Annotated in this window: 108 protein-coding genes and 1 pseudogene (2 of these 109 cut by a window edge); 50 read left to right on the forward strand and 59 right to left on the reverse strand. The window is 65.1% G+C overall.

What is annotated here, in order from left to right:
- Positions 1-116, forward strand: the final stretch of a protein-coding gene (locus NATOC_RS18390; RefSeq protein ID WP_015322988.1) for a bacteriophage holin. The gene continues 196 nt to the left of window position 1, outside the view; only the last 116 of its 312 coding nucleotides appear in the window; its start codon lies beyond the left edge, outside the window; the stop codon is at positions 114-116.
- Positions 117-186: 70 nt separating this feature from the next.
- On the opposite strand, the gene NATOC_RS18395 is transcribed toward NATOC_RS18390, so the two are convergent.
- From NATOC_RS18395 to NATOC_RS18405, 3 genes are all read right to left on the reverse strand, one after another.
- Positions 187-789: a DJ-1/PfpI family protein gene (locus tag NATOC_RS18395; RefSeq protein ID WP_015322989.1), complete on the reverse strand. Its 603-nt coding sequence runs from the start codon at positions 787-789 to the stop codon at positions 187-189.
- A 45-nt stretch (positions 790-834) separates the two neighbouring features.
- The gene (locus NATOC_RS18400) at positions 835-1,866 is read right to left on the reverse strand and encodes a lysylphosphatidylglycerol synthase transmembrane domain-containing protein (RefSeq protein WP_015322990.1); all 1,032 of its coding nucleotides are present in this window, start codon (positions 1,864-1,866) and stop codon (positions 835-837) included.
- A 74-nt stretch (positions 1,867-1,940) separates the two neighbouring features.
- A complete protein-coding gene (locus tag NATOC_RS18405) occupies positions 1,941-2,597 on the reverse strand; it encodes an inositol monophosphatase family protein (protein WP_245549665.1) in 657 nt (218 codons plus the stop codon).
- A 348-nt stretch (positions 2,598-2,945) separates the two neighbouring features.
- On the opposite strand from NATOC_RS18405, the gene NATOC_RS18410 reads away from it, so the two are divergent.
- Complete coding sequence (locus NATOC_RS18410) at positions 2,946-4,238, forward strand: hypothetical protein (RefSeq protein WP_015322992.1); 1,293 nt, start codon at positions 2,946-2,948, stop codon at positions 4,236-4,238.
- Positions 4,239-4,334: 96 nt separating this feature from the next.
- Here NATOC_RS18410 and NATOC_RS18415 read toward each other — a convergent pair whose 3' ends face one another.
- The 4 genes from NATOC_RS18415 to rio1 form a co-directional block, all read right to left on the reverse strand.
- A complete protein-coding gene (locus tag NATOC_RS18415) occupies positions 4,335-4,892 on the reverse strand; it encodes a KH domain-containing protein (protein ID WP_015322993.1) in 558 nt (185 codons plus the stop codon).
- Positions 4,893-5,125: 233 nt separating this feature from the next.
- Positions 5,126-5,653 (reverse strand): hypothetical protein, encoded by a 528-nt coding sequence (locus NATOC_RS18420; RefSeq protein ID WP_015322994.1) that lies wholly within the window; start codon positions 5,651-5,653, stop codon positions 5,126-5,128.
- A gap of 52 nt (positions 5,654-5,705) precedes the next feature.
- Positions 5,706-6,209: a metallophosphoesterase gene (locus tag NATOC_RS18425; protein ID WP_015322995.1), complete on the reverse strand. Its 504-nt coding sequence runs from the start codon at positions 6,207-6,209 to the stop codon at positions 5,706-5,708.
- A gap of 61 nt (positions 6,210-6,270) precedes the next feature.
- On the reverse strand, positions 6,271-7,140 hold the full coding sequence (gene rio1, locus NATOC_RS18430) for a serine/threonine-protein kinase Rio1 (protein WP_015322996.1): 870 nt from the start codon (positions 7,138-7,140) through the stop codon (positions 6,271-6,273).
- A 175-nt stretch (positions 7,141-7,315) separates the two neighbouring features.
- Between rio1 and NATOC_RS18435 the strand changes: the two genes are divergently transcribed.
- Together NATOC_RS18435 and ligA are read left to right on the forward strand one after the other, a co-directional pair.
- Positions 7,316-7,681 carry a 2Fe-2S iron-sulfur cluster-binding protein gene (locus NATOC_RS18435; protein ID WP_015322997.1) on the forward strand — a complete coding sequence of 122 codons (366 nt, stop codon included), beginning with the start codon at positions 7,316-7,318 and terminating at the stop codon, positions 7,679-7,681.
- Positions 7,682-7,872: 191 nt separating this feature from the next.
- Positions 7,873-9,969 carry an NAD-dependent DNA ligase LigA gene (gene ligA, locus NATOC_RS18440; RefSeq protein ID WP_015322998.1) on the forward strand — a complete coding sequence of 699 codons (2,097 nt, stop codon included), beginning with the start codon at positions 7,873-7,875 and terminating at the stop codon, positions 9,967-9,969.
- Between the two features lie 2 nt (positions 9,970-9,971).
- On the opposite strand, the gene NATOC_RS18445 is transcribed toward ligA, so the two are convergent.
- The 4 genes from NATOC_RS18445 to NATOC_RS18460 form a co-directional block, all read right to left on the reverse strand.
- The gene (locus tag NATOC_RS18445) at positions 9,972-10,973 is read right to left on the reverse strand and encodes an ArsA family ATPase (RefSeq protein WP_015322999.1); all 1,002 of its coding nucleotides are present in this window, start codon (positions 10,971-10,973) and stop codon (positions 9,972-9,974) included.
- Positions 10,974-11,067: 94 nt separating this feature from the next.
- Positions 11,068-12,039 carry an ABC transporter permease gene (locus tag NATOC_RS18450; RefSeq protein ID WP_015323000.1) on the reverse strand — a complete coding sequence of 324 codons (972 nt, stop codon included), beginning with the start codon at positions 12,037-12,039 and terminating at the stop codon, positions 11,068-11,070.
- On the reverse strand, positions 12,036-12,956 hold the full coding sequence (locus tag NATOC_RS18455; protein WP_015323001.1) for an ABC transporter ATP-binding protein: 921 nt from the start codon (positions 12,954-12,956) through the stop codon (positions 12,036-12,038). The genes NATOC_RS18450 and NATOC_RS18455 overlap by 4 nt, the downstream gene beginning before the upstream one ends.
- Positions 12,957-13,033: 77 nt before the next feature.
- A complete protein-coding gene (locus NATOC_RS18460) occupies positions 13,034-13,291 on the reverse strand; it encodes a hypothetical protein (protein WP_015323002.1) in 258 nt (85 codons plus the stop codon).
- Positions 13,292-13,435: 144 nt separating this feature from the next.
- Between NATOC_RS18460 and NATOC_RS18465 the strand changes: the two genes are divergently transcribed.
- The 4 genes from NATOC_RS18465 (at position 13,436) to nrfD (ending at position 17,628) form a co-directional block, all read left to right on the forward strand.
- On the forward strand, positions 13,436-15,196 hold the full coding sequence (locus NATOC_RS18465) for an excinuclease ABC subunit C (protein ID WP_015323003.1): 1,761 nt from the start codon (positions 13,436-13,438) through the stop codon (positions 15,194-15,196).
- Between the two features lie 135 nt (positions 15,197-15,331).
- Complete coding sequence (locus NATOC_RS18470; RefSeq protein WP_015323004.1) at positions 15,332-15,628, forward strand: SUI1 family translation initiation factor; 297 nt, start codon at positions 15,332-15,334, stop codon at positions 15,626-15,628.
- A 67-nt stretch (positions 15,629-15,695) separates the two neighbouring features.
- The gene (locus tag NATOC_RS18475; protein ID WP_015323005.1) at positions 15,696-16,178 is read left to right on the forward strand and encodes a GNAT family N-acetyltransferase; all 483 of its coding nucleotides are present in this window, start codon (positions 15,696-15,698) and stop codon (positions 16,176-16,178) included.
- Between the two features lie 88 nt (positions 16,179-16,266).
- A complete protein-coding gene (gene nrfD / locus NATOC_RS18480) occupies positions 16,267-17,628 on the forward strand; it encodes an NrfD/PsrC family molybdoenzyme membrane anchor subunit (RefSeq protein ID WP_015323006.1) in 1,362 nt (453 codons plus the stop codon).
- Positions 17,629-17,652: 24 nt separating this feature from the next.
- Here nrfD and uvrB read toward each other — a convergent pair whose 3' ends face one another.
- Complete coding sequence (gene uvrB, locus NATOC_RS18485) at positions 17,653-19,710, reverse strand: excinuclease ABC subunit UvrB (RefSeq protein ID WP_015323007.1); 2,058 nt, start codon at positions 19,708-19,710, stop codon at positions 17,653-17,655.
- Between the two features lie 250 nt (positions 19,711-19,960).
- Positions 19,961-20,998 carry a DUF4397 domain-containing protein gene (locus tag NATOC_RS18490; protein WP_015323008.1) on the reverse strand — a complete coding sequence of 346 codons (1,038 nt, stop codon included), beginning with the start codon at positions 20,996-20,998 and terminating at the stop codon, positions 19,961-19,963.
- Between the two features lie 225 nt (positions 20,999-21,223).
- Between NATOC_RS18490 and NATOC_RS18495 the strand changes: the two genes are divergently transcribed.
- Positions 21,224-21,493, forward strand: a complete 270-nt coding sequence (locus tag NATOC_RS18495) for a DUF7553 family protein (RefSeq protein ID WP_015323009.1) — start codon at positions 21,224-21,226, stop codon at positions 21,491-21,493.
- A 101-nt stretch (positions 21,494-21,594) separates the two neighbouring features.
- Here the strand turns inward: NATOC_RS18495 and NATOC_RS18500 are convergent, their stop codons facing one another.
- The gene (locus tag NATOC_RS18500; RefSeq protein WP_015323010.1) at positions 21,595-22,689 is read right to left on the reverse strand and encodes a saccharopine dehydrogenase family protein; all 1,095 of its coding nucleotides are present in this window, start codon (positions 22,687-22,689) and stop codon (positions 21,595-21,597) included.
- A 68-nt stretch (positions 22,690-22,757) separates the two neighbouring features.
- Positions 22,758-23,888, reverse strand: a complete 1,131-nt coding sequence (locus NATOC_RS18505; protein ID WP_015323011.1) for an ORC1-type DNA replication protein — start codon at positions 23,886-23,888, stop codon at positions 22,758-22,760.
- A gap of 418 nt (positions 23,889-24,306) precedes the next feature.
- Between NATOC_RS18505 and NATOC_RS22540 the strand changes: the two genes are divergently transcribed.
- On the forward strand, positions 24,307-25,008 hold the full coding sequence (locus tag NATOC_RS22540) for a hypothetical protein (RefSeq protein WP_083866616.1): 702 nt from the start codon (positions 24,307-24,309) through the stop codon (positions 25,006-25,008).
- Positions 25,009-26,002: 994 nt separating this feature from the next.
- Here NATOC_RS22540 and glmS read toward each other — a convergent pair.
- Together glmS and NATOC_RS18520 are read right to left on the reverse strand one after the other, a co-directional pair.
- Complete coding sequence (glmS, locus tag NATOC_RS18515) at positions 26,003-27,808, reverse strand: glutamine--fructose-6-phosphate transaminase (isomerizing) (protein ID WP_015323013.1); 1,806 nt, start codon at positions 27,806-27,808, stop codon at positions 26,003-26,005.
- A 637-nt stretch (positions 27,809-28,445) separates the two neighbouring features.
- Entirely contained in the window at positions 28,446-29,180 is a 735-nt protein-coding gene (locus NATOC_RS18520; RefSeq protein ID WP_245549666.1) for a DUF7343 domain-containing protein, read from the reverse strand.
- Between the two features lie 255 nt (positions 29,181-29,435).
- Between NATOC_RS18520 and NATOC_RS18525 the strand changes: the two genes are divergently transcribed.
- From NATOC_RS18525 to NATOC_RS18545, 5 genes are read left to right on the forward strand one after another with little or no spacing between them, the layout of a single operon-like run.
- Complete coding sequence (locus tag NATOC_RS18525) at positions 29,436-30,809, forward strand: nucleotide sugar dehydrogenase (protein ID WP_015323015.1); 1,374 nt, start codon at positions 29,436-29,438, stop codon at positions 30,807-30,809.
- Positions 30,809-31,852, forward strand: coding sequence for a glycosyltransferase family 2 protein (locus NATOC_RS18530; RefSeq protein WP_015323016.1), 1,044 nt, complete (start codon positions 30,809-30,811; stop codon positions 31,850-31,852). Before NATOC_RS18525 ends, NATOC_RS18530 begins: the two co-directional genes overlap by 1 nt.
- The gene (locus tag NATOC_RS18535; RefSeq protein WP_015323017.1) at positions 31,853-32,920 is read left to right on the forward strand and encodes a DUF354 domain-containing protein; all 1,068 of its coding nucleotides are present in this window, start codon (positions 31,853-31,855) and stop codon (positions 32,918-32,920) included.
- A 6-nt stretch (positions 32,921-32,926) separates the two neighbouring features.
- Positions 32,927-33,916 carry a glycosyltransferase family 4 protein gene (locus tag NATOC_RS18540; protein ID WP_015323018.1) on the forward strand — a complete coding sequence of 330 codons (990 nt, stop codon included), beginning with the start codon at positions 32,927-32,929 and terminating at the stop codon, positions 33,914-33,916.
- Positions 33,906-35,894, forward strand: a complete 1,989-nt coding sequence (locus NATOC_RS18545) for a glycosyltransferase family protein (protein WP_015323019.1) — start codon at positions 33,906-33,908, stop codon at positions 35,892-35,894. The genes NATOC_RS18540 and NATOC_RS18545 overlap by 11 nt, the downstream gene beginning before the upstream one ends.
- Before the next feature lie 1,121 nt (positions 35,895-37,015).
- Here NATOC_RS18545 and NATOC_RS18550 read toward each other — a convergent pair.
- Positions 37,016-38,026, reverse strand: a complete 1,011-nt coding sequence (locus tag NATOC_RS18550) for a DUF1616 domain-containing protein (RefSeq protein ID WP_015323020.1) — start codon at positions 38,024-38,026, stop codon at positions 37,016-37,018.
- Between the two features lie 400 nt (positions 38,027-38,426).
- On the opposite strand from NATOC_RS18550, the gene NATOC_RS18555 reads away from it, so the two are divergent.
- On the forward strand, positions 38,427-39,014 hold the full coding sequence (locus NATOC_RS18555; protein ID WP_049888851.1) for a DUF7344 domain-containing protein: 588 nt from the start codon (positions 38,427-38,429) through the stop codon (positions 39,012-39,014).
- Between the two features lie 16 nt (positions 39,015-39,030).
- On the opposite strand, the gene NATOC_RS18560 is transcribed toward NATOC_RS18555, so the two are convergent.
- Complete coding sequence (locus tag NATOC_RS18560) at positions 39,031-39,564, reverse strand: hypothetical protein (protein ID WP_015323022.1); 534 nt, start codon at positions 39,562-39,564, stop codon at positions 39,031-39,033.
- A gap of 136 nt (positions 39,565-39,700) precedes the next feature.
- Positions 39,701-41,389: an asparagine synthetase B family protein gene (locus NATOC_RS18565; RefSeq protein ID WP_015323023.1), complete on the reverse strand. Its 1,689-nt coding sequence runs from the start codon at positions 41,387-41,389 to the stop codon at positions 39,701-39,703.
- A gap of 322 nt (positions 41,390-41,711) precedes the next feature.
- Here NATOC_RS18565 and NATOC_RS18570 point away from each other — a divergent pair, with 322 nt between their 5' ends.
- Positions 41,712-43,058 carry a polysaccharide deacetylase family protein gene (locus tag NATOC_RS18570; RefSeq protein WP_015323024.1) on the forward strand — a complete coding sequence of 449 codons (1,347 nt, stop codon included), beginning with the start codon at positions 41,712-41,714 and terminating at the stop codon, positions 43,056-43,058.
- Between the two features lie 277 nt (positions 43,059-43,335).
- Here the strand turns inward: NATOC_RS18570 and NATOC_RS18575 are convergent, their stop codons facing one another.
- Positions 43,336-44,310 carry a glycosyltransferase family 2 protein gene (locus tag NATOC_RS18575; protein WP_015323025.1) on the reverse strand — a complete coding sequence of 325 codons (975 nt, stop codon included), beginning with the start codon at positions 44,308-44,310 and terminating at the stop codon, positions 43,336-43,338.
- 65 nt (positions 44,311-44,375) lie between these two features.
- Entirely contained in the window at positions 44,376-46,175 is a 1,800-nt protein-coding gene (locus NATOC_RS18580) for an oligosaccharide flippase family protein (protein WP_015323026.1), read from the reverse strand.
- A gap of 97 nt (positions 46,176-46,272) precedes the next feature.
- Here NATOC_RS18580 and NATOC_RS18585 point away from each other — a divergent pair, with 97 nt between their 5' ends.
- Positions 46,273-47,352 carry a polysaccharide deacetylase family protein gene (locus NATOC_RS18585; RefSeq protein ID WP_015323027.1) on the forward strand — a complete coding sequence of 360 codons (1,080 nt, stop codon included), beginning with the start codon at positions 46,273-46,275 and terminating at the stop codon, positions 47,350-47,352.
- Between the two features lie 22 nt (positions 47,353-47,374).
- Here NATOC_RS18585 and NATOC_RS18590 read toward each other — a convergent pair whose 3' ends face one another.
- The 4 genes from NATOC_RS18590 to NATOC_RS18605 all read right to left on the reverse strand — a co-directional run bounded on the left by NATOC_RS18590 (position 47,375) and on the right by NATOC_RS18605 (position 53,291).
- Positions 47,375-48,934: a twin-arginine translocation signal domain-containing protein gene (locus tag NATOC_RS18590; RefSeq protein ID WP_015323028.1), complete on the reverse strand. Its 1,560-nt coding sequence runs from the start codon at positions 48,932-48,934 to the stop codon at positions 47,375-47,377.
- Between the two features lie 301 nt (positions 48,935-49,235).
- On the reverse strand, positions 49,236-50,915 hold the full coding sequence (locus tag NATOC_RS18595) for an alkaline phosphatase family protein (protein ID WP_015323029.1): 1,680 nt from the start codon (positions 50,913-50,915) through the stop codon (positions 49,236-49,238).
- A 163-nt stretch (positions 50,916-51,078) separates the two neighbouring features.
- Complete coding sequence (locus NATOC_RS18600) at positions 51,079-53,082, reverse strand: MutS-related protein (RefSeq protein ID WP_015323030.1); 2,004 nt, start codon at positions 53,080-53,082, stop codon at positions 51,079-51,081.
- Between the two features lie 17 nt (positions 53,083-53,099).
- Entirely contained in the window at positions 53,100-53,291 is a 192-nt protein-coding gene (locus NATOC_RS18605; RefSeq protein ID WP_049888854.1) for a hypothetical protein, read from the reverse strand.
- 96 nt (positions 53,292-53,387) lie between these two features.
- Here NATOC_RS18605 and NATOC_RS18610 point away from each other — a divergent pair, with 96 nt between their 5' ends.
- Entirely contained in the window at positions 53,388-53,612 is a 225-nt protein-coding gene (locus tag NATOC_RS18610; protein ID WP_015323031.1) for a hypothetical protein, read from the forward strand.
- Between the two features lie 69 nt (positions 53,613-53,681).
- Here the strand turns inward: NATOC_RS18610 and NATOC_RS22065 are convergent, their stop codons facing one another.
- Positions 53,682-53,843: a hypothetical protein gene (locus tag NATOC_RS22065; RefSeq protein WP_157224656.1), complete on the reverse strand. Its 162-nt coding sequence runs from the start codon at positions 53,841-53,843 to the stop codon at positions 53,682-53,684.
- A gap of 115 nt (positions 53,844-53,958) precedes the next feature.
- Here NATOC_RS22065 and NATOC_RS18615 point away from each other — a divergent pair, with 115 nt between their 5' ends.
- Positions 53,959-55,050, forward strand: a complete 1,092-nt coding sequence (locus NATOC_RS18615) for a glutamate-cysteine ligase family protein (protein WP_015323032.1) — start codon at positions 53,959-53,961, stop codon at positions 55,048-55,050.
- Here NATOC_RS18615 and NATOC_RS18620 read toward each other — a convergent pair whose 3' ends face one another.
- Positions 55,051-55,893, reverse strand: a complete 843-nt coding sequence (locus NATOC_RS18620) for a hypothetical protein (RefSeq protein ID WP_015323033.1) — start codon at positions 55,891-55,893, stop codon at positions 55,051-55,053.
- 113 nt (positions 55,894-56,006) lie between these two features.
- Positions 56,007-56,576 (reverse strand): DUF6789 family protein, encoded by a 570-nt coding sequence (locus tag NATOC_RS18625; RefSeq protein WP_015323034.1) that lies wholly within the window; start codon positions 56,574-56,576, stop codon positions 56,007-56,009.
- 152 nt (positions 56,577-56,728) lie between these two features.
- Between NATOC_RS18625 and NATOC_RS18630 the strand changes: the two genes are divergently transcribed.
- The 4 genes from NATOC_RS18630 to NATOC_RS18645 all read left to right on the forward strand — a co-directional run bounded on the left by NATOC_RS18630 (position 56,729) and on the right by NATOC_RS18645 (position 60,272).
- A complete protein-coding gene (locus tag NATOC_RS18630; protein WP_015323035.1) occupies positions 56,729-57,490 on the forward strand; it encodes a hypothetical protein in 762 nt (253 codons plus the stop codon).
- A 68-nt stretch (positions 57,491-57,558) separates the two neighbouring features.
- Positions 57,559-58,434, forward strand: a complete 876-nt coding sequence (gene larE, locus NATOC_RS18635; RefSeq protein ID WP_015323036.1) for an ATP-dependent sacrificial sulfur transferase LarE — start codon at positions 57,559-57,561, stop codon at positions 58,432-58,434.
- Between the two features lie 81 nt (positions 58,435-58,515).
- Positions 58,516-59,760 (forward strand): glycosyltransferase, encoded by a 1,245-nt coding sequence (locus NATOC_RS18640; RefSeq protein ID WP_015323037.1) that lies wholly within the window; start codon positions 58,516-58,518, stop codon positions 59,758-59,760.
- A gap of 152 nt (positions 59,761-59,912) precedes the next feature.
- The gene (locus tag NATOC_RS18645) at positions 59,913-60,272 is read left to right on the forward strand and encodes a hypothetical protein (RefSeq protein ID WP_015323038.1); all 360 of its coding nucleotides are present in this window, start codon (positions 59,913-59,915) and stop codon (positions 60,270-60,272) included.
- Between the two features lie 64 nt (positions 60,273-60,336).
- Here the strand turns inward: NATOC_RS18645 and NATOC_RS18650 are convergent, their stop codons facing one another.
- Positions 60,337-62,109, reverse strand: coding sequence for a nitrite/sulfite reductase (locus NATOC_RS18650; RefSeq protein ID WP_015323039.1), 1,773 nt, complete (start codon positions 62,107-62,109; stop codon positions 60,337-60,339).
- 334 nt (positions 62,110-62,443) lie between these two features.
- On the reverse strand, positions 62,444-63,424 hold the full coding sequence (locus tag NATOC_RS18655) for a twin-arginine translocase subunit TatC (protein ID WP_015323040.1): 981 nt from the start codon (positions 63,422-63,424) through the stop codon (positions 62,444-62,446).
- 143 nt (positions 63,425-63,567) lie between these two features.
- On the opposite strand from NATOC_RS18655, the gene NATOC_RS18660 reads away from it, so the two are divergent.
- Genes NATOC_RS18660 through NATOC_RS18670 form a run of 3 tightly spaced genes read left to right on the forward strand, consistent with a single transcriptional unit; the run spans position 63,568 to position 66,480 of the window.
- The gene (locus tag NATOC_RS18660; protein ID WP_015323041.1) at positions 63,568-65,940 is read left to right on the forward strand and encodes a twin-arginine translocase subunit TatC; all 2,373 of its coding nucleotides are present in this window, start codon (positions 63,568-63,570) and stop codon (positions 65,938-65,940) included.
- Positions 65,941-65,990: 50 nt separating this feature from the next.
- Entirely contained in the window at positions 65,991-66,179 is a 189-nt protein-coding gene (locus NATOC_RS18665; RefSeq protein ID WP_015323042.1) for a ribbon-helix-helix domain-containing protein, read from the forward strand.
- A 55-nt stretch (positions 66,180-66,234) separates the two neighbouring features.
- Positions 66,235-66,480: a hypothetical protein gene (locus tag NATOC_RS18670; RefSeq protein ID WP_015323043.1), complete on the forward strand. Its 246-nt coding sequence runs from the start codon at positions 66,235-66,237 to the stop codon at positions 66,478-66,480.
- A gap of 84 nt (positions 66,481-66,564) precedes the next feature.
- Here the strand turns inward: NATOC_RS18670 and NATOC_RS18675 are convergent, their stop codons facing one another.
- The 3 genes from NATOC_RS18675 to NATOC_RS22940 form a co-directional block, all read right to left on the reverse strand.
- The gene (locus tag NATOC_RS18675; RefSeq protein ID WP_015323044.1) at positions 66,565-67,350 is read right to left on the reverse strand and encodes an SAM-dependent methyltransferase; all 786 of its coding nucleotides are present in this window, start codon (positions 67,348-67,350) and stop codon (positions 66,565-66,567) included.
- A 119-nt stretch (positions 67,351-67,469) separates the two neighbouring features.
- On the reverse strand, positions 67,470-67,673 hold the full coding sequence (locus NATOC_RS22935) for a hypothetical protein (protein ID WP_049888855.1): 204 nt from the start codon (positions 67,671-67,673) through the stop codon (positions 67,470-67,472).
- 40 nt (positions 67,674-67,713) lie between these two features.
- Positions 67,714-68,061, reverse strand: a complete 348-nt coding sequence (locus NATOC_RS22940) for a hypothetical protein (protein ID WP_049888856.1) — start codon at positions 68,059-68,061, stop codon at positions 67,714-67,716.
- Positions 68,062-68,424: 363 nt separating this feature from the next.
- On the opposite strand from NATOC_RS22940, the gene NATOC_RS18690 reads away from it, so the two are divergent.
- Both NATOC_RS18690 and NATOC_RS18695 read left to right on the forward strand, forming a co-directional pair.
- Positions 68,425-69,168 carry a DNA polymerase sliding clamp gene (locus tag NATOC_RS18690; protein WP_015323045.1) on the forward strand — a complete coding sequence of 248 codons (744 nt, stop codon included), beginning with the start codon at positions 68,425-68,427 and terminating at the stop codon, positions 69,166-69,168.
- Between the two features lie 136 nt (positions 69,169-69,304).
- Positions 69,305-69,616: a HalOD1 output domain-containing protein gene (locus NATOC_RS18695; RefSeq protein ID WP_015323046.1), complete on the forward strand. Its 312-nt coding sequence runs from the start codon at positions 69,305-69,307 to the stop codon at positions 69,614-69,616.
- Between the two features lie 84 nt (positions 69,617-69,700).
- On the opposite strand, the gene NATOC_RS18700 is transcribed toward NATOC_RS18695, so the two are convergent.
- Positions 69,701-70,561 carry an alpha/beta fold hydrolase gene (locus tag NATOC_RS18700; protein ID WP_015323047.1) on the reverse strand — a complete coding sequence of 287 codons (861 nt, stop codon included), beginning with the start codon at positions 70,559-70,561 and terminating at the stop codon, positions 69,701-69,703.
- A 165-nt stretch (positions 70,562-70,726) separates the two neighbouring features.
- On the opposite strand from NATOC_RS18700, the gene priL reads away from it, so the two are divergent.
- Together priL and NATOC_RS18710 are read left to right on the forward strand one after the other, a co-directional pair.
- Positions 70,727-71,803 (forward strand): DNA primase regulatory subunit PriL, encoded by a 1,077-nt coding sequence (priL, locus tag NATOC_RS18705; RefSeq protein WP_015323048.1) that lies wholly within the window; start codon positions 70,727-70,729, stop codon positions 71,801-71,803.
- A 139-nt stretch (positions 71,804-71,942) separates the two neighbouring features.
- Entirely contained in the window at positions 71,943-72,122 is a 180-nt protein-coding gene (locus NATOC_RS18710) for a hypothetical protein (RefSeq protein WP_015323049.1), read from the forward strand.
- Between the two features lie 67 nt (positions 72,123-72,189).
- Here the strand turns inward: NATOC_RS18710 and NATOC_RS18715 are convergent, their stop codons facing one another.
- A complete protein-coding gene (locus tag NATOC_RS18715; RefSeq protein ID WP_015323050.1) occupies positions 72,190-72,447 on the reverse strand; it encodes a DUF7472 family protein in 258 nt (85 codons plus the stop codon).
- A 250-nt stretch (positions 72,448-72,697) separates the two neighbouring features.
- Here NATOC_RS18715 and NATOC_RS18720 point away from each other — a divergent pair, with 250 nt between their 5' ends.
- From NATOC_RS18720 to NATOC_RS18725, 3 genes and pseudogenes are all read left to right on the forward strand, one after another.
- Positions 72,698-73,345 carry an SWIM zinc finger family protein gene (locus tag NATOC_RS18720; protein ID WP_015323051.1) on the forward strand — a complete coding sequence of 216 codons (648 nt, stop codon included), beginning with the start codon at positions 72,698-72,700 and terminating at the stop codon, positions 73,343-73,345.
- Between the two features lie 68 nt (positions 73,346-73,413).
- Positions 73,414-73,686 (forward strand): annotated as a pseudogene (locus NATOC_RS22945) (acyl-CoA dehydrogenase family protein); the annotation flags it as partial.
- A 189-nt stretch (positions 73,687-73,875) separates the two neighbouring features.
- Positions 73,876-75,555, forward strand: a complete 1,680-nt coding sequence (locus tag NATOC_RS18725) for a histidine kinase N-terminal 7TM domain-containing protein (protein ID WP_015323052.1) — start codon at positions 73,876-73,878, stop codon at positions 75,553-75,555.
- A gap of 1 nt (position 75,556) precedes the next feature.
- Here the strand turns inward: NATOC_RS18725 and hjc are convergent, their stop codons facing one another.
- The 5 genes from hjc to NATOC_RS18750 form a co-directional block, all read right to left on the reverse strand.
- A complete protein-coding gene (gene hjc, locus NATOC_RS18730) occupies positions 75,557-76,069 on the reverse strand; it encodes a Holliday junction resolvase Hjc (RefSeq protein WP_015323053.1) in 513 nt (170 codons plus the stop codon).
- A gap of 48 nt (positions 76,070-76,117) precedes the next feature.
- Positions 76,118-76,933 carry a CPBP family intramembrane glutamic endopeptidase gene (locus NATOC_RS18735; protein WP_015323054.1) on the reverse strand — a complete coding sequence of 272 codons (816 nt, stop codon included), beginning with the start codon at positions 76,931-76,933 and terminating at the stop codon, positions 76,118-76,120.
- Between the two features lie 188 nt (positions 76,934-77,121).
- Entirely contained in the window at positions 77,122-78,405 is a 1,284-nt protein-coding gene (locus NATOC_RS18740; protein ID WP_015323055.1) for an adenosylhomocysteinase, read from the reverse strand.
- 63 nt (positions 78,406-78,468) lie between these two features.
- Positions 78,469-78,852, reverse strand: coding sequence for a hypothetical protein (locus tag NATOC_RS18745; protein WP_015323056.1), 384 nt, complete (start codon positions 78,850-78,852; stop codon positions 78,469-78,471).
- A gap of 112 nt (positions 78,853-78,964) precedes the next feature.
- Positions 78,965-80,257 (reverse strand): amidohydrolase, encoded by a 1,293-nt coding sequence (locus NATOC_RS18750; RefSeq protein WP_015323057.1) that lies wholly within the window; start codon positions 80,255-80,257, stop codon positions 78,965-78,967.
- A 544-nt stretch (positions 80,258-80,801) separates the two neighbouring features.
- Here NATOC_RS18750 and NATOC_RS18755 point away from each other — a divergent pair.
- Together NATOC_RS18755 and NATOC_RS18760 are read left to right on the forward strand one after the other, a co-directional pair.
- Positions 80,802-81,752: a polysaccharide deacetylase family protein gene (locus tag NATOC_RS18755; protein ID WP_015323058.1), complete on the forward strand. Its 951-nt coding sequence runs from the start codon at positions 80,802-80,804 to the stop codon at positions 81,750-81,752.
- Between the two features lie 9 nt (positions 81,753-81,761).
- On the forward strand, positions 81,762-82,856 hold the full coding sequence (locus tag NATOC_RS18760; protein ID WP_015323059.1) for a GNAT family N-acetyltransferase: 1,095 nt from the start codon (positions 81,762-81,764) through the stop codon (positions 82,854-82,856).
- A 12-nt stretch (positions 82,857-82,868) separates the two neighbouring features.
- On the opposite strand, the gene NATOC_RS18765 is transcribed toward NATOC_RS18760, so the two are convergent.
- From NATOC_RS18765 to NATOC_RS18775, 3 genes are all read right to left on the reverse strand, one after another.
- Positions 82,869-84,395 carry an oligosaccharide flippase family protein gene (locus NATOC_RS18765; protein ID WP_015323060.1) on the reverse strand — a complete coding sequence of 509 codons (1,527 nt, stop codon included), beginning with the start codon at positions 84,393-84,395 and terminating at the stop codon, positions 82,869-82,871.
- Positions 84,396-84,707: 312 nt separating this feature from the next.
- Positions 84,708-85,493, reverse strand: a complete 786-nt coding sequence (locus tag NATOC_RS18770) for an FkbM family methyltransferase (protein ID WP_015323061.1) — start codon at positions 85,491-85,493, stop codon at positions 84,708-84,710.
- Entirely contained in the window at positions 85,490-86,320 is an 831-nt protein-coding gene (locus NATOC_RS18775) for an HVO_0234 family beta-propeller protein (protein ID WP_015323062.1), read from the reverse strand. The genes NATOC_RS18770 and NATOC_RS18775 overlap by 4 nt, the downstream gene beginning before the upstream one ends.
- Before the next feature lie 90 nt (positions 86,321-86,410).
- On the opposite strand from NATOC_RS18775, the gene glmM reads away from it, so the two are divergent.
- Both glmM and NATOC_RS18785 read left to right on the forward strand, forming a co-directional pair.
- The gene (gene glmM / locus NATOC_RS18780) at positions 86,411-87,775 is read left to right on the forward strand and encodes a phosphoglucosamine mutase (RefSeq protein WP_015323063.1); all 1,365 of its coding nucleotides are present in this window, start codon (positions 86,411-86,413) and stop codon (positions 87,773-87,775) included.
- 65 nt (positions 87,776-87,840) lie between these two features.
- Entirely contained in the window at positions 87,841-88,911 is a 1,071-nt protein-coding gene (locus NATOC_RS18785) for a hypothetical protein (RefSeq protein WP_015323064.1), read from the forward strand.
- Positions 88,912-88,932: 21 nt separating this feature from the next.
- Here the strand turns inward: NATOC_RS18785 and NATOC_RS18790 are convergent, their stop codons facing one another.
- The 4 genes from NATOC_RS18790 to hisI are packed head-to-tail and all read right to left on the reverse strand — an operon-like array spanning position 88,933 to position 91,480.
- A complete protein-coding gene (locus tag NATOC_RS18790) occupies positions 88,933-89,442 on the reverse strand; it encodes an HPP family protein (RefSeq protein WP_015323065.1) in 510 nt (169 codons plus the stop codon).
- A 49-nt stretch (positions 89,443-89,491) separates the two neighbouring features.
- On the reverse strand, positions 89,492-89,905 hold the full coding sequence (locus NATOC_RS18795) for a universal stress protein (protein ID WP_015323066.1): 414 nt from the start codon (positions 89,903-89,905) through the stop codon (positions 89,492-89,494).
- Positions 89,906-89,955: 50 nt separating this feature from the next.
- Positions 89,956-91,113, reverse strand: coding sequence for a DUF7118 family protein (locus NATOC_RS18800; RefSeq protein ID WP_015323067.1), 1,158 nt, complete (start codon positions 91,111-91,113; stop codon positions 89,956-89,958).
- Between the two features lies 1 nt (position 91,114).
- Positions 91,115-91,480: a phosphoribosyl-AMP cyclohydrolase gene (gene hisI, locus NATOC_RS18805; protein WP_015323068.1), complete on the reverse strand. Its 366-nt coding sequence runs from the start codon at positions 91,478-91,480 to the stop codon at positions 91,115-91,117.
- A 142-nt stretch (positions 91,481-91,622) separates the two neighbouring features.
- Between hisI and NATOC_RS18810 the strand changes: the two genes are divergently transcribed.
- Complete coding sequence (locus NATOC_RS18810) at positions 91,623-91,943, forward strand: cupin domain-containing protein (RefSeq protein WP_015323069.1); 321 nt, start codon at positions 91,623-91,625, stop codon at positions 91,941-91,943.
- Positions 91,944-92,029: 86 nt separating this feature from the next.
- On the opposite strand, the gene serA is transcribed toward NATOC_RS18810, so the two are convergent.
- On the reverse strand, positions 92,030-93,616 hold the full coding sequence (gene serA, locus NATOC_RS18815) for a phosphoglycerate dehydrogenase (protein WP_015323070.1): 1,587 nt from the start codon (positions 93,614-93,616) through the stop codon (positions 92,030-92,032).
- Between the two features lie 84 nt (positions 93,617-93,700).
- Positions 93,701-94,603 carry a DMT family transporter gene (locus NATOC_RS18820; protein ID WP_015323071.1) on the reverse strand — a complete coding sequence of 301 codons (903 nt, stop codon included), beginning with the start codon at positions 94,601-94,603 and terminating at the stop codon, positions 93,701-93,703.
- A 163-nt stretch (positions 94,604-94,766) separates the two neighbouring features.
- Between NATOC_RS18820 and NATOC_RS18825 the strand changes: the two genes are divergently transcribed.
- Positions 94,767-95,978, forward strand: a complete 1,212-nt coding sequence (locus NATOC_RS18825) for a mechanosensitive ion channel family protein (protein WP_015323072.1) — start codon at positions 94,767-94,769, stop codon at positions 95,976-95,978.
- 9 nt (positions 95,979-95,987) lie between these two features.
- Here the strand turns inward: NATOC_RS18825 and NATOC_RS18830 are convergent, their stop codons facing one another.
- A complete protein-coding gene (locus NATOC_RS18830; RefSeq protein WP_015323073.1) occupies positions 95,988-96,725 on the reverse strand; it encodes a hypothetical protein in 738 nt (245 codons plus the stop codon).
- A gap of 108 nt (positions 96,726-96,833) precedes the next feature.
- Between NATOC_RS18830 and serB the strand changes: the two genes are divergently transcribed.
- Together serB and NATOC_RS18840 are read left to right on the forward strand one after the other, a co-directional pair.
- On the forward strand, positions 96,834-97,478 hold the full coding sequence (gene serB, locus NATOC_RS18835; protein WP_015323074.1) for a phosphoserine phosphatase SerB: 645 nt from the start codon (positions 96,834-96,836) through the stop codon (positions 97,476-97,478).
- 92 nt (positions 97,479-97,570) lie between these two features.
- Positions 97,571-97,951: a hypothetical protein gene (locus NATOC_RS18840; RefSeq protein ID WP_015323075.1), complete on the forward strand. Its 381-nt coding sequence runs from the start codon at positions 97,571-97,573 to the stop codon at positions 97,949-97,951.
- A 20-nt stretch (positions 97,952-97,971) separates the two neighbouring features.
- On the opposite strand, the gene metX is transcribed toward NATOC_RS18840, so the two are convergent.
- Positions 97,972-99,180 (reverse strand): homoserine O-acetyltransferase MetX, encoded by a 1,209-nt coding sequence (gene metX, locus NATOC_RS18845; RefSeq protein ID WP_015323076.1) that lies wholly within the window; start codon positions 99,178-99,180, stop codon positions 97,972-97,974.
- Between the two features lie 2 nt (positions 99,181-99,182).
- Positions 99,183-100,523, reverse strand: coding sequence for an O-acetylhomoserine aminocarboxypropyltransferase/cysteine synthase family protein (locus NATOC_RS18850; protein ID WP_015323077.1), 1,341 nt, complete (start codon positions 100,521-100,523; stop codon positions 99,183-99,185).
- Positions 100,524-100,635: 112 nt separating this feature from the next.
- Between NATOC_RS18850 and NATOC_RS18855 the strand changes: the two genes are divergently transcribed.
- From NATOC_RS18855 to NATOC_RS18880, 6 genes are all read left to right on the forward strand, one after another.
- Positions 100,636-101,868, forward strand: coding sequence for an MFS transporter (locus NATOC_RS18855; RefSeq protein ID WP_015323078.1), 1,233 nt, complete (start codon positions 100,636-100,638; stop codon positions 101,866-101,868).
- A 139-nt stretch (positions 101,869-102,007) separates the two neighbouring features.
- Complete coding sequence (locus NATOC_RS18860) at positions 102,008-102,679, forward strand: twin-arginine translocation signal domain-containing protein (RefSeq protein WP_015323079.1); 672 nt, start codon at positions 102,008-102,010, stop codon at positions 102,677-102,679.
- Positions 102,680-103,015: 336 nt separating this feature from the next.
- Positions 103,016-104,041 (forward strand): DMT family transporter, encoded by a 1,026-nt coding sequence (locus NATOC_RS18865; RefSeq protein WP_015323080.1) that lies wholly within the window; start codon positions 103,016-103,018, stop codon positions 104,039-104,041.
- A 54-nt stretch (positions 104,042-104,095) separates the two neighbouring features.
- A complete protein-coding gene (locus tag NATOC_RS18870) occupies positions 104,096-104,377 on the forward strand; it encodes a hypothetical protein (protein WP_015323081.1) in 282 nt (93 codons plus the stop codon).
- An 89-nt stretch (positions 104,378-104,466) separates the two neighbouring features.
- Positions 104,467-105,579 (forward strand): pyridoxal-phosphate-dependent aminotransferase family protein, encoded by a 1,113-nt coding sequence (locus tag NATOC_RS18875; protein ID WP_015323082.1) that lies wholly within the window; start codon positions 104,467-104,469, stop codon positions 105,577-105,579.
- A gap of 303 nt (positions 105,580-105,882) precedes the next feature.
- Positions 105,883-106,164, forward strand: a complete 282-nt coding sequence (locus NATOC_RS18880; protein ID WP_015323083.1) for a hypothetical protein — start codon at positions 105,883-105,885, stop codon at positions 106,162-106,164.
- A gap of 107 nt (positions 106,165-106,271) precedes the next feature.
- Here the strand turns inward: NATOC_RS18880 and eif1A are convergent, their stop codons facing one another.
- The gene (gene eif1A / locus NATOC_RS18885) at positions 106,272-106,562 is read right to left on the reverse strand and encodes a translation initiation factor eIF-1A (protein WP_015323084.1); all 291 of its coding nucleotides are present in this window, start codon (positions 106,560-106,562) and stop codon (positions 106,272-106,274) included.
- A 126-nt stretch (positions 106,563-106,688) separates the two neighbouring features.
- Here eif1A and NATOC_RS18890 point away from each other — a divergent pair, with 126 nt between their 5' ends.
- A complete protein-coding gene (locus tag NATOC_RS18890; protein WP_015323085.1) occupies positions 106,689-106,868 on the forward strand; it encodes a DUF7470 family protein in 180 nt (59 codons plus the stop codon).
- A 21-nt stretch (positions 106,869-106,889) separates the two neighbouring features.
- Here NATOC_RS18890 and NATOC_RS18895 read toward each other — a convergent pair whose 3' ends face one another.
- The 3 genes from NATOC_RS18895 to NATOC_RS18905 are packed head-to-tail and all read right to left on the reverse strand — an operon-like array spanning position 106,890 to position 110,808.
- A complete protein-coding gene (locus NATOC_RS18895) occupies positions 106,890-108,863 on the reverse strand; it encodes a DUF460 domain-containing protein (protein ID WP_015323086.1) in 1,974 nt (657 codons plus the stop codon).
- Positions 108,864-108,907: 44 nt separating this feature from the next.
- A complete protein-coding gene (locus NATOC_RS18900) occupies positions 108,908-110,161 on the reverse strand; it encodes a DCC1-like thiol-disulfide oxidoreductase family protein (RefSeq protein ID WP_015323087.1) in 1,254 nt (417 codons plus the stop codon).
- Positions 110,158-110,808, reverse strand: a complete 651-nt coding sequence (locus tag NATOC_RS18905; RefSeq protein ID WP_157224657.1) for a hypothetical protein — start codon at positions 110,806-110,808, stop codon at positions 110,158-110,160. The genes NATOC_RS18900 and NATOC_RS18905 overlap by 4 nt, the downstream gene beginning before the upstream one ends.
- A gap of 154 nt (positions 110,809-110,962) precedes the next feature.
- On the opposite strand from NATOC_RS18905, the gene NATOC_RS18910 reads away from it, so the two are divergent.
- Positions 110,963-111,937 carry an aldo/keto reductase gene (locus NATOC_RS18910; protein ID WP_015323089.1) on the forward strand — a complete coding sequence of 325 codons (975 nt, stop codon included), beginning with the start codon at positions 110,963-110,965 and terminating at the stop codon, positions 111,935-111,937.
- A gap of 35 nt (positions 111,938-111,972) precedes the next feature.
- Here NATOC_RS18910 and NATOC_RS18915 read toward each other — a convergent pair whose 3' ends face one another.
- The gene (locus tag NATOC_RS18915; RefSeq protein WP_015323090.1) at positions 111,973-112,701 is read right to left on the reverse strand and encodes a type 1 glutamine amidotransferase; all 729 of its coding nucleotides are present in this window, start codon (positions 112,699-112,701) and stop codon (positions 111,973-111,975) included.
- Between the two features lie 6 nt (positions 112,702-112,707).
- On the reverse strand, positions 112,708-113,241 hold the 3' portion of the coding sequence (locus NATOC_RS18920) for a glutamate-cysteine ligase family protein (protein WP_015323091.1). 660 nt of this gene lie beyond the right edge of the window; only the last 534 of its 1,194 coding nucleotides appear in the window; the start codon falls outside the window, past its right edge — the gene reads right to left on this strand; it ends in the stop codon at positions 112,708-112,710.

Raw genomic sequence — 113,241 nt, forward strand, 5'->3', positions numbered from 1 at the left:
ACCCTGGGTACAGTTCCGAACCGGGCGATCTCGTCTGGGGGACGGTTCTGGGATTCATCGATGCGTTCGTCCTCGGGTACCTGTTCGGGCGGATCTACAACCGGCTGGCGAAGTGAGCTGTCACTCCGATCGCCCGCTCCGTGCCGTCCACTCCGACAGGTTCGATAACCGAATTCTCAACTGCTGTTAGCCGAAGACCTCGCCCCGACGCTCGTGTTCCATCTCCGTCTCGACCGCCTCGGCGACCTCGGCGCCGAACTCCCGCTCGAGCAGCCACAGCGCCAGGTCGATCCCCGCAGTGACCCCGCCAGCGGTGAGGACGTCGCCGTCGTCGACGACCCGTTCCTCGACGACGTTCCCGGCCGAGTCGCCGAGATCCGCGAGCGCGTCGTGGTGGGTCGTCGCGGGGCGTCCCTCGAGCAGTCCCGCCTCGGCGAGGATCATCGCACCGGTACAGACCGACGCGACCGTCGCGCCCCCCGCGAACCGCTTGTCGACGGCCTCGGGAATCGCGCCGTCGTCGACGACGGTCCGTACCCCGCCGTCGGCGCTCGTCCAGCCCCCACCGGGGACGACCAGCAGGTCGGGCTCGCCGAGCGTGCCGTCGGGCTCGACACGGAGCTCGTGACTCGCCGTGACGAACTCGGCGTCAGCGTCCTCGAGTGTGACGAGCCGTGTCTCGAGGGCGGCGCCGGCCGCGCGGCCGTTCTTGAGGACTTCGTACGGCCCGATTGCGTCGAGTTCGTCGAAACCCTCGAACAGCAGGATCTCCGCGGTGACGTCGGTCATGAACGATACGTTCGTCGCGGCGCGGAAACGTATTTCGCCGGGCGGTTACCACCACAACGACAGCGCGATCGCCGCGAGGGCCCCGACGACGACGGCCAGCCAGTAGGCGACGACACGATAGAGGAGGGCGATCGCGAGCGCCGTTGCGGGATCGACCGGAGCCAGCAGCGCGAGCACGCCCGCGATCGTGACCTCGACGCCGCCGAGCCCACCGGGCGTCGGAGCCAGGAATCCGACCTTCGAGAACGCGACCACGAGCAGCGCCACTGCCAGCGGAACCCCCGCGCCCATCGCCAGCCCCGTCAGGTACAGCGGAAGCGCGAACAGGAACCACGCGAGGTGGCCGAGCACGAGCACGGCCAGCAGCGCGGCCCGGTCCGCGGCGATCGTCTCGAGTGTCCCATAAAATCCCTCGAGTCGCTTCCGGACGTGCTCCGGGTGGAGCGATCGGGCCAGCGAGGGACGGATCGAGCCGAGGACGCGGCGGATCGGTGAGACGCCCGCGAGCAGCACCCGCTCGACGGCCCCGCGGCGGTACCACAGGAGGGCCGCGCCAGCGACGCCGGCAGCGATCGTCCCCAGAAACGCCACCGCGTACGCCTGGAGGGAACCGGTGACCTGCCACCCGACGAGCAGGTACGCGAGGCCGAACCCCCCGAACGTGTAGTAGGGGAGGGTGTTGGCGAAGATCCCGCCGACGATCGCGGCGAGCCCCGCCTCGTACTCGACGTTCGAGCGACGCGAGAGGACGTAGGCGACGCCCGGCGGCGCGACGACCTGGCCGTACGGCGTAACGTACTTGGCGAACCGCGTCGCGAGGTACAGCCCCAGTACCGGTGGAAATCGGCCGTCGTACCGTGCAGATTCGAGCAGCCGATTCCACACCACGCCCCGCAACAACAGACACCCCCCCATTACCGCGAACCCGATCGCGTAGATCGAGAGATCGGCCTCCGAGGCCGCGGCCAGTACCTCCCCGTGGCCGAACGCGCCGACCAGCACGACGAGCAATGCGACGGCGACGGTAAGCGCAGCCGCAATACGAACGGGATCGACGTCGGCGTCGAAATCGGTCATAGTACTTGCTGTCGGCGGTTCGGGAACCGGTCATGGATTCGCCGCCAAACAGGAGACGAACTTCGAGCGGGAGATCAGTTTCGGTCTGTGAGCACGTTCCTCGGGATTTCGGTCAGCGTCTCGAGTATCGCTTCGTTGCCGGCGCCGAGAAACCAGCTCTCGCCGCGTTCGGTTCGGAGGCCGCTCTCGGCGGCGAACAGCTCCCCCAGCAGCTGTTCCTCCGTGTCGGATCGGTAACAGACGATCCCGTCCAGCCGTCCGCGGGCGAGCAGCCCCCAGTGGACTGTCGGTGCCCAGCTCTCGAGGCGGCGCTTGCACCGGTCCTTGATCGCCCGGTTGATCGTCTCCGAGACCGCCGCGCGCTCGGGATCGCACTTGACGTCGTGACCGATGACCGAAGCGACGGTCGCCCGTGAAGGTTCGGCGTCGGTACCGGCTGTGACGGGACGGCCATCGTCCCTGACCCCGCCGTCCCGTCTGCCGACGTACAGCTCCTCGAGCAGCGGCACCGAGACGACGCCGACGACCGGTGCTCCGTCCTCGAGTACCGTCACCGACGCGGCGAAGGCGGGCAGCCCCGACTCGAAGTTGTTCGTCCCGTCGAGGGGATCGACGAGCCACTCGTACTCGCCGTCGCCCTCGTGGTACCCCGACTCCTCCGCGCGAATCGGGTGGTCGGGGAATCGCTCCCGGACGATCTCGAGCATCCGGGCTTCCAATTCGGTGTCCACGCGAGGACGTGGGGCCGAACTCACCACGTCGTCTCCGTTGCCTGCGGCCGGGTGCTGTCGACTCCGAAGAAAAAGCCGAGGTGAAGAACCAGTACGACTATCCAGAAGGCGGCGACGAGCAGCGCGATGGGAACCGGTCATCGGCGGCTCGTTCAGCCTGCAGTAGTTACTTACCACCGGAGAGCAACCCACAGTGCAGATGCGACGACGGCGGACAGGGTTTTGGCGTCGACTGAACGGACCGGTGATCGCGCTCGACGAGCCGTTCGGACGGGCGACGTCCCGAAGCCAGTCTCGATCCAAGCACCGCGAGCGGCGAACCGCAGCCGCCAACGACACGGGGACGCGATGAACCGTCGCCACCTCCTGTTGGTCGGTCTGCTCGTCCTCGCCGCGAGCTACCTGGTCGCCGGCGGGGCGATCGATCCCACCTCGGAGCCGGCCGAGCCCGAGACGCTCGACCGCGACCGACTCGTCCAGCCCGCGGAGAACGGCAGCTACGTCTGGCCCTACACCAGCCGGGATCGCTCGACCGACGAGCAGACCCTCGCACTCAACCTGATCATCCACGGCGACGACGAGCGCGTCCAGCGGACGCTGGTCGCCCAGGACGAACTCGAGTGGGAGGAGCTCGACCCCGACGAGGAGGACGAACCGGAGGTCTACGACGACGCCGAGGACTCGATCCAGTGGGACGACGCCCACGGCTCGACCCGGTACACCTACGCCGACACCGGACCTCACGGCGGAGAGGGAGTCTGGGTCGACGAGAGCTACCAGCTCCACGCCGGCGACTACCTGGGCAGTCGCCACCACATCAGAGCCTACACCACCGAGTACGACGACTGGACGGCGATCCAGGTCCACCAGGAGCACTTCGACTTCTTCCGGCTGCGCCACACGGTCACCGACATCCAGGACTCACAGAACACCCTCGAGGCCGAGTACCTCGACGAGCCGTTCGTCGAGGAGGTGCGCCGGGAGTACCACGGCACCCACGGCGGGTGGAACGACGGCTGGCTCTCGGTGATCGAGCTGGCGATCGTCGGCCCCCTCGCGATCGGGGGCGTCCTCGGCGCGCTCGGACTGGTCGGACGGGACACGGCAAAGGGGATCGTCCGTGGCACTCGACGGCTGCTTCGGTGGGTGCGCCTGAACGTCCGCGGATTCGTCCTCGTGGGGGCGCTGGCGGGCATCGTCGTCGGCGTCCGAAGCGCCGGGCTGGCCGTCGAGGCGGCGGTCCCCTGGATCACGCCACAGGCGTTCGTCGTCGTCCTCTACCCGATACTGGCGGTCGGCCTGCCGACAACGGTGATCGTGCTCACCCAGTCCCTCGAGCGAGCGGGCCGGCTGTTGCGCCTGCAACGCGTCGTGAGCTGGCTCGGTCGTCCGCTGGAACCACAGTCGGCGTTCGCGTTCACCGTCGTCGGGCTCGGCCTGGGGTTCGTCCTCGATTTCGTCTCGGTCGGCGTGACGACGCTGCCCCTCGAGGTGTTGCTCCACCGAGTAGGGCTGCTCGTCACGCTCGGCCTGCTTGCGGCGGGGACGGCCCGCAACGACACCGAGGGCGTCGCGCTGTTCGTCGTTGGCCTTCTGGGCTGGGTAGTCGGGCTCGCGATGCCGCTGCTCGGGTACCTCTGACAGCGCCGTCGCCGTGGACGGTCGGTTCGAAACCGTTCGTCCGAAAATCAGACGAGAGTCGGGACGGGACGGCGTCCGCGAACAGCCGATCGGGCGTCAGGACTCGCCGCCAGGGTAGCGGTGGTACTGCATCCCCTGGTGTTTCATCTCGTTGTGGCGCTCCTCGAGGAACGAGTACACCGTTCCGTGGGGTGCGCCGTCGAGCAGCATCTCCGCGGCGGTGCGGACGGCGTCGACCTGCTGGGGCGTGCCGATCGCGCCGAGCGTCGAGCCGTAGATGACGACGTCGGCTCCGGAGAGCTCCTCCATGAGCTCGCGGGTACGACCGTCCTCGCCGATGAGACGACCCTTCTTGCGTTTCATGTCGTTTTTGTTTCGTGCGGCGGCGTCGATGTCGACGACGTCGAACTGCATCATATCGTCGTCCAGCAGCTGCAGCGCTTCCTCGGGCGGGAACCCACGACCGATAGCGCGGACGATCTCGGGGCCCTTGAGGCCGCTGACGGGATCGCCGACCGACTCGACAGCTACGGAGCCGTTCTCCGAGTCGATATCCAACCGGACCTCGGCTGCCGCCTCGATCTCGCGCATCGTCTCGCCGCCCTCGCCGATGAGGACGCCGATGCGGTCCTGCGGAATCTTCACGTGCTTCATGCACTCCGGTAGTCGCTCGGCGAGTTTAAGAGCTTGGTCCGTTACCGGTGTGACGACGGAACACCGGTTCACTGTCCCACGTGTACGGTGACCGATCCACGAAGCTGACGACCAGGTCTGGATCGGTCCGGCGGTTGCCGACCGAAGCCTCGCGGACGAGCGGTCCACTCACAGCGAGGTCGACGAGTGGATCGGAAAGAAGACCCCCGCAAACGGATGCTCGTGGACGCCGTCTACTGCCGTCTGGCGCGGGCCACCCGTTCGCCGAGGGCGGGAAAGGCGAGCATCGCGCCCGCCCCGATCGCGGCCGCCGCGACGGGAGCGATCCAGGTCGTTCCGAGGACGGTCCCGAGCAGCGCACCGCCGTAGCCCCCGAGGAGCAACACGGCGTTGTAGTACCCCAGTCGCAGGCCAATCAGCGCGGCCGAGAGGGTTACCCAGCCGAGCGTCTCCGTGCCCAGCGGGCGGATCCAGCCCCCCCGAACGAGGGCGCCGACGATCACCATCACGATCCACGCGACCAGCGCGGCGCCGGTGACGACGGCACCGCTGGCGGGATCGGTCATCGCGACGAGCAAGAGCGCCGGGAGCCCGAGGATCGATACCTCGCCGAAGATTGAGGTGACGTCGTGGAGAAAGCAGCCGAAGCGACTCTTTTCCACGGTCGCCAGCTTCCCGTAGCCGTACCAGGACCGACGCGTCCGGGTCTCTGCGGGACGGGTCCGTCTGCCGGGCGGTCGGTTACGGCGGTCACGGCCCATACGCGACCTAACGGAAGAGGACAGTAAATACCCCGGTGGCTCACAGGCGAGACTACTCGAGGACCGAACGGAACCGGACCGCCTCCGAGAGCGTGTCGATGATCGCGACCGTTCGGTGCTCGTCGGGGACCGTCGGGAACTGCGCGCCGGGATTGAGCAGGGTCGTCCGCCCGTCCTCGCGGTGCTCGCGCCGATGGTGGTGTCCGTAACAGACGTAGTCGTACTCCTCGGCCGCGGCGAGGGTCTCGACCTCCGCCTTGGACTCGCCGTGCAGTACCGCAACGGAGAGGCCGTCGAACGTGAGGTCGGCGAACCGACCGTGAAGAGTACTCCCTCCGCCCAGCGCGTCGAAAGCCGCCTCGAGCCCCGATATCTCGCCGTCGTTGTTCCCGAGGACGCCGTGCAACTCGACGTCCTCGAACGCCGACAGCAGCGGCGGCGCGACGAAATCGCCGCAGTGGACGACGACCTCGACGCCCTCCGCCTCGAAGATCTCGGCCGCGCGCTCGGCGGCCGCGACGTTGTCGTGGGTGTCCGAGACGATCCCGATGTTCATACTGGATCGGGCGACGGCGAGCTACTAAGGCGTTCGGGCCCGGGTTCGACCGAACCGTCGCTCAGTCCCGAGACGGGTCGGGCTCCGGACTCGTGACGAACTCGAGCAGTTCGTCGGGATCGGTCTCGAGACCCTGCCGAGAGAAGAAGTTCGCGACGTTCTTGCAGTCACGCTCCAGGAACTCGCGGCTGTTTGGGTGGTGGACGGTGACGGCCTGCCCGAGGTCGATGACGACCAGCTGGCCCTCGTGGAAGACGACGTTGTACTCGCTCAGATCGCCGTGGATGATCCCCGCCGAGTAGAGCCGTCGCATGTACTCGCGCATCACCTCGTAGGCCGTCTCGGGGTTCTCGATGTGGACCTCGCCGAGACGTTTCGCGCGGCCGTCCTCGTTGCCGATGTACTCCATCACGAGGACGTTGCGTTCGGTCGCGATCGGCTCCGGAACCCTGACGCCGGCCTTCTTCGCCCGCCGAAGGTTCGCCAGTTCCTTTTTGGTCCAGGCGAGGACGACGTCTTTCTTCTTCCCGCCTAACCCCTCGAAGCGCGGGTCGCCCTCGAGGTAGTCTCGCATCTGGCGGAAGTTCGAGGAGTTGATCCGGTAGACCTTCACCGCGACCTCGCGGTCGTCGCCCAGCGCGTGGTAGACGTTCGCTTCCTTGCCCGTCGAGAGCGGTCCCCCGAAGGCCTCGACGTAACCGTCCTGGACGAGCTTGTACAGGGCCGCGAACGTCGCGTCGTCGAACACCGACTGCTCGACTTTGAACTGGTCGGCGTCCTTGATCCGTTTCTGAAACTCGTTGAACTTCCGGTCCCGTTTGCGGGCGATCCGGTCGGCCTCGGTGTCGCTAACGTCGATCTCCTCCCACTCGTCGCCCGGCGTGTCGGCCTCCTCGAGGTCGACCAGCCCGTACTCCGATCCCCGTTCCATCTGATCGTCTCTACGAGGCCGGGGCGGGTAAAGACTGGGTATCGGTCGATCGACGGCGAAGTGGCGTTTCGACAGATATCGGTCCCGGAGACGGCTCTACGCTTTTCCGCTCGCGGTGCGAAGCACTGTCCATGACTCGACGCACCGAACGGTCGCGGCTGGCGGGGGAGCGGCGATGAGCAGCTACGACGTCACGCTCGAGTGGTCCGACGGTCGGAGCCGGACGGTAGCCGTCGAGCCGCGGGAGACGATCCTCGAGGCGGCCCTGCGCGAGGGTGTCCGACTGCCCTACGACTGCCGGAAGGGAACCTGTACGGCCTGTGCGGGACGAGTGGTCGACCTCGAGGACGACGCCGAAGCGAACGACGGGCCGCCAGACGCTGCGGCCGCGGTCGACTACCGGCGGCCGCCGCGGGCGCTCGAGGAATCCGACCGGGCCGACGGCTACGCGCTGCTGTGTATCGCTCAGCCGCGGGCCGACTGTCGCATCGAGGTCGGCCCGATGGTTCGCAGCCAGCTCGGCGACAGCCCCTGGGGGTAGTCCCGTCGACCGCAGGCAGCGTTATTAGTGCGACCTCGCGAGCGGACTGTCGGGTTGCCGTCGGCTCGCGAGTTCGGTCCGGGCAGGTCGACAACCCCTGGAAGTAGCGGCTCCGCACGCTGTTCGCCCGCCGTCGTGCGGGTCGCGGTCAGTAGTATTAACGGCGGCGAGGGGCTACGCTCGAGCAACGAATGTCCCTCGCCGACGAGAACGCCGACGAAGAGAACCCGTACCTCCGGGAACCGCCAACTGAGTTCGATCCGATCGAGAAGCTCCCCGAGAAACGGGCCCGCGAGCAGGTCGCGTTGCTCCGCGAGGCCGTCCGCGAGCACGATCGACGGTACTACGTCGAGAACGATCCGATCATCGCGGATCGGACCTACGACGCGCTGTTCGCCCGCCTGCGGGAGCTCGAGGACACCTTCGATCTCGCCAGCCCCGACAGCCCGACCAGAAGCGTCGGCGGCGAGCCGATCGAGGAGTTCGAGACGGTCGAACACGTCACGCCGATGCTCTCGATCGACCAAAGTGGCGAGCCGGAGGACGTCCGGGATTTCGACGACCGCGTCCGACGCGAGGTCGGCGAGGTGGAGTACGTCTGCGAACCCAAGTTCGACGGCGTCTCGATGGAGTTCGTCTACGAGGACGGCTCCCTCGAGCGGGCGGTCACCCGCGGCGACGGCCGCGAGGGTGACGACGTGACGGCGAACGCCCGAACCATCGGTTCGGTCCCCCAGCGACTGCACGGCGACTACCCCGAGTTTCTGGCGGTGCGGGGCGAGGTCTACATGCCCAAAGACGCCTTCCAGGCCCACAACCGCGAGCGGATCGAGCGCGGCGAGGAACCGTTCGCCAACCCGCGGAACGCGACCGCGGGGACGATCCGCCAGCTCGACCCCTCGGTGGTCGCCGACCGTCCCCTCGAGGTCTTCTACTTCGACGTCCTCGAGGCCAGCGATCTCGAAGACAGCCACCGCGAGGAGCTCGAGCGCTTCCCCGAGTGGGGACTGCGGGTGAACGAACACGTCGAGACCGTCGACGATATCGAGGACGCGATCGACTACCGCGACCGCATGCTCGAGGCCCGCGACGAGCTGGGCTACGAGATCGACGGCACCGTCATCAAGGTCGACGATCGCAAGGCCCGCGACGAGCTGGGCCGGACGGCCCGACACGACCGCTACGCGTTCGCCTACAAGTTCCCGCCCCGCGCGGAGGTGACTCCGATCGCCGACGTGGCGGTCCAGATCGGTCGCACCGGTCGCGTAACCCCCGTCGCTCTGCTCGAGCCCGTCGATGTCGGTGGCGTCACCGTCTCGCGGGCGAGTCTGCACAACCCCGAGGAGATCGCTGAAAAGAACGTCGCCGTCGGCGACACCGTTCGCGTGCAACGGGCGGGCGACGTGATCCCGTACGTCGAGGAGGTCGTCGAGAAGGGAGCGGAGAACGACCCCGAAAGCCACTACGAACTTCCCGATCACTGTCCCGTCTGTGACAGCGCCATCGAGCGCGACGGACCGATGGCCTTCTGTACGGGCGGACTGGCGTGTGACGCCCAGCTGCGTCGATCCATCGAGTACTACGCGAGCGACGACGGGCTCGACCTCGAGGGACTGGGCGAACGAAGCGTCCGCCAGCTCGTCGACGCCGGCCTGCTCGAGTCCGTCGCGGACCTCTACGAGCTCGAGCGCGAGGACCTGACCGCTCTCGAGGGGTGGGGCGAGAAAAGCGCCGCGAACCTGCTGGCCGAGATCGAGGCCAGCCACGAGCCGCCACTCGCCGATTTCCTCTCCGCGCTCGGCATCCCCCACGTCGGGCCGACGACCGCCCGCGAGCTGGCCCGCGAGTTCGGCACCTTCGAGGCCGTCCGCGAGGCCGCCGAGGACGAGCCCGAGTCCCTCGAGGACGTCGACGACGTCGGGGGAACCGTCGCCGAACAGATCCACGACTTCTTCGCCAGCGAGGCCAACGCCGCGGCCGTCGACGACGTCCTCGAGCACGTCTCTCCGAAGGAGTCGGCACTGGAGTCCGGCGGCGACGAGCTCGAGGGGCTAACGTTCGTCTTCACGGGCTCGCTCGAGGAGCTGACTCGCAGCGAGGCTCAGGAGACCGTCGAGGCCCACGGCGGGTCGGCGACGGGCAGCGTCTCCGGGAACACCGACTACCTCGTCGCCGGCGAGAGCCCGGGCCAGACGAAGCTCGACGACGCCGAAGCGGAGGACGTCCCCGTCCTCGACGAGGACGAATTTCGTGAGCTGCTCGCGGAGCAGGGGATCGAGCTCGGGTAGCGTTACGCCTCCGCGGGGAGCCGTTCGGCGATCGAGCGGACCGCCTCGAGTCCCTGCACCTCGCCCTCCCGCTCCGGGAGCGTCACGATCTCGAGGTCGGGAAACGCCTCGCGGACCTCGGCGACTCGCCGTTCGTGGCGCTCGCGCCGGGACCGACACCGCGAACAGTCGTCCTCGGGATCCTCGAAGACGCGGTTCACGACAAGGCGGTCGACCCGGACTCCCGACTCCCGGAGCTTCTCGACGAGGCGTTCGGACTCGGCGATGGCCATCCCCTCTGGCGTGAGGACGACCCGGAACTCCGTCCGTTCGGCGTCGAGCAGCAGCTCCCGTGCGCGCTCGAGACGGGCCTGGAACGCCTCGAGATCGGCGCCGTCGTCGCCTCCCCCGAACATCGACATCGGACCCAGCACCGCCGAGCGGGCCGCGGTCCCGATCCGTTTGGCCTGTCCGCGAAGCGAGCCCAGCGTCTCGAGGAACGGTCCCGCAACCGCGGGCGTGTCGAACAGTCGCAGCGTGTGGCCCGTCGGCGCGGTGTCGAAGACGACGACGTCCCACTCTCCGGAGTCGACGTACTCCACCAGGAGGTCGAGCGCGGCGATCTCGTCGCCGCCCGCGGGCGTTCCCGCGGCGAAGATCCGCTCGACCTCCTCGTCGTCGAGCCGAATGCCCGCGCTGCGAAGGTCGGCGGCGAGCGCCCGTGCGAGCGCCTCGTAGCGCTCCTGTCGCGTCTCGGGATTGATCTCAGCGGCCCAGAGGTCGGCGGCGTCCTCGAGCTCGGGTGCTCCCTTCGAGTCAGTCTCGAGGGTCGGTTCGGGTCCCCGCTCGAGCTTGCGAGGCTTGGGCCCGAGTTCGGTCTCGAGGGAGTCCGACAGCGAGTGTGCGGGATCCGTCGAGACAACGAGCGTCTTCCGCCCGGCGTCGGCCAGTCGCGTCCCTGTCGCAGCCGCGCAGGTCGTCTTGCCGACACCGCCCTTGCCGCCGTAGAAGATACAATCGGTCATTCGATCACGAGTACCGGAGACGGAACCCTAAGTACCCCGTCAGAATTTCGAGACGGTCTCGAAATCGAACAGTTCGGGGCGGGGTCGCACCCGCTCAGAGGTCGACGCGATCGAACCGGTAGAGCGCGACTGCGATGGGGACGACGACCCAGAACACGAGGATCAGGAGCGCGAACCAGTCCTGCAGGAAGAAGGGGAGCTCGCCGCCGAACAGCTCCGCGTCGAGCTCGGCCTGGAGCTCGATCGTATCGACGTCGGTGACGAGCGTGAGGACGCGTCCGTACGCCTCGCCGGGATCGAGATTGACGATGAAGTACGCCCACTCGGGCAGGCGCTCGATGGCGACTTCCTCCCCGTCGAACTCCGTCGTGGCGGTGACGGTATCAAAAAAGAGGACGTCGCGTTCGGCAAGCAGCATGAACATATCCGAGAGCGTGTTCCAGACGACGTAGAACAGCACGAAAACGCCGAACATCGCCGCGCCCGCGATCGTCGTCGAGCGGGTCAGCGAGGACAGCGAGACGGCAATGCTGGTGTAAGCGATCCCGTAGACGATCGAGACCGCGAGCAGCCCGACGTAGTCGACGACGTCGAACCCGCCAAGCAGGGCAGCGACGACGGCGGCCGCGAGAACGAACCCGAGGGTCAGCGACAGAGACAGCACGGCCGAGCGGCCGAGTAGCTTGCCCAGCAGGACGTCCTTCCGGGAGTGAGGCAGAGAGAGCAGGATCTTGATGCTGCCGCTCTCGCGCTCGCCGGCGATGGCCTTCCAGCCGAGCACGAGCGCGATCAGCGGGATAACTAGTCGCGTAATCTCGCTGACGAAGCCGACCAGGACGTCCGTTGTCGCGCCCTGGGCCGCGAGGTCCTCGCCGAAGTAGGAGACCGCACCCGTCGTCGCGACGAGCAGGGTAAAGAAGAAGACGCTCAGTCCCCAGAACAGCCACGAGCGGACCGAGTCCTGGAAGTCCTTCTTCGCGACCGTCCGGACGCTCTCGGGGTTGATCGAACTCGATGGAGCCGTCGTCCCACGGTCGGTCGTTCCGGCTTCCGTCTCGGTGTTCATCGGGCGTCAACCTCCGTGGTGTAGGACTGGAAGACGTCCTCGAGCGAGGCCTCCGAGGTCGAGAAGTCACGAACCTCGAGCCCCTGGTCCTCCAGAGCCGCGAGGACGTCGGTCTTCGAGCCCTCGACCCGGATCGCGAGCGTCGGCGGTGTCTCCTCCTCGACGAGGACCTCGGAGACGTCGGGTAGCGACCGGACCGAACCGATCGCGTCCTCGTCGAGGCGGTCGACGGTGACCCGAAGCACGGTCCCGTCGCTAACAGACTCCCGAAGCCCCGCGACGGAGTCGACGGCGACCATCTCGCCGTCCCGGAGGATGCCGACCCGATCACAGACGGCTTCGACCTGCTCCATGATGTGACTCGAGAAGAAAACCGTCGCCCCCCGTTCGCTCTCCTCGCGAACGATCTCGCGCATCTCGCGGGCGCCGTTTGGATCGAGCCCCGTCGACGGTTCGTCCAGGATCAGCAGGTCGGGTTCGCCGACCAGCGCCATCGCAAGCATGAGCCGCTGGGCCATCCCCTTCGAGTAGCCGCCGGCCTTCTTGTCGATCGCGTCGGCCAGATCGACCCGCTCGAGCAACCGTTCGGGGTCGTCGTCGACACCCTTTGAGTCGATCGCGAACTCGAGGTGTTGCCGGGCCGTGAGCCGATCGTACGTGCGATACCCCTCCGGGAGCACTCCTGTCCGTGAGCGGATCTCGCGGCTGTGGGTCTGTGCGTCGAGCCCGAGCACCTCGACTCGTCCCGCCGTCGGGCGAACGAAGTCCAGGAGGACGTTGATCGTCGTCGACTTGCCGGCCCCGTTCGGACCGAGGAAGCCGAACACCTCGCCGTCCTCGACCTGGAAGGAGAGGTCCTCGAGCGCGAGGGTCTCGCCGTAGGACTTGGTCAGCCCGTCGACCGTGATAGCGGGCATAGTTGGTGGCCGAGTGAAGACACCGTCGGCCGATAAGGATTGTCACTCCCGCAGCGTCGGACGCCGAACCGACCGAATCAGATCGGGTCGTCGGGATCGTAGTTCGTCGCGGTTCGATCGGCCTCAGTCGCGTACCGGTCGCGGGTCGCCTCGTCCGGAGCGTCCTCGAGCTGGTCCGGCGAGAGCTCCTTTGCGGCCGTGACGTCCGACGCGGCCGACGCCGCCAGCTCCCGGCGGTAGATCGACTCGCCGTCGGGCGTCGCGTACGTTAGCGTCACGAGACCCTTGTCGTCGTACTCGCGTTCGACCAGCCAGCAGCGGATCGTCTCGCTCATGGCCGCACCTGGGAGGGCCACCACCGAGAATGTACCGCGTCCACTCTGGCCGTCGGTTCGAGCCAACCACGAGTCGAGGCGACGGTCCCACCGCCCCGATCGCGAGGAGTCAGCCTGAAACCCTTCGCCACCGTAGGCCCGCCGATGAACGCCGAGGGGGTCCGCGAGCGCGCGACGTCGTTACCGCGAGAGCCGGGCGTCTACCAGTTTCGGGCCGACGGGACGACGCTGTACGTCGGGAAGGCGGTCGATCTCCGCAGTCGGGTCCGCTCCTACGCCGACCCGCGCAGCGCCCGCATCCGCCGGATGGTCGACCGCGCAGACGAAGTCGAGATCGCCGTCACCGACACCGAGACCCAGGCGCTGTTGCTCGAGGCGAACCTCATCAAACGCCACCAGCCCCGGTACAACGTCCGGCTGAAGGACGACAAATCGTATCCGATGGTCCAGCTGACCGACCACCCGGCGCCGCAGATCGAGATCACCCGCGATCCCGACGAGTCCGCAACCGTCTTCGGCCCGTACACGAACAAACGCCAGGTCGAGACCGTCGTGAAGGCCCTGCGGGAGACGTACGGTGTCCGGGGCTGTTCGGACCACAAGTACGCCGGCCGTGACCGACCGTGTCTCGACTACGAGATGGGGCTCTGTACGGCGCCGTGCACCCGCGAGATCGACCTCGAGAGCTACGCCGAGGACGTCACTGCCGTCGAACGGTTCCTCGAGGGCGAGACCGGGATCCTCGCCGATCCGCTACGCCGAGAGATGGAGGCCGCAGCCCAGGACCAACAGTTCGAGCGCGCGGCGAACCTGCGGGACCGCCTCGAGACCGTCGAGGCGTTCCACGGCGAGGGCGGCGAGGCCGTCCAGTCGACCGGCGACGAGCGGGCCGTCGACGTCCTGGGCGTGGCGATCGAGGGTGAGGACGCGACGGTCGCCCGCCTGCGGGCCGAGAACGGGAAGCTCGTCGATCGGGACCGACACACGCTCGAGGCGCCCGGCACCGATACAGGCGACGAGGACGTGCCGGAGTCCGGCGCCGTCCCCGCCGTGCTTGCAGCCTTCATCGTCCAGTACTACGCCGAACGGGAGCTACCCGACGCCCTCCTGTTGCCCGAGCGCCACGGCGACGAGGAGGTCGCGGCCTGGCTCGAGACCGAGGGCGTCGCCGTACGGATTCCTGGTGCGGGTCGCGAGGCGAAACTCGTTGACCTTGCGCTGAAAAACGCCCGCCGGAACGTGGGTGGGCGCGACGAGTGTGCCATGCTCGCCGACGCCCTCGGGATCGATTCGGCCGAACGGATCGAGGGGTTCGACGTCAGTCACGCCCAGGGGAAGTTCGCGGTGGGGAGCGACGTCGCTTTCGTCGACGGCAGCGCCGAGAAAGCCGACTATCGGCGGAAGAAGCTGGCCGACGAGAACGACGACTACGCGAACATGCAGGCGCTAGTGGAGTGGCGCGCCCGTCGGGCCGTCGAGGGCCGCGATGACCGTCCCGACCCGGATCTGTTGTTGATCGACGGCGGCGAGGGCCAGCTCGAGGCCGCCCGCGAGGCGCTCGCGGAGGTCGGCTGGGACGTTCCGGCCGTCGCACTCGCGAAGGCCGAGGAACGGGTGATCACGCCCGACCGCGAGTTCTCCTGGCCCGACGACGCGGCTCACCTCCACCTGCTTCAACGGGTTCGCGACGAAGCGCACCGCTTTGCGGTTCAGTACCACCAGACGATCCGCGACGACGTAAAGACGGTCCTCGACGACGTCCCCGGGATCGGCCCCGAGACCCGAAAACGGCTGCTCGGTCGCTTCGGCAGCGTCGAGAACGTCCGCGAGGCGAGCTCCGAGGACCTCCGGAGCGTCGCCGGCGTCGGCGAAAAGACCGCCCGGACCATCAACGAACGACTCTGACAACCTCCCACGACTGAAGTCGTGGGCCTTCTCCTTGAATCTCTGTAATGCCTTCGAGGACACCTCCCAACGCCGGACGGTCGGACGGTCGGGCGAGTCCACAGGGTTTTGCCTCTCGCCGTCCTCCGTGTATTCGTGTCAAACGACGACTCGCTCGACGACCTGCTCGACGAACTCGACAGCCACGGCGATCTCGAGACCGCCGAGCAACGGCTGTCGATCCGCATGGAAGAACGGCGGTACGGAAAGCCGGTGACGATCGTCGAGCGGTTCGAACTCCCGAAATCGGACGTGGAGTCGATCGCCTCCGATCTCAAGTCCTCGCTGGGAACCGGCGGCACCGTCGACGAGGACCGCATCGAACTCCAAGGCGACCACCGCAACCGCGTGCCGGAACTGCTCCGAGAGCACGGCTTCAACGTCCAAACGTAACCCTGGTTGGACCGGTCCAAATCGAGTTGCGAGTAATTCTTTGATGTTTGGTGTCGTAGCACACGGCATGGAGATCCGACCCGCCACGACCGATGACCGCGAATCGCTCCGACAGCTCGCCCGCGAGACCTGGCACGAGACCTACGACGAGCTCTCCGGCGACACGATCGACGAGACGATCGACGACTGGTACGGCGACGAGGAGCTCGAGCGCGCGCTCTCGGAACCGGGAACGGCCGTCCTCGTCGCCGAGGACGACGACGAGATCGTCGGCTTCACCCACGGCGTCGTCCAGGGCGAGGAAGGCGACGTTCTCCGGATGTACGTCCACCCGGACAACCAGCGCGAAGGGGTCGGCACGGCGCTGCACGAACGGCTTCGCAAGGATCTCGAGGACTTCAACATGAGCCGGATGCGAGCGATCGACTTTGCCACCAACGAGGGCGGGCGGGCGTTCTACGAGGAGCTCGGCTTCGAGCAAACTGGGGACGGCGAGGTCGAGATCGGCGGCGAGTCGCGACGGGAGGTGGTGTACACCCTCGAGCTGTAGCGGCGCCAGGACCCTTAAAAGAGTGCTTGCATGCTCACCGGACGGATGGAAGTAACCGGTCGGCATGAGGGTGTGAAGAGTTCGCACAATGAGCACGAAAGCGCCTACGGAAGCGGACATACTGCGCCCGATCAAGAACACGACGACGCGGTACTTCCTCCTGGCCGGCGTCGCTGGCCTGGCGCTGTTGCTCTTTCTGATCGGCTGGGCCTACCAGCTTGCCGAGGGGCTGGTCGTCACCGGCCTCTCGGACTGGGGAACCGGTGGGGGCGTCACCTGGGGCGTCTACATCGGTGCGTTCATTTGGTGGGTCGGGATCGCCCACGGCGGAATCATCCTCTCCGCAGCAGTGCGGCTGCTCGGCATGGATCGGTACATGCCCGTTGCCCGCCTGGCCGAGATGTTAACACTCGCTGGACTCTCTGCCGCGGGCTTTTACATTATCGTCCATATGGGTCGTCCCGATCGGATGGTTACGAGCGTCCTCGGTCACTACCACATTACCGTGCACAGTTCGCCGCTGGTGTGGGACGTGACGGTCATCACGGCCTACTTCGTGCTGACCGCGACCTATCTCGGGCTCACGCTGCGGTACGACGTGACCCGGCTGCGCGATCAGCTGCCGGACCGCTTCGAACCGATCTACAAGGGACTGACGATCGGCTACTCCGAGCGCGAGGACGAGATCGTCCAGCGGATGGTGTGGTGGCTCGCGCTCGCGATCATCATCATGGCGCCACTGTTGCTCCACGGCGGCGTCATTCCGTGGCTGTTCGCCGTCCTGCCGACGTACCCGGTCTGGTTCGGCGGGGTGCAGGGACCGCAGTTCCTGACCATCGCGCTGACCTCGGCGATCAGCGGCGTGATCCTGCTTTCCTTTGCCTTTCGCTGGGCGTACGACTGGGATCACATCATCACCGACGACGTCTTCAGGGGACTCCTGCTGTGGCTCGGGTTTTTCTGTCTGCTCTTTCTCTGGCTTCAACTCCAGCAGAACGTGGCCGGCGGTTTCGCCCCACCAATCGACCTGGGCGTCGCGGCCGACGCGCGACTCGCTCACCCGGTCTACCTCCTCTCGATGGGACTCGTCTTCGCCGTGCTGGCGTATATTTTCGCCCAGTCGATCCGTCCCTCGCTGTTCTCCAAGGGACGCGCGCTCGCCGCCGGTCTGTTGGTGCTGTTCGCGACGCTGATCGAGAAGGTGCTGTTCGTCGTCGAGGGCTTTTTCCACCCCAGCTTCGAGATCTACGGAGCGACTCCGGGCACGTACTTTCCGAGTCTGATCGAGTTCGCCTCGATCGCGGGGACGATCGGGATGGTCGTCCTCTTTTTCCTCCTCATCGCGAAGATCGTCCCGGTCGTCGAACTCCACGCCATCGAACACCTCCGGGGCGATCACGGCGAACACGACGCCCATCCCGAACGCGCCGATCACGCCGAACACGAGTGAGTCCGTCCCGTGCCAGGTGTGCGTTCAGAACTCCTCGGCCGGCGGCGCGATCCCGTCGTCGGTCTCGGTCTCGAGGGCGAACTCCTCGCGAACCTCCCTGATCCGATCGCGGATGTCCGCCGCGAGCTCGAACTCGAGGTTGCTCGCGGCCTCTTCCATCCGATCCTCGAGCTCCGCGATGTAGCGGGCGGCCTCCTCGTCGTCCTCGAGTTCGCGTCCCGAAATCTCGGTCGTCTCTGTCTTGCTTCCGGGCAGGTTGGTCTCGCCGACCTCCTTCTCGATAGTCGTCGGCTCGAGGTCGTGTTTCTCGTTGTACTCCTGCTGGATCTCGCGACGTCGCTGGGTCTCCTCGATCGCCGACTCCATCGCCGCGGAGGGGTCGTCGGCGTAGAGGACGACCTCGCCGTTGACGTTTCGCGCGGCCCGTCCCATCGTCTGGACGAGCGTCGTTTCCGAGCGCAGGAACCCCTCCTGATCGGCGTCCAGGATGCCCACGAGCGAGACCTCGGGGATGTCCAGTCCCTCCCGCAGGAGGTTGATCCCGACCAGCACGTCGATCTCCCCGAGCCGGAGCGAGCGGATGATCTCGTGGCGCTCCAGGGTGTCGGTCTCGTCGTGCATGTAGGCAACGTCAACCCCGGCCTCCTCTAGGTACTCCGTGAGATCCTCGGCCATGCGCTTGGTGAGTGTCGTCACCAGCGTCCGCTCGTCGCGTTCGATGCGCTCGTCGATGCGATCCATCAGGTCGTCGATCTGGCCGCTCGCCGGCGAGACCTCGATCTCGGGGTCGACGAGGTGAGTCGGCCGGACGATCTGTTCGACGATCTGTTCGCTCTGTTCGCGCTCGTAGTCACTCGGGGTCGCCGAGACGTACAGCGTCTGGTCGGTTTTCTCCTCGAACTCCTCGAAGGTCAGCGGGCGGTTGTCGTACGCCGTGGGGAGTCGAAAGCCGTTCTCGACCAGCGAGTCCTTCCGGGACTTGTCACCCTCGTACTGGCCCTTGATCTGGGGTAACGTCTGGTGGGACTCGTCGATAACGGTGAGGAAATCGTCGGGGAAGTAGTCGAGTAGCGTGTACGGTGCTTCCCCGGACTCCCGGTCCGAGAGATACACCGAGTAGTTCTCGATCCCCGAGCAGTACCCCGTCTCCTGCATCATCTCGAGGTCGAACGTCGTTCGCTCCTCGATACGCTGGGCGGCGAGCATGTCGCCCTGGCGTTCGAAGTACGAGATCCGGCTATCGAGGTCGTCGCGGATCTCGTCCATCGCGCGCTCGAGTTTCGTCTCCGGGATCGAGTAGTGCTCGGCCGGGTGGACCAGCACGGCCTGCTGTTCACCCTGGGTCTCGCCCTCGAGAGGATCGACCTTCACCATGCGGTCGATCTCGTCGCCCCACAGCTCGACGCGGACGGCGTAGCGGCCGTACATCGGATAGATCTCGACCGTATCGCCACGCACCCGAAACGTCCCCTGGGTGAAGTCGACGTCGTTGCGTTCGTAGTTCAGATCGACGAGTCGGGCCAGGAGTTCGTCGCGACCGACCTCCTCGCCGACCTCGAGTCGCATCGACATATCGATGTAGTTGCGCGGGTCCCCGAGACCGTAAATCGCCGAGACGCTCGCGACGACGATGACGTCCTCGCGAGTCAACAGCGATCGGGTCGCGGAGTGGCGCAGGCGGTCGATCTCGTCGTTGATCGAGGCGTCCTTGTCGATGTAGGTGTCGGTCTGTTCGACGTAGGCCTCGGGCTGGTAGTAGTCGTAGTAGGAGACGAAGTACTCGACGGCGTTGTTCGGGAAGAGGTTCCGAAACTCCTCGTAGAGCTGGGCCGCCAGCGTCTTGTTGTGGGCGATAATCAGCGTCGGCTTCTGAATCTCCTCGATCGTCCAGGAGACCGTGTTGGTCTTTCCCGACCCCGTCACGCCAAGCAGCGTCTGTTTCTCCATCCCCGAGCGAAACCCGTCCGAGAGCTGTTCGATCGCCTCGGGCTGATCGCCCGCGGGATCGAACGGCGCGTCGACCTCGAACGGCCGATCGACGTCGGGACGGTCCGGCTGGAGGGGACCTCGAGAGTCACTCATCATCGGGATCAGGGACTCGAGACACTTGACGCGCTCGCATATCCCGCGGGGTGACCGCGTCCTCTTACCCGGTCCACGAGGGGGCTCGAAAGCCGAGATCAGGAACGATCAGATCCGGTGTGAGCCGTCCGGACACGCTTTGGCCACATGGACGACGACCCACCGGTTGCCGTCAGCGGGGGTCGTCGAGAACAGAGCGACGACGAGCCGAACCCCGACCGAAAGTAAGGGGATAGCTCGATCGGTGAAATTACCGGTCGTAGTCGGTTGCCATTTCCTTCATTGTGTCTTTCATCTTTTCTTTCATATCAGCCATCTCCTCCTTGTCGTCAGCTACCCGGTCGGCCATCTTCTTTTTGTCGTTAACCATATCTTTCGGCCGCTCCTTCTTCGGCTCTTCCTCGACTGGCTCCTTCTTCGGCTCCTCTTCCTTGGGTTCCTTCTCCTTGGGTTCCTCTTTTTTCGGCTCCTCTTCTTTGGGCTCTTCCTCCTTCGGCTCCTCTTCTTTGGGCTCTTCCTCCTTCGGCTCCTCGTCCGCCACCATCCCATCGACGGTCAGTTCGACGGTGAACTCGCGGTCGGCGAACTCCTCGGGCGGCTCGAGGTAGCCGATCGCGTATCCGGTGTAAGCCGTTCCTTCCTCGAGCGCAACGTCGAACGCCGCCACCTCGTCGGGGTCGCCGGCCGGCCGAATCGAGAGCGTGTACTCGCCCGCTGGGACCGCGAGGTACTCAGAGACGTCCTCGAAGGAGACGCCCTCAGCCAGCGGCGTGTCGTTAGCGAAGATATCGACCGCGGGGGCGTCCGGCGAGAAGTGCGCAACCCGGACGAACGCGGAGCCGGGCTCGGCGTCCTCGGGCAGCGGCTCGCCATCGGTGAGAATCTCCGGTCGGAACGTCTCGGCCTCGAGCTCGCCGATCGCCGCGACCGTGGCGAACCCCTCGGCGACCTCGACCTCGTCCTCGAAGACGACGGTTTCGGGGTCGCCTGCTGCCGTAATGGCGACAGTGTAGGCTCCGGGATCGAGCTCCAGATACGGCGAGACATCGCCGTAGGGGACGTCCGCAAGCACCTGCTCGTCGTCGACGAGAACGTCGACGCTCGGCGCGTCAGGCGAGAAGTGTGCGACCCGAACCGCCGCGGAGACGGCAGCCGGTTCGTCGGCTGCGTCGTCGGTCGGTCGCTCGTCGTCCTCGTGTTTGCCCTTCGCGAAGACGGTACCGCTGGTGATACCTAACCCGCCCGCTACAGCCATCGCTTTCAGAGTCGTGCGTCGTGAGACGGACATATGCAACCGTGACCGGGCTGCGGGACGACAAAAAGCCGTCAGTCAGTACTGGAGACTCTCCTCCGATTGCCGAGGGCGACGATCGGGTACGGTCACCATACCGGGAATAACTCTCCCGTACGCGACCGACGACTACCGGCCCGAACCGCGAGACGGCAGCCCGCCCTTCATAGCGGGGCTGATGTCTGGCCAACCGTTATGGGTCGGCTCGTCATGGCGTCGAATATGGCTCAGGAACTGAAGCAGGTACGCGACGAACTCGAGAAGGCAGCGAAAGTGGCCGACGACGACGACCTTCGCGAGGACGTCCGCGAGCACGTCGACGCCTTCGAGGATTACACGGTCGGCGACCAGGAGCCGGACCATGCGCTCATGGACGAACACCTGAACGGGATCCGGCAGCTCGGCGAGCGCGCCGAAGGCGATACGAAAGATCACCTCGACAGTGCTCTCGAGACCGCCGAGGAGTACCGGGAAGATCTCGACCAGGCCTAATCCACTGCTCTCGCGGCGTTTGGACCGTAACGTTCGTTTCGGTTCGATCGTCTACGTTCTCGGACAGCGGTGGTCTCCATGGCCACGACGCCGTAGACCAGCTATCGCAAGAGCGGGCTGAGCGGCGACGTCTCCTCTGGAGTCTCCTCGTCGAAAAAGCCCTCGACCCCGTCGAGTCCGAGAACGAACTCGGCACCGAACGCGTCGGCGGGTGTCTGGAACCCCGCGTCCGCGTCGCCGGCGAGGACGCGCTCGGCGACCGTCACGGCGCCGTCGACGGTGACGACGTACGGGTCGGGCGTCCGCAGGCGGGAGACGACCCGCTCGCCGTCGTCCTCGACCCGCGCCTCGCCCCAGACGTAAGCCGTCCCTCGCTCGCGGGCCCACTCGGCTGGTCCGTCGCGGACTCCCGCCAGCTGCTTCAGTACCCACCGGACCGGCTTCGACTCGAACAGCGGCGTGAGATACCGGTGAGATTCGAGTGCGAGCCGCGCCGGCTGGGGCAGCATAGCGTACATCTCGACGTTCGGAATTCCGGTGGTGTAGTGTGCCGTACAGATATCTCCCATCGGCATCGTCACCGCCGGGCGCTCGCCGCGACCGAAGTCGATCTCGCGGGTTCGCCAGGCCGTCGGTACGCTCTCGACGCGCCCGTCGCGGCGGACGGCGCCCTCGGTGTTCGAACCCTCAAGGACCGTCCGAACGGTTCCGACCGACGGAATTCGAATCGAGTCGACGCCGAGCGCGAGGCTGTCGGCCTCCGGCAGGCGGTCGGCAAGGTGAGCGGCCAGACAGTCCATCGGGATCGTCGACAGCGCGGCCGCCGGCAACAGCGTGACTCCGGCCGCACGCGCCTCCTCGTCACGGTCCTGGATCGACTCGATAACCGGAATCTCACCGGTGATGTCGACGTAGTCCGTGCCGCTACGCAGACAGCCCTCGACCAGCGGCTCGGCCGTGTTCGAGAACGGTCCGGCGCAGTTCAACACGCAGTCGACGTCCTCGAGTGCCTCGGCGACGACGTCCGGTTCCTCGAGCGAGAACCGCCGACCCGGCTGCTCGAGGTCGGCGACCTGTTCGCGCAGCTGATCCCGATCGCGGCCGGCGAGGATCGGATCCAGTCCGCGATCAATCGCGTCCTCGGCGACCAGACTACCGACGTATCCGTACGAGCCGTAGATCAGGAGCGATCCCATACGGACGGGACCGCGACGGCGGAATTAAACAGCAGGCCGGCAGATGACACCACGATCCGGGTTGCCGGTCACTCGAGGCGGTCCAGGACGGCGTCTTTCTCGTAGGAAAGCGACAGCGACCGTGATCGACCCCGACCCTCGATGTCGGCGTACTCGGCGTCGATCAGTCCGAGCTGGTCGAGTTTGTTAACGATCTCGGAGTAGCGAGTGTAGCCGAGGTCGGTCGCCGCCTGAAACCGCTCGTAGACCTCGCCGGCCTGCCCGCCGTCGTTCGTGGCGATTACCTCGAGCAACGCTCGCTCGGTCTCCGACAGCCCGGAGAGGCTCCGGGAGAGATTGATGTACTTCGATTTCTCGTAGGCGTCCTCGACGTCCTCGAGCTCGACGGTACGGCTCCCCCGCATCTCGGCGTTGAGCCCCGCGCGGCGCAACAGATCGATCCCGACGCGGAGGTCGCCGCTCTCAGCGGTGCGGTCGGCGACGTGTTCGAGGGTCTGGCGCGAGATGACTCCGTCCCGGAACCCACGCCGAACCCGTTCGTCGAGGATATCGACGATCTCGGGCTGATCGTAGACCGGGAAGTACACCTCCTCGGGCCGGAAGACGCTCTGGACCCGGGAGTCGAGTTCGTCGATGACCTCGAGAGTGGGATCGGAGGAGACGACGATGACGCCGATCTTCGCGCCCGGATACTCCTCGTGGGCGCGAAGCAGCGAGTACAACGTGTCCGAGGCCTCGTTCTCGTAGAAGAGGTAGTTGACGTCGTCGAGCGCGACGACCAGCACGCGGTCGTCCTCAACGAGCTTGTCGGCGATCTGGCCGAACAGCTTCTTGAACGAGATACCAGACGAGGGCGGCTCGTAGTCGAAGGTTCCCTCGAACAACCGCGAGAACACCGAGTATCGCGTCGAGTTGACCTGGCAGTTGACCCGAATCGTTCGGACCTCGCTAGTCTGGGTACCGATCTCGTCGAAGAGTTTCTGGATCGCTGTCGTCTTTCCCGTTCCTGGCGGCCCTCGAACCATGACGTTCAGCGGTCGGGATCCACGCACCGCTGGTCGCAGCGCGTACGTGAGGTTCTGAGTTTGGGTTTCGCGGTGTTTGAACGTCTCGGGAACGTAGTCGATCTCGAAGACGTGCTCGTTTCTGAACACGGACTCGTCCCACGACAACATCCCCTCTTCGGGGTCGTCTCCCATCACTTTCACCACGCTGTCGTAGTTACTTAGTTGTTTGCGAGGCGAATCGATGCGGTCTCTGATCAACCGGAAATAGTATCGGTTCGATCCTGCGCTTCGGTCGGTCGTTTCGGAAGACGGTGCCACCGACGAAAGTACCGGTTCGTTTAATGGCCGTATAATGAAGCGTCATACCTCACAAGTAGTTCTCAATGGGACCAGGTATCTCGTCGTGGCACGCGCGAGATTTAGCCAAGCGCCGCTGCGGTCTTCCTCTTGAAGCGTCCTCGACGAGCCACGACGCGAAGCGAGCGACGGCCACCGGTCGAACGAACGACTGGTGTCGTGTCGCTCGCAGGAAGCGGCATCACGCAACGCCGATCGATTCGTTGGTACAGACGTATCGGAACCGAACAGTAAGCTCGCCGAATCTATCAGTATGAGTCATTCGCCACAACAGAGCACCCGATCAGTCTCGACTGGCGCCCAACTCCTGCTGATCGTCGCTGGAATCGGTTTTCTCGTTGCGGGAATCGCACTCGCCGCGAGCGGGTCGGGAATCGACGACGCGATTACCGGCGTCGACGACGAGGAGATCGAGGGCGAAACCGATCCCGACGAACCGGACACCGACGAGGGAACGGACACCGATGACGGCGGAGACGAAGGCAACGGTGACGATAACGGTGCTGACGACGCTGGAGACGATACTGACGACGCTGGAAACGGTGCTGACGACGCTGGAAACGGTGCTGACGACGCTGGAAACGGTGCTGACGACGCTGGAAACGGTGCTGACGACGCTGGAAACGGTGCTGACGACGAGCCTGCGGACGACGGAGGCCCGTTTGACGATGGGAGCATCTTTGATGACGACGATGCTGCGGACGACGATGCGGCGGACGACGATGCGGCGGATGACGATGCGGCGGATGACGATGCGGCGGATGACGATGCGGCGGATGACGATGCGGCGGATGACGATGCGGCGGATGACGACGCGGCGGATGACGACGCTGCGGATGACGACGCGGCGGATGACGACGCTGCGGACGACGATGATGACGATGATGACGATGATGACGATGACGATGATGACGATGACGATGATGACGATGACGACGACCCCTGGTTCGAGTAACGAAACACCGTAGCGTTCCCTTTTCTGCGAGGACGTCTCAGTCGACCTCGGGCCGTGCCTGAGACGTCGGAGACATGATCTCCCTCGTTGATACTACGGGTTGGGGTGTCTCTTTGATCGAAAGACCTCGCTGTTGCCAGCAGTGGTCGTCCCACTCGAGGCGAACGCACTCCGGTGTCCCCTCTCGGCCTGTTCCAGCCGGAGACAGCGGGCCGAGCTCTCTAGCTCACCATCGCCCCCTGGAGGAGATTCTCTGAATCACCCACGTCCGCGTACCCCCTCGAACCCATACGAGCCAACCGGAATACGTCGCCGTTACAGAGAACCAGTGCGAACACCAACGACTGACGTCCAAGCGCGTACGCTTGAAGCGAATCGTCTCGCCACGTGCCGAGGGAAGGATACGCACCCGAGACGGGTAACGAAAGCCCGCTCTCTCGCCCGGGGGTCGTACTGACGCGACCCAAAACGCGGGCCGGTGACGGAACTGGCGAATCCGCGAACCGCTCCAAACGCGTGGGACGCCCGTCTGTGACGGGCGGAAGAAGGTCAGGCTCCACGTGGCGCCTTCACCGCATCCCGACGACGCGTCCGCTTCCGACTCTCCGACCACGCTGCTCCCATACTTGCCTTATAACACGATGTACATCAGACAGCAGAACCGACCGTACACCCAGATCGGATCCGTTTTCTCGCTCACAGTCGTCGAACAAGTGTATCTCGCGCACAGCGGCCAACTCACCGACGAAACCGTCCCTACGCTCCACTCTCGAGAGAGGCGGGCGAGATGACGGACGAGGACGTCCCGAGCGTGGTCGCGGTGCGCCGCCACTTGTCGGCCAGCCGTTCGATCAGAACGTCCAGTGAGTCATCGGAACGATTCGATTTCTGCCCGATACGCCGTGCTTCGATGGGGCAATCTGAAGATTGTGGAAAACCGTCGTTCGAGTAGTGAGAAAAGGGACTGAAACGTCCGGGAGGATCGATCCGAGGGTTACTCGACCGTGACGCTTTTCGCCAGGTTACGCGGTTTGTCGATCGGTCGGTCGAGCAGATCCGCAGCGTAGTACGAAACCAGCTGCAGCTGGACGTTCGCGAGTAACCCGGCCCAGACGGGGTGGGTATCCGGAACCGAGAGGTGGGCGTCGGCGGTGTCGACGACCGGGTGCTCGTCCGGCGAGACGGCGACGATCGGCGCGCCTCGCGTCTGGGCCTCGATCGCGTTGGTCTTGGTCTTTCCGTCGTCGCCGCCGGTACAGACCGCGAAGACCGGTGTCTGCTCGGTAACGAGCGCGAGCGGTCCGTGCTTGAGCTGTCCGGAGGCGAACCCTTCGGCGTGCTCGTAGGTTATCTCCTTGAACTTCAGGGCGCCCTCGAGCGCGACCGGGTTGCCGAGACCGTTACCGATGAAGAAAAACGACTGGCTGTCGATATACTGTTTGGCCAGTCGCTCGGCGTCGGTCGTCTCGAGGATCTGCTCGACCTGCTCGGGAAGATCGCTGAGACTCTCGAGCATCGCCTCGACGTCCTCGGCCTGCTCGGCGTGGTCGAGATCCGCGACGATCCGCTGCCCGACGAGCGTGAGCGTCACCGCCTGCGACGAGAACGTCTTCGTCGCGGCGACACCAACCTCGGGTCCGGCCCGGATGTACACTGCGTCGTCGACCTCGCGGGCGACCGTCGAACCGACGACGTTTGTCACCGCGAGCGTTCGCGCACCGCGATCGGCAGCCTCGCGAACCGCACCCAGCGTGTCGGCTGTTTCACCGCTCTGGGTGACCGCGATTGTCAGCGTGTTCTCGTCGACCGGTCCGGCGACGGAATCGTACTCGCTCGCGCGGATCACCTCAGTGCGAACGCCCGCCGACTTCAGTAACTGAGCGCCGTAGATCGCGGCGTGGTAGGAGGTCCCGCAGGCGACGAGCTGGACGGCGTCGACGTCCGTAAAGGAGCCTTCCGGCAGCGCCTCGAGGGAGACTTCGCCGTCCTCGACGCGGCCCTCGATCGTGTTCGAGAGGGCGGTCGGCTGGTTGTGGATCTCCTTTTTCATGTAGTGGTCGTACTCGCCCTTGCCGGCGTCTTCGGGGTCCCAGTCGACCGTGTCGACTTCGCGGTGGACCGGTTCGCCGGACAGATCAGTGATCTCGTAGGAATCAGGCTCGAGAACGACGACGTCACCGTCTTCGAGGTAGATGACCTCGTCGGTGTAATCGAGGAAAGCCGGAACGTCGCTCGCGAGGAACCAGTCGTCGGTTCCGAGGCCAAGTACCAGCGGCGAACCCTTTCGGGCCGCGTAGACGCGATCCTCGTCCTCGACGATTGCCGCGATCGCGTAGCTTCCTTCGAGGGTTTCGACCGCTTTGCGAACTGCGGCTTCGGTCGACAGCTCGTCGCGGTACTCGTTGATGAGATGCGGGATGACCTCCGTGTCGGTATCGCTCTGAAAGACGTGGCCTTTCTCGGCCAGTTCACTTCGCAGCTCCGCGTAGTTGTCGATAACCCCGTTGTGGACGACGGCAATGTCCTCGGCGGAGTCCGTGTGCGGGTGGGCGTTCTCCTCGGTCGGCGGACCGTGGGTGCTCCACCGAGTGTGACCGATTCCGACGTTCCCGGTCGGAAGATAGTTCAGCTTCGATTTCAGATCCGAGACCTCACCGGAAGTCTTGTGAACCTTCACTCCAGAACCGTTCTGGACGGCGATTCCGGCCGAATCGTAACCCCGATACTCGAGGTTCTCGAGGCCAGTCAGCAGCGTATCGGCGGCGTCGTCGGAGCCGATTCGTGCGATGATCCCACACATTAGTCGAGCACCTCCTCCGAATCGGTCGCCGAGAAAGCACAGAGAGAACGGGGTGGGTCGATTAACCGTCGGTTCGGTACGCCAGTACGGCGTGCAGTCCTGTAGCGTGTCATAGATCTAATCCTCCCGGGCCGTCCGTCCCTGAACGTCGGCCCGGCGTTACCGGATACGTTACCGACATAGCCCATTACTATGGATCAGATAACCAGTAACGGACGGTCCGTTCCACGGTTTTCCCAACCGTCGTCAGTAATATTATATTATTGTGGACCGATGAGTCGCGCTTAGCGTTTCGGAGAACGACTGTCGACACGAGTTCGGAACGACAACGACACACCGATCGAGCGACCACGTTCTGTTGCAGACACACGACACATCCTTATTCGATCACTAAGAGCCCCAGCGTGCGCGATTTCGCACCGTACTCGCTAAACGGTTCGAACGCCGAATGTCGGATGCAGTACTGGCGCCGCTCAGCTGAAACGGGGGGCGGGATCCGTCACAGATGGCGCACGGGGTTCGTGGTCCGGGTCGAACAGCGAGCTTCAGTACCTACAGCCGTTTCATCTTTAGAAAACTATCGGTTTTGTGCCACTACCGAGCAAAGAACAGATACCCAGCGACGTCGTTCTGACGACTACTGTGGAGAGTTAGTAACAGTGACGGAGTCGTCGGAATCCACTGCCTCGCCGGGACCGTGGTCGGCGAGGACGATCGCGTTCTCCCGGCCGACCGAGACCTTGCCGATCTCTCCTCGATCGTGCATCTCCGAGAGGAGTCGGCTGACCTTCGATTTCGACCAGCCTGTCTCTTCGACGATCCGATACTGATAGGTGCGTCCGTCGTTTTCGACAAGGATTCGGATGATCTGTCCCCTGTCGCTTAGTAGTTCGTCGGGGGTGTCAGGCGAAATGTACGTTTCGTAAGTGTGAGTGGGTTCGTCTTCCGAGGGGTCCTCGTCCTGGGTAGCGTCATCCTCGGTAGCGAACATCGCCGCCGGATCGAGCGTTACGTCGCGGTTCGAGAGCGCCTCGATAAGTCGGGCACCGATAAGAACGCCGATTATCACCACCGCAGCAGCGACCAGGATGAGTTCCCAGAGCGGCGTTTCACCGAAGAACTGGGCGATCTGAGAGAGGCTGAGACTGGTGACGAAAAAGGTCACCGTCGAGTGGATTATTGCGCCGTCCGACGACGAAACCAATGTGGTTGTAGACGCGTCGCCGACGGTAGCCAGTGCGTCGCTGGAGACGGATTCGGATACGGTATCGATCGTTCTGAGCTCCATGGTTGCTAGATTCGGGTGTGACCGAGCGTGAGAGAACATATTCACATCGGTCGTATTAGCACACAATATGACATCCAACTTCATTATGCGGTCAAACAGATTTGCTTAACAGCGAAATAAGATGACAGGGGCTGAGAACCGAAACCAAGGCTGAACGCGGGTTGAGAGGAGACGACACTGTTGACGAATCCGAACGACGTGTGATGGGGCGGGTTATTGGCTATATAGTAAACCGATGAGACCGTCTCTGTCCGAGCGAAGCGTGCCAGCCGTCTGCGGACGGCTGACACACAGGATTCCGGCGCACGTTGTCGGGCGTCGGGTACGTGATACACCACCATGACCCCACCACTCAGCGATACCGAGAGCCGAACTGACAGACCAGAGAGCGATCATCCGGGCAGTATCGAACAGACGACGGACGATCGCCTCCAGGACGTGACGGTCTGTGTCGTCGGTCTTGGCTACGTCGGACTCCCGCTTGCGGTCGGGTTTGCACAGGCGGACTACGAGGTCGTTGGCTTCGACGTCGATAGCTCGAAGGTCGAAACGCTGCGAAACGGGGTCGATACGACCGGGGATCTCTCGGATGAAGACGTTCTTGACGGTGACATCACTTACACAACCAATGCGTCCGCAATTCGTGATGCCGACTACGTGCTCGTTACGGTTCCAACGCCTGTCGAGGACGAACGACCGAACCTCGAATTCATCGAGAGCGCCGCCGAAACGGTCGGTAAACACCTGACACGAGGAACGACCGTCGTACTCGAGTCGACGGTGTATCCGGGTGTCACGCGTGAAGAGTTTGCACCGGCTATCGAGGACGCGTCCGGTCTCGAGCGCGGGGCGGACTTTTTCGTCGCGTACTCCCCGGAGCGAGCGACGCCAGGCGACGGCGAACACTCGCTTGACAGCGTCGTCAAGGTCGTCGGCGGAGAGAGCAACGACGTCCTCGAAAACGTCGCGACGCTGTACGAGTCGGTGGTCGAAGCGGGCGTCCACCGCGCCCCGTCGATCGAAGTCGCCGAGGCGTGCAAGGTCGTCGAGAACATCCAGCGCGACGTCAACATCGCGCTAATGAACGAGCTCTCGATGGCCCTCGAGAAGATGGATATCGACACCCAGGACGTCCTCGAGGCCGCGGGAACGAAGTGGAACTTCCACGACTACCAGCCGGGACTGGTCGGCGGGCACTGTATTCCGGTCGATCCCTACTTCTTCGCTCACCGAGCGAGGCAAGCTGGTGCCGACCCGGAACTGATCCTCACGGGTAGGGACGTCAATGAGGCGATGCCCGACCACATCGCCGATCTGACGATCAAAGCGCTCAACGACGGCCACAAGACGCTCTGCGAGAGTCGGATACTCGTGCTTGGATTAGCGTACAAGCCGAACGTCGGTGACATTCGGAGCTCGAAGGTGGCAAACGTCATCGACCGGCTCCAGCAGTTCGACATTGACGTCGTCGGATACGATCCACACGCTGACGGCGCTGCAGTCGAACGGTCGTTCGGAATTGACGTTCAGGAGTCGCTTTCGTTCGCGGGTTTCGACGGGGTCATACTGGCAACACCGCACGCGGAGTTCGATGACCTCGCTCTCGACGGAATGGTGGCGGCGCTCAACGACGATCCTGCCCTGGTTGACGTCGCGGGAGCGTTCGACGCCGATGATGCAACTGCCCAGGGCTTCAGCTACCGGAGGGTATAATGTATCGCGGTCATACGGTCGGTGTCATCGTGCCGGCGTACAACGAGGAATCACACATCGGAGAGGTTCTCGCAACGATACCGTCGTTCGTCGATCGGATCTATGCCGTCGACGATCAGTCGACGGACGACACCTGGAGCGTCATCCAGGAGTACACGACGGCTTCAGAGCGAGTAACCAACGACGAGGCGTCCAACGTCGAAGCCGGGTCTCCACCCGAAGCCCCGCCCTCGATCGCCGACGGCGGGCAGATCGGTGACACCGAGATCGTGCCGATTCGCCACGAGGAAAACCAGGGCGCCGGCGGGGCGCTGCGGACGGGGTACGTCCGCGGGCGCGAAGACGGGATGGACATCGTCGTCACGATAGACGCCGACGGACAGATGGATCCGGAACAGCTCCCGTCACTGCTCGATCCGATCGTCGAGGACGTAGCCGACTATACGAAGGGGAATCGGCTGGCCGATCCGAAAAGTCGGCGGGAGATGCCGCCGTTTCGTCTGTTCGGAAACTGGCTGTTGACCCAGCTGACGAAGATCGCGAGCGGATACTGGACGCTTCAGGATCCACAGAACGGATACACTGCGATCTCCCAGGAGGCACTAGCGGCGGTCGACGTCGAGTCGCTTCCCGACGATCACGAGTATCCGAACGATCTGCTCGTCAGATTAAATATCGCCGGGATGCGGATCGCCGACGTCTCGATGCCGGCGGTGTACGACGACGAGGAGTCGACGATCGAGTACGAGCGGTTCGTTCCGATTACTTCGGTAACGCTCCTGCAGGGGTTTCTTCGGCGGATGTACAGTCAGCTTTCGAACGATTACCGCGATCCGGTAGCAATCGGGTACGCGACCGGGACCGCGTCGTTTGTCGGCGCCGTCGCGGTCGCGATCGATACCGGTTCGACCTCCCTCGAGGGCGACGGATCCTCGAGCGGGCTCCTGCGAGCCACGATAGCGTTCGTAGCGAGCGGAATTCTGTTCCTAAGCGCGATGGGAATCGACGCCGTCAAGAACGCAGAGAACGGGGTGTATCGGTAGATGCGTGTTATCGTGACGATCCAGCACCCGGCCCACGTACACTTCTTCAAACACGCTGTCACCGAACTCGAAGCGGACGGACACGACGTGTACGTCTTCGCACGAGAGAACGAGGTCGTCAGGGATCTCCTCGAACACTACGAGATCGATCACGAGATTCTGGCCGGAGAGTCCGACTCACTGTTCTCGCTTGCGAGGGTGCAGGCGACCTATGAGGCGCGGCTACTGGCCCGAGCGCGCCGGATCAAACCGGACGTAATTACGGCCATCGGCGGCCCCGCAGCGACCCACGTCGCGAAGCTGGTCGGTGCGAAAAGCGTCGTCTTCTACGACACCGAACACGCGACGCTGATCAAGATGCTCGCGTACCCGTTCGCGGACGTCGTCTGTACGCCGGAGTGTTACGACGGAGATATTGGCTCGAAGAAAATCGAGTACCCAGGCTACCACGAACTCGCGTACCTCCATCCCGATCGGTTCGAACCCGATCCGTCAGTGCTCGAGGAGGCGGGACTGAAACCCGACGACACCTTCGTCGTGATGCGGCTGAGTAGCTGGGACTCCTCACACGATATGGGACAGGGCGGCTTCGACGATCCCGTCGAGGCCGTCGAACGACTCGAGGACGCCGGGGCGACGGTCCTGATAACCTCGGAGGTCCCGCTTCCCGCCGAGCTCGAATCCAACCGGGTTACGGCGTCGCCCGAACAGATGCACGATCTGCTCGCGTACGCGGACTGTTTCGTTGGTGAGGGTGCGACGATGGCCGCCGAGGCCGCAGTGCTTGGAACGCCGGCAGTGTACGTGAATTCGCTCTCGCTCGGGTATATGCGGGATCTAGAGGAACAGTACGGGCTCGTTTTCAACTTCAACGACGATAATCGCCACGCCCGCTCGCTGGAAAAGGCCGTCTCGATCATCGAGGCCGGTGAGGACGACACCTGGAACCGTCGACGGGAACGACTGCTCGTCGACCGGGTCGACGTGACCGACGTCATCGTTCGGGAACTCGAGACCGCCGTCGGAACCGATCCGGACCGCTCGACAGCCGCCGCAAACGCCGACTGACACGATATGCACGTACTCCACCTCATCACTACCACGCGTTCGTTCTTCGAACAACAGATCTCCGTCCTCGAGGATCGTGGGATCGACTGTACCGTCATCGGCGTTCCGGGCGAGTACACCGCCGACTCACCCCGGACCGCGACGGACTACCTTCGGTTCTATCCGAAGGTGCTCTCCCATGTCCGGGCAGACGACTACGACCTCGTTCACGGCCACTACGGGCTCGTCGCACCGTTTGCCCTCGCCCAGCCAACGCGTCCGGTGGTGATGAGCCTCTGGGGAACCGACCTGATGAGCGATATGGGCTGGCTCGAGACGATCAGCCGGTACGGTGCTCGGTTCGCCGACGCGACGATCGTCCCGAGCTCGGCGATGTCCCGCGAACTCGACGTCGATCACGTCGAGATCCCGTTCGGTATCGACACGGATCTGTTCAGACCGATCTCCCGCGAGCAGGCCCGCGATCGCGTCGGCTGGGACGCCGACGAACGGATCGCGCTGTTTCCGTACGATCCGGACAGAGACGAAAAGGACTATCCGCGGGCCAGACGGATCGCCGACCGTGCGGAGACCGAACTGGAGGTCAAAACGATCGAGGGTATCCCCTACGAGGAGATGCCCTATTACATGAACGCAAGTGACCTCCTCCTCGTGACGTCGAAATACGAGGCTGGGCCGATGGCGGTCAAGGAAGCAGCTGCCTGTAACGTCCCGATCGTCTCGACGGACGTCGGCTTCGTCGAGGAGACGATCGGAGGACTCGATACCTGCGTCGTCAGCGACGACGACGGCGAACTCGCAGCTGGACTCGATTCTATCCTCGCGGGGTCTCGCCGCTCGAACGCTCGCGAGGCCATCGACGGACTGAGCCTCGAATCGATGGGCGATCGGCTCGTCGAATGTTATCGGGGCGTCCTCGAACAGCGCGGGCGTGATACGACGGAGTTGTCAGCCGAACAGACCGAAGACCGGGAGGAAACGTACCATGGCGTCTAGGATGTCGCTATCCGACGTGCGGCCGTTACGCCTCGACACGACCGCGGCGATCGCCGGGCTGATCGTTGCACTGTTGCTGTTTCCGCTTCGGTTTTTCGCCTCCCAGATCTACATCGACACGATTCCGATCGTCGTCGGCCTCGGCTGCGTGCTGTACCTGCTTGCAGTTCACCAGAACGAGGGCGAGCGAACGCTGCCGACGCTGTCGACCCCGGCAACGATGGCGTTACCGAGTATCGTGACCGTCGGGATGGCCGTAATGATCCTCGTTACCATCCTGCAAGGGGCACGGACGCCGGTGTTTTTCGCGATCTCGAGTGCCGTCGGAACCCTGTTGTTCGGCCAGATTCTGTTCACGAGCGATCGGGATTTCCACCGCGGGCTCGTGTTGTTCCAGCTGGTTCTGTTCGCGTTCGTCTTCCGATTTACCGCGCTGTATGCGACTCCGGGATACATCGGGATCGACGTCTGGACCCACATGGCTGAACTCTCCCAGGCGATCGCCGTCGAACAGTCCCTGGGTGCGATCGATTACGACAAACACTTCGCCTCCCCGTTCTTCCACCTGTTCGTCGTCGCGTCCTCACTGGTCTACGACGTTTCCCTGCGGGCCGGACTCTACCTCTCGGTCGGGGTCGCGATGCCGCTCTCGATTCTGGTCGTGTATGCTGCGTCGAACCTTCTGGTTCCAGCACGATGGGCGACCTTCGCCGCAGCGGTGTTCTCGGTCGCCAGCTACACCGTCATGTGGGGCGTCCATCTGATTCCGACCAGTATGGGGCTCGTCTTCTTCCTCGCGATCGTCTATACGTTGATCCGTGTGATGCGCATCGAGTACACCAGCCGCGACTTCGCGCTCCTCGTGTTCCTCTCGATCGGAGTCATTCTGACACACCAGATCTCGACGTTTATCGTGCTGGTTCTGCTCGGCGCCGCATTCCTGGCACAGATCCTCTTTATGACCGGGCCGCTGGGACTGACGCGACTCGATACGAGCGTCTTCCGGACCAAGAAACCGGTAAATCTGATCGGTCTTCTCGTTTTTAATTTCGGCCTCGCGATCTTCGTGTGGTCGTTAACGCCGTTCCGAGGGGATACGTTCCTTGGCACCGTACTCGAGTGGTTCGGCCAAACGCTCGAGGAAAGCGCTGGGTTCCTCGAACTCGCGTCACCGGGTGCAACGGGCGACGAGGAGGCGGCAGTACCCGATACGGGAACGACATTGCTCGATCAGATCGTTCCGTACGTCAACGAAATCGGCTTCCTCATCCTATTCGGGCTCACGCTCGTCGGTTGTCTGTACGTCGTCCATCGACGACGCGCCGAGCAGTCGGTCTTCACTCTGATGCTCGGGACAGGGGTTATGCTCTTTTTCGTCCTCGGGCTTCCGATGTTTGGAATCCAGAACTTCGTTCCAACGCGATGGTTTGCCTTCCTCTATGCGTTGATGGCGATCCTCGGTGCAATCGGAGTTCGAATGCTCAGTCGCAACCTCTCACCCGCACCGATCGTCGCCATTCTATTGGTCATCGTGTTGTTGTATCCGGGCGGAATGATGCTCGCCGCCGAAAGCAACCCAGACAACCCGGTGTTCTCGGATCAACACGAGCGGTTGGCCTACGACCAGGCCGAACTCGCTGCCGTCGATACGGTCGGAGAGATGACCGGATCGCCCGCTGGGGACGAAATCGTTGAGGAACAACGCCTCTACACAGATCACCCGTATCAAACAGTGTTCGAACGAACCGGAGCCTATCCATCGACGATGTCGATCGTCCTCCCTAGTGACGGCTACGCAGAGCACGACTACGTCGTCTACCGAACGACCCAGTCCGAGGACGCGACCTACTTCTCCAGCGAGGTCGGGCCCGGATACAACGACAATCCGTCCAAAGAGCGTATCTGCCGGACGACCCAGTCGACGCTGTACGACAACGGCGACGTCAACTTCTGTGGGCCCTCGCCCGCGTACGGGTAGCTGGCTGGACTGGGTACCGCTGTCAGTCTCGAGTCGCGACCGACCCAGTATCCGAGAGAGCGCTCGGGAGGGGGTATAATCTCTTCGAACGTACGGTCGATACGTCAACCGGCTCGAGACGCCGAAGGCGTCTTATCATCGAGCGAACCATGGTTTCGCGGACCTCGTGGACGAGGTCTGCTCAGTTACGGAAGATCGAAGATCTTCCGAACGATCGAGGCTTGTCACTGGACTCCCGTTCTAACCGAGTAATTCGGCAGGCGTGTACTCGCCGTTCACGTCACCGTCCCTGGCTTCAGGGCCAGTTGACTGGTGGCCCATCCACTGCGAGACCTCTGCCCGCGATAGAGATACCCACAGTACCGATTGGCGATGTTCTTTGCCGTCGCAAATGCTTCGGTTTGCTGCCCATCAGACGTAGTCTGATGACCGCGTTGCAATCCGCATTCACCTCATACCTACACGACTGACACTCGAACACCTTGTCGTCACGATCCACAGTGCGAGCAGCGCTGACTCGTGTCAGCTACCCACTCGTTCACGGGTGGCTTCAGCGTGGGACTCCCAGTGGAGTGGTGCGGGGAGTGAGCAGGGGAGTTCTCACCCGACCCGACGTACAGTCGGTTCAGTACCAGCTGTACCCAACCTCGATGGGCTGGTTCGGAACGTCCCTCCGTCACGTCACACGGTAGTACCATCCCCGCTGTTCTGGGCGACTGACACAACCCCACCACACCCTCCGTTTGTGGCTGGCGTGGAGCTACCGACGATTGTGACGGGAAATAACTTCAACTGGGGAGTCAGCCTGCCATTGTAGCGTGGTTAGATTCAGCAGTGACGGATTTATCCCACGGCTACCGCCGTGGGTTTTCTCCTGCATTTCGTATAAGGGAGAACCTCACGGCGTTAGCCGTGGAAGGATGTCAGCAAAAGACGAAAGGGTCGAAGCGTCTCGTCGTCGAGCGAGAGACCGTTGGTCTTCCGAACGACCCTGAGACACTCGCTTTGCTCCATCCGTAATTGTAAGAATAATGCTCTCGTCAACCGCGTTGCCTACCGGCGGGATGGCGGAGAAAGCAAGTCCGATGCGACGGAAGGGCTCCTTCGTAGCAGCCACGTGGCTATGAGACCGTTACTGGCAGCTCGATCGTCCGATACGCGCTGTCTTCGCTCGGGTCGTCAGGTGCGTCGTCCTCGTAAAGATACAGCATCAGCCGAAGGTCGTCACCGGTCATCGTTGGCTCGAATTCGAGGGTCTGTTCATGCGTCTCGCCGTGTGAAACGGTCGCAGACTCGCTCGTGAGAGTGTCCTGTTCGTGGACAGTGACGCTCTCGTTGTCGTAACTCACTTCTTGAAGTGCTACGACGGTCGTATAGGATCGTTCTTCCTGCTCCTCGTTAGCGATGTACGCCGTTACCGACTGTGATTCGCCTGCTGCAAGCGTGTCCTCATAGGGTGCCTCTACGTCGCCGTCGACCACTTCCGTCTCGGCGACCTCGTCGGTATCGAGATAGAACTCGGTGTAGCTATCATGGCTGGGCGGACTTGCAACGGCGAAGCCTGCGGTGGCGGCCAGAACGAGCAACGCGACCAGGAACATGACGTTGTAAGGTCTAGCACTTGGATCGGATCGGCCGAACGAATCGCTGGCGTTAGAAAACAGTAACGACGTTCCCGTCAGAGTGGGGGTGAATCGGCGCTCCGGAGGGCAGCGATACCGCTGAACGATCCCGACCAACGACAGTGTGATCGTTACGAACGCCGTTCCCGCGAGAATAGGAAGTATCGAAATCCCCCACGGTGTTATTGTTGAGCCGAGCGCTACTGCAGGGACGATCGCGATACTCGCGACGATCGAAAGAACGAACCGTTCGATCGCCCGGAGTCCGGTGTTGTTCAGTACGGATCGGCTGGTACCCTGGCTTTCGTCGTCAAACGTTTGGTACTCGGACTCCGGTGCGTCCGGGTACAGCACCGAGATGAGAGCGTAGCCAGGGAGAAAAAGCAACAGCGGAAGACCGAGAACAACCCTGATCGATCCAGAGATCGAGGTAAACAGTCCGAAAGTAACGAAACCGGTCACTGCAATAACGATCGCAAGATCGAAAAACCACCAGTCGGAGTCGCTCATTACGGGATCATTGGATCTCGAGCGTTTAGTTATCGGTCATATAAGCGCGGGGCGGTTTACCAAATGGTCGGCTCAGTAGTAGGAAATGACTGGTACAGTAGTAGGACTTTCGACATCAGCTGCCTCTCTCGGTGCGAGGGCGTCACACGAATCGAGTCGATTCTCCGCACCGGAACGTTCTACCTCAAAAAACAATGGCATCGATTGTCACTTTTTTAGGGAGTATTGTTTCAGGCCCTAACCCGCGATAATAGCAGCTGTGAGTTCTCTATCGCTACAGTACAAAATATAAAACTGTCTGAACGGGTGGGTTAGGACGGATTTCACTGAAGTCAAACCGTTCATCTATGGACGATTTTCAGGGTTTAATACTGATCCATGAGTGCGATCGGTCAACGCGATGAGCTCCACTGAGACCGTTACAGCAGATCGAAATAAGGGTGAAAACCGGAATGAGGGGACTGTTTCCAGTGACAGTGAAATTCCGGTCGACGAGATCTTCCATATTCTTCAGAATGAGCGCCGGCGGATGGTTCTTGAGTATCTCCAAGAGACGGACGACTCCGTTCGGATGCGCGACGTCGCCGAGCAGGTAGCCGCCTGGGAAAACGATACGACCGTCGAGGAGCTAACGTCCGATCAGCGACAGCGCGTCTACATCCCGCTGTATCAGTCACACCTCCCGAAACTCGATAAGGCCGGTATCATCGACTACCAACAGAACCGGGGTGTAGTCGAGCGAAGACCACTCGCACGCCAACTGGATTACTATCTCAACGCGGATTCGAATGCGAGTACAAACGACGCTTCAGAAGCGAAAGAGGCCGATTGGGACGACTATTACATCGGTGCTGCGGGCGCGGGCGCACTCCTACTGCTAGGTGCGATCTTGGAACTACCACTGCTTTCGGTTATTACGGGTATCGGGCTGAGCGCAGTGATCCTACTAATGTTTACGACTCTGACGATCGGTCAGTATATCAAATAAGGGCGTCTCCTTGATATCAGCGATAGATCGTAGTGACGACACCGAGACAAGCGACCAGAAGACCGACAACCGAAACGACTGCCGTAACTTCGAATATCACCGGGACAAGAAACAGTACCGACGCCATCGCGAGAACACCCGTGAGCGCATAGTTCCACTGGCTGGTGGTGTGATTGTCGGCGAGAGTAACGGTTCCGCGTTCGGGATAGAACTCGATCACTCCAGAGGCGTCGAGCGCTGGGAGGTCCGTCTGCGAGAGGCGTTCGTGAATGTCACCCCAGGCTTCGACATCATCGGTTCCACTGGCGTCGTAGAGCTGATCCACGATCTCATCGATCGTTACAGGTCCGTTGCGTGATTCAAGAAGGGAGACGACGTTCCATTCGAGCTCGGTAGCCGGTCCGGTCGTCGACGTCTCGGTCTCGCGGTCATCCGAAACGATCGACGATTCGTCGTATTCGAGCACTCTAACAGACGTCGACGCTTGAACGGTGGACTCGTCGCCACTCGAGTCCGAGGAGGAGTTCTTTCTAAACGGCGTCAGACGCATATTGTCGATCACACACGTCCGGTACTATAAATATGCTCTCGATAGCATATGATAAATCCGTTGCGGCCGTTTGTTCACGCGTTCAAACCGACGATAAACGTTTTACAGAACAGGAATGCTACCCGATTACGGGGCACTATTGAACGAGAGACGTGTTTCGGGTGAGCCATTCCGTATGTTGATCAGTGCTGTCGTCCCAGCTTTCGACCCAGCCCAGAAAGTCATTAAGCCGGAGCTTGTGCCTCGCAGGCAGGTCGTAAACGTGTTCGAGTTCTGGCAACAGTCGCTGATCAAAATTATAACGGGTAAAGAGCTGTTGCCGGTCCGGCCACGGAGATTCGAAAGAGTCGAAGAGCGGTGTTTTGCGCCGAACGAACCGCTCCATTTCGTTGAACAGTTTTACATTGTGTGGTCGATCCGGCGGTCGGTGACGGAGCATCTCCGGATCGATCCGTTTACAGGCCGCAAGGAAGGTATCGGTGGAGCGTTTTGACGGTGGTGCACGGAGATGCCAGTCGAGTAGCTCCACATCCGTCGCCAGAAATGAAGCGAAGAAGTTATCGGCAAGCTGGGTATGGAACGGCATCGACGGCTGGTTGGCGATTCCACAGCAGTTGATCGCGTTCTGGATCGAATCGGACCGACCGAGCATCGCTTCGAACTCCGTTCTGACGGCCTGTCTGACGAACGATTCGGGATCGACACCGAAATCGGTTCGTTCTGCGAGTTCCTGGCTCGTCGACCGCGAGTAGCCAAATTTCGAAAGGAGGACGTCGATCGGATCGGGATCCGGATCAAGTCGTTCGAACGGAACCTGCTTGCCGAACACCTCGAGGTCGACGTGAGCTGTAAAGTGACCCCGAAAGAACGTATCGCATAGCAGGCCGTGGTAGATCGTGTCGACGTCGATCTCGTTCGTATAACCGGCGTGGTGGATGTGAAGCGACTCCTTGATACCCTGTGAGTAGCGAACCTTCGACTCGTCAGCATAGAGGTATCGTTCGTCAGGACCGAACGCCGTGTGATCAGCCCCGTACTGGGCTGCAAGTCGTTTGGCACCGATAACCTCCTGTGCCGTCGAATTACCGACCGTATAGCAGTGTTCGATCTCTGGAAGTTGGGAGAGAAGCGTGCGAGAGTCGTACCCCGCTGAGAGGAGCAACCCTTTCCGTCCGGGGAGGATCGACCGTCGTTCGATCGCACGTTCGAGCCGGTCTGCAAGCGTACCCACGTAGTCGAACTCGCTGGTATCGTAGACGAACCGATCGAGATCGGTTACCGATGACGGGCGCAGCTGACTGTCGATCGGAAGCCTGGAGAGCTGTTCGAGGCTCGTTTTTTCTCCGAGTGTAACGCCTAGATGGAGGAATTCGAGGATGCCGTCTCGGTGGAACGACGGCTCAGTGATCGTTTCTGCGACCGTCGAAGAGTCGGTGCCGAAGACACGAACACCCGGTTCGTCGGTGTAGAAACACTCCCGAGAGCGAACCGGGTCGGTCGCGACGAACGACTCGTTGGGGGTATCAAGGACGACGAGATAGGAACCGTTGAGTTCGGCCAGCGCCTCGGAGCCATCGCGTTTGTAGGCTTCGAGGAACCAGCGGGCGGCGTTCGTTTCTCGGTCAGGGACATATATTTCGCCCCAGATGACACAGCAACCGAACTCTCCCTCGTAGCTCGCGCTCCAGCCGGGCGTCCCGAGCCCGAAATCCCTGATCCCAACGGTTATCGACGGTCCAACGACGACATCGTCGAACTCGTCCATCGACCGAAATCGGGTAAACGATTCTGTACCGCCAAAGACACCGAAGAGTTCCGTATTCATCTCAAGACCATCTCGCTGCGTGACCGTGCGTGGAAACCGTCACGGCGGAACCACTTAACCGCCTCACTCGCCACGCACGCGTCGAGCTACAATACACTGGAGGCGAGCCACCATTAACTATAGTTCCGCTAATCGAATCACAAAGTGAATAGTATCCGTGAGACCAATAAACAGAGGCACAAGACGACGGATTTTCCGCCTACAACCTTTTATGACGGCACATTCACGGCCACTAACACTCATATAAGACGCCCAACCGGAGAATTCGTCTCCCCTATTGGCTCCATAATAATACCGTTGCTGTTGCTAGCCGAAGCCAGCAATGACAAAACGACGGAACACCCGACGGCGGTTCCTCGCAGCGTCCAGTGCAACGGCTATCGCAGCGATGGCCGGCTGTACCGACGTTCTCTCTGACGATAGCGATGACGACGACGAGAACGGCGAAAACGGCGAGAACGGCGACGACGAGAACGGTGAAAACGGCGAGAACGGCGACGAATACGAATCGCCCGAGCTCGCCGTCGAAACGGAGTACAACAGCCGCGAGGAGTTCAGACAGCCCGGCGAGCAGCTCAACGACTTCGAGACGGGCGATGACTGGGAGATCCTCGAAGGCGAAGCCGAAATCGACGACGAGTACTCCTTCGACGGAGACCAGAGCCTCCGTCTGATGGCTGAGGACGAAGGCAACGCCGTCGTCGCGACGCAGCTAGACGAGGCGATGGACATGGAGGATCTCGACGTCTCGATGGCAGTCCAGACGACGACGCCGTTCAATATCGCCCTCGAGATCCAGCTGCGCGACATCTACGGCGGGTACGCGAGCTACTCCCTCCGAGAAGTGTCGTATGGCAATGACAACGTCAGCTGGTTCAGAATCTGCCCCGGGTTCTTCGACGAGAGTACGACCCCCGTCGAACAGGACGCGATCGACGAGGTCCGTATCATCGTCCACAACACCGGCGACGAAGCCGAGGTATGGGTCGACGACCTGCGCACACACGAAAAGCCCGACCAGGGATACGTTATTCTCTGCTGGGACGACGGATTCGAGGACTTCTACGAACCGGCAGGACCGATCCACGACGAGTACGACGTCACCGCGGTCCAGGCCGCCGTGCGCCAGTGGACCAGAGACCAACGCGAAGGGATTATGACAATCGACCAGCTTCTGGAGCGACAGGAGGCTGGCGATCAGATCGTCGCTCACGGGACTCACACCGAGTGGACCGATCTTGATGACGCAGAACTCGAGGACGCAATAAGCACGGACAAGAACTGGGCAGTTAACAACGAGCTCGAGGGCGGTCACTACCTCGTCTTCCCGCACAACGACTTCGACGACCGCGTCCTCGACATCGCTACGGACTACTACTACGCGGGCGGGTTCAACCAGTCCGGGAGTCCCAACCTTACGGGCGTCCACGGGTTCGATCCGCTGGTGATGCCCCGGACGATCGGTCACGATCTCGACATTGCGATGGACTGTGTCGATATCGCCGCCCAGCACCGTCAGTGTACGGTTCTGAACTTCCACGAGTTCGATCTGGACAACACGATGGACGAAGACGACTACGAGGAACTGGTCCAGTACATCGACGAGACCGACGGCGTTGAGGCTATCGACTTCGACGACCTCTGGCTGATGCGTCGCGAAGGTCACTGATCGAGCTGCGTCGACGACCACTCCGAGCGTCTTCTCTGCCGACTGAGTTTCTTCTCGAACCCGAGCCGAAACGGTGCGGGTCGTCGCCTCGAATACCGTTCTCGAGGCGGACCGGTAACAGATCCGACCGGTTCGTCTCCGATCGATCGCTCCCGAAGGCGCAGTCAGCGGTGATTCTGTTTCCGAAACGGTAGGGTGATGGAATATTCGCAATATAGAAGAGTTTATATTTATGCATGTATCAGTGAAAAAGCGTCTGGTATAACGGGTGATCGCTTCAGGAGCGCCGCCCAAACCAGTTGCCGATCAGGGCGGCGAGAAGTACGAAACCGATGATGAAAAACGGGCCCGGACGGCGCCGAACGCCGGAAACTGCCGACCAGATGACGCCCGGAACGTGGCGCGTCGCGGGTCGAGCGCGGGCGAGATGCCACGATCCCCGGACCGGTCGCCCCTCGCTGAAGTAGCTCTTCGCGAGGACGAGGTCGTGGCTCGAACGGATTTCGTACCCCGCTGCTTCGAACCGATCGACGTCCTCGGCGTACAGCGAGAGGTACTGCTCGTCGGCGCGTCTGATCGTGTCCGCTGGAGGTGTCCCTGTTTCCTCGCGGACGACAAGCGGTTCGTCGACGTATGCGAGTTTTCCTTCCTCGAGAATTCGCAACACGAACTCGGGGTCCTGGAAGCGGTCGAGCGTTTCGTCGAATCCGTCGACCGTTCTCGCGACGTCGGTTCGAACGATCAACGTCGACCCCGCACCCGTATGAACGTTGTCGGCGAGGATCTCGCCGATGAGCTCCTCTCCGCCCTCCATCTGGGGCTGGTCATCAGCACGGGAGAGGACGTCGGCAGCCAGCCCGCGAAGTCTATCGACGGGACTGGGAAGCTCGAACGTAAAGTCACAGTAGGCCGCGACCCACTCCTCGGAGCGTTTCTCGAGGACGTCGAGTTGCGCCTCGAGTTTCTCGGGTTTCCATTCGTCGTCGGAGTCGAGGAAGGCGACGTACTTCCCGCGAGCGTGTTCGATACCCGTATTTCGTGCGACGTTTGCTCCCCGGTTCGTCTCGTGGGAGATCGGCCGCACTCGATCGTCGTCGTAAGACTCGAGAACGGACTCGGTGTCGTCGGTCGAACCGTCGTCGACCACGACCACCTCCAGTTCCTCGTGGGTCTGTGCCAGGACGCTGTCGATCGCTCTCGAAACCGTCTCCTCGCGGTTGTACGTCGGAATAATGACGCTAACCAGAACCATTTCGTTCGACACTGTGCTCTCCCGCGCTTTATTATCGACGGACTAAGATCGCGGTGGGGGTTTCGCTAGCCAAAAACGGGAACGCCGGTATCCGGGCCGAACGTCGCGAGGAGAATTCCCGACAGCAGCAGCGTGATTCCGGCCAGAAACAGCATGCTTTGGAACCAGCCGACGGCCGTCAGATCGCCGTTGACGTCCTCGAGACGACGACGGATCGGTTCGGCTCGCGGACCGATCGGCTCCGGCAGTGCAGCGAGAAGTTCGAACGGTTCGGAGGGCGCTATCGTACCGGTGAGAACCGCAAAAACGAGAGCGATAAACAGCCCGAACAGCGGAACCAGAAGGAGCGCCAGCCAGGGGTTGACGACGACGGTCGCGAGAGCGAAGATCGGTACCGCGGCGAGTGCGGTCGTCGCCGCGACCCGTCCGAGACGCGCGCCAGCGAGCGGATCGAAGCCGATCCGTCGTGCGGCGAGGACGTGGAAGACGAACATCGATCCGTAGCCGATCGTTGTCGCGACCGCCGCGCCGTACATCCCGTACGGCGGGATCAACAGGATATTGAGCACGACGGTGATTCCCGCGGCACCTGCAGTGGCCGCGATCGGGTAACGAACTGCGTCCTCGGCTTTCGAGGCCGCGAAAACGGGTCGTGCGAGGGCGAACCCGAGTGCGCCGGGCAGGAGCACCAACAACGGCCCGATCGCCGGCGTCGCGTCCGAACCGAAATAGATCGGAACGAGGGTGTCGGCAAGCGCCCCGAGAATGACGGCGACGACCGCGGTCAATAAAGCGGTGTACCGGGTCGTTTTCGGTGCGAGAGGCGCAAGCTCCTCGACTCGGTCGCGTGCCCACAGCGCCGGTGTAGAGCGGGTGGGGACCGCCTGGAGGGCGATCGGAACGAACCAGAGAAGTTCCGCCACGAACAGTGCCGCGCGGTAGTTCCCGACTGCGGCGCTCTCCCGAAACTGATGGAGGAGGAGAATATCGACGTGATAGAGCAAGGCGAACAGGAAGAGCAAAACGACACTGACCGAGTTGACCGCAAGCAGCTCGGTGCGGGGGAACTCCCGGGGAGGAATACGCAGCACGCTCGACAGCGACACGTGTTGATGGATCGCTACGAGCCCGATGGCGCCACAGATGATACTCGCGACCGCATGTCCAACCAGCGCCCCTGGAACGCCGAATCCGAGAGCGAGGAGTGGGATCGCGACGACGGCAAACGCTACCTTTTCGAGGACGCCGAGCGATTCGGCGTGACCCTGGAGACCCAGTCCCGCAAGCGTCTCGCGAGAGTAGAGTTGAAACTGAACCGAGACGCCGAGTATGGCCAGTCCGTAGACGTAGCTCGTGTACGTGTCGCCGAACAGTGTCGCGACGTATCCGTTTCGGGAGAGAAAGACGAGAACGAACGCGCCCGTCAGCGCGAAAAGCAACGCCAGTCGAAGGTAGTAGCCGACGACGTACGGCTCCCAGTCGGCGATCGATCGTTCGGCCTCCAGGGAGTTGCGAACGCCGTCGACGATCCCGGAACTCACGAGAATCGCGTAGAACGCGAACGCCGACAGCAGAACCGAGTAGTCGCCGAACTCCGCGGGACCGAGCAGTCGAAAGATGATCGGAAGGGTGACAAAACCCAAAAACAGCGTGGCGATCCTAGCGCTACCGGTCGAGAGGCTACCACTAGAACGCCGACTCACGCGGTCCTCCAGGAGCGATACCGTCGGACCGCTCCGATCGCCGACGCTCCTCCAACTAGCGGTACGGACGTAGTAGCCACAGTAACCGAAGCTCTGGTTCGGGAAGGACTTATTATAACCGAATTCCGCTCCCCGGGACTCGAGAACCGCTCGGACCGACAACGCTCTTATCGTGGGCGCTGTCAGAAAACTCGGCGGTGGAGAGCGGGCGACATTAACCGAGAGATAAATAGGTAGCTGGAACTATCAGGTAGCTACGATGAACGAGAAATCGACGCGACGAGTGCTCCTCGGCACCCTCGGCGCCGGAACCCTCGGGGCAACCGCGGGTTGTCTCGACAGCTTGAGCGACGATGGCGACGATGAAGACGGCGAAAGCGATCCGAACGGCGACGACGAGCCGGAGCAGTCCGACGAGGACGACGAACCTGACGAGGAGGCCGAGGAGATCCCCGATATCGACGGCGGTGCCGTCGTGTTCACGTACGACGACGGGCCCATGCAGGACTACGAGCAGGCGTTTCCCGTTCACCAGGAGTTCGACGCACCTGCGAGCGCGGGCATCGTCACGGAGTGGGTCGGTCGCGAGGACTTCGACGACAACGACTGGATGGACGTCGAACACCTCGAGGAGCTCGCCGAAGCCGGTTGGGAGATCAACTCCCACACGACCGCACACACCGCGCTGGGCGAGTTCGAGCTCGTCGAGGACGTCGAACCCGACGACACGCGCGTCTATCCGGAGGAGCGAAACCACGGCTTCCACCTGGAGTACGATATCGAGGTCACCGACGGCGACAGTTCCGTGGTCCGAACCGTCGTCGACTCCGGTCAGGACGACGTCGGCGGCTACCTCGAGTTCGACGAACCGGTTGGCGAGTCGTTTGCCGCCGGCGAAACCGTCGAACGCTACCCGGAGGAACTCATGCACGAGTTCCTCGGGGATTCGAAGGCCCAGCTCGAGGAGTGGGGGTTCGAGGTCGACACCCTGCTCGCGCCGTACGACGTCTGTGACGAGTGGACGATCGAGTTCGCCCGGGAGTACTACGATGGGATCGCGAACGTCAACCCCGGGTCGATGGTCAACGAGCGGGAGTCGTTCGACCCGTTCGACACCAACCGCGACTACTTCATCGAGTTCACCGATCCCCTCGACATCCAGGAGCAGCTCGACGAGGTCGCTGCCCAGAATGCGATCGGGATCGTCGGCGCACACACGTTCAAAGACGAGGTCGACGAAGAGGGCATCCGCGAGATGCTCGAGTGGATCGAGGAGCGAGACCTGACGGTCGTCACGCTCACCGACGCGTTCCGGGCCGTCGCCGCCGAGTCGGAGTAGGTCGTCGGGTGGGCCTCACGCTCTAGCTGCGACCGCGGACGCCGCCGTGAATGTGGTTCTCTTCGAGCGTCGAACCGGTCGCCTCCGGCGCCAGGTAGGCGCCGGCCTCGTCGCCGGTCGACTCGAGCTCGGCGTTGCGAACCAAGTTGTCGGCGCCGCGGTCGACGTAGGGGTACCGACTGGCCTCGAGGGTCGCCCGCTCGACGGTCGCGTTCTCTCCCGTCACCACGAGCGCGTCGCGGTCGACGCCGTCGCGACCCGGCTGATCGACCTCGAGGTCGGTGAACTCGCAGCCGTTGCGCTCACAGCGAATCCCGGACCGAAACCCAGCGGTATCGCCGGCGGCGCCCGCGACGCGGAGCCCCTCGGCCAGAACGCGGTCCCGGCTGTCGGCGCCTCTGATCCAGACCGGGTAGCCGCCCGCGGTCTCGTGGGTGATCGTCGTCTCCCGGATCGTCGTCTCGCCCGCTCGCGGTGAGATCACGATCCCGTGGTTGACGGCCTCGCCCTCGATATCGACGTCAACGTCCTCGATATGTGCGCTCTCGCAGGTGTTGAGCACCGACAGCGCGTGGCTCGTCGGCTGGGGAGATGTAATCGTGATCTCGGCATCGCTCACCAGCAGATCTTCGCCGGTTTCGAGGCGAATCGGTCGCTGCGAGCGATCGTGCGGTCCAGTTTCGTCGACTTCGACGGTTACGCCCCTGATCTCGCTGCCCGACCCGCCGATACGAACGTTCGCGCCGTTACTGTTCCTGAAGGTTCCGCCTTCGACGACGTAGGTCCCGTCCTCGTTGGTCGCGTACAGACCGTTATCCGGGAACCCTCCGAGTTCGCAGTCGCGAAACTCGAGGTGACCGACGTTCGTGTTCGCCTCGATTCCGATCGGGCCGCGCCAGCCGTTGCCGGCGTGGACCGTCTCGTCGATGTGCTTGCCGCCGTCGGGCGCTCGAAACCGTTCGACGACCCCCGTCCCCTCCGGATCGGTGAGCGCGAACAGTCCCGGCCCCGACGTTCCGCTGTCGTGGACCCCGCGAATCGTGATATCCCGCACCTCGAGCCGATCCGAGACGCTGGCCTCGATCACCCTGATCCCGGTGTCCGGAGCCGTCTGGTCGACGTCGAACCCGTCGAACGTCAGCCGTCCGCCGGGGTTGTACGAAACGCCCAGACGGAACAGGCGGGTCTGTGGCCCGTCGAACGCGTGGTAGTCGGCCGGAACAAGCGTCGCGTCCTCGCCGAAGAAGCCGACGTTCTCGAACCCGGTGAACCGGAACTGGCTGTCCATGTAGTATCGCCCCTCCGGGAACACGAAGGCGGTGTCGTCGGATCGAAGCTCCTCGAGGACGGGCGTGATCGACTCGGAGCCGGTGTTGTCGGCCCCGGCCTCGACGACGTCGACGACGTCGTCGTACCCCTCCCGTGACGCGGCGCCCGAGGTGGTCCCCGCTCCCAGCAGTCCGAACGCGGCCGCCCCTGCCACCGCGGTACCCCGCAGGAACGACCGCCTGTTCGGACTCCGCTCGTCCGTCGTTCGCGTACCCGTTGCTATCCGCTCGCCCGCGTCACTTCCGTTCACCATTGACAGTCAAGATATATTTATAGTCTCCACCGTAATATATATTGTCCTATCTGTTTGGAGAATAAATAAACTCCAGTAGGAGTCTCAAAATGGGGCGAGGACACCTGAACGGTCGTAACTTCCCGCGGGAAGACGAGTCGGAAGGCACGTGAGCCGACACTCCGCATCGCGAAGGCGGAAAGGATGATAGCAGGGGCCGCGTCGAAGGCTGCGCTGGGCCGTAGGGCGAGGACGCCGACAGACCGGAGTCCGGTACTCGGGCTGGAAGAGCCAGGCCGCGTCGGTCGGGGAAAAGGAGCGCTCAGTTCATGTAGCCGAGGTCGGCCAGTCGGTCCGTGACTTCCTCGTCGGCTTCCGTGCGCTGCTCGTCTGTTTCACCGTCGTAGGCGGGATACGAGGTCGATCCGGCCGAATCGACGACCGGGATCACGCTCCCGTCCATTCGGTCGCTGTAGGGGACGTCGAACGACGCCAGGATCGTCGGTGCGACGTCGAACAGGTGCGCCCGTTCGAGGGGTTCGTCCTCGTCGACACCGTCTCCGGCGGCGGCGAAGACGCCGTCGAGCTTGTGGTTCCACGGTTCGGCCGCGGCGAAGTACTCGCCCCGGAGCTGTTCGGAGAGCGCGTGTTCGAAGTCGGTCGGGATCGTCACGATATCGACCGCGTCGTCGGCGTACTCGCCGTGGAAGTACTGCTCGCGGGGCGCGACGGTCTCGAAGATCGGCTCGCCGTCCGGCGTCTCGACGTCCTCGAGTTCACGGATGAGCTCCTCGCGGAGCTGCTCGTACTCGTCCTCCGAGACGACACCCTCCGGATCGCGACCCTCGAGGTTGATCCGAACGCCGAGTTCGGTACGTGCACGGACGTACGCCTGCGAGTTCTCGAAGTCGACCTGTTCGTTCGCGGTTCGTGCGACGCCACCCGGCGCGAACTTCTTGACGGTCTCGGCCAGCCCGAGCCGCTCGAGGACGACGCCGACGTTGCGAGCCGTAATCCCGAACCGGTCCGCGACGACCGCTGCGGCGCGCTCGCCGAGGCTAGGTTCCCAGGTGTCTGATTCCTCGCCCTTGCGGAGCTTGCGTCGCATCGGCGTCCAGGACGGCATTCCCTTCCCGGAAGTGGTCGTCTCGACGTACCCTCGATCCTTGAGGAACTCGTTGGCTCGGAACTCGTAGCCGTCGTACTCGCCCATCCCATGGTCACTGGCGAGGAAGACGTGGTCGGGATCGAACCGCTCCAGGATGGCGGCGATTTCGTCGTCGGTCGTTTCGTACACCGAGCGGACCTTCTCCTCGTCGCCGAAGAACTCGTGGAAGACGGTGTCGGTTTTCTGGAACTGGACGAATCCGAAGTCGGGATCGTACTCCTCGGCGAGATACCGAAACGCCGCACCGCGCATCCGGATCAGGTTCCGGTACTCTTTCATCTTCTCGGAGTCGGGTAGCGCGTCGTCGTCCCGGGCGTAGGAGGGGTAGACGCGATACTCCCCGATCGCCTCGCGAACCTCCTCGAGCAGTCCCTCCGGGTGACAGTCCGGACTCTCCGGACCGATGAACCCGGGGAGCAAGGCTCCGTCGAACTCCTCGGGCGGATGGGTAATCGGCGCGTTGACGACGACGCTCGAGTAACCGTGTCGGTCGAGCAGCGACCAGAGCGTGTGTTCGTTGACGTCGTCGCTGCTGGTTACGTGCCAGTCATAACCGTCGTAGCCGACGAAGCCGAACGCGCCGTGTTTGCCCGGGTTTGCGCCCGTGTACATCGACGGCCAGGCGCTCGGCGTCCACGGCGGGATCTGTGACTCGAGGGGCGCGCTCGCTCCCTCGGAACAGAGACGGTGGATCGTCGGAATCTCCTCCGTTTCGTCCAGGTCGTCGAAGACGGAGAGATCGCCCGCGTCGATCCCTATCAGTAGCGTGTTCATACCGGTAGATTCGTCGTTCGGTTCCGCTTCCTCGTTTCGAGACGGCGCGCTCCGTTCCATATTCTGGTGTGGGGGTGTTCGTTCATAGCAGACCGATGTCGAACCGGACGTAACCGCTTCGCTTCGAAGCGTGGATCGGCATCACCTTATTATCTCCTAATTAACGGTGTCTCCCGAACATAAATTATCTTCTGTTTGAATGTGTCCTCAGGAGACTAGTTGTCTAATCGAACTTTTCGAGCAACGTCGCGTAGAACGAGCGTTCTCGGATCGATTCGGACTCTTGCTCGGACTCGTCGGCGAGTTTCTCCACGATCAGTTCGGGCGTCGAGCGGGCCAGCCGGTCTTTCACCGGCGAGCGATTGACCTCGAGTTCGCCGTCGACCAGCCCGACGGCCTCGATCCCGTCGACCGTAACGTCGAACCCGGCCGTCTCTCTGATCTCGCCCGCCAGGTGAGAGACGAAGACCGCGGTCGCGCCGTTGTCCTCGAGCGCCTCGAGGATACCCGCGATGATCTTGGCGCTGGCGCCGGGTTCGGTGATGCTCTCGAGTTCGTCGACCAGTACAAGCGACCCTTCCCCGCTTTGTGCCAGGTCTGCGAACTCCCTGACCGTCGACTCGAAAGCCCCCGCATCGAGGGTTCCCTGGGTCTTCGCGTGGTAGTGAAGATCGTCGAACCGCTGGAGCCGTGCGTCCTCGGCAGGCACCGGGAGCCCCATGTGGGCGAGGACGACGACGCTCGCCACCAGATCCAGCGTCGAGGTCTTCCCGCCGCTGTTGACCCCCGACAGCAGGGCGACGCCGGCAACCTCGTAGTCGACGGGGTCGATCGCCTCGACGGGTTCCTCGAGCAGCGGGGATCGACCGCCCTCGATGGCGAACCCGACGTCGTCGTCGACGACCGTCGGCATCGTACACGCGAACTCGTCGGCAAAACGGGCGACGGCGAGCTCGACGTCGAGTTCGAGCGCGTCACGGACGAGCTGTCGGGCAGCCTCGCGCTGATCGGCAAGGTCGGCCGCGAGCTCCCGCTTGAGTCGACTTGCGCGTCGCTCTCTGGCCGTCGTCAGCTCGGTCCGTAAGCGAGCGACCGCGTCCTCGTCGCGCTTGACCGGAAACGTCGGCTCGTCGGTGAAGATCCGACGGGCCAGCTCGGCCTCCCCGGGTTCCAAGGCGAGTGCGTCGCTCACGTGCTCACGGGCGGCCTCGACGGCGGCCGCGTGCTCGTCGGCCAGCTCTCGGGAGAGCAGCGAGTCGACACCCGCGCCGCGTTCGACCAGCGACAGCAGGTCCGACCCCTCGATTGTGACGTCCTGTTCGCGGATCGCCTCCCGGAGGTGATCGTTGGCGACGGTTTCGGCCGTCCCCACCGCGGCGTCGACGTCGTCTGCGGCCGCCGTCAGCCGGTCGAGCTCCTCGTCGCCGGCGACGGTTCCGTCCGCTGCGAGCCGGGAGAGGCCGCCCTCGAGTGCCGCGAGGTCGTAGTCCGAATCGAGCGCCGCGACGCGGTGAACCTCGATCGCAGCCCGGATCCGGTCGCGGTTGCGCGCGAAAAACGCCAGCGATCGCTCGGGGACGACTTCGGCCGGGTTCCCGAGCGCGTCCGGTTCGACGCGAACGTCGCCTTCGACGGTGATCCCCGCGAACGATTCGTCGAGTGCGATCACCGTCGCGTACCCGCGGGCCAGTTCGGCCAGTCCCTGGGCGTCCTCGACGACCTCGACCGGGAGTTCGGGGATCGCCTCCTTGGCCTCGGCGTAGCGTTCCGCGTCGGTCGTCGCCAGACAGCGCTCGCGGACCCGAACGTCGTCGGGTTCCCGAAGCGGTTCGACGCCCTCGAGCGCCTCGAGGACGTCGGGGTCGGGGTCGCGGGCGAGCGCGTCCTCGGTGAACGCCTGCACCTCCTCGATGCGCGAACGGCGGGCGCTTGGGTACAGCGTCTCGAGGCGTTGGGACGCGTAGTCGGTAACGGTGCGGTCTTTGAGTAACGCGAGCAGACTCCGGTAGACCTCGCGGGCCCGGTCGGTTGCGAGGAACTCGCCGGGATCGTCGTGTTCGTGTCGGATCGCGCCGCGCGCGATGCGAGCGGCCCGGCCCTGCGAGATACCGGGTGCCGACGCGATCGCCGCGACGTCGCCCGTTCGCAGCGCTCGCTCGGGATCGTCGAGGGCCGACAGCGACCGGGCGGTCTTCTCGCCGACGCCCGGGATCGACTCGAGGTCCATCGTTCTCGACCGGCGTATCAGACCGAAGTGAGAAAAATCCTCCCGTCCGAGCGGCCGTCAGCGGTGGTACCACTGGACACGAAGCCGGCGGTCGAATCGCGTTCGGTCAACGACCGGTGATCGACGACGATCGCTCCGTCCGTGAGGAGTGCAGACATCCGGATCCTCGAATACTCGAAACCGGACGGACTGACGGCGAGGACCTTCACCGTTGAAGATCCGGAACGATAGCGTCTGGTGCGGACCGCGTCGGAGCTTGCGCGCTCCGGGGCGCTCGTTATCTTCCCGACCCCGCAAGTGACGGTATGGTACTCAAGAAGCTCCTCGGCTCGGCGGCGACGCGGTCGCTCACGGTCGTTTCGGTGCTCGGAAGCGCCAAGCGAGCGTACGAGCGCGGAAACCACGTTCGCGCAGCCCTCATGCTCGGCGTCGCCGTCCTGGCCTGGAAGTGGGTCATGATCGGAATGGTCGCACAGGGGGTCGTCAACCTGGTTCGAACCGACGACTCCGCCAACTCGAGCGCGGCGTAACTAGTCGCCGAAGTCGGCCGTCTCGAAGCGCTCGGTCGTCAGTTCGTCGGCGAGATTCTTGACCTCCGACTACAGGTCGTCGTTCAGGTCCTCGACCGCACCGACGCCGTGTCCGCCGCTTTTGGCCGTCCGGAGGCCGTTCTTGTTCAGCTCGCCGTCGCTCGCCGACGGCGAGGGACGGGTTCCGTGAAGCTCCGCTTCGGTACCGTCCGACCGTGACCGAGGACGCACAGCCGGCTGGTGCAGGCATGATCGGTTCGACGAAACACCCCGTTAAGAGGACACGAACGGAAACCGTACGGACGCATATTCTGACTAATCACCGACGGTCACGATTTCAACAATCATGAATACGAGTCTCGAAGTCGAGTACTGGGTGATCGACGGCGATGGCGAACTCACCCCGCCCGAATCGCTCGCTGACCTCTCGGAGTACACCGAGCGGGAGTTCGTCGAACCGCTGTTCGAACTGAAGACGCCACCCTGCGAGTCGATCCCGGAGCTTCGGGCGACGTTCGTCAGCCAGCTCGAGGAGGTCCTCGAGACGGCCGAGCGGGCCGACAAGGGGCTGGTGCCGCTGGGAACGCCGCTCAACTGCGACGGCGTCGAGCGCCGCCCCGGCAAGCGTGGGCAGATCCAGAAGGACGTCCTCGGGCCGAAGTTCGATTACGCGAACTACTGTGCCGGAGCCCACCTCCACTTCGAGAAGCGCAACGTGACCGATCAACTCAACGCACTCATCGCGCTGGATCCGGCGCTGGCGCTGGTGAGCTCGTCGCCGTACTACCAGGGTGAGCGCGTCGCGAACAGCGCTCGGGCCCACTGTTACCGAAAGCGAGCCTACGCCGATTTCCCCAGACACGGGCAGCTCTGGAACTACGTCGAAAGCGTCGGCGAGTGGACCCGTCGACTCGAACGGTGCTTCGAAGAGTTCGAGGACGAGGCCCTCGCGGCCGGCGTCGAACCCGAGGCGATCGACGCGAACTTCTCCGTGGACGACGTCGTCTGGACGCCCGTTCGGCTACGCGACGAGATGCCGACCGTCGAGTGGCGCTCCCCCGACGCGGCGCTTCCGAGCCAGCTACTACAGCTGACCGAGGAGCTGTACGCGGTGATGGAGACGCTTCACGACACGAACGTCGAGATCGACGACGGCGACGGCGGTACCGAGGCCGGCCACGTCACCGACGAGGGGGTCCGGCTCCCCGACTACGATACCGTCTTCGATCTCGCCGGGGTCGCGATCCGGAACGGTCTCGGATCGACACCGATCGTGAACTACCTCGATCGGATGGGGTTTTCCGTCCCCGACTACCACCCGATCGCGACCCAGATCGACGGCCGCCAGTACGTGACGAAAAGCGACGCCCGCGAGCTGCGCCTCGAGTACGCGAGCCGGCTCGAGTCCGACGTCGAACAGCTGGCTGCGACGATCTGATCAGACGAGCCCCGCGATGAACGCGATTCCCATCCCGATCAGCACGACGGCGGTGATTGTCGGCAGATAGGGGGTGAGTCGCTCGATCCGTTCGCGGTAGTGCTCGTAGCCCGCGATCAACAGCAGCGTCGGGGCGATGATGGCGACGATGACCGCCAGCGAGTAGAGCAACATCAGCTCGAGGCAGGCCTCGGTCCCGACACAGATCGCCAGAATCTGGATCGGTTCCTCGTGGGCAAAGCCGAGCAGCAGGGCGGTCGTCCCGAGCGCGAGGAGTCCCCGCTCGGCGTGTTCCTCGCTCAGGTGCTGGTGACCGCCGCCAGGAAGCGCGGCCCGAAGCCGCTCGAGGACGCCGGGATCGCTTTCGTGGTCGTGCCGGTGGGAGTGGTGTCCCGACTCGACGCCGCCGTTGGTATGGTGGGCGTGCGAAACGTCGTGGTCGCCGTCCTCGCGATGGTCGTAATCGTGGCTGTGGCTCTCGCCGTGATCGTGTCCGTGGCCGTCGTCGTGATCGTGGGCGCCTTCTCCGTCGTGCTCGTGCATTCCGTGGCCGCCGTGGCGGTACTCGTGGACGCCCAGCAGGATCAGCAGCGTTCCGGCGACGTACCGGAGCCACGGCCCTTCCGCGAACGCGGCGAACGCGCTGAACCAGAAGTACGCCAGCACGAGGACGACGCTGCTGATCAGGTGGCCGACACCGAGGATCGACGCCGCCAGCAGCCCGGCGAGCCAGCGGCGATCCCTGTTGAGCGCGTACGTCGCCGCGATCGGCCAGCCGTGATCGGGTAACACGCCGTGGACGAACCCGATCAGAACGACGCCGGCGACGAGCCCCAGTTCCATACCGTCGCTGAGTGATCGAGGGGGATACTGGTTGTTATGTTTCGAACCGGACGGCCGTAATACGGCTGTGAAGAGTTGTTAATCGGATATCCGAGAATGATAATTTCGGCCGATCAGTTGCCGTCGTCGTACTCGTACTCGTCTTCGGGATCCTCGACGCCCTCGGTTCGCGAGCCGACCCAGGCGCCGAGCGAGAGTCCGTAGACGAGGTGGGCCGCGTGGAACAGCGCGAGCTCGTCGGAATCGAGTCGAATGTCGAGCAGTTCTTTGAGCATGATCTGCGAGCCGAAGGCCGACAGCCCCATCCCGAACACCGATCCCCAGACGAGGCCTCGCTGCTCGGGTTCGATCGAGCGGTCGGCGTCGAACAGCGCGAACAGCGCGCCGAAGATCACCCCGCCCTGGATACCGTAGACGAGGTGGAGAATCAACCCGATGACGGGATGCTCCTCCGGATCGTTCCCGCTGACGTACGTCGACCAGAAGTTCGCCGACGGCGGCAGGGAGCGCAGGATCGGCAGCCGGAACGCCGTCATAATCAGTGTCGCGACGAACCCTGCCTGGATCCCCCGGACCGCCGCACGCGCGGCGTGCTCGGCGCGGGATTCCCGGGCCGTTGCCCCGGTAGTGTCGGAGGCTCCCTTTTTCGACCGCAGTCGTCGGATACGTTCGGAGACGGTCATGGTGCTCTCGTAGCATCTACCGCGAACAGGAACTTAACGCTCCGGCGTGCAGTGGACGGCCAGTACGCCACAGCGGGACGAACACTCGACGAGAACGAGGGGACGGCGGGGATCCGAAAACGCTTATTACAGACCAGTGTCACGTTCGGGGCGTGAGTTCGGTCGACTGGCCCTCAGTTGCGATCGGCGCCTACGCTGGTCTTCTCGGCGTCCTCGGCGGCGTCGCGGTCGGGGTCGAGGGAGCGGGACTGATCGTCGCCTGCGGACTCGTCTGTATCGGGATCGCCGTCGCGCTCGGCGGTCGCCCCGAGGCATGGGTCACAGCGGGCCGTCGACGGCTGCTCGCGGTGCCGATGGTCGGTCCGCTGGTGTCGGTCGTCGCCCTCGATGACGTCGGGGTCGCCGACATCTCGTTAGCGACGCGGTTCTCCCTGCTCGGGCTGGTGGCGCTCGGACTCGTCGTCTGGGTCCTCGGTACCCGAGTCTACGCCGCACACGCCGCGGGAGAACTGAGAGTCCGCTGGGTCGCAACCCCCGACCGGCGGAGACGGCGACGACTGCACGCCGCCACGCTGTTGTTCGGCGTCGGATCAGTCGGCGCGTTCGCTGGGACGCTGTACGGGCTCCCCTCGAGTTTCCTGACGGCTGGGGTCGTAGCGATCGTTGTTCTGCAGATCAGCGTGCGGCGGGACCGGGTGTACGAGGCCTGCGAGCATGGACTTCGGTACCAGGAGTCGGGAGCCGTCACCACCCGGTTTCTCCCCTGGGACCGCTTCGATGGGGTCCGCGAGACCGAGGACGCGGTCGTCCTCGAGCGCCGTCGGTGGCTCGACGAACGGATGGCCGGCGACGAGGTCCCCGCGGACGCCCGCGCGGCGCTTGCGACTGCGGTCGGAGACGCAGGCGGGGACTGACCGAGCTAACGCGATCGGTGGCCGCCGAACGACAACGTACTTTTGCCCGTTCGGTTCGAACGAGGGCCATGATCGAGGCGAAACTCGAGGACGCACGCGCGGACCTCGAGAGCCGCGACGGCGTGTTGGTCGCCTTCTCCGGCGGGGTCGATTCGAGCGTGGTGGCCGCCCTCGCGGAGGACGCGCTGGGCGAGGACGCGGTCGCCTGCACCGCCAAAAGCGAGACGCTGCCGGAGGCCGAACTCGAGGACGCGCGGCGGGTCGCCGACGAGATCGGTATCCGCCACGAGATCGTCGAGTTCTCCGAGCTCGACAGCGACGCCTTCGTCGAGAACGACGACGACCGGTGCTACCACTGTCGGACGATGCGACTGGGCGAGATGCTCGAAGCCGCCCGCGAGCTCGGGATCGAAACGGTCTGTGACGGGACCAACGCCGACGACCCGGGTGCGGGCCACCGTCCGGGGCTGCAGGCCGTCGAGGAGCTCGAGGTCCACTCCCCGCTGCTGGCCCACGACATCACCAAAGCGGAGGTTCGCGAGATCGCCGACCGGTACGGCCTCTCGGTGGCCGACAAGCCGTCGATGGCGTGTCTGTCCTCGCGCATCCCGACCGGGCTCGAGGTCACCGAGGATCGCCTGACGAGAGTCGAACGGGCGGAGGCGCTGCTCCGACAGTGGGGGTTCGACCAGTTCCGCGTCCGCGACCACGATGGGCTAGCTCGTATCGAGGTCTCGCCCGACGAGCTCGAACGGGCGCTCGAACTCGAGTTCGTCGAGACCGTTCGCGAGGAGCTCTCGGAGATCGGGTTCGACCACGTCACGCTCGATCTGCACGGCTACCGGACCGGGAGCGTCAGTCCCGGCGGGGAGAGCACGCACGACGAGAGCGATGCCGGCGACGACACGGTCGTCGAGGACGTCTTCGCGACGGAGTCGAGCTGACGGTTCGGAGCCGGCGACTGCGAATCGTTGGCTGCGAGGCGTGCAAACAGTGATTCGGGAGGGCGTGGAAGTTGTGATACGATGCACCCCGTAGAGACCGCGGCTCGGCGGCTCTCGGCCTACGACCAGTATCTCGACCCGCAGCGACGGAGCGAAATCCGCGAGCGGGCCGACGCGCTCGCGGGCGAACGGATCGCCCACGTCAACACGACCGCCGACGGCGGCGGAGTCGCGGAGATCCTGCACGCACTGGTTCCGCTCTCGGCCGACGTCGGCGTCGACGTCGACTGGTACGTCATGGACGCGCCCGACGGGTTCTACGAGGTCACCAAGACGATCCACAACGGGCTACAGGGGGATCACACTCCGATCACCGGCGAGATGCGCGAGACGTACCGGCGCGTCACCCGCGAGAACGCGACCGCACTTGAGGAACGATACGACGCGATCGTCCTCCACGATCCCCAGTCGCTGGGGATGGCGCCCGTCCTCGCCGACCGGTTTCCCGACGCGACCCTGCTCTGGCGCTGTCACATCGACCCGACGAACGCGGCCCAACCCTACCTCGAGTTCGTCGAGTCATTTCTCGATCCGATCGATCGGACGATCGTCAGCCACCCGGCCTACGCCGAGGCGCTCGACGACGCGGACGCGGCGATCGTCCACCCCGCGATCGATCCGCTGACCGAGAAGAACCGACCGCTCGAGGAGGTCCCGGCAGATCTGGAGGGAGGAAGTCCGGACGAGTACCCGTTCGACGACGACCGTCCGCTGGTGGTTCAGGTCTCGCGGTTCGACCCCTGGAAGGATCCGCTGGGCGTGGTCGAAGCCTACCGGCGCGTCCGCGAGGCGGGATCCGACGTCCAGCTGGTGCTCGCCGGCGGGATGCCCGACGACGACCCCGAAGGGATCGAGATCCACCGCGAGGTCGCGGCTGAGACCGCGGACGACGATGACGTGTACCTGCTGACGGATCTTCCGGACGTCGGAATCAACGTGCTCCAGCGATGCGCCGACGTCGCCGTCCAGAAGTCCCTTCGGGAAGGGTTCGCGCTGACCGTTTCCGAGACGCTGTGGAAGGAAACGCCGGTCGTCGGCACAAACGTCGGCGGTATCCCGCTCCAGATCGAGGACGGCGAGAACGGCTACCTCGTCGATCCCGACGACATCGGTGCGACTGCGGATCGGCTCGCCCGGCTGCTCGCCGACGATGGGCTGCGAGCCCGACTCGGGAAACGGGGTCGGGAAACCGTTCGCGATCGATTTCTCCTCCCGCGGCTGCTCGAGGAGTACCTTACCCTCCTCGAAGAGGGGATCAGTCGCTGATCGTCCAGTAGTACCGGTTCCTGATAGTCGTTCGTTCAGTGTATAACCGGATTCGGGGCGAAGAACCTGCCGACAGAAGGATTTCTGATTTTCTTTCGGAAATATTGCGCAAGTCGATACGAACGTAGCCGTCCGGCGGGTATCGATGACCGATGGACGACGAGGACGCCCCGTCCCCGTGGAGGATCGAAACCGACCGAACCTACAGCGCGGCCGACAGCGACCGGGAGTTGCGCTACCTCGCGTACCGCCACGAGTCAGACGACCTGCGCGTGAAGGTCGCTCCCGCGGCCCTCGAGGGCGACTCCCACCCCGGCTACGCGCTCACGGTCACGAGCTACCCGGGACTGGAGCTCTCGGAGACGAAATCGGTCAGAACGGTGTTGACGTTCGAACGGTGCGATCGGATCGCACGCGAGTTCATGGAGCTGTTTTCGGCGCGTTACGACGGCCCGGGAAGCCTCGAGGACGCCCTCGAGTACGCACACCGGCGGACGGCGGACCACCGGTAGCCGGTTCGCCGCGACCGAGGCGAACGGCGAAAGACGAACGAAGAAACGAGCCGCCGGCTCCCGTTCAGTCGTCGGAGGGAACCAGCGAGCTCTTGGCGGTCGCCTCCGCCAGCGACTCCGACTCCGCGAACGGGTACCAGGACTGCTTGGCGTCGGTCATGTACGGCGCCTCGAACTCCGTCTCCTCGGGTTCGCAGAACTCGATCAACGACTCGGTCCCGGTCGCCTCGACCCACTGGCGGAACGTCTGTCCCTCTCGGCGGTGAGCCGCGAACGCCTCGAGCAGGTTCTTGATCGCACCCGGTGCCTCGTCGGCGGGGACCCGCTGTTGGACCCACTCGACGAACGACGGCTCCTCGCCGACCCCGCCGCCGACGCCGATGTCGAACGCCTCGACCATCTCGCCGTCCTTGCGGGCGCGCATCCCCTGGAGGCCGATGTCGGCGGTCATCGCCTGGCCGCAGTCGGCCGTACAGCCCGAGTAGTGCATCTTGATGCTCTCGACGTCATCGGGTAGGTCGACGTTCTTGTTGAGCCAGCGCAGCGTACGGGCCATCCGGGCTTTCGTCTCGGTCAGCGCGATCGAGCAAAACTCCGTCCCGGTACAGGCCATCGCGCCGCGCTCGAACGGGCTCGGCTCGGGTCGGTACTCGGAGAGCAGCGGTTCGGCGAGCAGCTCCTCGAGGACGTCCTCGTGAACGTCGACGATCACGGGGTTCTGCCGGCGCGTGAGCCGCAGTTCGCCGGAGCCGTACTCGTCGGCGAGGGCAGCGAGTTCGAGGGCGTCCTCGGCGGGCATGCGCCCGACCGGGACCGTTAGCCCGACGTAGTGCATCCCCTCGCCGGTCTGGTCGTGGACCCCGACGTGGTCTCGCTTCCCCGCGTCGGCGGGTTTGCCGGCGTTGTAGGTGTACTCCTCGCGGAAGCTCTCGCCCGCGGTTTCGAGTTCGAAGTCGACGTACTCCTCCTGAAGCGTCTCGCGGATCTCCTCCTCGCCCCAGTCCTCGACGAAAAAGCGCGAGCGGTTCTTGGAGCGGTTCTGACGGTCGCCGTACTCGTGGTAGAGCTCGACGAACCCACGGCCGACCTCGTAGGCGTTCTCGGGCCGGACGAAGACGTCGAGCGGGCTCGCAGCGCGGGGCTGGCGACCGCCGAGGCCGCCGCCGATCCGGACGTTGAACCCGCGGACCGCCTCACCATCGATCTCCTTGCGCGCCGGCTCGAAGCCGATGTCGTTGAGCGTGTCCTGCGCACAGCCCGATTTCGAGCCCGTCACGCTGATGTTGAACTTCCGGGGCATGTTCGCCAGGGCGTCGTCGCCCCGGAGCTCCTCCTGGAACCGTTCGAGCAGCGGCCCCGAGTCGACGTACTCCTCGACCTTGCCGTGGAGGGCGCTGCCGGAGATGTTCCGCATCGTATCACCACCCGACGAGCGAGAGGAGACCCCGACCGACTCCAGTTTCTCCCAGATCTCGGGGACGTCCTCGAGTTTCAGCCAGTGGAGCTGGATCGACTGTCGGGTCGTCAGATCGATCCAGCCGTCGCCGAACTCGGGGTTCTCGACGGGTCCCGTCGCGTAGTCGCGGGCGACCTCGGCGATCGCTTGCAGCTGTCCTGGTTCGAGGACGCCGCTGGCGTTCGTCAGCCGCATCATGAAGTACGACTCCTGGCCGTCCCGCTGGTGAAAGAGCCCCCAGAACTTGAACCGGGTAAACCACTCCTCGCGCTCGTCCTCCGGGATCGCCTCGTACCCGCCGTCCTCGGCGAACTCGAGGATGTGTTCGCGAACCTCGTCGCCGTAGCAACCTTCCTTTTGTGCTTCCTTCTTATGCGCCATTGTCGACCACCCTGATCTGACGATCGGACCCGGATCCACAGATTTTATCTCCAAACATGGGCGAAATCACGTTTCCTACACATGTTCCTAACCAATATAACTGTAATCGTTTACAGATGTCCCATTCTTCCAGTTATCGTACGTCAGCTCTTGGATCTCTAATCGAGTACAATCTGTATAAGGAGATATGCGTGAACGAAACGGGGTCGTCGACGACGGTTCCCAACGGTGGGCGTCGAAAACGGATCCGAACGGTTGTGGTATCGTCGGGACGAGTCGCGACTGAGAAGACGAAGCGCGTCCGCGAGGACCGGAGATCGTGACCCGGCGACCGCTACCTGCCGGTCCAGCGCAACAACAGCAGCGTCCCCTCGAACAGCAGGATCATCGTGACCGCGACGAGGATCGGCGCCATCATCGTCGGGTCGACGGTGAACATGAAGGACAGCCCCGCGAAGCCGGCCCAGAAGTAGAGCCGCTTGCTCTCGAGCCACTTCCGGGTCGTTACGCCCATCATGATCGCCAGCATCATGAACAGCGGAATCTGGAAGACGATCGCGAGGAAGCCGGTCAGGGTGATGATCAGATCGAACGTATCTCCAAGCGCGTAGGCGATCCCCGCGCTCCCCTCGGCGTAGAACGTGAAGTACTGGAAGAGGATCGGCAACACGAGCAGGTACGAAAAGATCATCCCCAGCGCTCCCAGAACGACGCTGGTCGGAACCGCCGCGAGGTAGTACTTGCGTTCGTTGGGGTACAGCCCCGGCTTCATGAACAGGTAACACTGGTAGACGAACATCGGCAGCGCGACCATGATGCCAAGCAGCGCCGAGAGCTTGATCCGGGTCAGCCACAGCTCCAGCGGGTGGTAGATGTGTGGCGGCGGCACCTGTTCGAACTGGGAGGGGAAGACGTTGTGCCAGACGTGATCGATCGCCTGGGAGGCCCACAGCAGCCCGATCGCGGTCCCGGCCGCACCGACGAGAAAGACGACCGCCAGCCGGAGCACCATCTCCTCGATGTGGTCGGCCAGGGGCATCTCCTCGTCGTCCGGCGGGGTCGAGATCCCGCCGACGTCGTCGTCCGGATCGGGGTAGGCCGGTTCCGACTCCTCCTGGCGGTCGCCGACGATCCCCTCGCCGTCGGTCTCGAGTTCGGGTTCCTCGTCGTCGGCACTCTCGAGCGCGCCGTCGTCGCCCGCCGTCCCGTCGTCTGCAGGTTCGGAATCGGCGTCGCTCGAGCCCTCAGCCGCGGGCTCGTCCCGCGGCTCCTCGGGGGGTTCGACGTCCCCATCGGTCGCCGACTCGTCCGACATCTACCGAGATATAGATAGCCCGCCAGTTATAGGCCTTTTCTTACGGACACCGGAATCCGCGGCCGAGCCGCCGTCGGTTCCCGAGACGGCCGTTTCGTACACGAAAGGTTGATAACCGGATGTCAGCTACAATCCACCAGTAAATGAGTTCTGCCGTCGACGAGGACACGGCCCGCGCCATCAACACCGGCCGGGAAACGATCGGCGCGATGCTCTCGAGCCTCCAGACGCACCTCCAGAAGGTGTTTATCGTCTTCGTCCTCGGCTTCCTGGGTTCCTTCTACGCGCTGCGGGTCTGGATCTGGGACTTCCTCGAGGCGACCGCGACCTCGGAGATGAACCAGGTCGTCGCCGACGCGACCGAGATCATTACCCGCACCCCCTTCGAGGTGATTCTGCTACAGGCGAAGATCGGAATGCTGGTCGGAATCATCGTCGCGATCCCGGCCCTGCTGTATTTCTCCCGTCAGAAGCTTCGCGAGCGCGGATTTAAGTCGAAGGTGCCGATCTCGCGGCTCCACATGGCCGGGTTCGCGATCACCTCGTTCGTCCTGTTCTGGGTCGGGATCTTCTACGCCTACGCGATCTTCTTCCCGTTCGCGTTCGACTTCCTCGGGGCCGTCGCGTTCGACGCCGGCGTCAACCCCAGTTGGGGGATCACCGAGTTCACCGAGTTCATCGCCCTCCTGACGCTTTCCTTTGGCCTCGCGGCGCAGATGCCGCTGTTCATGGGCGTGCTCTCGTACACGGAGATCGTCCCTTACGAGACGTTCCGGGACAAGTGGCGCCACGCGGCGGTCGCGATCACGGTCTTCGGCGCGATGTTCTCCCCGCCGGACCCGTTCACGCTGATCATGTGGGCAATGCCGCTGTTCGCGCTGTACGTCTTCAGCCTCGGCCTCGCGAAGGTCGTCGCTAACGTTCGCCGCCGGGGCGCGGCCGAGCTCGACACCGGAACCGGACTGATGAAACGGCGGCTCGCCCAGTTCCTCGGCCTCATCGTCCTCAGCGGGATCGCCGCAGTCGTTTTCGTCAGCCAGGGCGGGTTCGCGTTCGTCAACCAGGAGGTGTATCCGAACCTCCCCGGATGGCTCCAGCCAGAGGGCGGGACGCTCGGCTTCTGGGAGCTGTACGCCGAGTACGGCGCGCTGGGTATCGTCGCCATCGGGGCCATCGCTGCCGGCATCGTCGGCGGGCTCGTTCTGCTCGGGTACACGATAAAAGTCCTCCAGGAGCCCGTCTACCCGCGCGAGGACGACATCCGGGCCGCCCAGACCGCCGACGACGTCGACTTCGAGACGCTGACCGCCGACGACATCGAGGACGTCCCGGCGCCGGTCTTCCTGAACATGGAAGAGGAGGAGGCCCTCGAACGCTCCCGGAAGGCGATGTACGACGACAACCGGGAGAAGGCACAGGCGATCCTCGACCGGTACGACGGACTCCAGAAACAACAACAGCGGTCCGAGGACGGTCCCGGCGCGGACTCGAACGTCGGCGCGTCCGGCGGCGGGGCGGCAGGCGCCGGCGCCGGGAGCGGGGCCGCCGAGGGCGAGGAAGAAGAGGGACTGTTCTCGAGCACCGCCGCCGGAATGCTCGACGCCTTCACCGAAGAGGAGACGACCGAGGACGACATCGGCGGCTACGCCTACGACCTCGCCTTCATCTTCAACAGCCTCACCTCGAAGATGTTCTACATCGTCGGCGTGTTCATGGTCGTCCTCGGCGGCACCTTCGTCGCGCTCTACCAGGGCGGGTTCGGTGTCGTCCTGACCCAGTTCGTCGACCGCGTTCCGGCGAGCGCCCTCGCCGAGGTGACGGAGATGAGCGAGGAGGAGATCGCCGCCGCCGACTCGACCGAGGCGATGACGGAAATCCTCAACGAGGCGGGGCTGGTCATCGCGCTCCATCCCGTCGAGGTGTTGATCTTCATGGTGAAGGTCAGTACGATCCTGGCGATCATCGCCGTCCTCCCGCTGATCATGTACTGGGCCTGGCCCGCCGCCAGGGAGCGCGGGCTCGTTCGGGGCGACCCGCGCGTATTCCTCGTCTGGGGCGGAGCGATCATCGGCGGGTTCGCGATGGGGCTCGTGCTTGGCTTCTACTGGATCGCGCCCGCGGTGATCTCGTATCTGATCACCGACGCCGTCGTCAACGGGATGGAGATCTCCTACCGGATCAACAACTTCTCGTGGCTCGTGATCTACACGACGCTGGGCGTCGGGTTCCTGTTTAACATCATCGTCACGATGGCGCTGTTCCACGTCGGCGGGATCATCAACTACCGGACGATGCTCAACCGCTGGCGGCCCGTCGTCGTCGGAATCTTCACCGCGGCGGCGTTTTTCAGCCCGAAGGGGATCCTGACAATGTTGCTCGTCGCGATCCCGATCGCACTGACCTACGTACTCGGGCTCGCCGTCCTGTACGTCCTCACCGGGGGTGGTCGCTTCTTTGGCGGCGGTGGCGGCGGGACGGCCGACCCCGAGCCCGAAGCGACGCCGGCGGCCGAGTAACCCGGTCCGATCGCCGACGGCTTAAGGGGACGCCCTCCGAACGCCTACCTATGCCCAAGATCAGCGTCGAAATCCCACAGGAGTTGCTCGACGACCTCGACGAGCACGTCGGCGACGACGGGAAGTTCGTCAACCGCAGCGACGCCGTCCGCGCCTCGGTTCGCAAGACCCTCGATATTCTCGACGAAATCGACGATCGCCACGACCGCCTTGAGGACGGTGCCGGCCGCCAGTCGTAATTACCGTTCACGAGAACCAGATTGCTTATGGGGGCTCGACGGTGTAGCCTTTGCCATGACGACACCGACGACCGAGCCCGAGTCGACGGGCGAGACGGAAACGGTCGAGCTGCCGGCGACGGAAACGGTCCAGCGCGCCCTCCACGAGGCGACGGCACACCTCTACGACGAACTCGCCGTTGCAAGCGCCGACGAGACGGCTGAACTACCGCCCGCGGTGTTCGACGACCTCGAGGAGCTGTACGTCGCCACCGCCGAGGACTCGGTGACGACCGTTCGGATCAGCTACGAGCGAGAGTGACTTCGTACGGTCTACTGTGAGTCAGCACCGGTGCAACCGCAGGGCAGTCGCGGTTGCTCCGATGAATCGTCACAGCAAACCGTATCAGTCCCCGTCGATCCGCTCGGCGAATCCGAAGTTCGGCTTGACGTCCTCGACCCGCACCTCGACGACCTCGCCTTCCGCAGCGTCGGAGACGAACAATCGGTACCCCTCGACCGAGGCGATACCATCGCCCTCGCTGCCGACGTCGACGATCTCGACCTCGAGTTCGTCGCCGGGCCGGAGGGTGGTTGTGAGCCGACCCTTGGCGACGAAGTACAGCTCCGAGGACGACTCCCGTGAGGCGTCGGGCGCCGTCGCCCGAACGTACTGGAACTCGTCCTCGATATCGGCCCGGAGGTCGTCGACGTCGGGTCCCTCGAACACCTTCACGACGAGGTTCCCGCCGCTGCCGAGCAGCTCGAGAGCCGTCTCGAAGGCCTGCCGGGCGAGATGCAGCGACCGGGCCTGATCGAGCGAGTATTCGCCAGACATGTTCGGTGCCATGTCCGAGATGACGACGTCCACCTCGCCGTCTGCGGCGTCGGTGACCCGATCCCGGGTCCGATCCTCGGTCATGTCGCCGCGGATCGTCTCGACGCGGTCGGTGCCGCCCGGCAGCTCGAGGTCCTTGATCCGCTGGAGGTCGACGCCGACGACCCGTCCCTGCGGCCCGACCCGCTCGGCGGCGACCTCGAGCCAGCCGCCGGGTGCCGCCCCCAGGTCGACGACGGTGTCGCCGCCGGAGATGACGTTCTCGAGGTCGTCGAGCTGCTTGAGCTTGTAGGCCGCTCGGCTGCGGTAGCCTTCCTGTTTCGCCTTGTTGTAGTAGTGATCTTTCCGTGTCATGGTTCGATCGCGCCGATCCGATCGACGATACGGACGGATCGGCCGTATTCGTACCCCGAATAGGGACCTGAAGCGGAAAGACCTGCTGATACGGGGCGGTAGCGAGTTCGGGGCCGGACTTATCGCTCCGACTCGGGGTCGCGGTCCTCGACGTCCGTTCCCTCGTCGACGTCGTCGGCGCGCTCGGAGGTGCGCTCCCGGTACTCCGTTTCGACGGCGTCGGGATCCGACGCCGACGGCCCCGCGGGCTCGTCGGCCTCGCCGGCGACGTCGTCCTCGCTCCCGCGCCGACCGACGTCCTCGTCGTCTGCGAGCTCGGCCACCGGATCATCGTCGGTCAGCTCGGTGGGATCGACCTCGAGTTCACGACTCGCCTCCGCCTCGAGCGACTCGAGTTCCTCGGCAGCGGCGCGCTCGTCCCCCGCAGACGAGCCTTCCTCCGGGGGTTCCGGCTCCGCCGGCGTTCTCTACCCCCGTCGCGAGACTCTCGGTCTGGAACCCGTCCTCGAGCCGGACCGACTCGTCGGTCACCCGGTCGACGGGATCGTCCGCGAGCGGGACGGCGTCGTCGGTCGACGCCGAGCCAGTGTCGTTCGCGTCCGGGTCGACGTAGGCGGTCCCGGGATCGACGGCGATAACGACGCCGAGCGACTCTCCCGTTGCGCTCTCGACGGGCTTGCCGATGTCGTCCTCGGTGAAGGTCGGACTCATAGCCGAGCGTAACGCCGACCACAACAAGCCGTTCGTGCCTGCACAGCACGGGCCGTATCGAGCGACGTCACGCCGACTCGAACGCCGCACGGTCATGGACGTTTCCGAAGTGAAGCGGCGTGCGAGTTCGCTTGACGTCGCTTCGCAACAACGCGATCGACGAGATCACCGACGAGGAGTCCGGCTGCGGGGAGTGTACCGAGTCCGTTCGGCCTTCGAACCGGCGGTCAGCGTCGCGCCGTCGCGTTCGACGTCGTGGGTGGATCGAGGTCGATCCCGTATTCCGTTCTTTTTCTTCGCGTCCGCGCCACGCCCGCGCGTAAAGAGTGCATTTTTATGGCGACCGTCCGTACCTCGAGCTATATGTTCAAGGCCATCGTGAGCGCGGAAACGCTCACCAGCGCGCTCGATTCGGTAAGCGTGCTGGTCGACGAGTGCAAGATACATCTCGAGGAGGACGGGCTCGAAATTCGAGCCGTCGATCCCGCGAACGTCGGGATGGTCGACCTCTCGCTCGAGGCAGCGGCGTTCGAATCCTACGAGGCCGACGGCGGACTGATCGGGGTCGATCTCTCGCGGCTCGAGGACATCGCCGGCATGGCCGACTCCGGACAGCTGATTCAGCTCGAACTCGACGAGGAGACCCGCAAGCTCCACATCCAGATCGACGGGCTCGAGTACACCCTGGCGCTGATCGACCCCGACTCGATCCGCCAGGAGCCGGACATCCCGGAACTGGACCTGCCCGCGCGGGTCGTCCTCGAGGGGAAAGACGTCAACCGCTCGGTGAAGGCCGCGGATATGGTCTCCGACCACATCGCCCTGGGCGTCGACGAGGGCGAGGAGTTCTTCTACGTCAACGCCGAGGGAGACACCGACGACGTCCACCTCGAGCTCACCCAGGAGGACCTGATCGATCTGCAGGTCGGGCCCGCTCACTCGCTGTTCTCGCTGGACTACCTGAAGGACATGGACAAGGCGATCCCCGGCGACGCCGAGGTCACCCTCGATCTGGGCGAGGAGTTCCCCGTCAAGATCTACTTCGGGTTCGCCGAGGGACAGGGACAGGTCACCTACATGCTGGCACCGCGGATCCAGAGCGACTGACGAGCAACACAGCGTCTTTTCGCGGTCGGTCTCGTAGCGCTCGTATCCGTGGGACGGTATCTCACCCGAGCCGGGATTTAAAGCGTCGATATGGGAAGCGGTGGGTCTACCAGTGACCCCGATGTACCGGTTTCGTATGCCCTCCACCAGCGATCCGAGCGACAGGCGGTACGAGGCGACGTTCGACCCCGACGACGACAGCGCAAGCGAGGCCGTCCTCGAGGCGGTCGGCGCGGCCGCAGACGTCGATCCGATCGAGCTCGAGCCGCTGTACGCCGTCATCGATCCGGACGCGCTCGACGCGCTGTGTACCCACGCCCGCCGCACGGACGGGAACCGATCCCACAGCCTTCGGTTCTCCTACGGCGGCTTCGACGTCGACGTTCGCACCGACGGCCGGATCCGCGTCTCCGATCCCTCCATCTCCGGGGCGGTGGCCGGCGACTGAGACGGTCCTCCGTGACGAGTTCCCGGCACAACCCCAGGACAGCTCCGGCTGTGCCGGAGCTGACGTCCGGGAGTCCGTACGACGCTACTCGTGGTCGTCCAGGAACGACAGCAGCGTCCTGTTGACCAGCTCCGAGTCCTCGATGAAGAAACAGTGGGAGCCGCCCTCGACGAGTTCGAGGCGCGTGTCGGGGATCTTCTCGTCGAGCAGCTTCCCGTTCGCGACCGGAAGGATCCTATCGTTCGTTCCGTGCATGATCAGCGTCGGGACCCGGATCCGCTGGAGGCGGTCGCTCACGTCGAACTCCAGAGCGGCTGCGGCCTGGGCCTCGCGGGTGGCCTCGCCGGCGTCTTGCTCCAGACGCCACTCGATGATGCGATCCATCAGATGCGGGTTCCGGTTGGTGAACGGCTCGTTGAAGGCGGGGCGCATCCGGTGGCGGATGACCTCTCGTTCGCTCGCACCCTTCGGCGTATCGAACATCTGCTCCTGGGTTTCGTCGGGGATCGGGACGGCGTCGACACCGCCGTGGGTCGTACAACACAGCGTCAGCGTCTTCGCGCGAGAGTACTCCAGCGCGTAGCGCTGGGCGATCATCCCGCCCATGCTCGCGCCGACGATGTGTGCGTCGTAGATCCCGACATCGTCGAGGACGGCCTCCAGATCCGCGGCCAGTCCGCCGATCGAGTACCCCGCGAACTTGGCAATGAGCGGCGCACGGAGCGTGCGCGGAAGTCGAGCCAACAGCGGCGGGAGCCCGTCGTCGGAGCGGCCCGTCCCCCGGTTGTCGGGGGCGATTACACCGTACTCGCCGGCGACGGCCTCGCGCTGCCAGCGCCACATCCACCGACCGAAACCGAGTCCCTGCAGGAAGACGACCGGCGTCCCCTCCCCGTCGTCGCGTTCGTAGTAGATCGACACGCCGTCGCGAGTGACCCGTGGCATACGCGTGCCGACGCGTCCGACGCCCTTGAAATCGATCCTCGAGGCAGAGCCGGCCCGCAAATTTGTAACATCGTATTACCGCCGGTAACACCGTTTTAGCACCGATCGGTACGCGCGACACGACAATCAGGGCGCTTAACCACCCCGAGTAACACTACGTTACCGATGGAGCGACTGCACGCCCGGTACCCGTTTCTCGAGGCCGCCCGCGAGTCCGTGGCGACCGAAGCCGTCGATCTCGCGACGATCGTCGAACAGGACGGGGCGGTCGTCGAGCGCGCGACCCAGCGCGTGAGGTCCGCGCTCGAGGACGGCGAGATCGGCGACCCCCACCGCGATCCCCGCACCGAACTGCTCTCCTATCCCGTCGCCCGCGTCCTCGTCTCGCTCGTCGACGAGGGAATCCTGATCCGCAAGTACGCCCGCGCCGAGGCCGAGGCCGCACATGAACGGTTTACGGCCGACTTCGAGGACACCGTCGAACTCAAAAGCGTCAGCTCGACCGGGCTGGACGTCGAGGACCTGCTCCGGGAGTTCGACCTCGAGGACGCCGTTCGCTCGACGGCCGACGGCTACCGGATCGGGGTTGGGAGCTACCTCCCGCTCGCGGCTGGACTTCGGGACGACCGATGGCGGCTCGTCAACCGCGCGCTCTCCGGCGGCGAGGTGCCGATCGAGGAGGACGAGCTCCACGCGTTGCTCCGGGAGGCGATCCGCGAGCGGATCGAGGAGGGGCTCCCCTTCGAGGTGCCAGACGCCATCGCGACGAGCCTCGAGGCCGAGGCCGCCGAGATCCGCGAGGTACTGGCCGAACTCGATCTCACCCGCGAGATCGACACCGTCGTCCCCGACCTGTTCCCGCCGTGTATGAAGGCGCTGCTCGACGACATCCAGAAGGGCGAACACCTCCCCCACCACTCCCGTTTTGCAATCACGGCCTTCCTGACGAGCATCGGGATGTCGACCGACGAGATTGTCGAACTCTACCGGGTGAACTCGTCGTTCGGTGAGGAGATGACCCGCTACCAGACCGACCATATCGGCGGCGAGACGTCGCCGACGGAGTACTCCCCGCCCTCCTGTGCGACGATGCAGTCCTACGGGGACTGCGTGAACAAGGACGACCTCTGCGAGCGGATCCCCCACCCGATGGCCTACTACGAGAAGCGACTCGATCAGACCGACGAGGACGCCCTCGAGGACTGGCGTGAGGGAGCCGAGGAATCACCAGCCGGGGACTGAGCAACCGGACCGTTCGGTCGGGCCACCGACCACCAGCCTCGATCGAGGACGCCGAGACGGGACCGGGCGGCGGACCCCCCCATCAAGCGTGTCGGTTCAGACACAGGATTATGTGAACTCAGCCGATACTAGCTGCTAAATGATACTCCAGGTTCCCGGCGGTCCGGAACTGATCGTACTCCTGTTGCTGGCGGTGTTTCTCCTCGGAATCCCGCTGTTGTTGATCATCGGCGTCTACGAGTATCTCGACAGAAAGCGCGGCTACGAACGGCGGATCGCCGCACTCGAGCGGCGAGTGGACGAACTCGAGGACGAGTAATCACGAGGCCAGGCCCCGCTCACCAGCGGCTACGGGGGTGGTGGGGAGAGACAGAAACGGACATCGCCTACGCGGCGTTCTGTGCGTCCGCGTCCTCGTCGAGGCCGTCGGCCGGATCGTTCAGCAGGTATGCCAGAACGAACCCAACTGCCGTCAGCAGGAGGATGAAGCCGACGATCACGCCGACGAGCAACTCACCGCCCTCAGGGGAAAGCGCGCTGTCGGCACCCCCGTACTCGGAGCCGATGAACATCATGGCACCGAGCATCAGGAAGACGGAGGATACGGCCACGACGATTTCGATGATCCGCTCGCGCTCGAGCATTATATCGGAGATTTCGGCGGCCGGGGGAAAAGCGCTTCGAAGCGTCGCTCGAGTGAGCAGCGTCCACTCGAGCCGCAAGCGCGAGCCGTCGACAGTGCTCGTGAGACCGTCGAAACAGACGTTCTCATATAAGTCACGGGCAGGCACAGGCAAGCAGACTCGTTATTTCGCCCGATCGTCTAGAATCGTCGAACAGACAGTCAAGTACGGAGCCGGCCGTCAGCCGGCAATTCACCGTTCGACGCAACCCATGAAAACAACAGCGTCACCGAAGACACAGCTTCCCGTACCGTCCGACGACTCCCTGGCAGAGCGCTCGCGCCGGGCTCGCACCGAACCGATGTCGGTGCTGGCGCTTGGCAACGGGCTCTATGAGGTCGAGTCCGCCAGCGACCGCACCTACCTCGTCGACCTCGAGGGGGGACGCTGTACCTGCCCCGATCACGTCTTCCGCGGGGTCCGGTGCAAGCACGTCCGCCGCGTCGCCATCGAGATCAACGAGGGCCAGACGCCCCCGCCCGGAAAGCGGGCCGTCGAGTGTCACGACTGCGACGAGCGCGTGTTCGTCGACGAGGACGCGACCGGGCCGGTCTACTGTGACCGCCACATCCTCTTCCCGGGCGACGCCGCCGTCGACCGCGAGACCGGCGATCGGCTCACCGTCGTCGACGTCTCGGACCTGCGGGCCGACGCGGTCCGGATCGAGGCTACCGACGAGTCCGTCGCCGAGTACGCGACGAACGAGCGCTACGCACCCGACGTCCCGGTGGTCGGGGCCGTCTACCCGCACGCGACGGTCGCGCCCAACGGCGTCGTTCCCGACTCCCTTCGGGTCTACGTCTTCCCGCGGACCCGGCTCGAGAAGCGGGTTTCCGAGCGATGGGCCGCGACGGCGTAACAACGCTCGAGAACCGAAAACGAGTTGGATAGCTTTCGTTTTTGTCCCCTGCCACCGAGTGACAGGGTATGGACGACGGGATCGACTACGGGCGCTACGAAGCGGGACGACACTGCACTACTGGGAGCTGGATCCCGCCCTACAGCGCGAGGTACGCCGCTCTACGACGACGCCGAGTACGAGTGGGCCCGGCCACGCCTCGCCGCGTTCGGCGAGACCGTCGGACACGAAATCGCGGACAACGCCGACTACGTCAACGACCACGGCCCGAGCTCGAACCGTACGACAAGCGCGGGGAGATTCAGAACGCCGTTCGGTACCCGGCCGAACAGGACGAGGATCGGTTCACCCGTCTCGAATCGTTCACTCGAGATGTCTTCCGGCTATAATAATACAGCGTACAATAAATTCATGGACGCAAGTATATAATAGCAAACGATGGAACTCCGCCGCTCGGAGGTCGACGAGACTGACGTGTCGTCGACGGCTCACACCGTTCGCCCTCGGTTCCGACGGAGGCGTCCGTAACGATGCTCGGTGTCACCAGCTGGAATCTCGTTCTGGCGAGCCACCTCGCTACCGCCCTGCTGATGGTCGGGCTCGGTGGCTACGTCGCCCGCGATCATTCCGGAAAACCACTCGGGCAGCTGTTCGTCCTCATGGTCGGCGCTCTCGCCGTCTGGGTCGTCGGCTCGCTGGCTCGGCTGTTTACCCTCGATCCGACGGCGTATGTCGTGCTCACCGCGGTCAAGTATTTCGGCGTGACGACGGCGCCGATCTGGTTCGTCCTGTTTGCGCTGCGATACGCCGGACACGACCGCTTCGTGAGCCGTCGGTTCGCCGCAGCGTTGCTCGTCGGTCCCGTCGCGACGGTGCTGGTCGTCCTTACGACGGAGTTCCACGGCCTCTTTTACGCCGAGTTCGCCGTCACCAGCGTCGGAGAGCACCAGGTCTTGACGCGGGATCGAGGGGCGTGGTTCTGGCTGTTCGCCGCGTTCGGCTGGGGACTGCTCGCCGCCGGAACGGTGTTGCTCCTGCTGGCAACGATCGGCCAACCGGCGCTCTACCAGAAGCAGTCTGTCGTCATCGTCCTCGGCGTGCTCGTCCCCTGGATCGTCGGCCTCGCGTACGTCTTCGGCGACTGGCCCCACCCGGCGATCGATCCGACGCCGCTGGGGTTCGCGGTTACGGCCGTCCTCTTCGTTATCGGCGTCTTCACGACCCGGCTTATCGACGTCGTCCCCGTCGCTCGCTCGCGGCTGCTCGACGCGCTCGACGACGGCATGATCGTCGTCGACGCCGACGATCGACTCCTCGACGCCAACGCCACCGCACAGCGGCTGTTCGTGGACGACGCGGTCGGTACCGACGTCACCGCGGCGCTTCCGGACGGGTTCGCCGTCGACGGCGGCGAACACGTCGTCGAGACCGAGACGGGTCGGCGGGTGTTTCGTCCCCGGTCGATCGAACTGACCGACGACCTCGGGCGAAACACCGGCCGCGTCATCTACCTCGACGACGTGACCGACGTCGTCGAACGCGAGCGCCGCAGCGTCCTCCAGCGGGTGCTCCGGCACAACATCCGCAACGATCTGAACGTCACTGTCGGCTCCCTCGACGTCCTCGAAGAGCGGGTCGATCCCGCCGAGCGGGAGTACGTCGAGCGGGCCCGGGAGAGCGCGAACCGGGTGATCGAACTGAGCGAGAAGGCCCGTCGGTTCGAGCGCGCGCTCGACGCACGGGACGGGCTGACGACCGTCCCCGCCGCGACCGTCGTCGATCGGGTTCTGGAGGAGCTCCGGGCGGAGTACCCCCGAGCAGAGATCACTTTCGAGCGGAGCTACGACTCGACCGCCGACACCGCGGCCACCGTCGTCGCCGAGGACGTCCTTGGCGCCGCGGTCGCGAACCTCGTCGAGAACGCGATCGTCCACGCGGAGGTCGAACGGCCGTCGGTCACCGTCCGGGTGGTCGCCGACGAGGACGCCGTTCGGATCCAGGTCGCCGACGAGGGGCCCGGGATCCCCGACACGGAGCTCGACGCGCTCTCGGCTACCGACGAGGACCCGCTCGAGCACGGCAGTGGGTTCGGGCTCTGGCTGGTGAAGTGGACGGTCTCGCTGTCGGGCGGCGAGCTCGCCTTCGAGTCGAACGAGCCCCGGGGTAGCGTGGTCACCGTGACGCTTTCGGCCACCGAGACCGACGACTGACCTACTCGAGCAGCTCCGCCGCCTCCTCGACGTCCATCACACCCTGTTTGACCGCGTTCAGCACGCGGACGACGTCCTCGTCGGGACCCTCGTCGCCGACCTCCGCGAGGGTGACCTTTTCCGAGTCGCCGACGAACTCGGGGAAGTCGGTGCCGTCGGCGAGCGCGGTCTCTTTCTTGACGCGGTAGTTCCCACCGTCGGTGACGTGGAGATCCGCGGGGTGGAAGAAGTACCAGTCCTCGCGGTCGAAGCGGACACCGATCCGTGGTTTGGCGCCGAAGTTCCGGGCGAAGTAGGTCAGCGCTTCGACCTCCTCGCCGGTGAGGTAGATCGGGTCGCCGGCGCTGGATTTGGCCTCGATCGCGTAGAAGGTGTCGCCGTCGCCGGCGAGGACGTCGGGGAGTTCGCGGTCGGTCGCTGCACCGCTTGCGGGCGCGCGCATGACCGCGAACCCGGCCTCGTCGAGCGCGTTGACGAGCTCTCGTTCACGGCGGCCGCCCTTCGCGTGGGACATACCGATGCGTCACCGACGAACGATAATAAACGAGGCGAACCGATCACCTCAGGCGAGCGTCGTCAGGAACTCGACGCTGACGGCCATCATGTTCTCGAGCTCCTCGGGTGCAAACTGGAGCACGAGATAGAGGATGGCGAACTGGAAGGCGTTGAACGCGGCGTGGGCCGCCGTCGGCACGATGAGGTTGTCCGTTCTCGCATAGAGGTAGCCGAAGATCACCGAGCCACCGAAGACGACCGCCAGCGAGACGCCGATCGCACCGAGCGGGGCGAGCGACCCGTCAGTCGCCAGCGCGTAGGCGGGGATGTGAACCAGCGCGAAGATAACGCTGGTGACGATGACCGCACCCATCCGGGAGAAGGCGGCGTACAGCCGCTTCTGGATCACGTTCCGGAAGAGGAACTCCTCGGCCGGCGCGTTAAACAGGAAGACGATAACGATCATGAGCAACACCATGTTCGGGTCGTCTCCGATCAGCTGCATGACCTGGTTCTCCGAGGACGGCAGTTCGAACAGCGTCGCGACGACGTTGACGGCCATCACGAACGCGATGCTCCCGACGACCCCCGCCAGGACGTACTTCCAGCCCCGTCGGGACGGCATCCGCAGGTCGAGCCACTCCCAGCCGCGTTCGGTCCACCACAGATAGAGTCCGCCGACGAGGAAGAAGCCAAGGAAGTTCAGCGTCATCAGGAGGAAGATAGACGCGTTCGAGGCCTCGCCCGGCGATTCGAGCAGCGTCGGATCCAGCAGGAACGCCGGAATCGTGACGAACTCCGCCGCCAGGAGGCCGGCGATCGAAAGCGAGACGGCGACGAGCACCGAGCGTGCGTACCCGTCGGCCTGGTCTACGGTCGACATACGCCGAGCTACGAACAGCAGCTCCTTGGGCGTTCCTCTTTCAGAATCCGGGGAACGCAGCCGTGCAGGTGTCGGAGTTCAGGTAGCGATCGACGATCGGGACGTCCTCGAGTCGGCGCCGAGGACCGACCCGCGGCGGGGACGTGATACGAGCGGTCAACCGTACGGATGGGGAAACGAGCGGAACCCTACGTCCCGTGGTCCCAGCTATCCATGTACTCGCGCTGGGTGTCGGTCAGCGCGTCGAACTCGACGCCCTCTGCCTCGAGTTTGATCTCGGCGATCTCCTGATCGAGCTCGTCGGGCACCTCGTGGACGCCCGCGTCGTAGGCGTCGCTGTTCTCGAGCAGTTCGCGCACACAGACCGCCTGCACGCCGAAGGACTGGTCCATGACCTCGACGGGGTGGCCCAGCGAGACGGGCGCGGCGAGGTTGACGAGCCGTCCCTCCGCGACGACGTTCAGCCGGCGGCCGTCCTCGAGCTCGTACGCCTCGACGCCGTCTCGAGCCTCGTAGCGGTCGACCGCGAGCTCGTCGAGCGCCTCGAGGTCGATCTCGATGTCGAAGTGGCCGGCGTTGGCCAGCAGGACGCCGTCGTCCATCTTCTCGAAGTGCTCCTCGACGATGACGTCCCGGTTGCCCGTCGTCGTCAGGAAGACGTCGCCCTTCTCGGCCGCGTCGGCCATCGGCATGACCTCGTAGCCTTCCATGTGGGCCTCCAGTGCCCGACGGGGTTCGACCTCGGTGACGATGACGTTCGCGTTCTGGCCCGACGCCTTCCGGGCGACGCCCTTCCCGCAGTAGCCGAAGCCGGCGACGACGACGTCCTTGCCGGCCCACGAGAGGTTCGTGGTCATCGCGATCGAGGCCAGCGAGGACTCGCCGGTGCCGTGGACGTTGTCGAACAGGCGCTTCATGGGCGTGTCGTTGACCGCGAAGACGGGGTAGTCGAGCGCGCCGTCCTCGTCCATCGCGCGCAGCCGGTGAACGCCCGTGGTGGTCTCCTCCGCACCGCCGACGATGCCGTCGATCAGCTCGGGGTAGTCCTCGTGGATCGCGGCGACGAGGTCCATCCCGTCGTCGACGGTGACGGTGGGTTCGTGGGCGATGACGGCCTCGATGGCGTCGTAGTACTCCTCGTCGTCGACGCCGCGTTTCGCGTAGCTGGTGATCGACTCGTGGGCGTCCAGCGCCGCAGAAACGTCGTCGTGGGTCGAGAGCGGATTACAGCCCGTCACCGCAACGTCGGCGCCGCCCTCCGCGAGGGTCTCGACGAGCATCGCCGTCTTCGCCTCGACGTGCATCGCCATCGCGATGCGCTCGCCCTCGAAGGGCTGGTCGTCGACGAACTCCTCGCGGACGTGCTCGAGGATGGGCATGTGCTGGGCGGCCCAGTCCATCTTGCGACGACCCTCCTCCCGTGCGGACTCGAGGTCGTCCAGCTGATCGCTGATCGGCGGATAGTCGGTCATGTGTCGGTGGAGGGACAGGGCGGGGAAAACGCTACCGAAGTGCCGGGGAAGCGACCGCTCCTGCTACCGAGACCGCTCGTCGGCGAGCCGAAGCGCGATACTGCCTACCAGAAGGCCGATGCCGAACGCGGGGAGTCGTGCGGCCTCCGTCTCAGTGCCGGCGACGGCAGCCGCAAGGGTCCAACTCGCGGCCGCAACGACCGCCGCCAACGCGACGATTCCTGCGAAGCCGACGGTCGTGCGGTCCGTTCGGCGCAGGATCACCAGCAGCAGCGGGCCGGTCGCGACCCCGGCGACGAGTGGGATCGCCGCACCGACCGACGCAAACGCCCGCACGTTTACGACCAAGAGATGGGTGCCAGTCAGCAGAAACAGTCCGAGAGCCAGTTGTCGGAGTAGCAGACTCGAGGGCGCGTACGCGGCGTCGGTCGGGCGCGCGCCCGACATCTGTCAATATACCATTATTGTGTACCAATATAACTGTTTGGTCGCGTCTAGGTGAGCCGTCGGCCGCCAAACCGAACGACGGTCACAGAACCGGTCGAGCCAACCCGTCGCACTACTCCTCGGCGCGGGCGACCAGCGACTCGGCAGCCTCGCTCGCCCGCTCGAGCACCGCGTCCTCCTCGAGGGTCAGTACCTCCCGATCCCGCATGAGAACCTGCCCGTCACAGATCGTGTGGCGGACGTCGGACGCGGCCGCGGCGTAGGCGAGGTGGCTCACCAGGTCGTGGACCGGCGTCAGGTGGGGTTCCTCGAGGTCGATCACCGCCAGATCGGCGGGCGCGCCTTCCTCGAGGCGACCCGACTCGAGCCCGATCGCGTCGGCCGTGCGGTGAGTCAGCATCTCGGCGATCCGCTCGGCGGGTATCGCGCTGGCGTCCTCGGCGGCGAGCTTGCCGATCATCGCGGCGTCGCGGGCCTCGTCTAACATCGAGAGGTCGTTGTTCGACGCCGCGCCGTCGGTCCCGAGCCCGACCGTCACGCCCGCATCGAGCATGCGCTGGACCGGCGCCATCCCGCTTGCCAGTTTCATGTTCGAGGCCGGACAGTGGATCACGCCCGTCCCCGCCTCCGCGAGCAGCCCGATCTCGCTCTCGTCGACGTGGACGCCGTGGGCGACGAAGTCCTGGGACTCGAGCATCCCCAGCTCGGCGGCGTACGCGAGAGGGCGAACGCCCTCTGACTCGACGATCGGAGTCACCTCGTCCGCCGTCTCGTTGGCGTGGTAGTGAAGCGGAACGCCGGCTTCGCGGGCTTTCGGCACATACTCGGCGAGGTACTCCCGATCGACGGTCGTCAGCGAGTGGGGCATAAACGCCGTCGAGATCCGCCCGTTCGCGGCACCGTCGTACTCGCGGGCGAACGCGAGGCTCGTCTCCAGATCCTCGTGGGCCCCCGCGTCGTCCTTGGCGACGGTGACGACGCCGTGGCCGAGCCGCCCGCGCAACCCAGCCCGATCGACGGCGTCGACGATCTCGGGCATCTCGAAGTACATGTCCGCGAAGCCGGTCGTCCCACTTTTTATCATCTCGACTAAGCCCAGCTCCGCGCCGACCCGGACGTCCTCGGCCGTAAGTTCGCCCTCGGCCGGCCAGATGTCCTCGCGGAGCCAGCTCTCGAGGGGTTTGTCGTCGGCGTACCCCCGCAGCAGCGTCATCGCGACGTGGCTGTGGCCGTTGACGAACCCGGGCGTCACCAGCGAGCCCGAGGCGTCGAGGACGTCCTCGCCCGCGAGATCGTCGCCGATCTCGAGGATCTCGCCGTCGTCCCGATCGATCAGTACGTCCGCACGCGGTATCGTCCCGTCGGGCAACAGCACCCGTCCGCCGGTGATCGAAAGCGTCGCCATCGGTTCGAGTTTCTCGTCGGCCCGCCTTAGGGTGTCGATTCGGCGATCGGAAACCGCGGCCGCGACCGTTCGGACACGTGAACTGTCGACCGTTTCGGAGCGACAACGCCGACACCGACCGGTTATCGCGTCGATAGCAGCGATCCGCGTCACACCAAACTGGTCGCGTAGACTGCCGAACCCGGATGAGGGAAGCAACGTCGATCGTTCGTGAATCGAAATCGAGGACGCCGACGAGAACGAGCGACGGAGCACCCGGCAGCTGCCGGCCGCGGGCCCGGTTCTCAAATACGTAAACTTCCCGAACAGTTTATCCGCCTTTCAGCGGCTATAGCGGGCTTTGGAGGGCGAGAAACTGTAGTAGTATTCGTACGGTTCCTTAAGAGATTAAACACTATACTCGGTAAAACCCACCCATTATGTGAGATGAATCGTCAACAGTACGCGGCGAAGAGACCTCGAAGCGGGCGTTTCTCGCCGGTTCACCGAGCAAGGGGGGACCGCTCTCGAGTAGCCGCCATCGCCGACGGAGCACGGTGGTAGCATGGGATCGGTCGTTATCTCACTCGACGCCGAGCTCGGCTGGGGGTTTCACGACAGGGAGGTCCCGGCGTCGCTACTCCGGGATAGCCGCGACAACTGGCTGCATCTTCGAGATCTGTTTGACGCCTACGAGATTTCGGCGACGTGGGCGGTTACCGGTCACCTGTTTCTGGACGCCTGTCACCACAGTCACCGGAACCACCCCGCAGGCGAGCGGTGCTGTCAGCACGGCGTCGGTGATCTCGCGGCGAACGATGTCTGGTGTGGCACGGAGCTCGTCGAGGAGATCGCGACCGCAGACGTCGACCACGAGATCGCCGGCCACGGATTCACGCACGTCCACCTCGAGCACGAACGAATGAGCGAGGAGTTCGCGACCCGGGAGATCGAGAACTGCGCTCGAGCCGCGGCTCGGCAGGGGTACGACCTGTCGTCGTTCGTCTTCCCCGTCAACAGGGTCCGTCACCGCGATGTCCTTGCGGAGCACGGGTTCGAGTGTTACCGTGGCGTCAACCGCCTTCACGAGGACTGCGGAACCGTAGAGCGACAGCTCACGAAGGTCTCGAGCGCCGTCGTCGGGAAACCGACACCGCCGATCGTCGAGCCCGAGATCGACGAACACGGGCTGGTCAACGTGCCGGCGTCGGTCTTCCTGTTCAACTTCGGCAGCGAGTACGAGAAGCCGTTCTCCGCGCTCGGCGAGGACCCGGTCGTCAGGCAGGTCGAAGCTGGGATCGACGAGGTCGCGGACGCAGACGATGGCGTGTTACACCTCTGGTTGCACCCTCATAACCTCCGGACGTCGTCCCACCACCGACGGCTTCGGTCGATCGTCCGGTACATCGACCGTCGGCGTCAAACCGACGGTCTGCAGGTCGAGACGATGGCCGACGTGGCCAACCGCGTGCGCCGGACCGAGCGGTCCCGAACCGAGCCCGCGAGGGTGGTGTAACGCCGGCCGATGTCGGACGCCTACGAAATTCGTCCGTACGAACCGGCCGACAGGGACGCGTTTCTCGGACTGTTCGAGGACGTCCTGGGCGGACGGATGGGCGCCGATTGGTTCGCCTGGAAGTACGAGGCGAACCCGTACGCCGATGGCGTCCCGATCGTCCTCGCCGAACAGGGTGACGAGCTCGTGGGCGCGCGGGCGTTCTTCCCGCTTCGGCTCGCTGCGGGCGAGGACGGCTACGACGCGTTCCAGCCCTGCGACACGATGGTCCACCCCGACCACCAGCGAAAGGGGCTGTTCACCCGGATGACCGAGCGGGCGATCGAACGCTACGCCGACGACGTCGACCTCTACTTCAACTTCCCGAACCACCAGTCGCTGCCGGGCAACCGCAAGCTCGGCTGGCGGATCGTCGGCGAGCGGGAGAGCTACTACCGGATCCAGAACCCGACCGCGTGGATCCCGCAGCTCGACCCCGTCGAGCCGATCGCCCGCGCGGTCGCGAGCGGGTACGGTTCGATCAGGGACCGACTCGCCGATACGGGAGCCGGTCTGAAGCGAACGCACTACGACGGGATTCCGACCGCGACGCTCGCGGCGCTCGCCGGCGTCGAGACGATCCCGGCGTTTCACGTCGTCCGCGACGAGCAGTTCTACGAGTGGCGCTTCGAGAACCCGCTGTGGACCTACCGCAGCGTCGTCGCGCGTCGCGACGGCGAACCGGTCGCCGCGCTCGTCTACGCCCGACGGGAGCGGACCGACGGCCCGACGACCGTCCGTCTCGTCGACGCGCTGCCGCTCGCGGACGGCACAGAGGCCTATCGGACGGTCCTCTTCTCCGGGCTCCTCGCGGACGTCGTTCGAGCGAACCGGGACGCCGACATCCTCGTCGCTCCCGGGTCGGCGCTCCCGCGGGAGCTGCTCCGAGCGAGAGGGTTCCACAGCGATCAGCGGGCGCCACTGACGTGGGCGACGTCGTCCTCGACCCACGTCGTCCGTCCGTCCGGAGTCGATCCGGAGCCGACCGACTGGCGCCGCTCCGGGCGCCGACTGACGGAGCCGGACAACTGGCGGCTCGCGCTGTGTGAGCTCGACAGCGGGTGAGTGGAGGCGGCGCTACCGGAGACTCGAACCGAACTTCCCGATCGGATCGGGTGCCGACTCGAGGAAGTCGATGATCTCGTCGACGTCGACCGCCCCGAACAGGAGCGACAGCGCCAGAAAGACCACGGCGCCGACCGGCGGAACGACGATCAGCGAGACCGGGAGTTCGACGAGAACCAGCGGGATGGCCGAGCCACGAAGGAACTCCGTGAGGAGAAAGATCGGTATCGCGGCGGCGACACCGACGACGAGAGCCCGCGGGATGCGCGCGTCGGCAGCCGGGTAGAACCCGATCTGTCTGGCGCTCCAGAGGTGGAAGACGAACATCAGCCCGTAGCTGACACTGGTCGCGACGGCGGCACCGTACATTCCGTACTGGGGGATCAACAGACCGTTGAGGGTGACGTTGACGACCGCCGCCGCACCGGTCGCGATGATCAGCGTTCGGAGGTCGCCTTTCCCCTGTCCGATCGCGAGTACCGGACGGGCCAGTGCGAACCCGACGCAGCCGGGTAGCAACAGGAGGATCGGTACGTAGCTGGCGATGTAGTCGTCGGGGTAGATGATCGGCAGCGCGATCGGGGCAAGCGCCGCGAGCCCGATCGCAAGCAGCAGGGTGAACAACAGCGTATACCGGGTGATGCGTGCTGCAAGCGAGTTGATCCGCTCGCGGTCGTTGTTCGCCCAGATGTTCGACGTCGAGTGCAGGAGGACGTTCTGCAGTGCCAGCGGGACGATCCAGAGGAACTCCGCGAGAGTCAGTGCGATCCGGTAGTAGGCGGTCTCCTGTGACGTGCTCAGGAACCCGAGCATCATGACGTCGATCTCGTACAGCGACGTCAGACAGAGAATCAACACGATGCTGAGCCCGTTGTACATGAAGAGCTCGCGCCGCGGAAACTCCCGCGAGGGGATCTTGAACAGCGCCGTCGTCAACGACACCCGGTAGTGAATTACCGCCAGCCCGATCAGCGACGTCACCACCGCACCGGCCATGTGGCCGATCAGCACGCCGGGGACGCCGTAGCCGAGGTACGCGAGGCCGACGCCGACGGTGATAAACAGGACCTTGTCGAGGAAGAGCAGCGGCTCGGAGTAGCGCTCGAGGCCAAAACCCATGAGCGTCCGGCGGGTGTACTCCCGAAACTGGGAGGTAAACACGAGCAGCGAGAGCAGGTAGAAGTACGTCTGGTAGGAGGTGCCAAGATGGTTCTGGATGAAGCCGGACTGGGCAGCCAGCGCGAGGAGGAAACAGCCGACCGCCGCGAGCAACAGCGCCAGCCGAAGGTAGAATCCGACGACGTGTTCGTCCCAGTAGGGACGATCGCGGTCCTCAGCCACGTACTTTCGGACGCCGTCGCCGACACCCGTACTGACGAAGATCATATAGATGGCAAACACCGACATCAGGAACGCGTAGTCACCGTACCCTTCCCCGAGAAACCGGGTCAAAAGCGGCGAGGAGAGAAAGTCGAGGCTGATGAGGAGAAACTTCACGCCGACGATCGAGAGAAAGGCGCTGGTGATGCTCCGCTTCATTCGTTAGAGGGGATTTCGAACGGCGCCCGAAGAGTGCATCGAGTTCCGGTGCCGGCCGAGTGCGAGCGGACTGGATCCGTCCCCGCCGAATAGCGCACTCCGACCAGGGACGACGGTCGCGGTTCGAAACCGTCCCACCGATCCCGGAACAGGAGCCGGCAGAGCGGAGAGAGGAGCGAGCGACAGCGTAGAATCATATTCGACCGTACCGATCCACCGGGGATTATTATACAGGGGCTAAGGGCGGCGAGAGTCGCGCATTCCGGCCGAGACGGTTCGAGAGACGCTCCCGTGCCCGTAGCTGCCGTGCGATCAGTCCGCACCCGGCTCGCAACGCCAGTACCCCTCCCGCTCGTCGATCCGGTAGCCAACGTCTCGGAGGGCCGTCCTCGTCTCGGCCGGCACGTCGTCCCCGAGACCGTCGGCGTGGATCTCGACGAGGACGGTCGGCTCCTCGCGCTCGAGGACGTCCGCGGCGCCGCTGATCACAGCGGGTGCGGCCCCCTCGGCGTCGATCTTGATCGCGTCGGGTGCCGGCAGGGCTGCAGCGAGCTCGTCCAGCCGACGGACCGGAACCGATCGGACGTCGGCGACCGACGCCTCCCAGCGAGTGGCACCGTCCCGGTCGAACGCCGAGAGCTCGGGGTACGTCGAGACGTAGAACGGCCGCTCGCCGGAGCCGTCGCCGACCCCACACCGTCGGAGCTCGATCCGGTCCCCGAGCCCGTTCAGCCGGACGTTCGCGCCAAACCGGGCGGCGGTTCGGGGCGCTGGTTCGAAGGCGACGATCCGGCGGTCCGGCGCCCCGGTTGCCAGTGCGAGCGCGTAGATCCCGACGTTCGCGCCGACGTCGTAGACGACGGCCGAGGGGCCACAACAGGCCTCGAGCTCCGCGAGCATTCGGTCGTCGCCGTGGCGGTTGAGCGGTTCGTAACACCGGAACGTTCCGGCGGGTGTCCGGTTGGGACGAACGACCAGCTCCCGGTCGTAGTTGAGCGCCGCCAACCGGTAGTAGGCGCCGTACCCGACCCCGCGAAGGGCCCGGAACGCGCGACTCTCGAGCACCGATCCCTCGAGTCGTTCGCGGACGTCGGTCACGCGGTGTGGACGGCCAGAGCCGCGACGCCGTCGACGCCAAGGGGCTGGGAGCGCCACTCGCCGTCGGTCGCCGCGAGAAACGTCCCGTCGCGGGTGACGGCGTAGGGCGTGTCGCCATAGCCGACGTCGACGATCGGCCCCGGTGCGTCGAGCTGGCGCCACTCGCCGACGTCCTCGTGGTAGTCGAAGACCCCCGTCTCCGAGATCGCGTGTGCGCGACGGAGGCTCCCCGGCTCGGAGCGGGGATCCACGGCGACGACGTCGAACGGTTCCTCGCGGACGCCCATCCAGCCGTTGCCGAGCTTGTAGAGCCCGTCGGCGGTCGCGGCGAGGGGGACCCCCGGGGCCGAGACGTCGGCGACGTCGGTAAGCCCGGCGTGATCGAGCCCGCCGTCGTGAACCCGGTAGACGCCCCGGTCGGTCGCCAGGAGGTCCCCGTCGATCGCCCGGACCGTCGGCTCGAACGACTCGGCGAGCGTCGTCCAGGCGCCGTCCTCGTGACGGCCGACCCGTCCGTCCGGGCTCGCGGCGAGCAGTTCCGATCCGTCGGCGCCGACCGCCCTCGCGGGGCCGAACCCGGTATCCGTAAGGACGGCGTCGCCCGTCCCGTCGGTCGGGTCGAGCAGCCGGACGTCCTCGTCGGTCGCGACGGCGACGTGCTCGTCGGTCGCAGCGGCGTCGACGGCGTCACAGCGGGCCTGGAGGCCGAACTCGCCGACGGTTTCGCCGGAGACGCGAACGCGAACGACGCCGAGCGAGCTCGCGACGTAGGCGCGCGTGGCTCCTTCCCGGTCGCCGTAGACGCGTTTCTCCTCGATCGAATCCATACCCGAACGGTCGGGGCGCCACCCCGAAAGCGTTCCGTCTGTCTCCCGGCTTCGGAACCCATTTGGGGGGGCCAGCCCGACTACCACGTGATGCAAGTATTCGGATCTAGCGGGACGCGGGGCGTCGCCAACGAGGAGCTGACGCCCGCGTTCGTTCTGCGCGTCGCGAAGGCAGCGGGGACGGCCTGGGGGGTCGGCCGTATCGCGATCGCACGCGACACCCGCCACACCGGACAGATGCTCGCCGACGCCGCCGCCAGCGGCCTGGCGAGTACGGGGACCGACGTCGACCGGCTCGGAATCACGCCCACGCCCGGTGCCCAGGCCTACGCCGAGCGCGAGGACGTTCCGGTCATGGTCATCACGGCCTCGCACAACCCGCCCCAGTACAACGGCGTCAAGCTCGTCGATAGCGACGGGGTCGAGCTCGCCGTCGCCGACCTCGAGAAGATCGAGGAGACGCTGCTTGCGGAGGCCTTCACAGTCGCCCCCTGGGACGAGACCGGGCGCGTTCGGGACGTCGAGGGAGCCAGACGAGAGTACATCGAGGAGCTGCTCGAGGCCGTCAATCGCGAGCGGATCGCAGACGCCGACCTGACGATCGCGCTCGACCCGGGTCACGGCGCGGGCTCGTTGACCAGTCCGGAGCTCTTCCGCCGGCTGGGCTGTCGGGTCGTCACCGTCAACGGGCAGCCCGACGGCCACTTCCCTGGTCGCGACCCCGAGCCGGTGCGCTCGAACCTGGGCGATCTGGGCCGACTCGTCCGTTCGACCGACGCCGACATCGGGATCGCCCACGACGGCGACGCCGACCGCGCGATCTTCTTCGACGAGGACGGCGAGTACGTCGAGGGCGACGCGACGCTGGCGGCGCTCGCGGCGGCCGAGCTCGAGCCCGACGACACCACCGTCTCGGCGGTCAACGTCTCCCAGCGGCTGGTCGACGTCGTCAACGAGATCGGCGCCGAGCTCGAGCTGACGCCGATCGGCTCGACGAACATCATCACCCGGATCCGGGAGCTCGAGGCCAAGAACAAACACGTCCCCGTCGCGGGCGAGGGCAACGGCGGGATCTTCTTCCCGAACTACCGGCTCACCCGCGACGGCGCCTACACGGCCGCGCGGTTCCTCGAGCTCGTCGCCGACGACCCAGTCAGCGAGATTGTCGCCCCCTACAGCGGCTACGCGAACGTTCGGCGCAACATCGAGTACGAGTCGACGGCCGAGCGCGACGCGATGCTCGACGCCGCGGCCAACCACGCCCAGGAGGCCGACGCCGAGCTCAACACCCGCGACGGCTACCGGCTCGATCACGGGGACGCGTGGGTGCTGGCCCGGCCGTCCGGCACCGAGCCGCTCGTCCGGATCTACGCCGAGGCCCGCGACGGCGACCGGGCGAACGGGCTCGCCGACGAGATGTACGAGACCCTGGCCGAAGCGAAGACCGACGCCTGAGGCGACGCTGCTGCCGGCAGCAGTCCTTTCCGTCGGCTCCATCTCGATGGCACACGAAGCTACAGATGGGAGAGTCGACGCGGCGCCACGACGTAGCCGGCGAGGACGACGCCCCACAGTCCCAGCCGGATCCGCTGGTCGGCTCGGGATCGCGGACCGACGCCGCGCTCCACTGGTGTTACCTCCACGGCGACCGACGGATCGTCTCCGGACTGCTACTCGTCGCCACGTTCGTCGCCGCCCTGCTGTTGATCCGGAGCTCGCTGATCACGCCGACCGAGGCCGACGACGTCGTCGCGATCTCCTCGACGCTGATCGGCGGAATGCTCCCCTTCATTACCGTCGTGCTGGCGATCAACCAGCTGATCCTCTCCGAGGAGTTCGGGACCACCGGCGCCTTCTTCGAGCGGATCGAGGAGACCGCCGACTTCCGGGCGGCGATCGAGGACCACACCGGGATCCGACCCAGTCCCGCGGAGCCGTCCGCGCTGCTTCGAACGCTGATCGAGGCCAAGCGCCGAACCGCGCTGGGGTTGCAGAACGTCTGTCTGGACGCCGACCCCGAACTCCGCGAGGACGTCGAGGCGTTCGTCTCGACGACGGTACCGCGGGACGACGACACGATCGACGCCCTCGAGGGTGTGACGTTCGGCACCTTCGAACTGATCGCGGTCATCCTCCACTACAACGACCCCTGGCAGCTCCAGGAGGTCCGGAAGATCCACGAATCCCACCGATACCAGCTCTCGGAGGCCGCGGACAACCAGCTCGAACGCCTCGAGGACCTCCTGAGCGACATCCACGTCGCGCGCCAGTACTTCAAGACCGTCTACATGCAACAGGAGCTGGCTGACCTCTCGAAGATCCTGCTGTACGTCGGCTTCCCGACGCTGCTGGCCGGCGCCTTCGTCGTCCTCTCGTACGGAAATCTGCTGGCGCTCGAGTTACATCCATACGTCTACGTCCTGGTCGTCGCCGCGACGATCACGGCGCTGTTTAGCCCCTTCGCCGTCCTGTTGGCGTACGTCCTCCGGATCGCGACGATCGCGCGCCGGACGGCCGCCGACTTCGGCCCGTTCGTCCTCCAGCAACAGCTCCCTGGCGAGGACCTCGAGACCAGCGACGCCGGCGACTGAGCTTGGACGGGCTACTGGCCGTCAGTGCCGGAGTTCCTCGCCGTACCGGGCACCAGCCCGCTCGGTCGCCAGCAGGATTCGGTGGGCGGCGACGAGCAAGACGACCGCGAGCACCATCAGCGTCCCCTCCCACAGCGTCGAGAGCAACCCCAGCGAGACGATCAGCGTCGTCGCGCAGGCGGGCGGGTGGCGAGTGTCGGTCGCGAGCATCCCGCCGACGGTCAACAGCGTCGCGACGACGGCGCTGGCCGCGAGCTGGAGCCCCGCGAACGAGCCCGGCGCCGTCGCCGAGGTCATGCTGACCCCGCCGGCGAAGGTGTGGTAGGCGACCAAACCGGCGACGACGCCAATCGCGTGGCCCCCGATCACCCGCCGGGGCGCGGTCGCGTCGCCGTCCTGGAACAGCGCCAGCACGAACGCGGACGGACCGAGGCTCGGGAACACCATCGGCAGCCCGGACAGCCAGGCGACCCCGGCCGTCGTCAGGATGAGAAGGCCCGTGTGCAGCGTCGTCCCCGTCCGGTCGTCCATACCGCTCCCTCGACGGCTGGGAAGGAAAACGTCGGTGATCCCGGAGCGCTCACGAGCCGTTCGGGACGATCGTCACCGGAACCGGCGACTGGCGGGCGACCTGCTCGGCGACGCTGCCAAGCAGCATCCGCGAGACGCCCGATCGCCCCTCGCTGCCCATCACGATCGCGTCGGCGTCGGTCTCCACGACACACTCGAGGATCGCGTCGGCGGCCTGTCCCTCGAGGACGCGGGTCTCGATTCGGGTGTCGCGCTCGTCGGCGAGCGCCCTGGCGTCCTCGAAGACGTCGGGCTGGCGCTCCTCGGTGGCCGCGGCCGACGGCTCGCCTGCGTACCCCGCCTCGAGGTCGTCGATCGCGTGAACGACGGTTATCTCGTCGTCGGGGAACCGTTCGAGGGCGTACTCGAGGGCTGCGCGTGCGGGCTCGGAGTCGTCCACCGGGACGAGCAGCTGGGTGGTCATACCATCACTACGGTCGGCGTGTCCTTCAGTCGTCGGCACGCGAACCGAGCTCAGACCGGATCGTCGTCCTCGAGGGCGTCCTCGAGTCGCTCCCGCTCGGCCCGCAGCGCCTCGAGCTCCGCGGCGACCTGCCCGTCCCGCAGTCGCTCCCGTTCCTCGGCCGTCAGCTGCTCGACGGCCTGGGCGGCCGTCTGGAGGCGGTCGTACGCCTCGTCGCGAGCGAGCAGCCGAACCTCACGGAGCGCGGCCACGGTCTCCTCGTCGGCGACCCGGTCGACGAACGGACGGAGCTCCCGGCTCCGGCGCTCGAGGACGCCCGCGGGACCGGGGGGCCAGCCGATCGTCAGCGGCTCGGCGTCGATCCCCTCGAGGGAGGTCTGCTGGGTCGCCACCGTTCGCTTGAGCTCGTCGGCGTCCTCGACGTAGTGGGCGAGCTTCGACCGGGAGTAGTCGGCGTACTCGAGCAGCTCCGGGATCGTGTACTCGCCGGCGGGTCGCTCGCGGACGAACCGCTTCAGGTCCTCGGGGGGCCGCTCGAACGGGACGAACGGGTACCAGCGGCTGCGATCGAGCAGCGCGAACACCTCCCGCGCCGAGGCCTCGTCGCGGTACTCCCGGAACGCCGTTCGGACCAGCTCGTCGTAGCGTGCGATCGGCTCCCGGAGCCGTTCGACCGGGGCGTCCAGATCGGCCTCGGCCAGTTCGAGCAGCCGCTTGCGCTCGTCGAGCTCGTCGTCGATCGCCCGGAGCCGTCTGCTCGCGGCTTTGCGCGCCTCGGCGACCGCCTCGCGGGCCGCCTCGCGCTCCTCGAGCAGGTCGGCGTACTCCCTGGCGGGAGCGAGACGCTCGCGGGCCCGCTCGAAGTCAGACTCGCTCAGTCGGCGCTTGTCGAGGGCCTCGAGGGCCCCCTCGAACGCCTCGCGGGCCTCCAGGCCGTCGGACAGCCCGTCGACAAGCGAGTCGAACTTCCCCTCGAGTTCGACGTAGGCCTTGAAGTTCTCCCTGCCGGTCCCCGTCGCCCGGTCGACGTAGCGATCGAGGAGATCCGTCGCCTCGTGGTAGGCTGTGGTAGTCTCCTCGACGGTCTCGGGACCGCGCTCCTCGATCTCGCTGATTGCCCGTGCGTACCGGTCGCGGGCGTCCTCGAGCCCCTCGAGGGGCGTGCGCTCGGTCTCGGGATCGTCCGAGCGAGAGACGGATTCGCTCATCTTACTCGTAGACCGCGTCGGGATCGAACACCTGTTCGCCGACGCGTTCCCCCTCGACGGTCCGGTAGAAACAGGAGCGATGCCCCGTGTGGCAGGCCCCGCCCTCCTGGTCGACCAGGTACAGCAGCGTGTCGGCGTCACAGTCGACCCGGATTTCCGCGACCGCCTGCGTGTGGCCGCTCGTGGCGCCTTTCTCCCAGAGCTCCTCCCGGCTCCGGGAGTAGTAGTGAGCCCGTCCCGTCTCACGGGTGCGTTCGAGCGCCTCCGAGGAGACGTACGCGAGCATCAACACCTCGCCGGTGTCGGCGTCCTGTGCGACCGCGGGAACGAGCCCGTCCTCGCCGAAATCGACCGCGATCTCGTCCATGGCCGATCCCAGGGGCCTGCGGGCGATAGATCTTTTGCAGCGCGAACGACCCCCGGAGCAAGAGGCGGGCGCAAGCGGGCGAGCGCCGAACCGGTTCGGCGCTCGCCAACACTTATGGGCCGCCACGTGCTCGAATTCCGTGATGGCATCGTACACAACCGCGAACTACCGCGACGGCGACGAACAGCACGGCCTCTATTTCCTCCGGGACGAGCTGAACTGCGAGAACGTGGGCGTCACCGTCCTCGAGTGTGACCCCGGCTGGGAGGGGATGGAACACGACCACGCCGACGAGGACCACGAGGAGGTGTACCTGCTGGTCGAGGGCGAGGCGACGGTCACCGTCGACGACGAGGACGTCGAGCTGGGCGAGGGCGACGCGGTCCGGATCCCGCCAGAGTCCGACCGACAGATCCACAACGGCGACCAGGAGAGTCGGTTCGTACTGATCGGTGCCCCCTGACTTCCTCCCACGACTGAAGTCGTGGGCGTTCTTCTCAAACCTCTGTAACGCGTCGACCCGCGACGACGGCAGTCGGCCGGGAGTCGCTACGACTGACCGTTGAGGATGATGTAGTCGACGCCGAGGATCCGGTCGTCCTCGTTGAGCTCCGCCTTGGCTTCTTCGGGAACCTGACTGTCGACGTTGTAGACCGTCAGAGCCTCCCCACCGATCGTCTCGCGGGCGTTGAACATCCCGGCGATGTTGACGCCGTGTTTGCCCATCACGCTCCCGATGAGACCGATAACGCCGGGTTCGTCGGTGTTACGGGTGACGACCATCTTCCCGTGCGGGATCGCGTCGACGCGGTAGCCGTCGACCCGGACGATTCGGGGGTCCTCGCCCGCAAAGAGCGTCCCGTCGACCGAAACCTCCTCGTCGCCGTTCCCGACGGTTACCGAGATCAGGCTCTGGAAGTCGGCTGCCTGACGGGTCTTGGACTCGGTGACCTCGACGCCCCGGTCCTCGGCGATCTGGGGAGCGTTGACCGCGTTGACCTGCCACTCCAGGGGCTCGAAGACGCCCTTGAGCGCCGAGGCGGTGACGAACTCCAGGTCCTCGTCGGCGATCTCGCCCTCGTAGGAGACCTCGACGCGCTCGGTGCGGTCGTCGAGCAGCTGGGCGGCGACCTTCCCCGCAGTCTCGGCGATGTCGATATACGGCTTTACGCGCGGGAACGCGCTCTCGTCGATCGAGGGCGCGTTCAGCGCGTTGGCGACCGGTTCTTCCTGGAACGCGGCGTTGACCTGTTCGGCCGTCGAGACGGCGACGTTCTCCTGGGCGGCCTCCGTCGAGGCACCCAGGTGCGGCGTGACGATGACGTCGTCGTGTTCCAGTAGCGGCGAGTCCTCGGCCAGGGGCTCCTCGGCGAAGACGTCCAGCGCCGCCCCCGCGAGGGTGCCGTCCTCGACCTTCGCGGCGAGGACGTCTTCCTGGACGATCCCCCCGCGGCCGACGTTGACGAGGTAGCCGCCCTCGAGCAGGTCGAGCTCCTCGGGGCCGATCATCCCCTCGGTCTCGGGGGTCAGCGGCGTGTGGATGGTCAGGAAGTCCGCCCGCTCGAGACACGGCTCGAACTCGACCAGTTCCGCACCCAGCCGATCCGCGCGCTCCTCGGAGATGTACGGGTCGAACGCGACGACGTCCATCCCCAGCGAGTCGAGCTTTTTGGCGACCTCTTGGCCGACCCGACCCAGACCGACGATCCCCAGGGTCTTGCCGTCGAGTTCGGCGCCGAGGTAATCGCTTTTGGCCCACTCGCCGTTCTTCAGGCGGATGTGAGCCTGCGGGATCGAGCGAGCGGTCGCGAACGTCATTGCGACGGTGTGTTCGGCCGCCGCACGGACGTTCCCCTCCGGCGCGTTGGCGACGATGACCCCGTGATCGGTCGCCGCCTCGATGTCGATGTTGTCGACCCCGATCCCGGCCCGACCGACGATGACCAGCTCCTCGGCCGCCTCGAGGACGTCCTCGGTCACTTCGGTTCCGGAACGAACGATCAACCCGTGAGCGTCCGAGACCGCATCGAGCAGGTCGTCGTCCTCGAGTTCGTACCCCGTTTCGACCTCGTGGCCCGCCTCTCTGAGAACGTCCAGACCCGCGTCCGCGATCGGGTCCGTAACGAGCACCTTCATGCGCGAGACACCGGGTTGGAACGGGTAAACCCTTCCGTTGTCGACATCGGGTGGCAAAAATGGTCGGTGACGACAGCGTCCGTTTCAGATCGTGATCAACACGGCGCCGAGGACGACCAGCACCGCCCCCGCGACGACCCCCCTCGTCACCCGCTCCAGGTCCCGCAGGAGCACCGCGGCGAACAGTAACGTAAAGAAGGGCGCGGTCGCGACCAGCGGGTCCACGATGGCGATCCGTCCGCCTTCGAGACCGAGCGCCGCCATCAGCGAGAGCATCGCGACGGTCGTCAGCAGGCCGCTGACCGCGAAGTAGCGGTAGGACCGACGCGGACGCTCGAGGACGTCGCGCCCGCCGACGGCGGCCGCGTAGGCGACCAGCGCGACCAGGCCGGCGGTCTCGTTGATCGCGACGGCCTCGAGCGCGGAGATCGGGGTCTCGAGAATCCCGTACCGGCGCGCGACGTTAGCGACGGCGAACGTCGCGGCCGCCAGGATCGGCCAGCCCAGATCCCGTAGCGTCCAGCCCTCGAGGTCGCCGCCCCGGGACAGCGTCAGGATCGAGAGGCCGGCGACCAGGACGACGATTCCAGTCCCCGTCACCGGACCCAGCGGTTCGCCCAGAACCGCGAGGGCGATCAGCGTCGCGAACAGCGGCCGCGTGCTCAGGATCGTACTGTTGAGACCCGCGCCGACCCTGTCGACGCCGACGAAGATCGCGATCCGACCCAACGCCGTCCCGATCGCACCAGCGAAGGCAAAGACCGCCAGCACCTCGAGGGTCAACCCGGCGAACGCCGAGCGCCCGTAGACGACGGCGATGGCGGTCCAGTACCACAGCAGCTGAACGGCCACGACGACGAGCGCGGCCTGGATCGAACCGCCGCCGCTGGCCATCCCGCGCTTGTCGAAAACCGGCGCGAGCCCCCAGAGGATCGCCGGCACCAGCGCGAGCGCGACGACCTCGGCCCCGGCAGTCGGGCCGGTCATTCTCGGCGGGCGCGCGCCCGTTCGTCACCACCCATCGGTGGCAATCCGCGGGCGTCTCCGTTGACCGTTCCGGTTTCGAGGACGATTCGGGCCCGGACAAAAAGCGCTCGACCGAACATCCAACAGTATATTACTCGTCGTAGCGACGGCTTACACGTCCTCGATGTCGCTCCAAACGTCCTCGTGGCGGTGGCTGCAGGTCGACGGCGTCGGTCAGTCGGTGCTGTCGATGTCGCTGCTCGAGTGGGAGTGGCTGTTGCTCTCGGTGATCATCGTCGGCTCGTACCTGTTGGCCCGGCTGGTCCACTGGCTCGGCAAGCGGTATCTTCCGCCGCTGGGGGAAGACGAGCCGAGCTCGTTCGGACGGGCGACCGCCGAGGAGATCTACACCCCGCTTGCGATCTCGATCCTGCTGATCGGGATCTCCGTCGCGTTACAGGCGTTCGGCGTCATCGACGCCCAGTCGCTGCTCAGCAACGCCGTCGCGACCGCCCTGACCGTACTGTGGGCCCGCGCGGCGATCCGAATTGGCAGCCGGTGGCTCGAGATCGCGAACGGCTCCGGAAGCGACTACGAGTTCGCGCCGATCTTCCAGAACTTCTGGAAGATCGGGATGGTCGCGATCGCGGCGCTTGTCATCGTCGCGATCTGGGACCTCCAGGTGACGCCGTTTCTGGCGTCGGCGGGTGTGCTGGGTATCGTCATCGGCTTCGCTGCCCAGGACGCGATCGGGAACCTGATCGGCGGTATCGCGCTGTACTTCGACAACACGTACAAGCCGGGCGACGTCATCCTGCTCGAGGAGGAGATGCGCGGCACCGTCGTCGACATCGGCATCCGATCGACGACCGTGCTGACCCCGGAGAACACGATGGTAACGGTACCGAACTCGGTGCTGAACTCGACCCAGGTCGTCAACCAGACGGCGCCCCGGCGCCACATCCGGGTCGACGTCTCGGTCTCTGCAGCGTACGGAACCGACTACGAGACCGTCGAACGCATCGCCATGGAGGTCTGCGAGGACGCGCCGATGATCCGGAGCTCGCCCAAGCCGCGCCTGCTGTTTCGCGAGTTTGGTGACTCCGCGCTCGTCTTCGAGCTCCAGGCCTACGTCGCCCACCCGCTGGCCGAGATCCGCGCGGTCGACCAGCTCAACCGTCGTATTTACGACCGGTTCAACGAAGCGGGGATCACGATCCCGTTCCCCCAGCGCGAACTCTCCTTTCTCGACGACGAGGGGGCGGCCGACCAGCGGCTCGACTTTCGGGAGCGCGACGGACCGCCAGGTGGTACTCGCGAGCCCGACGACGACCGCGGGGAGTCGCCGAACGAACCGACCGAGTCCTCGCCGAGCGGGGCCCGAACCGACGAGTAAGCGGGCGGGTCAGCTCGCGTCCGCGTCGGTCGTTTCGATCGGTCCGTCCGCGAGCAGCCGCGGGAGGGCCGCGATGGCGGCGCCGAGGACGACGAAGAGAACGACGGTAGCCGTCACGGAGAGAACCGACGAGAGGTCGACGGCGACCGAGAGGGTCTCGGGATCGGGCCCTACCTCGCCCGGATCGGGCTCGCCGTCCGCGGGCGACCACTGTGCGACCGCGCCGACCGCGACGGCCAGCGCGACGTAGCTCGCGGTCAGCGTACCGAACAGCTGTCCGGCGTCCGCGAGCGTCTCGAGGCGCACGTACCGGACGAGCAGGTAGCCAGTGGTAGCGAGGACGACGACGGGAACTAGCGCGGAGACGTGGGAGGTGATCAGCCCGGTCGGTGCGTACGCCCCCTGGATCGGCTCGCCACCCTGCTCGAGTCCGGCGCCGTGGCTTCCCAGCAGCGTGAACGCGGCGATCACCCACTGGCTCGGCTCGTTTTCGGCCTGCGCGAACATCCCCGAGGCGAACATCGCGGCCGCGAGCTGGGCGGAGAGCAGAGCGGAGAGCGCGAACGCGACCGGTCCCGACACGGCGCCGACCGTCCAGGGTGCGTACGCGACGACCGAGTGTCGACTTCGCTCGGGTCGTCGCTCCGGCGACTCGTCGTCCGAAGGGACGGACGCTTTTTCGGGTGCGGTCGGTTCGCCCTCGAGCGAGGGGCCCTTCTCGTACTCGAGTCGTCGCTCGCCTGACATACTCCGGCGATCGCGGCGCGACGATAACAGTTTTCGGGTCGACCGGCCCATCACGTCTTCGCGGCGGAACCTGAACTGGTTTATCCGGGGGGCCACAACCGACGGCTGATGACAGTCGTTGCGTTCGATTTCGACGGGACGCTCTCGGACTCCGAGATGACCGTCCTGCTTGGCAAACAGTGTGGCGTCGCCGACGAGATGGCCGAGATCACCGAACGGTCGATGAACGACGAGATCGAGTACGCCGAGAGCCTCCGCAGGCGGGCGGCGCTGCTCGAGGGACTCGAGGAGGACGCCGTCGCCGCGGCCTTCGCCGAGGTCGAACTCCGCGAGGGAGCGGCGGCGCTGATCGAGTCGCTGAACGACGCCGGCGTCACGACGGCGATCCTCACGGGCGGATTCGAGCGCGGCGTCGAGGCCGCCCTCGAGCGCGAGGACGTCGCGGTCGATCACGTCGTCTCGAACCGGCTGCCGATGGCCGAGGACCGACTCACCGGCGAGGTCGAGGGCCCGCTGATCGAGGGGACCAAAGACACCGCGCTCGAGGAGCTGACGAGCCGGGTCGGCGCCGAGCTGGAGGAGACGGTCGCGGTCGGAGACGGCGCGAACGATCTGCCGATGCTGCGGGTTGCCGGGCTTCCGATCGGGTTCGAGCCGAAGCCGGCCGTCGAACCCCACTGCGAGGTCGTCGTCGACTCGATGGCCGAGGTTCGGGACACGTTACTCGCCGAGGGCGTGCTGGATCGCGAGTAGCCCAGGGCCGTCAGCGATCGCTGAAATTCTGCGGTAATCGGCCATTTCGATACCGAGAGAGTTATTTACTCGGAGTCGAGTAAGTTGTCTCGATGATGTGGCAAGACCTGGTGTTCATGGTAGGCAGCACACTCTCGATCCTCTTTCTGGCCCCGACGCTGCGGGACGCGAGCGCCCGCGTCCCGCTGGGGACGAGCATTCCGTCGATGGCGATCGGGATGGTGTACGGCACGACGTTTCTCACCCTCGGGATGACCTTCTCGGCGCTGGGCGCCTACGCTGCGGGGTCGATGTGGTCGCTGATCGCGACGTTTCGCTCGCCCCAGCGGCCGGTCCATCGGCTGGTCCGCACGGTAGGTCTCGGCCTGTTCGCGCGGGACGTCCGCTACTGGATCGATCGCCGTCGCGGCGAACGTCAGCTGGCGGAGCAGTACGTCCCCCGAGAGGCGCCGTCGACCGCACACGCCGATTGAGGGGCCCGCCGCGGGCGCCGTCACTTCGAAAAGAGGCTCGTGTGGACTGGCGCGAACGAGTCGTCCTCGTCCTTCGTTTCGGGATTCGTGTCCGTGATCGCCCGCCCGGAGAGCCCGTTCTCGAGCAGCTCCGACAGCGGCGGCCCGACCTTCTCGGGTTCGACGAGAAAGGCGTCGTGACCGTGATCGGAGTCGACGACGTGGTGGGCGGCGTCGACGTCGGCCTCGCGGGCGGCCTCGGCAACGACCTCGGCCTGCTCGACGGTGAAGTGCCAGTCGCCGGTAAAGGAGAGAAGTAACAGCTCGCCCTCGAACGCCGCCAGCGCGTCGGCGTCGGACTCGTACCCCGCCGAGAGATCGAAGTCGTCCATCGCGCGGGTCAGGTAGAGGTAGCTGTTGGCGTCGAACCGGTCGGTGAACTTCTCGGCCTGGTAGTCGAGGTAGGACTCGACCTCGCGGTAGGGGAAGAAGGCGGCCGCGGGATCCGGCGGGCTCTCGTGGACCGTCTCGCGGCCCGCCGACCGTCGGCCGAACTTCCGGGCCATCGAGGACTTCGAGAGGTACATGATGTGGCCGATCTGGCGGGCGCGGGCCAGCCCGTCCTCGGGTTCGGGACCACCGTAGTAGTGGCCGCCGTTCCAGTCGGGGTCGCTCGTGATCGCTCGCCGGGCGACGGTGTCGAGCGCGAGACACTGCGCGTCGAGTCGCGCGGCGGTGGCGACCCCCGCGGCCCGGTCGACGTCGTCGGGGTACCGACGCAGCCAGTCCAGGACGTTCATCCCGCCGACGCTACCCCCGACGACGGCGTGGAGTCGACCGACGCCGAGCGCGTCGAGTAGCCGCCGCTGGGCGCGCGTCCAGTCGCCGATCGTCACAGGCGGGAAGTCGGTCCCGTACGGCTCCCCCGTCTCGGGGTTCGTGCTCGCCGGTCCCGTCGTCCCGTAACAAGAGCCGGGGACGTTCGCACAGACGACGTAGTACTCGGTGGTGTCGATCGCCTTTCCGGGACCGACGACGTCGCCCCACCAGGCCCGGGCCTGGCCCGCGGTCGCGTCGTCGGCGTCGGGACGGCGGGCGACGTGGGCGCTGCCGGTCAGCGCGTGACAGATCAACACCGCGTTGTCCCCCTCGAACTCGCCGTAGGTCTCGTAGGCGACCTCGAGGCTCGGGATCGTCTCCCCCGAGAGGAACTGGAACTCCCCGAGGTCGATCGTCTCCTTGGTCGTCACGGTTACTCCTCGCGAGCCGCGCGTGTCGCTTCGTCGATCGCCCCCTCGAGGTCGGCCAGGATGTCCGCCGGGTCCTCGACGCCGACCGAGAGCCGGACGAGATCCGGCGTGACGCCGGCCTCCTCCTGCTCCTCGGGGGTGAGCTGCCCGTGGGTGGTGCTCGCGGGGTGGATCACCAGCGTCTTCGCGTCGCCGATGTTCGCCAGGAACTGGGCGAGCTCGACGTTCTCGCAGAAGGCCTTGCCCGCCTCGTACCCGCCGCGCTCGCCCGCGCCCTCGATGCCGAACGCGATCATTCCGCCGTAATCCGCGAGGTATCGCGAGGCGTTGTCGTGGGTCGGATGCGACTCGAGTCCGGGGTAGGTGACCCAGGCGACGTCGTCGTGGCTCTCGAGGTAGTCGGCGACGATCGCGGCGTTCTCGCAGTGTTTCTCGACGCGCAAGGGAAGACTCTCGAGTCCCTGCAGGGTCTGCCAGGCGTCGAACGGCGACTGCTGGTTGCCGAGGCTGCGCAGCGAGCGATAGCGCGCGGCCGCGGCGAAGGGAGCCTCCGGAAAGTCCCGCGAGAAGTCGACGTCGTGGTAGGCGTGGTTCTGGCCCGCAATCTCGTCGTAGCCGTGCTCGCCCCAGGGGAAGGAACCGCCGTCGACGAGGACGCCTCCAACCGTCGTGCCCGAGCCGTGGAGCCACTTCGTCGTCGACTCCCAGACGACGTCGGCGCCGTGCTCGAGCGGTCGACACAGCGCGGGCGTGGCGAACGTGTTGTCCACCACGAGCGGGACGCCGTGCTCGTGGGCGATCTCGGCGACCCGTTCGAAGTCGGGGGTCACGAGCGACGGGTTGCCGACGGTCTCGACGTGGACGAAGGCGGTGTCGTCGTCGATCGCCGCCTCGTAGGCCTCGTACTCGAGGGTCGGGACGAACCGAGTCTCGATATCCCGGCGGGAGGCCGTCTTCGAAAAGTAGGCCGTCGTCCCGCCGTAGGTGTCCGTCGAGCAGACCACGTTCTCGCCTGCCTCCGCGAGGATCAACACCGCCGAGTCGAGCGCGGCCATCCCGCTCCCGGTCGCGACCGCGCCCGCCCCGCCCTCCAGGGAGGCCAACCGCTCCTCGAGGACCCGGACCGTCGGGTTGGCGATCCGCGAGTAGATGTACCCCTCTCCCTCGAGGGCGTACAGCTCCGCGGCGGTATCGGCGTCCTCGAAGGCGTAGGAGGTCGTCTGGTGGATCGGCGGCGCCATCGCGCCCGTCGTCGGATCGGCCGACTGACCGGCGTGGACGCTTCGGGTTCCGAATCGGGGGGCCGACGGCTCGCTGCGCCCGTCGCTCGCGTCGTCACTCATGTTTAGTACGCATACTACTCCACGTTCATATGCGTCCCAGTAACGGCAAAAACCGCAGGCCCCGCGCGGGCAGACGAACGGGTTGATAGGTCACGAACACGAACCACCCCCCGTGCACTCGAACGACCGGGAACGGATCCTCCTCGCGGCGGTCGTTTTTGCGGTGTTGTTTTCTCAGCTGCTGCTGTACCCGGGGGTCGCCACGCTCGTCGAAACCCTCGGGGCCGACGCGACGTCCTCGCCGGTTGCGGCGACCGCGCTTGACGCGAGCATGTGGTTCCTCGTCAGCGAGTTCGCCGCCTACGTCGCCTTCGTCGGTGTCTGGGGGCTCGCAAGCGACGCGACGGGCCGGCGCCGTCCGTTCATCGTCGTCGGAGCGCTCGCGGGCGCAATCGGATACGCCACCCTGGCCGCAGTTCCGGCGATCGGTTCGATCCCGTTCGAGGGCGTGCTGGCCCTGCGGGTCCTCCAGGGAACGATGACCATCGGCGCGTTCTCGCTGACGATGACGATGCTGATGGATCTCGAGGGCGGGCACGGACGCAACATGGGTGCGGCGGGGATCGCCATCGGACTCGGCGCCGCGCTCGGCGCCCCGATCGGCGGCCAGCTAACCGAACTGAACCCGCTCGCGCCGCTGGTCGCCGCGGCCGTCCTGCTGGTCTGTGTCGGGGCGCTGGTCTCGCTGGTGCCCGACCGCAGCGGCGGGCACCGTCGCTCCGCCCGCGCGCTCGTCGAGGGACTCCGACGGCAGCCGACGCTGACGATCCCCTACGCGTTCGGGTTCGTCGACCGACTGACCGCGGGCTTTTTCGCCCTCGTCGGAACGCTGTACTTCCAGGAGACGTTCGGGATCGGCCCCGCCGCGACCGGACTCTTGCTGGCCTGTTTTTTCGCCCCCTTCGCCCTGCTGCAGTACCCCCTCGGGGCGCTCTCGGATCGGATCGGACGGACGGCCCCGATCGTCGTCGGCTCGCTGTGTTACGGCGTCGGCATCCTCGCGGTCGGCGCCGCACCGTCGGTCGCGACGGCGGCGGTAGCGATGGTCGCCGTCGGCGTCCTCGGCGCGCTCGTCTCTCCCGCGACGATGGCGCTGGTCACCGATATCGCGCGCGAGCGAGAACGCGGGGTCGCGATGGCCGGGTTCAACCTCGCCGGCAGCCTCGGCTTTCTTGGCGGGTTCCTGATCGGCGGCACCGTCGCCGGAAACTACGGCTACGGCTCGGCCTTTCTCGTCGTCGGCGGCCTCGAGATCGCGATCGCGTTAGTCGCCGTCCCCGCGTTCCTCCGGCTTTCGCTCGAGGACCCCGACCGGTTCCGAACCGGAGAACACGGTGACAGCTGAGCCATCGTGACAACTTCAAAACATCTCTCGGCCGCGAAGTTATCCGCCCGTTATTACCGATATCTATGGTATGAGACCGCATAGCGACGTACGATCGGAGGGTTGCAATTTTTATGTACCCAGTCCTAACCCATCGGTGATGACACGAGATAACGGCATCTCCCGACGAACGGCGATGAAGGTTACGGGTGCTGCGGCCGCGACGACGCTGGTTGCCGGTTGTGGTGACAACGGCGACGACGACGAGAACGGCGACGACGACGAGAACGGCGAGAACGGCGCCGACGGCGACGGTGTCGAGATCGAGCCTGGCGAGACGATCGAGCTCGACGCACAGAGCGGTGGCTGGGTCGGCGTCGCTCCCGACGACATCGAGGACGAGGAGAACCCGACGCTGATCCTCGAGGAAGGCGAGGAGTACGAGATCGGCTGGGAAGAGGGCGACGGTTCCGCTCACAACATCGAGATCGTCGACGAGGACGACGAGATCGTCGACGACCTCGAGACCGACGAGGAGAACGAGGGTGGCGACGACCAGTTCCTCGACTTCGAGGCCAGCGAGGAGATGTACGAGTACGTCTGCCGTCCCCACGACAACGCGATGCGCGGCGCCTTCGAGATCGAGGAAGGCGAGAACGGCGCTGACGACGAAGAGAACGGCGCTGACGACGAGAACGGCGCCGACGACGAGAACGGCGCCGACGACGAGAACGGCGCCGACGACGAGAACGGCGCTGACGACGAGAACGGCGCCGACGACGAGAACGGCGCCGACGACGAAGACGACGAGCTCGTCGACGACGACGAGTAACTCGGTCGCCCCGCGCTACAAAGTTCCATTTTTGCCGCGTCGGTACCGACGGAGTCGTACCTCCTCGAGCGACCGTGTCGCCGGTTTCACCTGGCTTTCGACACCGTGCTGTCGGTGTCGGCCACTCACCCGAACAGGTGGACGGCGTCTGCCGACCGATCGGATCCGGTGACGAAAGCGACCGGTTTGATCTTCGAAAATTCGTTTCGTAGTACTGACTATCATACCCGCCTGGTATCGTGACGGGTGCTAGCGCCCCTCTGTGGATTCGGTACGCAGAGGCTCTCTACACCAGGATATCAAAATTCAAGTCCCTCGGGAACCTCCCGTGATAAAATGACTTCACAGCGAGATATCTTTCTCTTCGTTGCGCTCGCGGTCGCCTGGGGGACCGCGTTCGGCGCGGTCGAGGTCGGCCTCGAGACGCTCCCGCCGATTCTCTTCGCCGCGCTCCGACTCGACGGTGCGACCCTCCTGTTTATCGCGGCCATCGCCGCGCTCGGCCACGAGTGGCGACCCCGAACCAGGGCGGACTGGACGACGATCGCGATCGCCGGCGGTCTCATCGTCGGCGGCCACTACGGGCTGATGTTTCTCGGACAAACGTACGTCTCGAGCGCCGTCGCTGCGATCGTCCTCAGCCTGACGCCGATCGTGACCCCGCCGCTCGCGCTGGCGCTGTTGCCCCGGGAGCGGCTCCGCGCTCCGGCCGTCGTCGGCCTCGGGCTCGGGCTGGCCGGCGTCGTTTCGATCGCGCTGTCGGGGGGCTCCCTCGACGGCCAGATCGTCGGCGTCGGCCTGCTGCTTGGCTCGTCGCTGGTGTTCGCGATCGGCTCGGTGCTGACCGAGCGAACTCGCAGTACCCTGTCGCTGTTACCCCTCCAGACGTGGGCGATGGGTGTCGGCGCCCTCATGCTGCACGCGCTGAGCGTCGTCCACCCCGCAGAGAGCGCCGCCGGACTCGGTGCCGCGCTGACGACAGAAACGACCGCGGCGCTCGCGTATCTGGCGGTCGTCTCCACCGCGGGCGGCTTCCTGGCGTACTTCGTGTTGCTCGAGCGCGTCGGAGCCAGCGAACTCAGCCTCGTCAACTACGCCTCGCCCGTCGTCGCCGCGGTCGTCGGCTGGGCGCTGCTCGGCGAGACGATCACGCTCGCGACGATCGGCGGGTTCGCGCTGATCATCGTCGGCTTCGCGCTGTGTAAGATCGACGCGCTCTGGAAGCTCGGCGCGCCGATCGTCGGCTACGGACCGACCAGACCTGCCGCAGGCGCGGCCAGGGCCGACGACGTCGTCGTGGACGGCAATGTCTACGTCGCCGGTACCGACGGCTACGGCAGCCCGGTGCAGTCGGCGGACTGACGGCGCCTCTCGAGAGCCACAAGACGTATCCCCGAGAGCGAACGATCGAGCCGCGTGACCAGTAGCGTCCTCCCCGCCGCTGCGAACATCGATCTCGGGACCGCCGCGCTTCTCGCCGTATTCGGGCTGGGAGCGTTGGCCCTCCTCCTCGCCCGAATCGATCACGCCCTCGAGACGTTCGGCGGCGAGGACGTAGCGGTGTCGAAAACCAACTGTCCGGCCTGTGGCGCCCGCATCGCGGCCGAGGCCGACCGATGTCCGTACTGCGAACGCTCGTTCGACGACGAGGAGGGTGACGAGGACGGCCCACCGGACTACGGCTGGGTCGAGACGTAGCGGTGTCGGTTCGGCCGCTTCGCGACCGTCCGGGAGTCGCTGTGGCATTCACAAGTACCATACCGTCGCGCGACGCAGTGGCTCGTAACGTGACCGAGAAACGCGAGTATACGGGTGACTACCCCGACAAGACGCTGTACATCCCGGGACCGACCGAGGTCCGCGAGGACGTCATCGAGGCGATGTGCGAACCGATGTTCGGCCACCGGATGGATCGGATGACCGACCTCTATACCACGATCGTCGAGGACACGAAGGCGTTCCTCGGCACCGACAACGACGTGATCGTCCTCACGGGGTCGGGGACCGAGTTCATGGAGAGTTCGATCCTCAACCTCGTCGACGACGACGTCCTCGTGACGACCTGTGGCAGCTTCAGCGAGCGCCAGGTCAACGTCGCCGAGCGGCTCGGAAAGAACGTCGATACCCTCGAGTACGAGTGGGGGCAGGCGGTCAAACCCGAGGACGTCCGGGCGACCCTCGAACAGGCCGACACCGACTACGACGCCGTCACTTGCGTCATGAACGAGTCCTCGACGGGCGTTCGGAACCCGATCGAGGAGATCGGCGACGTCCTCGCCGAGTATCCGGACACTTACTTCATCGTGGACGCGGTCTCCGCGCTGGGCGGCGATTACGTCGATATCGACGCCCACGGGATCGACGTCCTCTTCACCTCGGTCCAGAAGGCCTTCGCCATGCCGCCCGGCCTCGCCGTCTGCGTGGTTAGCGACAAGGCCTACCAGCGTGAACTCGAGTCCGAGTCGGCCTCCTGGTACGGGGGGTTCCAGCGCTCGCTGGACTACTACGACCGGAAGGGCCAGACCCACTCGACGCCCGCCATCCCGGTGATGCTCGCCTACCGCACGCAGATGAAACACATGCTCGAGGAGGGTCACGACGCCCGCGACGAGCGCCACCGCGAGATGGCCGAGTACACCCGCGAGTGGGCCCGCGACCACTTCGAGATGTTCCCCGAGGCGGGGTACGAGTCCCAGACGGTGAGCTGTATCGAGAACACACAGGGGATCGACGTCGCCGAAACCATCGACGCCGTCAGCGAGGAGTACGATATGGTGTTCTCGAACGGCTACGGCTCGCAGCTGGGCGAGCAGACGTTCCGCATCGGCCACATGGGCGAACACGACCGCGAGTCGATCGAGGCGCTGACCGACGCCATCGAGGACGTCGCCGGGCTCTAAGCGGCCGTCCTCGCCGCGAAGTCGACTCCCCTCTGTCCCGCGTTCAGCCACACCGAGTGGCGACGCCGGAGACAGCGCCGGCACCGGTCTCGTGGACCGTCACGCGGGAACTGTCACGATCGTTCTGGATATAGATATCATGATGCCGAGATATAGAGAGCTACTCCCATGGTACCAGTTACGTGGTCAGAGAAGTCTTCTTCACCCATTTTGATTGGATGTGTCGTGGTAACTTGTGCCCAAAAGTACCAAAAGGATGAAAGGTTATATGCGTCGAGCGTGTACTTCGATCCGAAACAACCAATGACGCGACACCCGGATCTCCAGCGACCCGAATCGACTCGAAAACGACACGCCGACTCCGGTTCGATCGGCGGCGCGCTCGCGTTCGTCCTCGCGGCGATGGGACTGCTCGTCGCGCTCAGCTACCCGCTGGTCGTCGCTGCCGTCGTCGGCACCGTCGCGGCCGCGGCGCTTGTCTTCCGGCTCGGCGCGCCGGCGCTGGCCCGCGAGCTCCACGGCCGGATGACCGAACTCGAGGTCCCCGGCGTCGGAACCGTCCGAATCAGCGTCGACGTTCGATAACGCTCGTTTTTGCGAACTCCTGTGACTGCCGGACACGCCGATCGCTCGCGAGCCGTTGCTGTCGCTAAAGACTCGATCGGTCGTGGACAAAGCGCGGAGAATCGACGTTACTGAATGTGGCCTTCGCGACGGAGCTGATCGGCGTCGCTTTTCTCGTAGCGCCAGGTGATGTCGGCCTTCTCGTCCTGCCAGTCCCAGGGCTCGACGAGGACGACGTCGTCCTCGCGGATCCAGATGCGCTTTTGCATCTTTCCGGGGATTCGCGCGGTGCGTTCGGTCCCGTCGGCACACTGTACCTTGACGCGGTTCGCCCCGAGCATGTTGGTGACGGTCGCGAACACCTCATCGTCGTCGGGCATCCGGAGATTGTTCCGACCGCCATCACCGTCGTCGCTCATACCGCAGGCTTCGGGTTCGATCGGTTTAATCCTTTATCGATTTCGTCGATCGGACCGCCACTGGCTGTCGATCTGGGGCCGTGACGAACCACGTCGCTTATCCCCCTGCTCTGGTCACTCACCCGTATGCTGAGGCATCTCGGGCCGCTCGGAATCGCCGGTATCGCGCTCTTGCTGGTCGGACTCGTCGTTATCGCCTACGAGAGTCTCCTGGTCGCCGCCGGACTGGCGCTCGTCCTACTGGGTCTCGGGCTGGCCGTAAAGGCGCTGGTCTCGAGCGTGTTCAGACAGTTCGGCATGATGTAGCCGTCGGCTCGCCACCAGTTCTCAGACTTCGTTGTCTCCGGCTCGGTGTTCGCTGATGAGCTGATCGACCATCTCTGCCTTCCGATCGCGGGTGCGTTTCTCGGCGCGGTCGCGCCAGTCGTCGATCGCCGCCTCGACGTCGTCCTCGCGGGCGACGGCGAGTTCGTCGACCTCCTGCATCGCGACGTCGCCGGCCGGCCCGACCGGGATCTCGCTGTCGAAGAGGATCTCGTCGGCGATATCCGACAGCCCGCCCTCCTTCAGCACGATCCGGGGTTCGAACCCCGCGAGCAGCTCCGCGGTCGAACGGCCTGCACCGCTGGCGTCGCGGAGGTAGACGACGTCGCCGGCCGCGATCCCGTACTGTTCGTCGGCCTCGCGGATCGCCCCCTTCGTGAACTTCTCGATCACCTTGACGGGAACGAGCCCCTCCTTCTCGGCGGAGACGTCGCTGAAGTTCGAGTGGTCGAGCTTCCAGAGAGCCTTCATCCGCTCGACTTTCCCCTCGAGTGTCTCGACCTCCTCGCGGGCCTCGTCGCGCTCGCGCTCGAGGCGGTCGGCCTTCCGCTCGAGTCTGGAGACCTCCCGATCCTTGCGGACCTCCTTGCGCTCCTGGCGGCGAGCGCCGCTCAGGCTGTTCTCGAGTTCGTTGATACGCTCGTCTTTCTCCTCGAGACGATCCTCCAGCGTTCCGACGTGGGACTGGAGGCGTTCGACCTGTTTCTTCAGATCCTTGATCCGTCGTTCCTCCTCGGTTAGCTCCCGAGGCTCGTGCTCGGTCGACTCCTCCTCGTCGCCGTCGTCTTCGGTCAGGTCGGTAAGGACGGCCTCGACGCTCTCCTCGCCGGCGACGACCCGGGCGATGACCTCGCCGCGGTCGATCCCCGGCGGAATCTTCTCGGCGATGCGCTCGAACTGACTCTCGTGGTCGTCGGCGGCGTACAGCGCTGCGGCCATCGCGTCCCGCTGGTGGTCGTCGTCGTAGGAGTTGTCGCGGGTCCGGTGTTGTTTCTCGTCGACCGGAAGATCGCTGTCGGGGATCCAGCCCGCGGCGTCGAAGCTGCGGCGGAACTTCTCGACGGTTTCGGGCATCGGCGTCACGTCCGCGGCGACGACGATCGGTCGTCCTCGCTCGACGATCCACTCGACGACGTCCGCGGTGTCGCTCGTCCGGGAGCTCCAGACGTCTAACACCTCGCCCTCGAGGCCGACGATCGCGACCGCGGTCGTCGTCCCCGGATCGATGCCGACGACGACGTGATCCCGGCGCTTGGCCAGCGGTCGGAACTCGATCCCGTCGCGACGTTTCCGCTCGATCTCGACCCGGACGTCGCCCGAGCGGTTCCGCGAGACCGGAATGTCCTGCGGGCGGGCCTCGACCGTAAAGACGGCGTTGGCGAACCCCCCGTAGGCCTCCCGCACCTCGCGGTCGTACGCGAGGTTCGCGTCCTCGAGTTCGGACTCGACCTCGCGGGCCCGTTTCTTGACCGAGCCGTGGATGCGGCGGGTGTAGCGGTCCTCGCTCCAGCCGCCGCTGCCCGTCGAGCGTCCCCGCGAGACCTTGACCGTCGTCGTATCCGTAAACGCAGAGACCTCGTGGCCGACGCTGTGTGCGGCCAGCCGGGCCGCGGCCTCGGCCTCCTGCATGGGCTGTTTCCCGTAGGGAATCCCGTGGCGTTTCGCGACGCGAGAGAGCGGTTCGGGCTGTTCGGCACCCGTCACCTGGACGAGCTTCGTTCCGGCGGGAAGCGATCCCAAAAAGTGGATCAGCTGATCCTTGTCCGCCGCCAGCTCGTACATATTGTCAGTGGCGACGATCGCCGGCTCCTCGTCGTCGATCAACCGTCTGAGTTTCCGGTGGGTGACGACGTCCCGATCGACGTCCTCGCCGTCGTAGACTGTCAGCGCGTACGACGGGGCGTCCCCGCGCACGTCGCCGCTTTGGACGTCGACGCCGAAGACGACCGCGTCGAGCGCACTCGTTCGCGTGCTCACGGACGGTGGTAGGAACGAGCCAGGTATAAATCCGACGCGGGTTTTCAGTGGCGGCCGCCCGTCGATGCATCAGGGCTCTGCCGTCGCCGATCGGGGGCGAGACGCTCGTAGATTCGAGTGCCGACCGCCCGGACGGGGGATACTCCCATTACCCACGCGACCGGAGCGAGCAGCCCGAACCGTCCGAGCAGTCGACGGGAGGCCTCGTACCCCTCGACGACTTCCCCGTCGTGCGACAGTACCAGCGCCGCGTCGCGGTCGAGGACGTCCCGATCGATCGGCGTCGACGGCGCCGAGGACTGCGGGACGAACCGCACCGAATCGGTGGTGTCGAGGTGGACGAACGGAACGAGCGCGCGGGCATACGCGTGACAGCGGTCGTCGTACATCACCGTCGCCTCGTCGGCGGTCGCGAGTCGCCGATGGGCGACATCCCAGGCGGCAAACAGCGAGAGGACGAGGATCATGTCGACGAAGTAGAGTCCAAGCGTCAGGATCACGGCGACGTGAAAGCCGATCAGCCCGAGGACGGGGAGGGTAACGGACGTCCCGAGGACGGCGGCGACGAGCAGCGACAGCTGTACCAGCGCCGTGCCGACGAAGCCGACCCACGCCAGGAGTTCGTTGTCGACGAGCGGCGCGCCGAACGCGCGGTCGATACCGGTCAACTCGCCATAGAAGAGGATATCCCGCTGGAGCTCGGTCCCCGACAGCCAGATCTCGAGGGGGCCGTTCAGCGCCTTCCCCCAGGCCGAGCCGACGTAGATGATCGCGACCGCGAGCAGCCCCCACTTGAGTGCGCGCATCCTGTAGGTTCGGCTCGTCTCGCCGCGCAAAACGGCGTTCAGCTCCGCGATCGATCGATCGCTCGTCCGGCGAACCGCGTCGACGGAAAGGACGTCGTCCTCGGCGAACAGCGCGAACAGGAGGATCAGATACGCACAGACGAACAGCGATTCGACGGTGCCAGCCAGGTAGATCGTCGCCTTGACCGACAGCATGTGCATCAACAGGAGGCTCGCGAGACCGCCAGTCCATCGGGTTCGGTAACCGACGATGAACAGTACCAACAGGGCAGCGACGACCCACTGCTGGTAGGGAAGGAGTGTAAAAAAGAGGTCCTGGTGGAGAAAGCCGATCGTCTCGTCGACGTGGAAGTCGGGCCACTCCCCGTAGGCGCCCCACTCGAGCGCGAGGACGCGCCAGAGCACGTAGAGACCGAGCAGGACGCGGACGACCGCGAGGTTGACGGGCGACGGACGGGCGTCGTCGGCGACGTAGTTGACGAACGCGCTCATCGGTCGTCCTCGTGTTCGGTGACGGTGCCGTCGGTCGGATCGATCGTGACCCGAGGCCGTTCTTCGGTTGATTCGACCGCCGTATTGTCGTCGGTGTAGACGACCGTTCGCTCGTAGACCCGGAGCGCCTCGAACTCGCCGTAAGCCTCGAGTTCGTCGGCGGTCCAGGCCCGGTCGTCGACGTACCGGGGCGGCTGGAGGTGGTCGGTCGTCGATCGGTCGCCCGACTCGATTTCCTGGCGGTACTCCTGGGCGTTCGAGAGGTAGAACGCGGCCATCTCGAGGCGTTGCTCGTCGGTGTACTCCTCGCTGAGGTGGGCACCGATCGTCGACGTCCGCGTTCCGGTTACCGGCGGCGTCGCACGGTCGTCAACGCGGAGTTCGTCGCCCGCCGAGTCGACGACCCGGATCTCGTAGTAGCTCTCCTCGTCCTCGGAGGGCTGGGCGAACTTGTGCATGTCGACGACGGGCAACAGCGGCATCCCGACCAGCGTAACGGCGAGCAGCGTCGTGAAAAAGCCAGCGAGCCAGACCTCCCTGGCGTACCGCCGACGGGCAACGGCGAGAACGCCGAGCGTCCCCAGAAAGAACAGCACGTACACTGCGGGGAAGAGAACGGTCGTCAGCTCAGTGAGGAGAGCACCCAATACGAACCACTACCACGTCCTCTCGGAACAGGTTATATAGGTTTTCTGGAGGGTAGCGGCCCCGAGAGTAAATTTTAGGCGTTAGAGATATGAGTAAAGGAGACGGTCGCGTCGGCAGTAGCTATTTGGTAGCGACACGCGTCGGCAAACGCGGATGGAGTACACGACCCTCGGCTCGACCGGGATGGACGTCAGCAAGATCTGTCTGGGCTGTATGAGCTTCGGCAGCGGACAGGACTGGATGCTCGACGAGGACGAGAGTCGCGAGCTCATCGAGCGGGCGATCGAGCTCGGGATCACCTTCTTCGACACCGCCAACGTCTACTCGGCGGGCGAATCCGAGTCGATCCTCGGGGACGTGCTGGCCGACTACGACCGCGAGGAGTTCGTCGTCGCCTCGAAGGTCAGGTTTCCCGGCGCCAGCGACCACCGTAACGCGGCGGGGCTCTCGCGGAAGACGATCGAACAGGAACTCGAGGCCTCCCTCGACCGTCTCGGGCTGGACACCCTCGATCTCTACCAGATCCACCGCTGGGATTACGACACGCCGATCGAGACGACGATGCGGGCTCTAGACGACGCGGTTCGGCGCGGGCAGGTTCGCCACCTCGGGGCGTCCTCGATGTGGGCTCACCAGTTCCTCGAGGCCCGGCGGGTGAGCGAACGCGAGGGGCTCGCGCCGTTCGAGACGATGCAGAACCTCTACCACCTGGCCTACCGCGAGGAGGAACGGGAGATGTACCCCGTCTGTGAGGCCGACGACGTCGGAACGATGCCCTGGAGCCCCCTCGGCGCTGGCTATCTCGCTCGGCCCCACGAGGAGTTCCGGACGACCACGCGGGCCGACCACGAGGTCGAGAACGCGGGCGTCCCCTACCACGAGTTCCCGGCAAGCGAGGCAATCAACGAACGGGTACGGGAGCTCGCCGACGAGTACGGCGTCACGATGGCCCAGATCGCGCTGGCCTGGCAGTTCCAGAACGAGAACGTGACGGCTCCGATCATCGGCACCTCGAGCGACGACCATCTCGAGGAGGCCGTCGAGGCGCTCGAACTCTCGCTGTCGTCCTCGGACGTCGACTACCTCGAGGAGCCGTACGAACCGGTGCCGGTGTACGGCCACGACTGAATCGCCACTCTCCGGTGGCTCCCTGCCGGTCGCGGTCAACGTGACGGCTCGGGCGGTCCGCCGTCCGCGTCGAGTCGTTCCGCTTCCAGCTCTTCGACGTACGCGAGGAAGTTATCGAACAGCCGCTTTGCCTCGCAGGCAGCGTCGTAGTTTCCGGCGTGGATTCCCTCGAGAACCGCGTCGATACGCTCCTCCGAGAGCTGGTCTGACTTCCCCACGGTGACCGATTCGGCCGTCTCCATGTCGTACTCCGGATGAAACTGCACGGCGAAGACGCGGTCTTTCCGGAAGCCGTGGATTCCGTACTCGTTTTTCGCGAACACCGTCGCGCCCGGCGGCTTCTCACAGACGTGGTCGGAGTGGGTAGTAAAGACGGTCATCGCTTCGCCGACGCCCTCGAGGAGACGGTTCTCTCCGTCCTGTTCGACGGTGCGGTAGCCGATCTCGTACTCGCCCATGGAACTGACGCGACCGCCCATGACGTCAGCGAGGAGCTGGTGGCCGTAACAGACGCCGAGCGCCGGCAGCCCGGCCCGGATCGCATCGCCGACCCAGGTCTTCAGCCGGCCGATCCACTCCCGATCCCAGTAGACCGACGCTCTCGAACCGGTGACGACGAACCCGTCGTACCGAAAGTCGTCGGGGAACTCGCCGGACGGACAGTGAAACGCCGTCAGCTCGGCGTCGAGCTCCCGACGGAAGTTTCGTCGCGTCTCGGTCGCCTCGTGAGCCGCGTTCAGTAGCGCGAGTCGTAGCTCTCCCATTCGTTCTCACCGCGAATCGGACCGCGACGTCCTCTCGTCGGCGCTTGGCCGGTGTTCTCGTGGATCGACGGACATCGAACGGACGCCTCGAGACAGATCGCGTTCGAGGCGGTCCGCATACCGGAGGCGAAGTGATCGCGCCTCGGCGTTCGTCGGCTCCCCAACCGCAGCGAGTTCGGTCGAGAGCGGGTCGTACGCTGCCACGTTGAACCCCATTCGTTCGAGGTACGAGCGTACCGAGGACGACGACAGTCCGTCCCGGATGGCGGCGTCGACGTACGGTTCCAGCGCCTCGAACTCCGGCAGAACGATCGAGTCGCTCGTCACGCGACCGGTCTCTCCCTCGATGCGGACGTCGACCTCGGTAGCGTGCCCGACGAGGCCGGCGATCTCATCCGCGAGTCGAACGACCTGGCTCGGAAGAGCGGTGTCGGGCGAGCGCCACTCGACGGTCGAGAACCGATCGCGAAGCTTGATCGGCGTCCAGGCCGTTCCCTCCGGCTCGAAGTGGGACTCGACGGTGTCCCGGTCGAGACCGGC

The sequence above is a fragment of the Natronococcus occultus SP4 genome, from assembly GCF_000328685.1.
Classification (GTDB): domain Archaea; phylum Halobacteriota; class Halobacteria; order Halobacteriales; family Natrialbaceae; genus Natronococcus; species Natronococcus occultus.

Coding starts and splice junctions, on each gene's coding strand:
- NATOC_RS18395 (WP_015322989.1), bottom strand. CDS start 789: ATGACCGACGTCACCGCGGAGATCCTGCTGTTCGAGGGTTTCGACGAA.
- NATOC_RS18400 (WP_015322990.1), bottom strand. CDS start 1,866: ATGACCGATTTCGACGCCGACGTCGATCCCGTTCGTATTGCGGCTGCG.
- NATOC_RS18410 (WP_015322992.1), top strand. CDS start 2,946: ATGAACCGTCGCCACCTCCTGTTGGTCGGTCTGCTCGTCCTCGCCGCG.
- NATOC_RS18415 (WP_015322993.1), bottom strand. CDS start 4,892: ATGAAGCACGTGAAGATTCCGCAGGACCGCATCGGCGTCCTCATCGGC.
- NATOC_RS18420 (WP_015322994.1), bottom strand. CDS start 5,653: ATGGGCCGTGACCGCCGTAACCGACCGCCCGGCAGACGGACCCGTCCC.
- NATOC_RS18425 (WP_015322995.1), bottom strand. CDS start 6,209: ATGAACATCGGGATCGTCTCGGACACCCACGACAACGTCGCGGCCGCC.
- rio1 (WP_015322996.1), bottom strand. CDS start 7,140: ATGGAACGGGGATCGGAGTACGGGCTGGTCGACCTCGAGGAGGCCGAC.
- NATOC_RS18435 (WP_015322997.1), top strand. CDS start 7,316: ATGAGCAGCTACGACGTCACGCTCGAGTGGTCCGACGGTCGGAGCCGG.
- ligA (WP_015322998.1), top strand. CDS start 7,873: ATGTCCCTCGCCGACGAGAACGCCGACGAAGAGAACCCGTACCTCCGG.
- NATOC_RS18445 (WP_015322999.1), bottom strand. CDS start 10,973: ATGACCGATTGTATCTTCTACGGCGGCAAGGGCGGTGTCGGCAAGACG.
- NATOC_RS18450 (WP_015323000.1), bottom strand. CDS start 12,039: ATGAACACCGAGACGGAAGCCGGAACGACCGACCGTGGGACGACGGCT.
- NATOC_RS18455 (WP_015323001.1), bottom strand. CDS start 12,956: ATGCCCGCTATCACGGTCGACGGGCTGACCAAGTCCTACGGCGAGACC.
- NATOC_RS18460 (WP_015323002.1), bottom strand. CDS start 13,291: ATGAGCGAGACGATCCGCTGCTGGCTGGTCGAACGCGAGTACGACGAC.
- NATOC_RS18465 (WP_015323003.1), top strand. CDS start 13,436: ATGAACGCCGAGGGGGTCCGCGAGCGCGCGACGTCGTTACCGCGAGAG.
- NATOC_RS18475 (WP_015323005.1), top strand. CDS start 15,696: ATGGAGATCCGACCCGCCACGACCGATGACCGCGAATCGCTCCGACAG.
- nrfD (WP_015323006.1), top strand. CDS start 16,267: ATGAGCACGAAAGCGCCTACGGAAGCGGACATACTGCGCCCGATCAAG.
- uvrB (WP_015323007.1), bottom strand. CDS start 19,710: ATGAGTGACTCTCGAGGTCCCCTCCAGCCGGACCGTCCCGACGTCGAT.
- NATOC_RS18490 (WP_015323008.1), bottom strand. CDS start 20,998: ATGTCCGTCTCACGACGCACGACTCTGAAAGCGATGGCTGTAGCGGGC.
- NATOC_RS18495 (WP_015323009.1), top strand. CDS start 21,224: ATGGCTCAGGAACTGAAGCAGGTACGCGACGAACTCGAGAAGGCAGCG.
- NATOC_RS18500 (WP_015323010.1), bottom strand. CDS start 22,689: ATGGGATCGCTCCTGATCTACGGCTCGTACGGATACGTCGGTAGTCTG.
- NATOC_RS18505 (WP_015323011.1), bottom strand. CDS start 23,888: ATGGGAGACGACCCCGAAGAGGGGATGTTGTCGTGGGACGAGTCCGTG.
- NATOC_RS22540 (WP_083866616.1), top strand. CDS start 24,307: ATGAGTCATTCGCCACAACAGAGCACCCGATCAGTCTCGACTGGCGCC.
- glmS (WP_015323013.1), bottom strand. CDS start 27,808: ATGTGTGGGATCATCGCACGAATCGGCTCCGACGACGCCGCCGATACG.
- NATOC_RS18520 (WP_245549666.1), bottom strand. CDS start 29,180: ATGAAGTTGGATGTCATATTGTGTGCTAATACGACCGATGTGAATATG.
- NATOC_RS18525 (WP_015323015.1), top strand. CDS start 29,436: ATGACCCCACCACTCAGCGATACCGAGAGCCGAACTGACAGACCAGAG.
- NATOC_RS18530 (WP_015323016.1), top strand. CDS start 30,809: ATGTATCGCGGTCATACGGTCGGTGTCATCGTGCCGGCGTACAACGAG.
- NATOC_RS18535 (WP_015323017.1), top strand. CDS start 31,853: ATGCGTGTTATCGTGACGATCCAGCACCCGGCCCACGTACACTTCTTC.
- NATOC_RS18540 (WP_015323018.1), top strand. CDS start 32,927: ATGCACGTACTCCACCTCATCACTACCACGCGTTCGTTCTTCGAACAA.
- NATOC_RS18545 (WP_015323019.1), top strand. CDS start 33,906: ATGGCGTCTAGGATGTCGCTATCCGACGTGCGGCCGTTACGCCTCGAC.
- NATOC_RS18550 (WP_015323020.1), bottom strand. CDS start 38,026: ATGAGCGACTCCGACTGGTGGTTTTTCGATCTTGCGATCGTTATTGCA.
- NATOC_RS18555 (WP_049888851.1), top strand. CDS start 38,427: ATGAGCTCCACTGAGACCGTTACAGCAGATCGAAATAAGGGTGAAAAC.
- NATOC_RS18560 (WP_015323022.1), bottom strand. CDS start 39,564: ATGCGTCTGACGCCGTTTAGAAAGAACTCCTCCTCGGACTCGAGTGGC.
- NATOC_RS18565 (WP_015323023.1), bottom strand. CDS start 41,389: ATGAATACGGAACTCTTCGGTGTCTTTGGCGGTACAGAATCGTTTACC.
- NATOC_RS18570 (WP_015323024.1), top strand. CDS start 41,712: ATGACAAAACGACGGAACACCCGACGGCGGTTCCTCGCAGCGTCCAGT.
- NATOC_RS18575 (WP_015323025.1), bottom strand. CDS start 44,310: ATGGTTCTGGTTAGCGTCATTATTCCGACGTACAACCGCGAGGAGACG.
- NATOC_RS18585 (WP_015323027.1), top strand. CDS start 46,273: ATGAACGAGAAATCGACGCGACGAGTGCTCCTCGGCACCCTCGGCGCC.
- NATOC_RS18590 (WP_015323028.1), bottom strand. CDS start 48,934: ATGGTGAACGGAAGTGACGCGGGCGAGCGGATAGCAACGGGTACGCGA.
- NATOC_RS18595 (WP_015323029.1), bottom strand. CDS start 50,915: ATGGAACGGAGCGCGCCGTCTCGAAACGAGGAAGCGGAACCGAACGAC.
- NATOC_RS18600 (WP_015323030.1), bottom strand. CDS start 53,082: ATGGACCTCGAGTCGATCCCGGGCGTCGGCGAGAAGACCGCCCGGTCG.
- NATOC_RS18610 (WP_015323031.1), top strand. CDS start 53,388: ATGGTACTCAAGAAGCTCCTCGGCTCGGCGGCGACGCGGTCGCTCACG.
- NATOC_RS18615 (WP_015323032.1), top strand. CDS start 53,959: ATGAATACGAGTCTCGAAGTCGAGTACTGGGTGATCGACGGCGATGGC.
- NATOC_RS18620 (WP_015323033.1), bottom strand. CDS start 55,893: ATGGAACTGGGGCTCGTCGCCGGCGTCGTTCTGATCGGGTTCGTCCAC.
- NATOC_RS18625 (WP_015323034.1), bottom strand. CDS start 56,576: ATGACCGTCTCCGAACGTATCCGACGACTGCGGTCGAAAAAGGGAGCC.
- larE (WP_015323036.1), top strand. CDS start 57,559: ATGATCGAGGCGAAACTCGAGGACGCACGCGCGGACCTCGAGAGCCGC.
- NATOC_RS18640 (WP_015323037.1), top strand. CDS start 58,516: ATGCACCCCGTAGAGACCGCGGCTCGGCGGCTCTCGGCCTACGACCAG.
- NATOC_RS18645 (WP_015323038.1), top strand. CDS start 59,913: ATGGACGACGAGGACGCCCCGTCCCCGTGGAGGATCGAAACCGACCGA.
- NATOC_RS18650 (WP_015323039.1), bottom strand. CDS start 62,109: ATGGCGCATAAGAAGGAAGCACAAAAGGAAGGTTGCTACGGCGACGAG.
- NATOC_RS18655 (WP_015323040.1), bottom strand. CDS start 63,424: ATGTCGGACGAGTCGGCGACCGATGGGGACGTCGAACCCCCCGAGGAG.
- NATOC_RS18660 (WP_015323041.1), top strand. CDS start 63,568: ATGAGTTCTGCCGTCGACGAGGACACGGCCCGCGCCATCAACACCGGC.
- NATOC_RS18665 (WP_015323042.1), top strand. CDS start 65,991: ATGCCCAAGATCAGCGTCGAAATCCCACAGGAGTTGCTCGACGACCTC.
- NATOC_RS18670 (WP_015323043.1), top strand. CDS start 66,235: ATGACGACACCGACGACCGAGCCCGAGTCGACGGGCGAGACGGAAACG.
- NATOC_RS18675 (WP_015323044.1), bottom strand. CDS start 67,350: ATGACACGGAAAGATCACTACTACAACAAGGCGAAACAGGAAGGCTAC.
- NATOC_RS22940 (WP_049888856.1), bottom strand. CDS start 68,061: ATGAGTCCGACCTTCACCGAGGACGACATCGGCAAGCCCGTCGAGAGC.
- NATOC_RS18690 (WP_015323045.1), top strand. CDS start 68,425: ATGTTCAAGGCCATCGTGAGCGCGGAAACGCTCACCAGCGCGCTCGAT.
- NATOC_RS18695 (WP_015323046.1), top strand. CDS start 69,305: ATGCCCTCCACCAGCGATCCGAGCGACAGGCGGTACGAGGCGACGTTC.
- NATOC_RS18700 (WP_015323047.1), bottom strand. CDS start 70,561: ATGCCACGGGTCACTCGCGACGGCGTGTCGATCTACTACGAACGCGAC.
- priL (WP_015323048.1), top strand. CDS start 70,727: ATGGAGCGACTGCACGCCCGGTACCCGTTTCTCGAGGCCGCCCGCGAG.
- NATOC_RS18710 (WP_015323049.1), top strand. CDS start 71,943: ATGATACTCCAGGTTCCCGGCGGTCCGGAACTGATCGTACTCCTGTTG.
- NATOC_RS18715 (WP_015323050.1), bottom strand. CDS start 72,447: ATGCTCGAGCGCGAGCGGATCATCGAAATCGTCGTGGCCGTATCCTCC.
- NATOC_RS18720 (WP_015323051.1), top strand. CDS start 72,698: ATGAAAACAACAGCGTCACCGAAGACACAGCTTCCCGTACCGTCCGAC.
- NATOC_RS18725 (WP_015323052.1), top strand. CDS start 73,876: ATGCTCGGTGTCACCAGCTGGAATCTCGTTCTGGCGAGCCACCTCGCT.
- hjc (WP_015323053.1), bottom strand. CDS start 76,069: ATGTCCCACGCGAAGGGCGGCCGCCGTGAACGAGAGCTCGTCAACGCG.
- NATOC_RS18735 (WP_015323054.1), bottom strand. CDS start 76,933: ATGTCGACCGTAGACCAGGCCGACGGGTACGCACGCTCGGTGCTCGTC.
- NATOC_RS18740 (WP_015323055.1), bottom strand. CDS start 78,405: ATGACCGACTATCCGCCGATCAGCGATCAGCTGGACGACCTCGAGTCC.
- NATOC_RS18745 (WP_015323056.1), bottom strand. CDS start 78,852: ATGTCGGGCGCGCGCCCGACCGACGCCGCGTACGCGCCCTCGAGTCTG.
- NATOC_RS18750 (WP_015323057.1), bottom strand. CDS start 80,257: ATGGCGACGCTTTCGATCACCGGCGGACGGGTGCTGTTGCCCGACGGG.
- NATOC_RS18755 (WP_015323058.1), top strand. CDS start 80,802: ATGGGATCGGTCGTTATCTCACTCGACGCCGAGCTCGGCTGGGGGTTT.
- NATOC_RS18760 (WP_015323059.1), top strand. CDS start 81,762: ATGTCGGACGCCTACGAAATTCGTCCGTACGAACCGGCCGACAGGGAC.
- NATOC_RS18765 (WP_015323060.1), bottom strand. CDS start 84,395: ATGAAGCGGAGCATCACCAGCGCCTTTCTCTCGATCGTCGGCGTGAAG.
- NATOC_RS18775 (WP_015323062.1), bottom strand. CDS start 86,320: ATGGATTCGATCGAGGAGAAACGCGTCTACGGCGACCGGGAAGGAGCC.
- glmM (WP_015323063.1), top strand. CDS start 86,411: ATGCAAGTATTCGGATCTAGCGGGACGCGGGGCGTCGCCAACGAGGAG.
- NATOC_RS18785 (WP_015323064.1), top strand. CDS start 87,841: ATGGGAGAGTCGACGCGGCGCCACGACGTAGCCGGCGAGGACGACGCC.
- NATOC_RS18790 (WP_015323065.1), bottom strand. CDS start 89,442: ATGGACGACCGGACGGGGACGACGCTGCACACGGGCCTTCTCATCCTG.
- NATOC_RS18795 (WP_015323066.1), bottom strand. CDS start 89,905: ATGACCACCCAGCTGCTCGTCCCGGTGGACGACTCCGAGCCCGCACGC.
- NATOC_RS18800 (WP_015323067.1), bottom strand. CDS start 91,113: ATGAGCGAATCCGTCTCTCGCTCGGACGATCCCGAGACCGAGCGCACG.
- hisI (WP_015323068.1), bottom strand. CDS start 91,480: ATGGACGAGATCGCGGTCGATTTCGGCGAGGACGGGCTCGTTCCCGCG.
- NATOC_RS18810 (WP_015323069.1), top strand. CDS start 91,623: ATGGCATCGTACACAACCGCGAACTACCGCGACGGCGACGAACAGCAC.
- serA (WP_015323070.1), bottom strand. CDS start 93,616: ATGAAGGTGCTCGTTACGGACCCGATCGCGGACGCGGGTCTGGACGTT.
- NATOC_RS18820 (WP_015323071.1), bottom strand. CDS start 94,603: ATGACCGGCCCGACTGCCGGGGCCGAGGTCGTCGCGCTCGCGCTGGTG.
- NATOC_RS18825 (WP_015323072.1), top strand. CDS start 94,767: ATGTCGCTCCAAACGTCCTCGTGGCGGTGGCTGCAGGTCGACGGCGTC.
- NATOC_RS18830 (WP_015323073.1), bottom strand. CDS start 96,725: ATGTCAGGCGAGCGACGACTCGAGTACGAGAAGGGCCCCTCGCTCGAG.
- serB (WP_015323074.1), top strand. CDS start 96,834: ATGACAGTCGTTGCGTTCGATTTCGACGGGACGCTCTCGGACTCCGAG.
- NATOC_RS18840 (WP_015323075.1), top strand. CDS start 97,571: ATGATGTGGCAAGACCTGGTGTTCATGGTAGGCAGCACACTCTCGATC.
- NATOC_RS18850 (WP_015323077.1), bottom strand. CDS start 100,523: ATGAGTGACGACGCGAGCGACGGGCGCAGCGAGCCGTCGGCCCCCCGA.
- NATOC_RS18860 (WP_015323079.1), top strand. CDS start 102,008: ATGACACGAGATAACGGCATCTCCCGACGAACGGCGATGAAGGTTACG.
- NATOC_RS18865 (WP_015323080.1), top strand. CDS start 103,016: ATGACTTCACAGCGAGATATCTTTCTCTTCGTTGCGCTCGCGGTCGCC.
- NATOC_RS18880 (WP_015323083.1), top strand. CDS start 105,883: ATGACGCGACACCCGGATCTCCAGCGACCCGAATCGACTCGAAAACGA.
- eif1A (WP_015323084.1), bottom strand. CDS start 106,562: ATGAGCGACGACGGTGATGGCGGTCGGAACAATCTCCGGATGCCCGAC.
- NATOC_RS18890 (WP_015323085.1), top strand. CDS start 106,689: ATGCTGAGGCATCTCGGGCCGCTCGGAATCGCCGGTATCGCGCTCTTG.
- NATOC_RS18900 (WP_015323087.1), bottom strand. CDS start 110,161: ATGAGCGCGTTCGTCAACTACGTCGCCGACGACGCCCGTCCGTCGCCC.
- NATOC_RS18910 (WP_015323089.1), top strand. CDS start 110,963: ATGGAGTACACGACCCTCGGCTCGACCGGGATGGACGTCAGCAAGATC.
- NATOC_RS18915 (WP_015323090.1), bottom strand. CDS start 112,701: ATGGGAGAGCTACGACTCGCGCTACTGAACGCGGCTCACGAGGCGACC.